The organism is Pseudomonas gorinensis (genome assembly GCF_042015035.1).
GTDB lineage: Bacteria > Pseudomonadota > Gammaproteobacteria > Pseudomonadales > Pseudomonadaceae > Aquipseudomonas > Aquipseudomonas gorinensis.
Genome location: NZ_CP167125.1, coordinates 3,545,947 through 3,661,289 on the forward strand (window position 1 = coordinate 3,545,947; position 115,343 = coordinate 3,661,289).

A 115,343-nucleotide genomic window follows, 5' to 3' on the forward strand; every position below is an offset into this window, starting at 1 on the left:
ATGACCCTGCGGACGGCGAGACCTACATTCGAGCATTCGCGCTACCAGGCGATACCGCCAGTAGTACTCTTGCTGGCGACCATCGGGCGTTCATCGGCGTGTACCAGGTCAGCATTGTGGCCCCGGCCGGCACCGGCAAGGCCAAGACAAACCCACTTGTGGTCGAGTTGACTGGTCTGTTCCGGCTGTATGCCCGAGACATGAAGAGCGGCGTCACAGTGGTCACCATGTCGCCGGTAGAGCAGGGGCCAGGGATCACAGACGCAGCGACATACATGGTTCCGGTCTCTTTCGAGTATCGAGCAGATACCGGATCATAGCTGGTTTGTTAGTACCCACTGAGCCTCAATCCGCGATATTGCCTATGCGGCTATAATCGGTTCCTTTTTCCCAAGGACCGGCAGATGACAAGTTTGGAAGACCTGATAGACAGCCGAGACCCCGCGCTACCCCTCATTGAAAAAATGTTGGGAGAAGCCGCCTTGAGTTATCAGTTGCTCCCTCCGTCCACTGATAGAGCTCGTGTTCTTTCCGGCCTGCAGATTACAACTAGATCTCCGCTGGGGGCGGTAGCCTACGAGACTGGTGGTCTGCTCATTGATCACGGCTGGTTACGCTTGATCGGCTCCGGCCATCCGCAATTGCCCCGAAATCTTGTTGATTGGAACAAGGGCCGTGCCGATGGTTATTTACTGGTCGCCGACGATGCTGCTGGAGGGTTCTTTTCCATCAACGGCGGCGGTCTGGGCGATGATGTAGGAGCGATGTATTACTGGGCACCCGATACATTGCGGTGGGAGCAGTTGGATATTGGTTATACCGACTTTTTGGGTTGGGCCTTAAGTGATCGGCTCGCTACTTTTTATGACGGCCTGCGCTGGGATGGCTGGCGTCATGACCTGCAGGGATTGAAAGCAGATCAGTGCTTTTCATTCTTTCCGTTTCTCTGGACTAAGGAAGGCTCAATCAACGAAAGCAGCCGCACGCTGATCGATGTCGGTGAGCAGTTTGAGATAAACGTCGAGTTAGCTTCCAAACTCGACAAACCAGATTGATGGACAAATTGAGACACCTGCGTCCTTCACTCAATGAGTGCTACTCCAACATAGAACATTCAGCTTCCGGGATGTTGCCTTACGAAGAATAGCTAGTCAGCTGTATCGGCATCCACCGCTCCTACGGTTTACCAATGAACCCGCCTCTGTGCGGGTTTTGTCATTTCTGAAAAGAGGAAACACCCATGCAAATGCCCAACGGCGCCACTCTTGAGATCGCGTCCATCTACGGCACGGCGATCCCATTCACCGCTCTGACCAACGCCAATCCAGCCGTCGCGACTGCTGCGGCGCACGGCCTGGCCGAGGGTGACATTATTGCCGTCAATTCTGGCTGGACGCGCCTCGATGGCCGCGGAGTTCGAGTTGGAGAAATCGCCAGTGGCACGTTTGCCCTGGAGGGCGTGAATACCACCAGCGTTCAGCAATACCCGGCCGGCTCGGGCATCGGCTCTGTCCGCGAGGTAACAGCCTTCACCGAGATCTCTCAGATCACCGATATGAATTCCAGTGGTGGTGATCAGCAGTTCCTGACCTTCGGCTTCCTGGCCGACGATGATGATCGCCAGATGCCGACCACAAAAAACCCGATCACGCTGACCTTCACGGTCGCTGATGATCCGTCCAAGCCTTACGTGGCGGTGTGTGAAGCTGCTGACGACGACAAGCAGGCTCGCTTGCTTCGCCTGAACCTGCCGGGCGGTAGCAGCATTATCTACAACGGCTACGTGTCCATCACATCGACCCCGACCATGTCCCGTAACAACCTGATGACCCGTGTTATCAGCCTGGCGCTGACCGGCCGCCCAACCCGTTACGCGGCTGCGGTGTAACCCATGGCTAAGTTCAAGTTGATTCAGAAACCGACCTTCAAAGCGCCGGTGATGATCCAGCGGGCGGGCTACAGCGCCGAAAAGGTGGAGTTCGAGTTCAAGTATCTGGACCGTACCGCACTGGCAGAGCTTTACACCGCCTGGAACGAGCGGCATGACGAGTTGAGCAAGCAGGTTGGGGACATGGACCTCAACGCTTTCACTGCCGCTCAAATTGACCTGCAGGTTGATCAGCTCCTGGCGGTGGTGGTCGGGTGGGATATTGAAGAGAAATTTACATCCGAAAACGTGCGCATCCTCGTCAACTCGATCAACTCAGCCCCAAAGGCTGTGCTGAATGCCTATGCAGAAGCCTTCAGTGAAGCTCGCCTGGGAAACTCCTAAGCGCCTCGCGCGCGCTGTATGAGCCAGGGCCATCAGATGCAGAACTGATGGCCTTCGGTTTGTCTCGTCAAGACATTCCTGACAAGGAAGTAGGCATCTGGCCCGACAACTGGGACGCCTTCAAAGTCTTCGAGGCCATGAGCACCCAGTGGCGCACAGGCGCGTGCGGCGCAACAGGCATGGACTACAGCGTTCTCTCCGGGGTGATTCGGATGTGTGGCGTACCGATCAGCCAGCGACAAGCCATATTCAGCGACTTCCGCCGTATGGAGGCTGAAGCCCTGCAGGTGATGGCGGAACAGAGAGAAAACAAATGAGCACCAACTTCGCTTCCCTGGGTATTGCGGTCGAGTCGTCGCAGGCCGCAAAGGCTGCTGACGATCTGGATAAGCTGGTCGATTCAGCTGAAGGCGCCCAGAAGGCCATTGATGAGCTGGGCAAAACAGGTGAGGGCCTGGCCAACACCGGCAAAAAGGTTTCCCAGGCAGAAGCGGACGTTGCGCAAAGCATCGATAAATCCACCGTAGCCAGGGATCGGCAAGCTGGAGCAAGTCGCAAGGCAACTGACAGCGCAGTAGCGGAAATCAGTGTCATCAGCCAACTAGACAAGGCGATGACGGGCAACATCTCGAGCATGGAGTCGTTGGTTCAGGCAGAGGGCTTGCTGGAGCGGGCCCGAAAGGGCGGCTTGGTCACCATCGAAGAGCAGGCGAAGTACCAGGACCAACTGGGAAAGGCCTACGACAAGATTGAAAAGGCAGAAGCCAAAGAGCTGGCGCAGAAGCAGAAGCTGATCGAAGCGGAAAATCGTCAGATTGAGGCGATGAAGCGTACCGTCAACGGGATTGACCCGGTGACCGCCAAGTTAGCGAAGCTTGAGGCTCAGGAGAAGGCGCTCAACGACTTGCATAAAGCTGGTCAGATCGACGCTGAGCGCTACAACGAGGTTCTGGCTAAGATCGGGAAGGACCGGGCGGGGCTGACTGAAGCCGCTAGCGCCTTCGACAAGCTGAAGCTCGGCACCCGCCAAGCTCAAGAAAACGTCATGCAGCTGGCTAACGCCATCCAGGCAGGCGATTTGGGCAGTGGGGCACGCGCGATCGTTCAGTTGGGTGCTGGCGCCGGTGAATCGGCGAAAAGCCTCGCAGGGATGCTGATTCCGGCCAGCCTACTGGTCGCTGTAATCGGCTCGCTGGGCTACGCCTACTTCGATGCAATGAAGCAGGCGCGCGAGTTCAATGCCGCTATCAATGGCGGTACGAATGGTGCCGGGCAGACCATCGCCAGCCTGAAGGACATGGCCGACGGCGCTGGGCGTGTCACCGGGAACCTGTCTGGTGCGCGAGAGGCCGTTGTTTCGCTTGCGTCTGGCGCGGCCACCAGCGGTACACAGATGCGCAATCTGGCTGAAGCTGCAGCCGCAGTTAGTGAAGTTACCGGTCAGGGGGCGGGTGAACTCGCCAAATCCTTTGCGAACGCTGGTGATACAGCAACTGAAGCCGCCAGCAAGATCAGCAGTCAGTACGGATTGATCACCCTCGAGCAGTACCAGGTGATCAAGGGACTGGATGACCAGGGCGAGAGCCAGCGTGCCCTGGATACGCTCAGCGAAGATTTGAATCAGGCCGCCTTGACGCGCCTGAAGACCTACCGTGAGTCGTTATCTGATGTAGAGCGCGACTGGGACAAGATCAAGAACGCCATCAAAGGCGCGTACGCAGAAGTCCGGTCGGAGATATTCCCTGACCTGGCCAAGCAGGTCGAGATCACCCAGCGCGTTCTAGATACCCGCAAGGGCGGCGGAGTTGCGGGCGCTATCTCTAACGGGCTGAGTTCTTTGAACTCGGCTCTTGGGCTAGGCACCGGTGAGCATGACGACTCAACTGAGGCGCTTGAGAAGAAACTTGCCGACCTGAAGGCCAGGCAGACTGCCAGCGCTAACCTTGCAATCGTCACCGGTGAAAACGCCGACGCAAACCAGAAGGCAATCGAGGCTCAGAAAGCGCTGGATGCGCAACTCGACAACGTCAACCCTCTGAACAAGCGCAAAGCGGGGCTGGAAAAGCTTAACAACCAGTTCAAAGCGCTTTACGAGAATGCAGAAAAGGCAGGGCAGAAGTCGCCACTGCTTGATGGCGTGAGCTACGACGGCAAAAAGTTTTCCGGTGGCGCGTACGACATTCTGTTGAAAGGCCTTCAGGATAAAAACAAGGACCCGAAAGCGGCCGGGTCCCAGGTCGATTTGACCAGTTTCAACAACGCCAAGAACGACCTGGCGGCGATCACCGACACCTACAAGAACTACCAGAAGGAGCTGGAAGCGGCTCAAAAGGCCGGGCTGCTGTCAGAGGAAGACTATCTGCTGAGGCGCCAGGCGCTGATCGGCAATCAGCTCGACCAGACAACGGCTGCCTACGAGGCCGAGATCGCCGCCCTTGAAGCCGCCAAGGGGAAGAAGAGCACTTCGGCCGCGCAAAGCATCCAGCTGGACCAAAAAGTCGCCGACGCGCGTGCTGGCATGGTCAAGGCGCAGAAGGATGCCGACAGCCAGCTTGAAGTGCTGGCTACGAACGAAACCGGGCGCCTGGCAAAGCAGGAGCGGGCGATCAGCACGTACGTGCAGGCGTTGGGGCAGCAGCAGCGAGCCCTAGAGCTCGCTGGGCAACGTGCCGTACTCGGCGTGGTCCAGGGTGACCGCCAGAACGCGCTCAGCGGTGAACTGAACAGCCAGCAAGACCGGTTTGCTCAGCAGTCCCTGGAGTTGGCCAACCAGAAGTCCGACCCGTCGCGGAATATGTCGGAGGAGGAATTCAAGCGCAAATCCCAGGCGCTCGCAGACGCGAACAAGGCAGCAACGGACCAGATTCGGCAGAACTACGCGGATGTCGAAGCGGCACAGGGCGACTGGACAAATGGTGCTACATCAGCGTGGGCAAACTATCTGGATTCGGCACGTAATATCGCCGGTCAGACCAAAACCCTGTTCGGCAACGCGTTCAGCTCCATGGAAGACGCAGTGGTCAACTTTGCGATGACTGGGAAGCTGTCCTTTGCTGACTTCGCCAAGTCGGTTCTCGCGGACATGGCTCGTATCGCAACCCGTCAGGCTAGTTCGACGCTGTTGAGCAGCTTGTTTGGAGCGGGCCTAAGTTACTTCGGGGGCGGTGGTGGTAACGGGTTGGCGGCAGGGTCTGCCGGGGCCGCATCGTCAAATCTGGGCGCGTCGGCCGGAGGCTACTCGGGCAGCTACTTCCCGCAAGCCAAGGGCGGTGCCTGGTCGGGCGGCGTGCAGATGTTCGCCGACGGCGGCGCGTTCACCAACTCCGTCGTCAGCAAGCCCACGGCTTTCGGGATGGCCAATGGCAAAACCGGCGTCATGGGTGAGGCTGGTGAAGAGGCGATCATGCCATTGACCAGGACATCCAGCGGCAAGCTCGGCGTCATGGCGATGGGCGGCGGCGGGGCTGGCGGAACGCAGATCAATGTCGAGGTACATATCGACGGCGACGGAAACGCATCGTCAACGGCTGATGCGCCAGGCTATGACCTCTTCGGCAAGGAGCTGGCGACGTTCGTAGAGCAGAAGTACCAGGAACTGCGGAGCAGGGACATGCGCCAGGGCGGCGTCATCAACAACGCAATTAAGGGGCGATGATGGCTATCGAACGATTCACCTGGGCGACGGAGAAGGGCGCGGAGGGCGATATTACCCAGCGCGTCCGCTCCAAGCAATTTGGCGATGGCTACGAGCAGTCGGTCGAGGATGGCCTCAACAATCGGTCGCAATCCTGGCCCGTGACCTTCACGGGCTTGAAGGGGCGCATTAAGGACATCATGGCGTTCCTCGACCGGCACAAAGGGGCGAAGGGCTTCCTCTGGGAGCCGCCCCTGGGTGAGCTTGGCCTCTACAAGTGCAACGGCTACAAGCCTGTGCACCGTGGCGGCCAGGTCTACGCCATCACCGCGACATTCCAGCAAACCTTTCATCCCTGAGATAACCGACCATGGCACTGATCACGGACATCCAGAAACTGGAGCCCGGCGGCGAGATTCGCCTGTTCGAAATTGACGGTACCGAATACGGCGCCGATTACCTGCGCTTCCACGGTCATGCCATCCCGCACACTCCAGAGGAATTGCTGGCCTATGAGGGCTCGGAAGAGGATCTGCCCGCCAAGTCGATTATTTGGCAGGGCCAGGAGTACGCGGCCTGGCCGGTACAGATTGAGGGGATTTCCTCGAGTAGCGACGGCACAGCCTCACGGCCAACATTCGCCGCCGGCAACGTCAACGGCCGAGTCACCGCGCTGTGCTTGGCCTTCGAGGACATGCTCAAGTTCAAGCTGACGGTCCGTGAGACGCTGGCCCAGTACCTGGATGTGGCGAATTTTCCGGAGGGCAACCCGACTGCTGACCCGACTCAAGAAGCGCTGGAGATCTGGTACATCGACCAGAAAACCAGCGAAGACGGTGAGGCGGTGGTGTGGGAGCTGTCTTCCCCGGGTGAGATCGATAACCACGGGCTGCCTGGCCGGCAGATGACGACGTTCTGTCACTGGGCCATGACCAACGGCTACCGCGGGCCTGACTGCGGCTACACCGGTGCCGCCATGTTCGACGATGAGGACAACCCCACGGATGACCCGGCCCTGGACCAGTGCAAGGGCTGTCTGTCGTCCTGCAAGCTGCGCTTCGGCGAGAACAACGAACTGTCTTTCGGCGGATTCCCCGCCGTATCCCTGATTGCCCGGAGCTGACCATGCGCAAGCACATCATCGCGGCCATCCAGGCGCACGCGGCGGCCCAGTATCCGAAAGAATGTTGCGGCCTGCTGCTGGCCATCGGTCGAAAGCAGAAGTATTTCCCGTGCCGAAACATCGCCACCGAACCGAACGAAGAGTTCCGGCTGGATCCAGAGGACTACGCCTCGGCGGAAGACGTGGGCGAAGTTATCGGCATCGTTCACTCGCACCCGGACGCCACCAGCAGGCCGTCACCGCATGATCTGGCTATGTGCGAGGCCACTGCCTTGCCCTGGCACATTTTGTCGTGGCCCGAGGGCGACATGCGCACGATCACGCCCACGGGTAGCACGCCGCTGCTCAAGCGCCCGTTCGTGCACGGCGCCTGGGACTGTTGGCAGGTCTGCGCTGACTGGTATCAGCGGGAGTGGGGGCTGGAGTTCGAAGCCTTCCCGCGCACCGATGGCTGGTGGGAAAGCGCGGAGAACGCCAGCCTGTACGAGGAGAACTACGAGGCCGCTGGTTTTGTACGCGTCGACCGACCGCAGCGAGGGGATATGATCGTTATGCAGGTTGGTCGTACTGTTCACCCTAACCACGCTGGAATTTACCTTGGCACAGACCCGTCGCTGCCTGGTGAGGAGTCAGGTGTTTTCGGCCAGGGCCCATTCCTGCTGCACCACCTGTACGGGAGGCCGTCCGAGATCATCGTCTACGGCGGACCATGGCACGACCGGACACGCCTGATCCTCAGGTATAGAGGTCACCTACAGCCAGACCATTACGCCCCCATGACCGCGGTGCGCGCTGGAAAAATAGCAAGCAGTCGCAACGACTGGACGTTGAATCCGGCATTCTGCTGGTAGGTCTCTGTTTGAAACAGCCGCCTATTTTTACACTCATATCAAAGTCATATTTCTTTATGTGTGCGCTATCGAGCCGAATGTATTCATTTGAGGTGTCTTGATTAGCTTGATTTTTGTATAGCGGAGTTATGGTTCAGACTCGCAAGGCAATAATTCATAAGCTCATAAAGAGAGAGAGTTTAATGAAAATTAAAGTAATGAATGTCTCGTCAGATACAGTTACGACCTCAAGCTTTTTTGGGGCGGCCAGTTGAGAGTTCGTCGGAGGACCTATGGACGCATTACGTAGCATCAAGCTTTCCACGCGATTAATTTCTGCATTTGTAGTGTGTGCGATTATCACCTTGGGAGTAGGGGGATTAGGGGCCTCGGGCATAAAATCACTAAAGGCAACAATAAACGAAATCGTTAGCAATAACCTTGTATCTGTTAACAATACGGCTAATGCACGCGCGCTTGCTTTTTCGTATTCCAGGGATCTACATGCTGCCCTGCTGTATAAATACTCTAAAGCAGAGTCGAGCAAATTTGACGCCGCAGTGCAATCCATGTCCGACGGTCAAAAGGAAGTTGATCGGCTTTTCAAGGAATACCGCCAGACACCTCTCGCCGATGACGAGCGTGTGGCAGGTGATCAGTTCGAAAAAGACTGGCCTGCCTATGTGCAGGGGGCGAATAAAGTGATCGCACTGGCGACGGCGGGCGACCTTGATGGCGCTACGCAGCTATTCCAGCAGGAAGTTTCGCCGGCCTTCAAAGCCATTAATGAAGAGCTTAAAGTCATTGTTGCATCCAACTATCGCCAAAGCGGTGAGATCGCAGATACGGCAGAGGCCGTTACTACGAGCGCTTACTGGATATTGGGCATAGGGGTAATGATAGCCTTCCTGGCCGCCATCACTTTGGGGATGATCATCACGCGCTCGATCACGCGGCCGCTTTCCATGGCTCTACGCAGCGCTGAGGAAGTGGCGGAGGGTGACCTTTCTAAACATATTGAAGTTAGTGGGCGAGATGAGGTCAGTGTACTGCTGAGTGCGCTGGACAAAATGCAGCAAAACCTCCGGACCACGGTCAAAGAGATTGGCAGTGCTGCTGACCAACTGGCCTCTGCATCTGAAGAGCTTAACGCCGTCACGGAGGAAAGCTCACGCGGCCTAACGCGACAGAATGATGAGATTCAGCAAGCGGCGACGGCAGTGAACGAAATGACTGCGGCGGTGGAAGAGGTAGCCCGAAATGCGACAGGCGCTTCTGAAGCCTCTGAGCAAACCAGTCATAGTGCTGTGCAAGGGCGTGATCAAGTGCGCAGAGCCGTTAGCTCTGTGGGGGCAATGGCTGATGAGATTTCAAACTCAACCGGCAAGGTTGAAGTGCTTGCAACCCGTGTCAACGAGATCACAAAAGTACTTGAGGTGATCAGGGCCATTGCGGAGCAGACAAATCTACTGGCCCTGAACGCGGCCATCGAAGCAGCAAGGGCGGGTGAGCAAGGTCGCGGGTTCGCGGTTGTAGCCGATGAAGTCCGAGCACTTGCCCATCGGACCCAGGCGTCGACGGCGGACATCGAGTCGATGATGCAACAGGTTCGTTCGGGGGCAGAAGAAGCGGTCCTCGCGATGAATAAAAGTAAAGAGCTGGCAGCCGATACGCGGGCGCAGTCAATTGAGGCTGGCCAGGCCCTTGACCGCATCACTGAGGGTGTTTCAATCATCAATGAAAAGAACCTCGTGATCGCAAGTGCCGCTGAAGAACAGGCTCAGGTTGCACGTGAGGTTGATCGTAATCTGGTCAATATTCAGGATCTCTCCACGCAAACAGCGGCCGGGGCACATCAAACCAATGCTTCGAGCTCCGAACTGTCGCGACTGGCGACGTCGTTTGGCGTGCTGATCAGCCGATTCAAAGTTTAAGCGATGAGGTTGCTGTCCCTCTGTGGTATTCGCTGCGATTGCTATCCGTGCTGGGCTATTTGCATCCGCTCCCTCAGTGCTACAGTCCCGCCAAACCAAAGAGGGAACGACATGCGGATTTTGATAGCGGCGGTAGCGGTGGCGATGCTAGCGGGATGTGTATCGCCAGGGGATCTTGAGTCGAAGGATCCGAGCATTGCCGCCAGTTCTGCCAAAGACCCAAAAAAGTACGCGCTCTGCGTATTTCCCAAATGGCAGGACGCGCGCAGCGACGTGACGATGTCAGAGACTGAGTACGGATACCGCCTTGTTGCTGCAAGCAACAACATGACAGATGAGCTGCTGAGTATCCGCAAGGTTTCAAGCGGCAGCTCGGTGAAGCTGTTTCAACGACTGGCATGGGGTCCTGGATGGGGCAGAAGTGACATGGAGAAGGCAGTCCGGAACTGCCTCTGAGTAAAATTAAAAACAAGCCGCCTCCGGGCGGTTTTTTTACGCCTGGAGTAAATATGGCCGCGCTGAAAATTGAATACCAACCGCTTACCACCGTCGTCCTCTACGGCCAGCTACGGCGGTTTGGAAGGTCATTCCGGCTGTCTGTGCGCTCACCAGCAGAAGCGATTAAGGCTCTCTGTGTACAGATTCCAGGTTTGGAAAGGTTCATCTCAAACGCCAAGTCGCGGGGCATCGAGTTTGCTGTGTTTCGCGGATCGAAGAACCTTGGCGCTAAAGAGCTGGATTACGCAGGGACGGAAACGATTCGCATCGCCCCAATCATTACTGGCAGCAAGAGAGCGGGCCTTCTTCAAACGATCGTCGGCGTGATCTTGATCGCCGTTTCTTTCATCCCAGGTTTTCAAGCTCTTGCTGCTCCGGGCATTGCACTCGCTGCCGGCGGTGTAATCCAAATGCTCAGCCCCCAGGCCGGCGGCCTAAAGACCAGCGCAGCACCAGAGAACACCCCCGGCTACGCCTTCGGTAGCGCCAAGAACACAACGGCCTCCGGCAATCCTGTCTCGCTATGTGCAGGCCGCCGGCGCTGGGGTGGCGCGATCATCAGTGCCGCCATTTACGCCGAAGATCAGATGTAGCCAATACCCGAAAAACTGAAGCCGCCCAAGAGGCGGTTTTTTATGCCTGGAGAAAAGCATGGGCGCAGCACGCAAGATCGATGTTTATGGCGCCAAGGGCGGTTCCGAGAAGCCTAAAACTCCAACCGAGGCACCAGACAGCCTGCGTTCCGTCGCCATTGCGAAAATGCTTATTGCCGTAGGTGAGGGCGAGTTTGATGGTGCACCTACCGCCAAGGACATCTTCCTCGACAATACGCCGCTGCAAGACCCGCAGGGGAACATGAACTTCCCGAACGTGAAATGGGAGTGGCGCAGCGGGGCTGTCGACCAGTCCTATATCCAGGGCATCCCATCGGTTGAGAATGAAACAACCATCAGCACCGAGCTGCGCAGCGGCACGCCCTGGGTTCGAGCGATCACCAATACCCAGCTATCGGCTGTACGTGTGCGCTTTGCCTGGCCTGCGCTCCAATCGGTGGACTCCGGCGGCAACATCAACGGTTACGCGATCGGGTATAAAGTCGAACTAGCGACGGATGGGGGCACGTACCAGGAGGTTTTGAACGAGGCCGTGTCCGGCAAGACCACCAGCCTGTACGAGCGAACCCGACGCATCAATCTGGCGCGCGCGACAACCGGGTGGCTGCTGCGCATCACTCGACTGACGGCCAACCAGAACAACAACAAAATCTCCGACACCATGCAGATTGCCGGCTTCACCGAGGTGATCGACGCGAAGATTCGATACCCGAACACCGCGCTGCTTTACATCGAGTTTTCTGCCGAGCAGTTCCGTAGCATTCCTGCGGTGACGATTGATTGCGATGGCCGCAAGTGGCAGGTGCCGAGCAACTACGACACCAGGTCACGCACTTATGCAGGCGTCTGGGACGGAACATTCAAAGAGGCCTGGACCGACAACCCCGTTTGGCATACTTACGGCATCACCACGAACGACCGTTTCGGCTTGGGCCGCCGCATCAAGCCGTGGATGGTGGACAAGTGGGAGCTCTACCGCATCTCGCAGTATTGCGACCAGCTGGTTCCGGACGGGAAGGGCGGCATTGAACCGCGCTTCCTCTGCAACTTGAACCTGCAGAGCAAGGCTGACGCCTGGTCGCTGCTGCGCGATATCTCGGCGATTTACCGGGGCATGACCTACTGGGCCCAGGGCCAGGTATTCACGCTGGCGGATATGCCGCGGGCTACCGACTTCGACTTCGCCTACACCCGGGCGAACGTGATCGACGGCAAGTTCACCTACTCGAGCGCGTCGGAGCGCACCCGGTACACTCGCGCGTTGATCAGCTACGACAACCCGCTGAACAATTACGACACCGACGTCACTGCCGTTACGGATGCCAAGCTTCAGCGCCGCTACGGCGACAACCCGCTGGAAATCAGCGCCATCGGCTGCACCCGAGAATCCGAGGCCCAGCGCCGAGGCAAGTGGGCGCTGCTCACCAACTCCAAAGACCGTGCCGTCAATTTCAAGGTCGGCCTCGACGGGCGCATCCCGCTGCCTGGCTACGTGATCCCGATCGCCGACGAACTCCTGGCCGGTCGGCCGGTGGGCGGGCGCATTGCTGCGGTGAACGGGAAGGTCATCACCCTGGACCGCGACACCCAAGCCAAGCCCGGCGACCGGCTTATCCTCAACCTGCCCGACGGCAAGTGTGAGGGCCGTACCGTACAGCAGGTCAGTGGCCGGCAAGTCACTGTAACCGTTGAATACTCCGTTGCGCCTGAGCGCGAACTGGTGTGGGCGCTGGATGCTGACGACCTGGCTATCCCGCTTTATCGCGTGGTCAGCGTCGCGCGGCCGGAGCCTGGCGTGTTTGAAATATCGGCCGTGCAGTACGACCCGAGCAAGTTCGATCACATCGACACCGGGGCGCGACTGGAGGCGCGCCCAATCAGCGTTGTGCCGATCACCGTCGTTCCTGCCCCGGCGAGCGTCGATATCACGTCGAACTACTCCGTGGATCAGGGCCTGGCTATCAGCACCATGAACATCTCCTGGCCTGCTGTGGCTGGCGCTGTCGCGTATGACGTGGAATGGCGCAAGGACAGCGGCAACTGGATCAAGCTGCAGCGCACGGGCGCGACAAGCGTTGACGTCACCGGCATTTACTCGGGCGCCTACCTAGCCCGGGTGCGTTCGGTGAGCGCCTTCGAGATCTCTTCGGTCTGGAAAAGCTCCAACCTGACCAACCTGGAAGGAAAGGTCGGATTGCCGCCGGCGGTGGCGTTCCTGACCACTACCAGCGAACTTTTCGGCATCGGCATCAAATGGGGCTTCCCACCAGGGTCGGAGGACACCCAGCGCACTGAGTTGTGGTATGGCCAGGCCAATGACTTGTCGGTGGCAACCAAGTTAGCTGACCTGGCGCACCCCCAGGCGGATTACAGCATGCAGGCGCTTCAGGCTGGCGCGCAGTTCTTCTTCTGGGCGCGTCTGGTGGACCGGACCGGCAACATCGGCCCGTTCTATCCCGTAGACAACGGCGTGATGGGGCAAGCCAGTGCAGACGCTGGCCCGATCCTGGAAATGCTCGCTGGAAAGATCAGCAAGACCGAGTTGGGCCAGGACCTGATCAGCGAACTGGATGGTTTGCAGGATCAGATCGACGGCCTCGATAGTCTTGGGGCGTACGTGCCTACGCAGGTGTACCTGCAAGGTCAGATGGTGGTGGCTGGCGATCGCATCTACCAGGCGAAGCAGGAGGTGCCGGTCAGCAACCCGCCGCCCAACGCCACGTACTGGTTGGATGTAGGGCAATCGGTGGAGACGGCCAATGGCCTGGCGCAGCAGGTCGCAACGAATACCGCAGACATCACTGAACTTGACGGCGTGGTTTCAGCCCAGGCCAGCACCACCAACGCTCTTCGTGCTTCTACGCGCGATGACAGTGGTAGTGGGGCGAAGGCAGACGCATTGAAGGGATGGGCCAACACGGCCGCGATCGTCGAAGAAGCCAAGGTTAGAGCTTCGGATATCGAGGCCGAGGCGACCAAGACTACGCATTTGCAGGCAACGGTGGGCCAGAATACGTCTGCCATTCAGGAAACCTCAAGCGCGCTGGCCAACACCAACGGGCAGTTGCAAACCCTATGGTCGGTGAAGATGGAGACCACCGCCGGGGGCCAGAAGTACGCCGCAGCGTTTGGCCTGGGCCTGCAGGTAGATCCGTCTGGAGTGTCGTCGCAGTTCGTGGTCAGGGCTGACACGTTCATGCTGCTGAACCTGGCGAACGGTGTGCCGGTGTCGCCGTTCTCGGTATCTGGTGGACAGACCTTTATCCGCTCGGCTTTCCTGGAGGACGGGTCAATCACCAACGCCAAGATCGGCAACTACATCCAGTCCAACAACTATGTGGCTGGCGTCAGTGGTTGGAAGCTGTTTTTCAACGGAACGTTCGAGATCAATAGCGCTTTGGGTGCTGGTCAGGCACGCCAGGTTATCAACAATGCAGGCGGCAAAGTTTTCGACGAGAACGGCGTTAAGCGTTATCAGTGGGGAGATTTGTCCGCATGAGCTACGGAGCGAGAGTTTGGGGGCCGACCGGCCTCCTTGAGCTCGATGAAAATTCCTTTACGGTTCGGGTTGTTCATTCCGAGATAGTTCAGGCGGGCGTACCTGCACCAGGTAGAGCTCGATATATATCTATCCCAGGTGTTAACCCCGCAACGCACTCTGCTATTTGCATTCCTATTGCCGCGTATGACACATCCGCCCAAAGCAATTACTCGATTCAGTACACGCCGATTGTATCTGTTGATGGAGTTACGGTGTATTACGGTTATCCTGGTAGGAATACCGGCCCCCTTGGACTAAGTGCTCAGAGGCTTCTTGTTATGAGGATCAGGTAATGTCTTTTGGTATTCAGTTTTCAAATAATAGCGACGTTGTCGTACTTGACTCTGAATTTTCAAGGCTTGTCGTTTTGTACAAAGGCAGTTGGGTTAATGGAGGAAGTGGGGTTAGCGTTTCATTTCCTTCTGTTATAAATTCATCTGAGCCGCCACTAGTATTTGTGCGCCCTTCCCAGTCTTGCACAATGTGCTTTTGTCTTGTTAATGGGTCGGCCGGTGCTTGGACCGGTTTTTCATTTAGAGGTATTGTGGGTGAATCTTCGTCAGGTAAGTGGTTTTGCGCGGCTTTTCAATCTTCTCCAACCGCAACATACGGTTTTAGGGTGTGGGATGGTGCAGCGAAGCTTTTGTTTGATAATGGGACTCCTTGCGCTCAATTTACCAGAACAATTACTGGATGGTCTTATCTTGGGTCGTCCCCTACCGGGCAAGGAACATCTAGGCTAAGTTGGACAGCTTACACCCCGCTTGATACTGGCGACTATATGCTTCTGAATAATGTCGCAATGGATGTGGCGGGAGGGACATCTCGACAAGGAAATATGTATGCTGTGTGGGATTACGCAAATAATAGGTTAGTCATGCAAGTTGTTGGGGTTGATATTCTAACAGCGCTATATACGCCTGTAGCCTTCGCTAAACCTATTTCATAGGATCTAATTGGAGGCTGTTTTCCATAGCCGCATTGTTCTTTTTTTAAAATCTGGAGAAAAATATGGTTTGGCAGAGGGCTGGAACGGTATCAGTTCAAAACGGGAGTAACACCGTTATAGGGGCGAACCTGGATTTTGCAGCGAGTTGCAGAAATGGTGATTCATTCGTCGGGCCTGATGGCGCAACCTATGAGGTTGCCAACGTTGCCAGCACCACGGTGATTTCGATCCTGCCAGCATATAAAGGGCCTACAGTTACCGGCGCCGCTTACTCAATCATGCCGGTGCAGGGCTATGACAAGCTTCTGTCAGATGCCTTCAATAGCTTGGTAAACCAGTTTGGCATCAAGCTCGCTGCACTTGGTACAACAGGCAACTATGAGATCTTACCGATAGAAAAAGGAGGAAATGGCAATGCAACTGGCACTGCGGTCAAGCTGTCCTCCTCCGTAATGGTCGGGACGGTATCACAGTCCGGGGGCGCGCCGACCGGATCGATAATCGAACGTGGCTCGAACTCAAACGGCGAATATACTAAGTTTGCTGATGGAACTATGATCTGTTGGCGGACCGCAATATCCTTAGCTGCAACGGCCAATGTTACTGCCGTTGCTCCTTACAATTTTCCTGCGGTTTTCTCGTCAAAACCGAGCATGACCACAACCATGGAATTCCCTTTAAGCAACGATAACGTGAACATTACAAGGGTAAGCTCAGTGGCAACTTCGGGCAGCGGTGGTTACACGCAGTTAAAGGCTGATGTAACTCAAAGCTACATGCTCTCATATGTATCAATCGGCAGGTGGTTCCAATGATCATAAAGCTATGTCCGCAGCGACGTGATGACGTTCTTGTTTTGAGCAAGCGCAGCGATGTTTTAACAATTAACGGAGAGCGCTTCGACTTTCGTGCACTTCCAGAAGGGGCGGTGCTGCCGGGCTCGGCAGTAGATTGCGACTTCGTTGTAGGTGATGTCACCCGACTCAACGGCGAACTCATCATCACGCTTCTGCTGCCGTGCGGCCCAGAGGCCACTGACTCTGCCAACTTCCCCCTCGACATAGTCAGCCCGCCTGATGGCAACGTGAGTCTGCCCAAATGAATATTGATTTCAGCAAGATGAAGACCGTAGATCAATTGCTGGCCGATAAAGCCCAGATCGATCTTGATGCTGTGCTGAGCAATCGCCGGACAGCCTACCTTTCAGAGTCTGATCCGTTGCGCCTGGAGGCAGACTACGACGCCCTGAGCCAGGGGCTTGAGCCTGACTACAGTGCATGGCTTGCATCGGTTGCGGCGATCAAGGCCCGATTCCCGCTGCCGGTGAGCGCCGAAGCCTTAGATGCCTGAAGCCAAATCAGCACCGAGGCCCGCCATGAGCGGGTATTTTTTTGCCTGGAGAAAAGCATGCCTATCACTGAGCAGCAGTTACTGCAGATCCTCCCGAACGCCGGCCGCCAAGCCGGCATTTTTGTTCCTGCCCTGAACACAGCCATGAACCGTTACGGCATTGTCGGCTCACTCCGGGTTGCCGCTTTCATCGCCCAGATCGGGCACGAGTCCGGCCAGTTGCGCTACGTGCGCGAGATCTGGGGCCCCACTGCGCAGCAGCTTACGTACGAAGGCCGTGCCGATCTGGGCAACACGGTGAAGGGCGACGGCTCCAAGTACCGTGGCCGGGGTCTTATCCAGATCACCGGCCGGGCGAACTACGCGGCGTGCGGCGAGGCCCTGGGCCTTGACCTGATCAATCGGCCCGAGCTGCTCGAGCAGCCGCAGTACGCCGCGATGTCGGCGGCCTGGTTCTGGTCTACCCGTGGGTTGAACACCCTGGCGGATCGGGGCGAGTTCGTGAAGATCACCCGGCGCATCAATGGTGGGCTCACCGGTCAGGATGATCGCCAGGCGCTGTACGACCAGGCGCTGAAGGTGCTGGCATGACGCCGGTGCAGAAGCTGGTCGGTCTGGTGGTGCTGATCCTGGTGCTGATGGCCACCGCCGCCGGCGTCACCTGGCAGGTGCAGGACTGGCGCATGGGCAAGAAGCTCGCGGAGCAGGCCGGCCTGCATAAGGATGACCTGGCCGCCATCAGCAATGCCGCCGCCGCCCAGGTGCGCGCCGAGCAGGGCAAGCGCTTGGCCATGGAGAAAACCGTGGCTGAAGCTGATCAACAACATACTCGAGAACTCTCCGATGCCCAACGTAACCAGGCTGCTCTGCGCGATCGCCTTGCCACTGCTGATGTGCGGCTGTCAGTCCTTCTCGACGCCACGGACTCAGCCAGTGGCTGCAACGTGCCTGCCACCCCCGGCGCCGTCGGCGTGGTTCATGCAGCCCGTCGAGCCCAACTTGACCCAGCGCATGCTCAACGAATTATCGCAATCACCGACGACGGGGATAACGCCGTGATCGCGCTGCGGGCGTGCCAGGCCTATGTGAGGGAAGTGAATTGATAGGGATTTTATTTAGTCGGAAGGATGTCAGAGGAGCATATCGATCGACCTCCAGATGAGGCGCGTCTGCGCTGAGTTCCTATAGGGGATAGTGAAAGAGAATTTCAGTCGGCGGTTATGGTTTGTTGTTAGTTGATATAGCCTGATCTGGAAATGATTAAAAAGCCCTCTCAATTAGTCAGTTTTCGAAAGGGCTTCTTCTACTATTTTTACTTAGGCTAATTATTCCCAGCTACCAGTTCCGCCCCCTGTGCCAGTCGATGTACTAAGGGCGCCGGCTTGGAAGGTTCCGAGGAAATTACTGCTCCCATCAAAGAAATTTACAGTGAAGTAAACTGGAGTGGTTATGAACTGGAAGGAGTGAGTGTTACGGTATAGACGATCTATGTCATTTGTATATACGTCGCCCCACGAGCCGCCCCCTCCTGGAAAAGCTATTCCGCCGGACTTTCCGTTAAATTTTTTTCCGTTTGTAATGTCTACAGTTATCATTTGATAAAAAAGGAAAGAGGCAATTGTTCCTTGGGCTGGGTACTTTGCTGTGGTGGATTTTATTCCCTCTACAGCCTCATCTAAAAGTTTTTTGTCTGTGTAAGCATTTTTCATTGCCTCATGAAAGTCGCTTGCAATCATGTCTCTGTCGAGTTTTGCGATTACGCTCATGATGAATCTCCTTTTTCAAGACTTAAAAATTCCTTTCATCGCCAGAAAGTCTGGTGCCTTTTGATCGTAGATGATTGTTGTACAGATACAAGGCGCCTATAGTACTGAAGGGTTAAAATATTTTGTTATTTGGTCAAAAGCCTTTAATTATAAGCGCTGAATTGAGCCCCGCTCTAATTATTAAGTTATGGTGTCTCTCGCATTACCCGCGGCACAATCAACCTTGAACCACTCGGAGGGGGCGACTTGGTGCAGCACTGTCGGCGGTGATGATCACGAAGCCGTCATGCTCGTCCGAGCCTTCATCGATGGGCATGGTTTGATTTCCGATAACTGCATGTGCATACAGTTATCGAGCTTTTGACGTGACGCGATTTGAAGCGACGAGCTGTAGGATTTACTCCGGCGCCATGAGCACTGCCAGGGTCAGTTTTATAAACTCTTCATTCTCGTCGATGGTGTGCAGAGCGCCCCGGATATTCTCGGCTACATCTGCGGAGCCGCGCTGCTCAACCCAGTTCGATAACTCCATGATGGATGCTTCCAGAGCAAGCTGATTTTCATAGAGCTTGGAGAGTAGGGAAGGGAGTAGGTCTGTATTCGGCATGTCTGTTTCCTCCTTGGAGTGAACAGCTTAGCAGGGGTCGTAATCTTGGATTTGATTTAGGTCGGCAGGACGCCGCGAGAGGGGTTATGCAGTTTCGGCATGAGCTGAAATTTGCCCGTTGGGACCAGTCTTGGGACCAACGGGTGCATTTCGGTGCTTTATTGCTGATTACCTATGACGACTTGGCTCAGTAAACACTGATCAACAGTAATCATCAGAATGCGTTTCATACCGCATGGTGATGTTAGCTGTGGAGATCAATTACTTTACCTATCAATGGGTTGCGAGCGTGGCGGCGTGAGCCTCCAGGCATGCGTCAACAGCGACATCAAGGCGCGAAACCCGGTCGCTGAGCAAAAAATGGGGGATGTGTGTTGGAATTTGGCGCGCATTGTCGCATATGTCAGGCGACAGTTGTATGGCACGCGAAAGATGGTTTTTCCAGCGTCTCCGGCATGGCCAGCCACAACAGCGCCAAGGCCGCGGCGGCAACACCGGCCAGGGTCAGGAACGCGGCGTTATAGCCGGCTTGTTGCACCACGAAACCGGCCAGGCTGTTGCTCAATGCCGCCCCCAGGCCAAACACAGTGGACAGCGCGCCCAGGCTGACGTTGAAACGCCCGGTGCCCTGGGTCAGGTCCTTGACGATGACCGGGAACAGCGCGCCGAAAATGCCCGCGCCGATGCCGTCGAGCATCTGCACCGCGACCAGCCAATAGGGATCGTTGGACAAGGTATACAGCACGCCCCGCAACGGCAGAATCATGAAACCGATCAGCAGCAGCGGTTTGCGCCCCCACAGGTCGGCCTTGGCGCCCACCAGCCAGGCCATCGGCACCATTACCAGTTGTGCGGCGACGATGCAGGCCGAGGTCAGTGGCGTGGCCATGTGCAAGTTGATCTGCGACAGCTTCTGGCTGACCAGTGGCAGCATGGCCGCATTGGCCAAGTGAAACAGCGCGCAGCAGATCGCGAACAGCAGCAACGGCCGGTTGGCCAGCAAAACGGCCACGCCGGAAGGCTGCTCATGCGCGGTGTGATGGGCAGGATCGAAGCCCCGGGCGACCTCATGGTCGATCGTCTTGGCCGACACGCAACTGACCGCGACGATACTGGCGACCGCCATAAACGCCATCAGGTAGAACACCACCACCGGCCCGAACAGATAGGCGAGGCCACCGGCCAGCAGCGCAGCCACGGCATTGCCGGCGTGGTTGAAGGTTTCATTACGTCCGGTGCGGCGGGTAAAGGCCCGTGGCCCGGTGATGCCGAGGGAAATCGCGGAGATCGCCGGGGCAAACACCGAGGCTGCAACGGCGCTGGCGGCCTGGGTCAGCGCCACCAGGCTGAACGAACTGACAAAGGGCAGCATCAGGCAACTGGCGGTGACCAATAGCGCCGCAACCGCGATCACCGCGCGTTTGCTGCGAGTGCGATCGATCAGCGCGCCTGCCGGGCCTTGGGTGATCAAGGCGGCGATCCCGGCCAGGGTCATGACCACGCCAATGCTGGCCGGGTCCCATTGGTGCACGGCCAACAAGTAAATCGCCAGGTACGGTCCCAGGCCGTCACGCACATCGGCCAGGAAGAAATTCAGGCTGTCCAGGGACAAGGTGGTGCGCAGGTCGTTGTGATGGGCCACGGTGCGATCTTCGAGGAGCGGTGTTCAAGGACTGGACACCCGTTGGCTTAATGACCTTCGGGCTTGCCGGGAAGTTTCCCCTGCGCATAGGGTTTTATCTGACAGGCAATTGGCTTATTTTCCCAAGCTTGCCGCACTGATTCTTAGGAGATGCAATGGACATGCCCTCGGCTCAACAAGCAATTGCCAGCAATAAGGACGCCTGGGATGCATCCGCCAGGCTGCACAAAGACACGCCGACTTGGAAAGCGCTGTTGGGCGCAGTGGTCAACCCGAGGTTTTCGTGCCTGGACCCGACCATCACCGCGCTGCTGCAAGCGGTCGGCGTAGAGGGCAAGGATGTGGTGCAGCTGTGTTGTAACAACGGCCGCGAAAGCCTGTCGCTGTTCGGCCTGGGCGCGCGCTCGGTCGTCGGGGTCGATCAATCCCGGGCCTTCCTGCAACAGGCCGAAGAGCTGGCCGCCGTGTCGCCCCATTGCCCCGAATTCATCGAAACCGATATCCATCAACTACCCGAGCGCTTGCACGAACGCTTCGATGTCGCCTTAGTGACGATCGGTGTACTGGGCTGGATGCCCGATGTGGCGTTGTTCATGCGGCACGTTGCCAGTACCTTGAAACCGGGTGGCACCCTGGTGATGTATGAAACCCATCCGTTCCTCGAGGTGTTCGACCCGCGGGCGAGCGACCCGCTGCGGCCCGCCAGCGCCTATTTTCAGCGTGAGCCCTTTGTGCTGCAGGAATCCATCGTGTACGAAGGGCTGGCTGAAACTACCGGTCCAACCTCCTATTGGTTCGTGCATACCCTGGGCAGCCTGGTCAACGGAGCGATTGCGGCGGGTCTGCAGATCGGCCACTTGCAGGAATACCCGCATTGCAATCGCGAGGAACTCTACGATCAGTATGAGGATCAGCCGGCGCAATTGCCCTTGTGCTTTACCCTGACAGCGACCAAGCGCTGCGTATAACGACCTTTTCGGCACGCAAAAAAAGCCCGCACGTAGAGGCGGGCTAAGGGATTCACTGGAGTAGGTAGGTTTCACTCTATAGACCGCGAAGTGAACGCTTCGTGAAAATGCGGTCGCAAGTTTGCACGGTGTATACGCTTACCGCCGGCGTACAAAGGTCCTCATTGTCTGACCTGGGCCAGTACTGAAGACGGTTGGCCTGGGCATGCCTTCATCTGCGGCAATGAACACAAAATCATCCCCTTCGAGGCGGTAGCTCGCAGGCAGTTGCTTACCCGCATCTTCGCCCATGGCGTCCACCCAGGTAATGCGCTTGGGCACTGCGCTGCTGTCCAGGAAGAATCGGCCAGCCAGTAATATTGCTCCAGTGGTGGTAGTCACGGTGAACTGGTCGCCTGTAATGGTGGTCATAGCACCAGGCGCGCTATGGGCATCCACCGGGTTAAGCACGCCACTGTCTTCGAGCGAAGTTTGCTCCCAGGCACCTTGAAGGGCTTGGTAGTCCGGGTCTGAAATGGATGACATACAAATTCCTTTTTGTTGAAGGGCTAATTGCAGGCGGTCTTGGGGACGGCGTTAACTCACCTGAGACGCTATCAGATGTAGGATGGATCTGTTTTTATGCTTTTTTTATGTTTTTCATTATATAGCCAAGCAATTAGCGTTATTTTATCTGGCAGCGGGCAACATCTCGTAAAGGACCGACCGGGCTTTTTAACCTGTCACGGCTTCTACGTAACCGGAATGAAATCTTCTTTGGCTTATGTAGGCTTTTTCAGCCAAGTGGTCCGAATCGCTAGAGAGCTCCTTGAGTGTCCGGGACGTCGCCCCCCTGTTATCCAGCTTTTATTCAGGTCTATGTTGTTGGGCGCTGGATATAACCTCTCCAGGGTGTATGAACTTTGAACAACGCTCCCCAGCCCCACCACCACTTGTCTTCGGATGAAATCGATCTTTTTGAGTTGTTCCACGCCATCTGGAAGCGAAAAAAATGGCTCATTGGTTGCACGCTTTTTGCGGGCCTTCTGGGAGTAGGCTACGCATATCTTGCGCCACAGGTTTACCAGGTCAGTAGTGTCCTCAGGCCCGCGGCGATCAATGAGCTGGATGCACTGAATCGCTCTGAAGTCTACAAATTACCGCCGGTCGATGCGCTGGCCAAAGTGGGCGCACGACTGGAGTCCTACGAGGCCCGTTTGAGCTTTTTCAGAGCCAATCCTGCGCTGTTCGAGGCGTTCCAGCGTCCGGGGCAGAGCCTCGAGCAGAGCTTCGAAGCATTCAATAAGAACGCCATTAACCTTACATTCCCGGATCCGAAGAACGTCGACGCCCTCAACGGTGCAATTCGTCTGGAAATGCAGTACCCCAAGGGTGTCGACGGCGTGGCGATTCTCAACGGCTTCGTCGATTATGCGATCAAACTGGAGCGCGAGCAGGTGAGCGCGGACCTCAAGGTGATCGTCAATAACCGGCTCAATGAAATCAAGGGCAAGATCGACGCTGCGCGGGCCAATTACGAGACTGACAAGCAGTCGAAAATTGCCAGGCTGCTGGAGGCGGATAAACTCAAGCGTGCGCAGTTGGAAGATGAGCTGAGCGCTGTGCGCCTGCAGATGAAGGTTGAGCGGAGCAACCGCCTGGTGGAATTGGCCGAAGCCATCTCCATCGCCAAATCCATTGGAATCAAGAGCCCCACCACACCTTCGGCGTTGGGGGCGGCGGCGTCGCGCGGCTCAAGCCAGGTGATGCGTACGGAAGTCAATAACCAGAAAATCCCTTTGTACTTCATGGGCACCGACGTGCTTGAGGCGGAACGTACAGCCTTGGAGCAACGTACCAACGATGACTTTACCGATGGTCGCGTCGCGGAAATTCGCAAGGAGTTGCGCATGCTCGACGTGAATCGTGAGGTCGAGGTGCTGAAAAGCCGCTCGAAAGAAGATATTTTCCTGCGGGACGTCGAGCCCTTGTGGGCAGAAGAGGCACGGCTGCGGGGGCTCGATATCGATATGAGCGGACTGAAACTGGTGACTATCGACCGTATGGCTCAGACCCCGCTGAGCCCGATCAAACCTTTCAAAGCGATCATCATCGGGCTTAGCCTGGTGGCCGGGCTGATGTTGGGGGCGTTGATTGCACTGATAGGGCATTTTGTCCAGGCTCGTCGGGAGAACGGTCCTTTTCCCATGCCCGACCGTCATCTTCCACACCCTCAAAAGCACACTCACTAGACAGCTTTTCACAAATCTTAGTTAACTTTTGGTTACAAGATGTGGCTAAATAACGGCCAATGCGCATGACCGGTCTGTCACCCGGCCGGTCATGCTGCGTCTATGTGAATTGTGATTTCAGGTGCTGCTATCCAATCCTCGGCCGTCGTGGGCACGCAGGAGCAGCCTGTCTTCTTCTGACTTGTGACGAAATCTCTTGAAACTCATCATTGTTGCTCTCTACGTTGCCTCTATTGCGTATGTCCACCTGCGTGGCCGGGTGCGGCATAAGTTGGGCCGCCAGCTCAGCGATCACTCGACCTTCCTGGCGCCGGTCAACTGCTTTCTCTACCTGTTCTCCAAGCTGCCCAGCCGGCCCTTCCTGTCGCCCAGCGACTTTCCGGACCTGAGCCCGTTACAGGAGCATTGGCAGGAAATCCGCGAGGAAGGCGAGAACCTGATGCGGGAAGGGGCGATCAAGCGCTCGGATCAGTACAACGATGTGGGTTTCAACTCGTTCTTCAAGTCAGGTTGGAAGCGCTTCTATTTGAAATGGTACGGCGACAGTCATCCTTCGGCGATGAAGCTGTGCCCGCGTACCACTGAGCTGGTGCAGAGCATCGGTTCGATCAAGGCGGCCATGTTTGCCGAGCTGCCACCAGGTTCCCGGTTGGTGCGGCACCGCGACCCCTATGCCGGTTCCTACCGCTATCACTTGGGTCTGGACACCCCTAACGATCCGGGCTGCTACATCAATGTGGATGGCGAAAGCTATTCCTGGCGTGATGGCGAGCCGGTGATGTTCGACGAGACCTATATTCACTACGCGGAAAACACCACCGCGCAGAACCGTCTTATCTTGTTCTGTGACATCGAGCGACCGATGAAATACCGCTGGGCGGCGGCGTTCAACCGCTGGTTCAGCCGCACGGTCATGGCGGCAGCCGGCTCGCCCAATGATGACGGCGACAAAACCGGTGGCCTGAACCGTGCCTTTAACCGCCTGTACAAGATTCGCCTGCGTGGCAAAGAGCTGAAAAAGCGCAATCGCACGCGCTACTACCTGGAGAAGTGGGCGATTTTCGCAGTGCTGGCGTTGATCTTCATCCTGATCTGAGCCTGGGCCGGCGCGACTCACTCAGGTGGAGTCGCGCCCAGCTTGTCCCACATCCTCTTGCTGATCTTCTGTCGATTGGCATAACCCGCCCACGGGTTGTCCTTCAAACCCTGCAAGCGTTCGTGCAGGTTGGCCACCGTCCACTGCTGGGCACCGCGCAACCCTTTCAATTCGTCACGGCTGACCGGCACCGATACCGGCAGGCCGGGTCGTGCCCGAACCGAGTAGGCCGCGACCGTGCTGGCGCCACGGGCATTACGCAGGTAATCGATGAAAATCTTGCCGACGCGGTTTTTCGGCCCTGACGTGGCGGTAAAGCGCTCCGGCAGTTGCTGGGTCATGAACTGGGCGATGGCCTTGGCGAAGGCTTTTACGGTGTCCCAATCGTCGCGGCGTGCCAATGGTACAACCAGGTGCAAACCCTTGCCGCCACTGGTCTTGATAAAGGCCTGCAGACCCAATTCATCCAGCACCGATAAGGTCAGTTGCGCCGCTTCCAGCATGGTTTTCCACGGCAGTGCGGGGTCCGGGTCGAGATCGAGCACAAACAGGTCTGGGGTCTCGATCTTGTCCGAGGTGGCGCCCCAGGTGTGCAGCTCCACGGTGCCCATCTGCACCGCGCCCACCAGGGCGGCGGTGCTGTCGATTTCCATCAGGCGGGCATGACCGGGGTCCAACGCCGGGTCCAGTTGCTGGAGATGCGGGATCGCCAGGCGCTCTGTGTGCTTCTGGAAGAACTGCTCGCCCCCCACACCTTCCAGGGCACGGAGCAATGCCACAGGGCGATGGTGCAGGAAGGGCAGGATCCAACGGCTGATGCTGTCGTAGAACTGCGCCAGTTGCAGTTTTTGCGTGCCGCTGTGCTGATCGATGATCCGCTCCGGGTGGGTAATCTTCACCCCGGCGACGGTGCTGGGCGCGCCGGACTTCCGGGCCGTTGGTGCTTGCAGCGATTTGGCCGCGCGTGGCTGCTCATGAATGATCTGTTCCACCGGTTTATCAGAACGCAGCGCGACAAACGCGGCCTGGCGTACCACGCCTTCACGGGTCCACTCGGCAAATCGCACCTCGCCGACCAATTGCGGCTCCACCCAATGCACGCCGCGGGCCTGGGCGCGGGTCAGTGGCTTGTCCAGGGGTGAAGTCTTGCGCTGCAGCGGCGTAAGCCGGGCGTAGATGTCCTGCAGAGCGGCCCGATCAAACCCGGTGCCGACACGCCCGGCATAGACCAGCCCGGCATCGCCGTTGACCGCCAGTAACAGCGCGCCAAACCCGCTGCGCGAACCCTGGGGGCGGGTGTACCCGACAATCACGAACTCCTGGCGCAGACGGCATTTGAGCTTGATCCAGTCGGTGTTGCGACTGGATACATAGGGGCTACCCGCACGCTTGCCGATCACGCCTTCCAATGCCAGGTCGCGGGCGCTTTCGAAGATATCGTGTTGGTTGGCGGCAAACGCCTCGGAGAAACGTAACAGTTTGCTCTTGCTACGGGCCAAGGCCGCCTTGAGCGCAGCGCGGCGTTTTTCCAGCGGGTCTTGCCGTTGATCGCGGCCTTCTAGAAACGGCGCGTCGAACAGGTAATAGACAATGTCCAGGCTGCGTCCGATATCGAAGGCGTTTTGCAGGGCCTGGAAATCCGGCAAGCCATCGCCATTGAGGCTGACCACTTCGCCGTCGAGCCAGCTGTCCTTGAGTTTCAGGGCTTGCAGGGCCTTGGCCTGGCGCGGCAAGCGGTCAGTCCAATCATGGCCGTTGCGCGTGAACAGGCGCACTTCGCCGTCACGAATACGCGCCAACATGCGGTAGCCGTCGAACTTGATTTCGTAGAGCCAGTTACCCTCCGGTGCGCGGTCGACCAAGGTGGCCAGTTGAGGCGCGAATTGATCGGGCAGGGCGAGCGTTTTCTTGCGTGAGGCTTTTTTCGCGGAGGGTTTGGCGGCGGTCGTCGGCGTGCCCACCGATGCCTCACTGAGCACGCTCCGGGGCTGTGCCTGGACGATATCGTAGTCGCTGCTCGGGCGTGCCTGCTGATCCTGTTCCTTGATCAGCAGCCATTGTTGCTTATCGCCGCTGCCTTTGAGGCGGGTACGCACCAGGGTCCAGTCGCCGGCGAGTTTCTCCCCGACCAGGGTGAATTTCAGCTTGCCGGCGGCGTAGGCTTTTTGCGGATCGCCATGGGGTTGCCAGACGCCGCGATCCCATACGATCACATCGCCGGCGCCATATTGGCCCGCCGGGATGCTGCCCTCGAAACTGCCGTAGCTCAAGGGGTGATCCTCGACATGCACGGCCAGGCGTTTCTGGCTGGGGTCCAGGCTGGGGCCCTTGGGTATTGCCCAGCTCTTGAGTACCCCGTCGAGTTCCAGGCGAAAGTCGTAATGCAGGCTGCGCGCATCGTGCTTTTGAATCACGAACGCCAACGCCGATGCCTGGCGCTTGTTGGGTTTCGAGTCACCCGCAGGTTCGCCAGTGATCTCGAAATCGCGCTTTCGGTGGTATTCGCTCAAGGGTTTTGCCATGTCGTTTTCTCCCTTCTATGGCGGACTCAAGAGGCCTTTTTGCTGGTTTTTTTCGCGGCTGGTTTTTTCGCCGGGCGCTTGGCGGCGGATTTGCCGGCCAGACTGCGCTTGAGCAGTTCGGTGAGGTCGATCACGTCAGCCGACTTGCGTTCTTCGCTGCCGGCCTGGCTTTCCACGTCCTCGATCTTGCCGGCCTTGGCCTTCTTCGCCACCAACGCCATGATCTTCTCCTGAAAACTGTCACGGTAGGCATCGGGCTGCCAGTCGGCGCTCATGTCTTCCACCAGGCGCCTGGCCATGTCCAGCTCGCCCTTGGCCAGGCTGGGCCGGGTCACATCGCTGCCCAGTTCCAGTTCATCGAGGCTGCGCACCTCAGCGGGCCAACGCAGCATCACCAGCACCAGGGCCGACTCCAGCGGCATCAGCGCAGCCAGGTGCTGCTTGGTGTGCAACACCACATTGGCCAGGGCGACCTTGTTGGTTTTCTTCAGGGTTTCGCGCAGTAATGCATACACCTTGCCGCCGCGTTTGTCCGGGGCCAGGAAGTAGGGCGTATCGATGTTTTGCAGGGGGATCTGGTCGCTGGCCACGAAGGCGATAATCTCGATGGTCTGGGTCGACTTGGGGTGGGCCGAGCGGATTTCCTCTTCGCTGAGCACCACGTAGCGGCCTTTCTTGAACGCCACGCCCTTGACGATGTTGTCCTTGGTGACTTCCTTGCCGCTGGTCTTGTTGATGCGCTTGTAGCCCACCGGGTCCATGCTGCGTTTATCCAACCAGTCGAAGTCGACCCCCTGGGAAGCCGTGGCCGAAACCAGCGACACCGGGATATGGACCAAGCCAAAACTGATGGCACCTTTCCAGATTGCCCTAGGCATGCGTGCAGTTCCTTGAGAAGAGGCTATGTGCGGCTGACTCGTGGGCGTTGGCAAAAGTTTCGATCAGCGGATGCGCGGACAGATCGTGTTACACCTGATGAGAAACTATTTAGTGTCGAAATTCGAACCCAGCGCGTAGCGTGTTATCGAAAGCACGTACTCCTCGCCTAGAGAGGCTTTGTCATGAACATCTGTGTGCGTCATCTTGCAGCGCTGGCATTGGGCTTGGCGCTGGCCACCGCTGCCCAGGCGCAAAACCTGCCTGGCAGCAACAACTCGGACAATGGCCCGATCCACCGGGCCAACCCCAACAGCATGCAGGGCACCCAGCCCAATCCGTCGCTGATACGCGGCATCCAGACCGCTCCGACCCCGCGTACACCCACCCTGGAAAACGGCGGCATCGGCAATCGTTATCCGCAGCGCGACGCAGCACCCAGCCGCCCCGCGACCGAAACCAAAGCCCCCACTGTTGATGCCAACGGCAATCGCCGGCCTTGAGCGCCGGTAAGGACCCCGCCTTATGTTTCTACGCAAAACGTTTCTTGCCGCCTTTTGTGCCACGACCTTGCTGCCGCTGACGGCGGTTTACGCAGCCGATGTGCAGCAATTCCCAAGTGAGCAGGGCAGCATCACCGTCACCCCGATCGCCAAGGGCCTGGACCACCCATGGGCGCTGGCTTTTTTGCCCGACAGGCAGGGCTTCCTGGTGACCGAGCGGCCTGGGCACCTGCGCTTTGTCAGCCCGGACGGCAAGCTGTCGGCGCCGCTGAGCGGTGTGCCTGAGGTCTGGGCCAAGGGGCAGGGCGGCTTGCTTGACGTGGTGCTCTCACCCGACTTCAAGCAGGACCGCATGGTGTACCTGTCGTACGCTGAGGGCGGTGGCCAGGGCGGTACGGCCGGTACGGTGGTAGGGCGCGGGCGTTTGTCGGACGACTTGAGTGGCTTGAAGGACTTCAAGGTGATCCTGCGCCAGGAACCCAAGCTGTCCACCGGTAATCACTTTGGCTCACGCCTGGCCTTCGACCGTGATGGCTACCTGTTCGTGACGTTGGGCGAAAACAACGACCGGTCCACGGCCCAGGACCTGGACAAGTTGCAAGGCAAGGTGGTGCGGATTTACCCCGATGGCCGCATCCCCGATGACAACCCATTCGTGGGGCAGCCAGGCGTACGTCCGGAAATCTGGTCCTATGGCCAGCGCAACCCCCAGGGCCTGGCACTGAACCCCTGGAGCGGCACGATCTGGGAAAACGAGCATGGGCCGCGTGGCGGCGATGAAGTCAACATCATCGAGCGTGGCAAGAACTATGGCTGGCCGCTGGCGACCCATGGCATCAACTACTCCCTGACGCCGATTCCCGAAGCCCAGGGCAAGACGGTGGAAGGCACAGTCGCGCCGCACCATGTGTGGGAGAAGTCTCCAGCTATCAGCGGCATGGCGTTCTACGACGCCGACCGCTTCAAGGCCTGGCAGCACAACCTGTTCATTGGGGCGCTGTCCAGTCAGGAGTTGATTCGCCTGCAGTTCGATGGCGACAAGGTGATCCATGAGGAACGCTTGCTGGGGGGCTTGAAAGCGCGGATTCGTGACGTGCGCCAGGGGCCGGATGGGTTTCTGTACGTGCTGACGGATGAAGACGATGGGGTGTTGTATCGCGTCGGTCTGAATCAGGACTGACACTTACGGGTTTCCAAACGGTGGGATAGCCCGCTGACTCTGCAACTTAGCGCTGCCGCACAGCAAACTGGAACCCCTGTGGTGAGGGAGCAAGCGCCCTCACCACAAAGTGCAGTCGTTTAAGCCGGCATTTAATCTTGGATAATCAATAAATTATCTTATAGGTGCCGGGGGGCTCCCGCCTTCTGGAAGCGTGCAAGCCCTAAAGGCCGAGTTCGGACAGCCCCGGGTGATCATCCGGGCGCCGGCCCAGGGGCCAGTGGAACTTGCGTTCACTTTCATTGATCGGCAAATCGTTGATGCAGGCAAAGCGGTTGGCCATCAGGCCATTCTCGTCAAACTCCCAGTTCTCGTTGCCGTAGGAACGAAACCAGTTACCGGAGTCGTCGTGCCACTCATAGGCATAGCGCACGGCAATACGGTTATCGGTGAACGCCCACAGCTCCTTGATCAGCCGATAGTCCAGCTCCTTGGCCCATTTACGGGTCAGGAAGCCCTTGGCTTCTTCGCGGTTGTAGGCGAATTCGGCGCGGTTACGCCACTTGGTATCCAAGGTGTAGGCCAGGGACACCCGTTGCGGGTCGCGGGAGTTCCAGCCGTCTTCGGCCAGGCGGACTTTTTCGATCGCCGATTCACGGGTGAAGGGCGGCAGCGGTGGACGGATTTGCGAGGTGGATGACATGTCATGGCTCCTGGGCTAAAGAAAGTTGCGCGGGTGATGCGTTCAAAGCCCCAATAACGTTCGCGCCATGCATTGCGCATTATCAGCAGCGGTTGAATCGCCCATCACCAGGGCAACGGTAATGGCGCCATCGATCAGGATCAGCAGTTGCGCGGCCTGCCGTTCGGGGTCGGGGGTGCCATGTGCTTGACACAGTTGGCGTGTGTATTCGAACAGTTTCTGTTTGTGCGCCTTGGCCAGCAGGCGCACGGGGTCTTGAGGGTTGCCGGTTTCACCGCTGGTGTTGATGAAGGCGCAACCGCGAAAGTCCGCCGAGCCGAACCAGGCCTTGAGTGCGCTGAACAGCGCAAGCAAGCGTTCGCCGCTATCGTCGACGCGCTCCACTTCGTCGCGCAGCCACTGCATCCAACGCTCATCACGGCGTTGCAGGGCGGCGACCACCAACTCGTCCTTGTTGGCGAAGTAACGGTAAATGCTTTTGCGCGAGACCCCGGCGGTTTTCACCAGGAAGTCCATGCCGGTGGCGGCGATGCCATGGCGATAGATCAACTTTTCGGTGACGTCGAGGATGATGTCGCGAGTTTCATTGTGGGTCATGTCGTTCATGCTGCATAAAGTAGAACGATCGTTCTTCTTGGTCAATAGGCTTTTTCCATGCCGGGCAGCGAGACCTGAGCAACCCCATGGTGTAAGCTCGGGGCCTCTTCGGATTCGACCCATTGCGAGCCTTATGCCGTCGTTCTTCAAACGCTCCCTGTTGCCCAAACTGCGCGGTTTTCCTCTGACTACCGATGCCATCGACGTGTTGTCCGGCGCCGATGCGTTTCGTCGCTGCCTGCTGGAACAAATCCACAAGGCCACGCGACGCATCTACATCGTCGCGCTGTACTTGCAGCAGGACGAAGCGGGGCAGGAGATCTACGACGCCTTGCACGCGGCCAAGGCCGCGCGACCGGAATTGGACATCGTCGTGGTGGTCGACTGGCTGCGCGCCCAGCGCGGGTTGATCGGCGCCGGCAAGCAGCCGGGCAACAGCGCCTGGTACCAGGCCATGACCCAGAGCCATTCCAGTGAAGTGCCAGTGTATGGCGTGCCTGTGCAAACCCGCGAACTGTTCGGCGTGTTGCACCTCAAGGGGTTTGTGATCGACGACACTGTGCTCTACAGCGGTGCCAGCCTGAACAACGTGTACCTGCACAAGTTCGACAAATACCGCTTCGACCGTTACCACCTGATCCACAGCCAAGCGCTGGCCGATTCGATGCAGCATCTGGTGGAGCACGGGTTGGTGGCCTCCAAGGCGGTGCATCGACTCGACTTGCCCAACCCGCCGACCACGCGCAGCCTGCGCAATGACATTGGTGACCTGCGCAGCCGCCTCAAGCATGCGGCCTACGACACCACGGCGGGCCAGTTGCCCACTGGCAACCTCTCGGTCAGCCCGTTGCTTGGTGTGGGCAAGAACAACCCACTGAGCCGGGTCATCTTGGAGCTGATCGCCAGCGCCCAGCATCAGTTGACCATCTGCACGCCGTATTTCAACCTGCCGCTGCCGGTGACCCGCGAGATCAACCGCGCCCTGGCGCGCGGGGTGAACATCGACATCATCGTCGGCGACAAGACCGCCAACGATTTCTACATCCCGCCCAGCGAACCGTTCAAGGTCATCGCAGCGCTGCCGTATCTATACGAAATCAGCCTGCGCCGCTTTGCCAAGCGTCATCAGCCGATGATCGACAGCGGCCAACTGAACCTGCACCTGTGGCGCGACGGCGATAACACTTACCACCTCAAGGGCATGTGGATCGACCAGCGCTACACGTTGCTGACCGGTAACAACCTCAACCCGCGGGCATTCCGCCTCGACCTCGAAAACGCCTTGCTGATCGATGATCCCAAGCATGAGTGGCTGGAGCCGAGGGGGGCCGAACTGGCGCAGATCTTCCAGCACACCACACGCATCGAACGCTATCAGGATTTGCAGAGCCTGGTGGACTACCCGCAAGCGGTCGGCAAATTCTTGCGCCGCGTCAGCCGGGTGCGGATCGAGCGGTTGTTGTATCGGATTCTCTGAATGTGGCCTCGCCACGACATTTCTCATGATTAACCGTGAACCGATGACGGGCCTGGGACCACTTCTCTGACGGAATAACCTCAAGAGAACGTGCCCATGTCCATTTCCTTGCAAAACCGCCAGCGATTTATCCCGGATAACCCGATCCCCGTCGGGCTCACTGTGCTTACCCCCGAGCACCCACGCGTGCCGGTTGAGCACTCACGGCCGGCATCGCGGGGGCGCCGCGCCGCAGAGGGGCAGGGTGATCAACGCCCCGCTGCCGATGTGAGGCTGGGGCAACGGTTGGGTGCGGCAATGGAGAGCGGTTACGCCATGGTCGAGGTGCCCGCCAACAGCAGCCTGGCGCCAGCGCTGGCGCTCTACCGCCAGCTTTGGAGCCAGCCGCCCCTGCAGGCCTGGCTGACCAGCAAGGGCCTGGAGACGGGCACCTTGAGACTGCATAAAGATTTCATCCAAGGCTACGTCGTTCGCGATGGCGTGCGCACGCCTGTGAGGTTCTCCACCAGCGATGCGTCGGGATGGTGGCAAGTTTCAGCGCCGTTGCGTGCTCTTCGCGAGGTTCTGGACCCACGGGACCGAGGTCTCACCCACCTGGCAGACGGTGAGCAGTGGGTGCCTCGGCACCTGGTTCTACAGGCGTTTGGCATTGAGCTTCCGATGGGCATCGAGCAGGCCAATCAATTGGAGCGGCAATTGCGCACCCAGGGCCTGTCGATGCCGCCTGCGCGGGCCCGATCAATGGCCGCCGATCTGGCCCAGGTGCAGCTGACCCTTGGCGAACTTGAAGAACGTCCCCGCTTGGCGGACCAGCTTGAGCGACTCATCACGGATTTGCCGGACACCACGCCCTGGGACGGGGTGCAGCCAGCAGACGGTTCCCCTACGCTGCGCCAGATCGTTGAGCAAAAGGGCCTGGGTACCCCACACACCGTGGGAGAAGTGCGTAACGTCATCCAATGGCTGCGCACCACCTTGCCTCCGGCGCCACCCTTGGGCAATTACGCCGGTTTCATGGATTGGACGTGGGCTCCGGGCCAGTTATCGGCGTCAGACAAAGCCACGCTGGCGGCATTGGCCAACGCACAGTTGGGCGGTGCGAGCGCCGAGGGCTTCGACTACCTGAAGGGCCATGGCCTAGAGGCGCTGCAAGCGGATCCGGCCGGGCATCTGCACCGCCTGCTCGACAGTCCCGAGGCATTGGATCTGGGCGAGCGCTGGGCCCGCAGTGTGAATTGGTACGGTACGTTCGATATCGGCACGACAGTGCCAAAGGCGGTATGCCAACAGATGGTCATTGCGGCAATCAAACTGCACGCCGATCCACAGGCACCGGGAAAACCGGGGCAGGTGGCCGGTTATGACCTCTACCAGCCCGCCAACATGGGGCGCACGTTTACCGCCATACGCCGCGACCTGGAAAACCATCTGATCCACCAAAAAGGCCTGGACTCAAAACTGGCGATACTGGCCGCGCATATCGGCCTGGCACAGGCTGCGCCGGAGTTCCTTGTACGCGATGTGCCTGATGCGATCCACATGGGAACCCCGGCATGGATGGAACTGCGCCTGGGATGCGGCATGGTCGACAACTTGGCCCCGGGTACTTCGCGGGCGATGGACGAAGAGCAGATCAGCGCCATCACTGTCCTGGGCCCCACCAGTGAGGCGCAGGCGACCCTGATGCGCTTGCTCGGCCTGCGTATCATCACCGATTGGGCCGTGCTCAACGGGGTGATTCCTCGCGCACCCGACGGCGAGTACTCCGCGCACATGATTCAGGCCGCGTCTGCGGCATTTCAGGGCCAGCGCGAAGATGTCAGCCGCGCATTCACGCAGTGCGCGTCCGGGTTGCCGACGCGCAGGTCGGTCGCCATTGCCGAGTTGCTCAAGGTTTTCCCAGGCGTCGCCGCGAGCCGCCTGGAAGGCATGACGGTACAGCTCGCCGATGCCGGGGCGCGTCGTAACATGCGGGTCTCCGAACCCCGTACGCGTTCGCTGGTGGAGACCTATATGACCGGTGATCTGACCCCCGGCAAGTGGGTGCTCACCAGTGACCTGCCACAAGCACCAGCGCGCGCGGCGAGTTCGCCCTACCAGCCACGCAGTGAGGTGATAGCGCCCGTCGAGAAACGCAACGAACTGGATGCCCGCATTCGCCGTCTACCGGCGTTGGACGGCCTGCTGAAAAAGGCTGTCGATGAGCATCGCAGCGCCCTCAAGAGCGCTTATGCGACCCAGCTCAAACTCAGAATCGCCGAGTTGCCATTGGCGGATCGCAAGCTGCTGGAACTGGGCAATGTCGAGCTCTTTACCCTGCGCGGCGAAACCGGGGAGATTCAGGCCAAGGAGACTGATGCGCATCGTGACGCGGCCAAGTACCGGCAAGGCACCCTGATACGTGCGGAGCACGGCACCACCGTGAGTTATTACGAGGTGTTCGCCAAAGGGCCAATCGTCAAGCGCACAGACCTGCCGTCGCAGTTGGTGTTGGGGGGCGTGGTGGAGAGAAAGCGCGTCCCCGCGCCGTGGGGCGTTACCTCCGTGCCGATTGTCCGCGGCACTGCCCTGGCCATCGACGTCGACGCCTACGCCAAGGGATCGGATCCTCGGTCAACGCGGGAGCCTTCCAAGGTCATTGTTGAAAAGCTTGGCGCAACGCTGCCCGGCGTTCCCCGCCCGGAGGGTTTCGCACCCGATGATTTCGTCCCTGACAGCTACTCATCGTCGAAGACAGCCGACATCGTGACGCGAATCACCCAAGGCAATTTTTATGAATCGCAAGAGACTATGCTCGCCAGGGCGAAGGGGGTGTTGCCCCTTGAACAACACCGCGAGGCCGTTGCGCGCGATCATGGGATCCTGCTCGGGTTGGTGCCTTTCGTGGGGGCTTATCAAGAGTTTGCGGCAGGCAATATTGGCAGCGGCTTGTTCAGCCTGGCATTGGATGTGGGCGGGGTGGCACTGTCGGCCGCTGGCCGGGCACGCTCGTTGATACGTGCGGGAAGGGCACTGGCGCAGGCCCCCGTGGCCGGGGTTATCCGGCGGCTGGCGCCGACGCTCAGTCCCCTTGTACCGAAAACGGCCTGGGTAAAACCGGTAGCGTCCTTCAGCGACAAGGCCTTCGATTTCGTCAGGGAAGGGGTGTTGTTCACCAGCGCCGCACTCAACCCGTTCGATGGCTACCCGCAAATGGTCAGCGCGGCCACGAAGGGGCTGGTCAAGTTACCTGCGTTGGTTGCAGGCGGCGCGACCCGGCTGGGTAAGTCTGTGCCGCATTTGATAACGGCCGAGGAGAAGATGAGGTGCTATCTGATGGCGGCGGCCGGTCAAGCAGCACCCTCGCGGCCTCCAGCGGCGGGCGTTGCGGGAACGAGCCAGGGCATTGACGTGCACGCCACGGGCAACAACGGACGTTGGTATGCGATTGATCCGCGCAGCGGCCGGCCGTTCGGCACGCCATTGAGCGGGTTCCAGCAGGCACGCTGAGCCGACGACCTCCCGCGCCGGGCGCGGGAGGGTGAGCGGCCATTGGCGCGTTGTGTCAGTTCAAACCCAGTTTGCCGCGTAAGGTGGACAGGTCTTCCGCCAGGGTGTTGACCGGACCCACCAGGGCCTTGCGGTCGTTTTCCTTGACCTTGTCATAGGTCTCGAAACCGCCATCCTTGGTTTTGTACTTGGCGAGGATCTTGTCTACGGTGGCGAAGTTTTTGTCGACCTTGGCCAGGAAGGCTTTGTCCTGCTTCTCGATCTGGCCACGGAACAGGTCGACGATTTTCTTCGCGCCGTCGATGTTGCCCTTGAAGTCATACAGGTCGGTGTGGCTGTAGCGGTCTTCTTCACCGGAGATCTTGGTGGCTGCGACTTCTTCGAGCAGCGCCGCGGCACCGCCGACGACTTTCTCAGGCGGGAAGGTCAGGCCGTCGACACGGGTCTTGAGGTCGTTGACATCGGCGTTGAGCTTGGTGGTCAGCGCTTCCAGGCCTTTGGTCGAGTTCTGCGAGAACAGCGCGTATTCGATACGGTGGAAGCCGGTGAAGTCTTCGGCGGTCACGCCTTTTTCATGGTCATCCACGCGCGAATCGATCGACGCATCCAGGTCGCTGAACAGTTCGGCGATCGGCTCGATCGACTCGTAGTGCACGCGGGTTGGTGCGTAGAGCTTCTTGGCCGTGGCCAGGTCGCCTTTGTTGATCGCATCGGTGAACGCCTGGGTCTGGGTCACCAGCTCACCGATTTCCTCAGTGACGTAGATCTTGTAGTCCGACACCGGGCCTACCAGGTCCAGCGGCGCGGTAGCGGCGAACGCTGCCAGCGGCGAAAGGGTGATTAACAACGACAATGCGATAGACGACTTCTTCATGGGACGATTTCCGCTCTGGTGTGTGTTTTAGGTGTTGGCAGGGGTGTGCGGGTGCGTTGCCGCGAGGAGCGTGCGCCCGATGAAATCCTTAGGGCCCGTGACCCCCGGCAAGGTGAAGAAATACCCACCGCCGACCGGCTTGAGGTATTCCTCCAGAGGCTCGCCGTTGAGCCGGGTTTGCACGCTGATGAAGCCTTTCTCCAGGTCAGCCTGGTAGCAGATGAACAACAGCCCCATGTCCAGCTGACCGTTTTTATTGACGCCGTTGGAGTAGTTGAACGGCCGGCGCAGGATCAGGTTGGCCTGGGTCTGCGGGGTGCGCGGGTTGGCCAGGCGGATGTGGGCATCGAGCTTGGTCAACTTGCCTTCCGGGTCCTTGCTGTAGTCGGGAACCTGGGTTTCCTGCTGGCCACCCATGGGCGCGCCCGTGGTCTTGACACGGCCGATGATGCTTTCCTGCTCTTGCAGGGGGGTACGGTCCCAACGTTCAACAAAGTTGCGGATAATCCGCACGGCCTGGTAGCTGCCATGGGCGGCCCAGGCGGGCTCATCGCTGCCGGGCTGGACCCAGACGATCTGGTCCATCGCCTGGTTGTCGTTGGAGTTCGGGTTGGCCGAACCGTCACGAAAACCGAGGAAGTTGCGCGCGCTCTGCGCCGGCTCGCCAGGGCGGGCAGGGGCCTGGGGCGGGACGCTGCCTTCTTGTTTCCAGCGCACCAGCAGCAGGTCGGGCAGGTTTTTCACGATGTCGCGCAGGGCGTGGATATTGGTGTCCGGGGTGTTGGAGCAAAACTGCAGGCTCAGGTCGCCGTGGCACTGCGCCGGCTCCAGGGCATCGTTGGGAAAGCCGACCATGCGGCTCAGGCGCTTAGGCTTGACGCTGCCAAGGCCGAAGCGTTCGTCGAACAGGGATTCACCCACGGACACGGTGATGGTCAGGTTGTCCGGCGTCACCACCGGGCCGAGAATCCCGGAATCGGTGGGCGGCAGCTTCGGGTCGACTTGCGGCACGGTACCGCCGCTCATCAGGAAGCGGATGCGCTCGTTGAGGGTACGGAACAAGCGCTCCAGGTCCTGGCGGTCGTTGGCCAGTACGTCGAACGCCACCAGCATGCCGCAGGCCGGACGCGGCGTGACGATGCCGCTCTGGTGTTGGCCGATAAAGTCGTGGTGGTCCTGGGTCTTGTCACTGCTGGGGGCGGTGGTGACTTGGGCTTGCGCGGCGGCCGCCATGGCCGGGCAGCTCAAGGTGCTGCCGGCAATCGCGGCGCCGGTGGCGGCCATGCCCAGCAGGACACGGCGGCGCTGAAGGTCAAACAATTGTGAGTCACTCATGTGTGCGGTCGTCTTCACTGCAGGCCGGAAAGGCCAAGGGCGGGGTCGATTCCATCGAGTACATTGGCCAGAGCCTTGGCCTTGTCGGCGATCTGCTTGCGCTGATCGGCGGTAACACTGTCATAGCGGCGGTACTGGCCGTCGACCTTCAAGCCACTGAGCTGGGCATCGAACGCATCGAGCGCGCTGTCGATCTTGGGCAGCAAGTCAGCGGCGGATTTGCTCAGCAACGGGCGCATCAGGTCCACCACCTTGTGGGCGGCATCCAGGTTGGCGGCAAAACCGTTGAGGTCGATATGGCTGTAGCGTTCTTCTTCACCGCTGACGGCGCGTACATCGGCCAGGCTGTTGAGGTTGCGCACCACGATGCTCACCAACTGCTCCGGTGGCAGCGACTGCGCCAGCAGTTGTTGCTTGAGGGTGGTCACGTCGGCAACCAGCCGCTGGGCAATCGGCGCCAGGCCATCGAGGCTGCGCTGTTGGAACAGGCTGTATTCGAGGCGGTGGAAGCCGCTGAAGGCCGGGTCTTGTTCGCGTTTTTCAAAGTAATCCGCGCGGGCGTTGATGGCATTGTCCAGCTCCGCCAGGCGTTGCGACGCCGGGGCCAATCGCTGGTAAGCCTCACGGGCCGGCACGTACAACGCCTGGGCCTGGGCCAGGTCACCGGCGTCGATCGCTTGCTGCAAGGCGCTCACGGCCTTGACCAGTGCACTGCCCTGGCTGCTCAGGTACACGCGGAACTCCGACAGCGGGCCGATAAACGCCACCATCGACGGTTTGGCCTTGGCCTGGGCGTCGGACTCCGCCGTCGCGGTCACATGCAGGGTGCCGCGCGGGTTGCTCAGCAGGCCGCAGGTGATCGCATAGTCGCCGGGCAGCAGGTTGGCATTGATCACCTGGCTCAGGCCGGGGGCGATATTTTCACGTTCTTCGACCACCAGCACGCCATCGAGGATTTCCCACTCCACCGCGCGATCCGAGCGGTTGATGATGCGAAAGCTTGCGCGGCCAGCCGGTACGGTCAGCGCGTTCGGCTCGCAGGCGTGGCCATGAATGGTCACGGCAATTTCATTGTGGTTGGTCTGGCGCTTGGCGGCGGCCATTTGCGAGGCGTAATAGAACAGGCCTGCGGCGGCGATCATCACGACCACCGAGCCGGCTACCGCCCAGCGCAAGGCGCGGTGCGGGGAGGCGGGTTGAGGCGTTGGGTTGGACAAGGGACGGTCCTTACTGGCTGGAAACGGAAGAAGAGGTGACGGCCGGCTTGGCCGGTGCTGCGGGCAGGAAGAACATCACCAGGGCCACGACCAGGTAAATCAGGTAGGCGCCCAGGGTGCTGACGGTTGGCGCTTCTTGATACCCGAACATCCCGGCCAGTACCGAGCCCAACGGGCTGTCCATCGGCAGCACGGCGCTGAAATCGAACAGCACGGTTTGCAGGTGGTTCCACAGGCCGGCTTCATGCAAGGCCTGCACTGAGTTGGCGAGAATGCCCGCGGCCACCACCAGGATGAACAGACCGGTCCAGCGGAAGAACGCCCCGAGGTTCAGGCGCATGCTGCCGGTGTAGATCAGGAAACCGACGATGACCGCCAGGACCAGGCCGAGCAGGGCGCCCAACGGTGCACCGGGGCCTTCACTTTGCTGGAACACCGCCAGCAGGAAAAATACGGTTTCCAGGCCTTCGCGCGCCACGGCGAAAAACACCATGAGGATCAACGCGATGACCTGATGTCTGGAGCCGGCCAGTGCATGATCGAGGGAGGCGTGCAGGGAATGCTTGATGGAGCGCGCCACCTTGCGCATCCAGAACACCATGGAACTGAGGATGCCCACAGCCACCAGGCCAACCACGCCTTCAAACAACTCCTGTTGCTTTTGTGGGAACTCGGCGCTGACCAATTCCAGACCGCCGCCCACCAGCAAGGCCAGCGCGGCAGCGAGAAACACACCGATCCATACCGCTGGCATCCACTGGCCGCGGCCGGTCTGCTGCAGGTAACTGGCGATGATACCAACGATCAGGGCTGCTTCAATTCCTTCGCGCAACATGATGAGAAAGGGGACAAGCATTCGGCACCGCAGGGTAACTAGATAGGAAGCTAATTTGTAACATAATGATACTCATTGCTAAACAAGAAATATTGACCTTTACTGAACGCCGGCTGAACGGTGGTGGGGAAGCGCAACCGCCCTTATGATGCACACCACCTTTTGAGCCGTTGGATTGCCCCGCCCCCATGTCGGAAAAAGACACCATTTCCATCCATCTTGTGCGCGAAGCGCTGGCGCAGAGCTGTGCGCCGGGGGCCGCCACCGTTGAAGCGTTGAACAAGGTGGGCATCGACCCCGAGCTGTTGCTGCAGCCCGGCGCACGTGTGTCGGCCACCGCCTACGCGCGGTTGTGGCGCCTGCTGGCGCGGCGCCTGGACGATGAGTTCTTTGGCATGGACCCGCGCAAGCTCAAATCCGGCAGCCTGGCGTTTCTGTGCCGGGCCGCCCTGGCCCAACCCACCGTGGTCGATGGGTTGGAAACCGGGCTGGGGTTCCTGTCATTGATGCTCGACCATCTGCCCGCGCAACTGGTGCGCCAGCAAAGCCTGGCGGAAATCGTGCTGTTGGAAACCGAGGCAGAGCCACGCCGGGCGTTTACCTATTTCACGTACTGGATGATCGTCCACGGTGTTGCCTGCTGGTTGGCGGGGCGGCGTATACCGATCCTCGCCATCGAGCTGCGCTGCCCCCAGCCGGATTTCTGCGATGACTACCAGGTGATGTTCTCTGACAACCTGCGCTTTGATCGACCTCGCACCCGCATGATCTTCTCCGCCGACTGCCTCGACCTGCCCATCAAGCGCAGCCCCGAGGAGCTCAAGCGCTTCCTCGCCCATGCGCCGGCGAACATCCTGGTCAAGTACCGTGACCCCGACAGCCTGGCCACCCGCATCAAGCACGACCTGCGCCAGATGCCACCCGACATCTGGCCGGAAACCGACGGCCTGGCCGCCATCCTGTGCATTTCCGCCTCAACCTTGCGCCGCCGCCTGGCGGAAGAAGGGCAGACCTATCAGGGCCTCAAGGACAGCGTGCGCAAAGAGCTGGCGATCGTCTGGCTGGCGGAACCCCACATCAGCTTTGCCGAGATCGCGGCGCGACTGGGGTTTGCCGACACCAGTTCGTTTTATAAGGCGTTTCGTAAATGGGCGGGGTCGAATCCGGGGCATTATCGGAGTTTGATTTTGAATGAGACAAATAGGCTGTAACCGCAGGGGTGTGCGGGATTAGGAAATAACTGACTTAGTTCTTCTTGCGGACGACAGAAGGGTCTTTCGAGATTTTAGGAAGTGGCCGGCTTACTGCCAGTGCTTAATCATGCATAGTCCTTGGCACGATAGTTATTACTTTTCTTTAATGGTTCGAATCATGTTCGGCGTGCCTTGGCTACAGCGATTGCGCGCCGCTAAGTCGAGGGCCGCCTATGGGGAGTTAAAAGGCATAGCGGGTATCAGTCTTGAGTAGTGGCAATAAATATTATTGGCTTGATACTGAAGGTGAAAATCATGAAAGGTCTTTTTGCATTGCCATGTCTGGCTTTGATGTTGCTGTCGGCCCAAGTGTCTGCTTTGTGCTTGACTATTACTGACAGCTATAGCGGAATAATTCAACCCGAATCAGAGGCTGTCGCGCTTGGTCCATTCACCATTACTGGGGCCAACGGTTGCTCTAACGCAAATATTGACGCAATGGTGTCAGCCGCAGGCGGGGGCAGAGCGCCACAGATTTACATTCAACAACAGGTGGGCGGTTCCTGGAAAACAGTGGCCGGTAACCCCTTGTCAGCCTATGCCTCATGGCTCGGTCCGCTGGGTACTTATCGGGTAATGCTAGAGAACCGCGAAACGGTCTCCAAGTCCTATTGGGGAGCGGTCAGGTTCGGTCGGTAATGTCCTGAAGCAGCAGGGCGCCGAGGATGTCGTTGGCGCCCTGCATGGGGCTCATTTCAAGCATGCTCTTCTATCGAAAGTTCGTTTTTGGATGAATTGACGAAAAATGTCAGTGCATTGATTGCGTGATTGGCAGCGACCATGCCCTGGATATATTCGGGGATACCTTGGGAGCGCTTGACGTTTGGATGACTTTCAACAAACGACAGGTAGTCTTCTAGCTTTTCATTGAATAACGCGATTGCATTGTATTTTACGTCGGTTTCGGCTTGCTGGCCGTTGGCATCAAAAGCACCCAGGCCAGAGATGAACATATGAAAAGCTTCGCCATCAATGACGCCACTGTTATAGAGTCGGCTGCCGACTTTTTTTAGTTCGTTGGTGGTGATCGACGTCATGTCATAGTCTTTCAAGAATACTTTCAACTCATCAATCGATTGCTGCTTGCCAAGTTTCAGCGTTTCCGCGGCTTTTGATTCTTCCGTTATTGTGAATTTGTTCGTCACCTGTTCCGGATGTTGTATTTGAAACGGGTTCGACGCTTTCGTGTGCCTCATTTGTTCCGCAGTCAACAAAACGGCCATCGTGAAATCCTCCATTAGTTGAAAACTACACTTAATTTATCGGCCATCCTAAATGTCACTTTAAAAAAAAGCCCCGCGACCGAATGGACCGCGGGGCAAAAAATTGGCTGGATGCGACCAACCAAAGGAGCTCTTTACGTTACTGGGCAGTCGCCACGACGGTGTCTGGTTTCCAGCCACCCCCTAGCGCCTTGTAGATCGCCACAATCCCGCGATACAGGTCGACTTCGGCCTGGGCCTGGGAGTCTTCGGCGGCCAGGCGTTCGCGTTGGGCGTCGAGCAGGACCAGGAAGTCCACGGTGCCTTCGCGGTAGCGGATCGCGGCGAGGTCGGCGGCGGCGCGGCTGGATTCGCTTTGACGGATCAGCGAGACCAGGCGTTGCTGGCGCTTGCCGTAATCACTGAAAGCATTCTCGGACTCTTCCAAGGCCAGTAACACTTGCTGTTCGTAGGTCGCCAGGGCGCCATCGGCTTCGGCGTCTGCGCCGCGCAGGCGGGCACGCACGCTGCCCAGGTCAAAGGCGGCCCAGGTAATGCTTGGGCCGAGGGCCCAGGCATTCGCGGCCGATGAGCCGATCTGCGAACCCCGCCCGGCGGTAAAGCCGAGGAAGCCGCTGAGGCTGACCCGTGGGAACAGGTCGGCCTTGGCCACGCCGATGCGCGCGGTGGCGGCGGCGAGTTTGCGTTCGGCACTGAGGATGTCCGGGCGTCGTTGCAGCAGTTGCCCTGGATCGCCGATCGGCAGCGCCTTGGCAATCGCCGGCAAGTCTTTCGGGCTCAGGTCCACGGTCAGCTTGTCGGGGCGCTGGCCGAGGAGGGTGGCGATGCGGTTACGCTCGCGCACTTGCTCGGCTTGCAGTTGCGGCACGCTGGCTTCCACCGCCGCCAGGCGTGCGTCGGCACGCTCCACGTCGAGTTGATCGCCCACACCGGCGTCGCGCAGGCTGACGGTGATGGTGCGTGACTCCTGTTGGTTCTTCAGGTTGTCCAAGGCGATGCGTTCACGCAACTGCGCGCCACGCAGTTGACCGTAGGCGTCCACCAGTTCGGCAATCATCGTGACTTGCAGTTGGTAGAGGTCGGCTTCGGCGGCCTGCTGGTCGGCGTCGGTGGCTTCCAGGTTACGCTGGATGCGCCCGAACAGGTCCAGTTCCCAGGCCATGTCCAGGCCCAGGTCATACCGCTCGCTGTTCACCCGCCGGGTGGTCTGGCCAGGGATTTGCCCCTTGGCCAGGTCACTGCTGGCGCGGCTGGTAATCGTCGGCATGGCGTCGTTGCTGGCGTCGTCGCGGATCGCCCGTGCAGCGCGCAGGCGGGCAAAGGCGACGCGCAGGTCACGGTTGCCTTGCAGCGATTGCGTGACCAACTGGTTGAGGGTCGGATCGTCGAACTGCTGCCACCAGATGCCTTCGAACTTGGCGTGGTCATACTGTTTGGCATCCGCGGCGGCGGTGATATTCGCCGCCTCCGGGGTCTGGGTTTTGTAGTCCGGGCCCACGGCACAGGCGCTCAGCGCCAGGACCAGCAAGCTCGGCAGAAAGACTTTCACACTCATTGCTGTGTCTCCAGCTTCAAGGCCTTGGCCGCTTTGCGCGCTTCGCTGCGCTCCACATAGCGACGGATCAGTACGTAGAACACTGGCGTCAGCAACAGACCGAAGAAGGTCACACCGATCATCCCGGAGAACACCGCCACACCCATGGCATGCCGCATCTCGGCACCGGCACCGGTGGACAGCACCAAGGGCACCACGCCCATGATGAAGGCGAACGAGGTCATCAGGATCGGCCGCAGACGCAGACGGCAGGCTTCCAGCACCGCAGCGAGCGGGTCGAGGCCTTCCTGCTGTTTGTCCTTGGCAAACTCGACGATCAGAATCGCGTTCTTACAGGCCAGGCCCACCAGTACAATCAGGCCGATCTGGGTGAAGATGTTGTTGTCGCCGCCCGAGATGATCACCCCGGTGATGGCCGACAGCAGCGTCATCGGTACGATCAGGATCACCGCCAGTGGCAGGCTCCAGCTTTCGTATTGGGCGGCCAGTACCAGGAACGCCAGCAGTACGCAGAGCGGGAATACGAACAGCGCGGTGTTGCCCGAGAGGATCTGCTGATAGGTCAGGTCGGTCCACTCGTACGTCATGCCGTTGGGCAGTTCATCCTTCAACAGTTTTTCAATCGCCGCCTGGGCCTGGCCGGAGCTGTAGCCCGGTGCCGCGTTGCCGTTGATTTCAGCGGTGATAAAGCCGTTGTAGTGCATCACACGGTCTGGCCCTGAGGTGTCGCTGACCTTGATGAAGGTGGCCAGTGGGATCATCTCGCCTTTGTTGTTACGCACTTTCAGCTGGCCGATCTGGTCGGAGTCCTGGCGGAACTGTTGTTCAGCCTGCACGTTGACCTGATAGGTACGCCCGAAGCGGTTGAAGTCGTTGGCATACAACGAACCCAGGTACACCTGCAGGGTGTCGAAGATGTCGCTGATTGCCACGCCGTGGGTCTTGGCCTTTTCACGGTCGATGGCCGCGTCGACCTGTGGCACGTTGACCGTGTAGCTGGTGAACAGGCCGAACAACTCCGGCACGCCACGGCTCTTGGTGATGACGTTCTGCACTTCTTTGTACAGCTCGTCATAGCCGAGGTTGCCACGGTCTTCGATCTGCAGGCGGAACCCGCCGATGGTGCCCAGCCCCTGTACCGGCGGCGGTGGGAAGATCGCCATGTAGGCTTCTTCGATGCCGCTGTACTTGCCGTTCAATGCACCGGCAATTGCCCCGGCGGACATGCTCGGGTCTTTGCGCTCATCGAACGGTTTCAAGGTCACGAACACGATGCCGCTGTTCGGGCTGTTGGTGAATCCGTTGATCGACAGGCCGGGGAAGGCAATCGCGGCTTCCACACCGGGTTGCTTCAACGCGATGTCCGACATGCGCTTCATCACGTTTTCGGTGCGGTCCAGGCTCGCAGCGTCGGGCAGTTGGGCGAAGGCCACCAGGTATTGCTTGTCCTGGGCCGGTACGAAACCGGTCGGGGTGTGGGCAAACCCGAAGAAGGTCAGCACCATCAGGCCGGCGTACACGAACAGGGCAATGCCCGTGCCGCGAATCACCCGGCGTACGGTACCCACGTAGCCATGGCTGGCTTTCTCGAAAAAGCGGTTGAAGGGACGGAACAGCCAGCCGCCAAAGAGCTTGTCGAGGAACTTCGAGAAGCGATCCTTCGGCGCATCGTGACCGCGCAGCAACACGGCGGCCAGGGCAGGGGACAGGGTCAGCGAGTTGAACGCCGAGATCACCGTCGAGATCGCAATGGTCAAGGCGAACTGTTTGTAGAACTGGCCGGTCAAGCCACTGATAAAGGCGGCTGGAATGAACACCGCACACAGCACCAGCGCCGTGGCGATGATCGGGCCGGTCACTTCACTCATGGCTTTTTCAGTCGCCGGGAACGGCGCCAGGCCCAGCTCGATATTACGTTCGACGTTCTCCACCACCACGATGGCGTCGTCCACCACGATGCCGATGGCCAGTACCAGGCCGAACAATGACAGCGCGTTGAGCGAGAACCCGAACAGGTGCATCACCGCAAACGTACCGATCAACGATACCGGTACTGCCACCAACGGAATGATCGAGGCGCGCCAGGTCTGCAGAAACAGGATCACCACCAGCACCACGAGGATCAGTGCTTCGAACAGGGTATGCACGACCGCTTCGATGGAACCGCGCACAAAGATCGTCGGGTCATAGGCGATGCGGTAATCCATGCCCGCCGGAAAGCTCTTTTTCAACTCGGCCATCTTGGCGCGCACATCGTTGGAGATGTCGATGGCGTTCGAGCCGGGGCGCTGGAAAATCGGAATCGCGACGGCTGGCTGGTTATCGATCAGCGAGCGCAGCGCGTATTGGCTGGACCCCAGCTCGACGCGGGCGATGTCCTTGAGGCGCGTGATTTCACCGTTGGCGCCGGCGCGGATCACAATGTTCTCGAACTCTTCCTCGGTGACCAGGCGACCCTGGGTATTCACCGACAACTGGAAGCTGGTATCCGTTGGAGCAGGCTGGGCGCCCAGGGCACCGGCTGCTACCTGGCGGTTCTGCTCGCGGATCGCGGTGACCACATCGGTCGCGGTCAGGTTGCGCGAGGCGGTCTTGTTCGGATCCAGCCACACACGCAGGGAGTAGTCGCCCATGCCGAACAACTGCACGTCGCCCACGCCACCCAAGCGGGCCAACTCATCCTTGATATTGAGGATCGCGTAGTTGGACAGGTACAGCATGTCGTAACGCTGATCTGGCGAGGTCAAGTGCACCACCATGGTCAGGTCGGGGGAGGCCTTGTCCACGGTAATACCGATGCGCGTCACTTCCTCAGGCAATTTTGGCTGAGTCCGCGTCACACGGTTTTGCACCTGCACCTGCGCGTTGTCCAGGTCGGTGCCCAGGGCGAAGGTGATGGTCAGGGTCAGCTTGCCGTCGGCGGTCGACTGCGAGGACATGTACAGCATGTTCTCGACGCCGGTGATGGCTTGCTCCAACGGCGCGGCCACGGTTTCACCGATGACCTTGGGGTTGGCGCCCGGGAAGTTGGCGCGTACCACCACGGTGGGCGGCACCACTTCCGGGTATTCGCTGATCGGCAGTTGGAACAGCGAGATCGCACCGGCGATCAGGATCAGCAGCGACAGCACCGCTGCGAAGATCGGCCGCGAAATGAAGAACTTGGAAAAATTCATCTTGAGTCGTATCCCTTAACCGCGTGGAGTCGCAGCGCTGGCAAGTTTGGGCGCGGTTTTGTCCGGCGCCACTTGTTCCAGGTTGCTGGCTTCAAGCGCTTGTCGTTGTTGGGCCAAGGCGGCGAGGGTTTCCTTGCTGGCCATCGGAATGGTTTCCGGGGCGACCGGCGAGCCGGGGCGCGCGCGTTGCAGGCCCTTGACGATAATGGTGTCGTCCTTGTTCAGGCCGCTGCGCACAATACGCAAGCCTTCGATCTTCGGCCCCAGCTCCACCGCGCGATAAGCCGGCTTGTCGCCTTCCATCACCAGCACGAACTTCTTGCCCAGGTCGGTACCCACGGCCTCGTCGTTGATCAGTACGGCGGAGTAGGTGCCGCTGCCGACCAGTTTCAGGCGTGCGTACAGGCCAGGGGTGTATTCGCCTTTGCTGTTATCGAACACGGCGCGGCCACGGATGGTGCCGGTGGCCGGGTTGACCTGGTTGTCGACAAAGTTCATCTGGCCCAGGTGCGGGTTGCCGGTTTCATTCGACAGGCCCAGGTACACCGGGGTGGTCGCCCCGCGACGGCCCTGGCGAGCCAGCTCGGTGTACTTGAGGTACACGCGCTCATCGGCGTCGAAGTAGGCGTAGACCTTGTCGGTGGAGACCACGCTGGTCAGCGTGGTGACATCGGCGGTCACCAGGTTGCCGGCGGTGATTTCGGCACGGCTGACGCGGCCGCTGATCGGCGAGGTGACGCGGGTAAAGCTCAGGTTCAGCTTGGCCAGGTCCAACTGCGCCTGGATCCCGGCGACAGCCGCGCGGGCTTCCTGGGCGGCGGTGGTGCGCGAGTCGGCCAGTTCGGCGGAGATCGCATTGCTCTGGCGCAGGCGCTCGCCGCGTTGGGCTTCGTTATCGCTGCGGGTGGCAGCGGCTTTGGTTTGCGCCAGTTGGGCTTCGAGGCGGCGCACTTCGGCCTGGAATGGACGCGGGTCGATCTGGAACAGCAGGTCGCCTTTCTTGACCAAAGCGCCTTCGGTGAAAGCGACTTGGTCAATCTGGCCAGAAACCCGTGGACGAATCTGTACGGTCTCAGGCGCTTCCAGGCGACCGGTGAACTCGTCCCACTCGTTGACCGGTTGTTCGAGTACCTTGGCCACGCTGACTTTCGCAGCAGGCATGGCGGCCGCTTGTTCCGGGGCCTTGCCGCACGCGCTCATCACTACCACGGCCAAAATCGCCAAGGGAAAGCGTAAGTGTTTGAGTGACTGTTCCATGAGGTGCATCCGCCAATGTATTTGAGATGGGCGGATCATGCGCGGCGAGGCGGTATGTCACGAATCGAATGAAGCAAAGGTAACTATCATTCGGAATGATATAAGCGCGTTGTCAGCCCTCTAGCATGCAGGTTTCATTAGGCAGCTATCAATGTGATTGATAGCAAAGGTGTGTTGCGCAGGCTGCAAGGAACTTATCCAGGCTTACGGTGTGCCCTCAGCCGTCAACTGCGCGGCGATCCGCTCTATCAGCAGGCGCACGCGCCGGGGCTGGACCCGCGAGGGCGGGTAGACGATGTTCAGTGCGGTGCCACCCAGGTCGTAGTCCTTGAGTACTTCGACCAAGCGCCCGGCATCGAGGTCGGCGCGCACATCCCACACCGATTTCAAGCACAGGCCATGGCCGGCCAGGCACCATTGCCGGACCAGCGCGCCGTCATTCGCCACGCGGCGGCCACTCACCAGGATGCGGTGTGTCTTGCCGTGCAGCTTGAAGGTCCATTCCCGCGCGATATTGATACCGAAGCGCATGACCAGGCATTCATGTCGGGTCAAGTCCTCGGGGTGTCGCGGGGTGCCATGCCGGGCCAGGTACAGCGGTGACGCACACACGACACGTCGGTTTTCACCGATCAGCCGCGCATGCAGCGTGCTGTCGGCCAACGCGCCGAAGCGCACGGCGAAATCGATTCCCTGGCTGACGGGGTCGACGTAGCCGTCGCTGAGGTTCAGGTCGATGCTGACCTGCGGGTACTCCTGCATAAACTGCGCAAGGATCGGCTCAATGTATTGGCGGCCCAGGTCTTCCGGGGCGCTGAGGCGGATCGGCCCGGAAATCCTCTGGGTGCCCAGGCGAATGCTGCTGTGCAACTCATCCGCCTCCGCCAGCAGGCGCCGGGCGCCATCGACCAGCAGGCGGCCTTCATCCGTGAGGTTGATCGCGCGGGTGGTGCGGTTGAGCAGGCTGGCACCGTAGAAACTCTCCAACTGCGCCAGCCGTTCCGACACGGAGGCCGGGGATAAACCCAGTTCCCGGCCGGCCGCGGATAACCCGCCTTTCTCGACAATCAGCAAAAACAGCTCAAGGTTCTTCAGTAGCATTATTCGGTTTTTCCGAAAGTGATTTTTGATTTGCGCTCAATTATCAAAATAAACCTAAAGGCTTAGGGTTGCATCCGTGTTTATCCAACGGAGTGACGCTCATGTCATACGTGAACCTGCAACGGCGTACTTTCCTGGCCCAGGCGGGCGCCGGTGCCGCGGTACTAACCGCCGGATCGTTGCTCGGCACGGCCAACGCGGCCACGGCAACAACGGACGCTGCCCCAGCGGCAAGCGTACGCCAGGCCAAGGGCGGCTTCTGGCCGGGCAATACGCGACTGGTGGTGTCGGTGTCGATGCAATTCGAAGCCGGCGGGCAACCGCTCAAGGGCACCGACAGCCCGTTTCCCCCTGTGGATTTTCCCGACAACGTGCCCGCCGACCCGGCCACCAATACCTGGTTCGCCTACGGCTACCGCGAAGGTATTCCCAGGCTGCTCGACCTCTGGGACCGGCATGGCGTCAAGGTCACCAGCCACATGATCGGGGACGCGGTAAAGCGCCACCCTGAATTGGCCCGCGAGATCGTCGCGCGCGGCCATGAAGCCTCCGGCCATGGCCCGCGCTGGAGTTCGCAATTTGCCATGAGCCGTGATGAAGAACGCACGTTCCTGCGCCAGGCCGCCCGCATGCTGCAAGACGTCACCGGCCAACCGGTCAGCGGCTACAACTGCAATTGGTTGCGCCGCGGCCCCAATACCTTGTCGTTGCTGCAAGAGCTGGGCTACGTCTATCACATCGATGATGTGAGCCGTGACGAGCCGTTTATCGAACAGGTCAACGGCAAGGACTTTGTGGTGGTGCCGTACACCTTGCGCAACAACGACATTGTCCTGATCGAAGGCCGCAACTACTCACCGTCGCAGTTCCTGGAACAGGTGAAGCTGGATTTCGACCAGCTGTACGAAGAGGCCGGCAGCCGGCGCCGCATGATGTCGATCAGTGCCCACGACCGCATCAGCGGTACGCCGCAAATGGTCAGGGTCTGGGATGAGTTCCTGCGCTACGCCAACAGCCACCCCGGCGTCGCCTTCATGCGCAAGGACGCGATCGCGCAATACACCCTCAAGAGTCCCCTCAGCGTCAGGGAAGGCGAGACGATTTGAACCGTCCCCCACACAAGGAAACTGCAGCATGAAACACTCAGCGATATCGCGCTTTGGCATTGTCACTACGCTCCTGGCCTCGTCGTTTTGCAGCGCGGCCATGGCGGCAACCCCCGAGCTGGTGAAGCCGGGCGTGCGGGTGATCGACAACAGCCTGTCGGCCGCACAGCGGGCCAGCATGGAAACCGCCGCCCTGCGCTATGACACCTTCTGGAATACCGGTGACGAACGCCTGGCGCTGCAAGCCCTGGCCGATGATTTCGTCGACAAAACCCCGCCGCCCGGTCGCCAACCCGGCCCGCAGGGCGCGTTGCTGGCGTCGCGGACCTTTCGCGGTGCGGTGCCGGACCTGCGTTGCGAGGTCGAACAGATGATCCTTGCCGGTGACCGGGTGGTGGTGCACCTGCATTTTCGCGGGCATTTCACCGGTACATTCGGCCAGATCAAGGGGGCCGGGCAACCGGTGGATTTTATCGCCACCGATATCTACCAGATCGAAAACGGCAAGATCGCCGCCAACTGGCACATCGAAGACAACCTGAGCGTGATGAAACAGCTGGGCGCGTTCTGACGCCTGAGAGGGGCAGGGCAGACACTTCGGGCCAGGTCGAAGCATCCTGGGGTGGCAATTCCCTATAGTTGGGGCTTCTATTATTGCAGTGTTGCCCCCTGAGGAAACTCCATGACTTCGTCTATCGATCCTGGCCTGTTGGGTATTTATGAAGCTTGGCACACCACCGTCTGTGCGGGCGACCTCGCGGCCACTGCAGCGCTGTACGCAGAACACGCGGTGTTCGAGACACCCCTGGTGCTGGCGATCTACCCCGACCACGGCAGCGGGGTACTGGTGGGGCGCGACGTGATCCAGCGGTTCATGGAAGACAGCAAGCGCAAGTTCCCCAGTGACTTGGCCGAGTGGTATCGCAGCGACAAAGCGTTCATCAATGGTCGCAACCTGACCTGGGAGTACCCGCGCAAGACGCCCAAAGGCGAACAGGTCGACCTGATGGAAATGATGGAGATCGAAAACGGTCTGATCACCTATCACCGCGTGTATTGGGGCTGGTACGGCGTGCGGTTGCTGGCGCCTGTCCTGGCCAAGGCGCATACGTTGTGACGCGGCGGGCGACGGTCGCCATCATTGGTGGCTCAGTCACCGGCGTTGCGGCCTTTATCAAGCTGGTGCGCACGGGCGTGGCGGGTTGCATCGAGATCATCGATCCCGAAGGGCTGGCGGATTCAATCGCCTTCACGGCCTCCCAGGACGCGCTGTTGTGCAATACCTCGGTGCAGACCATGTCGGTGCTGGACGACGACATGCATGACTTCCAGCACTACCTGCGGGCCCAAGGCATCGATGCCGGTGAACAGGCGTTTGTGCCGCGGGCCTGGGTGTCGGGCTACCTCAAACAGCGGTATGCCGAGTATCGCGACCTGGCCGAGGCCCGGGGCATCGAGCACCGGGTGGTGCGTGCGGCGGTGCGCCATATCAAGCCGGTCGCCCACGGTGAATACCGCTTGGAACTGGAGGATGGCAGCCAGCGTTCAGCCTCGGCGGTGCTGGTATGCACCGGCAGCGCGGCGCCGTTTGTGCCGCCGCTGGTGACCCCGCATCTGGGCGCACCGGGGATTTTCGCGACGCCGTACCCGACCCGGTCGTGGTTGGCGAGCCTGACCCGGCCTTCACGGGTATTGGTGCTGGGCAGTCGGTTGTCGGCCATCGATAGCGTGCTGCTGTTGTGCGGCGCGGGGCACCAGGTGCTGATGGCTTCGCCGTCCGGGCGTTTGCCGGGCGTGCGCACGGGCACTCCCCGACGGTGCACGGCGAGCCTGGATGAAGCGCGGTTTGCCCGACTGGACCTGGAAAGCCCCAAGTTGTACTGGCATTTGCTGCGCATCGTCGCGCGTTCGGCCAAGGCCATCAGTGGCCGCTCGTTGCGCGCGCAGATCGATCGCAGTGCCGAGCCTGTCCAGCGCCTGCGCGGTGAAATCGCCCTGGCCGAGGGGGGCGCGACAGACTGGCAAAACCTGCTGGTGCAGTGCATGGACCTGGCCGACATCAAGCTGCGCGCCGCGCCGCCGGCAGTCAGGCTGGCGGCGCTGCAAAACTGCTGGGAAGCGGTTGGGCGCTACCTGTTCGCGGTGCCGTTGCAGACCGCGACCACCCTGTTGCGCCTGATCGACCAAGGGCAGCTGCAATTGGCGCCCCAACTGCCGACGACGCTGGAGCGGCAGGGCAAATGGCAGGCCCGCGACCGCCATGGCCGTGTCGAGGTGGTCGATGCCGTGGTCTGCGCCACCGGGTTCCACAAGCAACCGTTCCATGCCACGCCGGACGGCCTGGCGCTGCACGTGACGCCCGCCACGCCCTGCACGCCCCCCGAGGTGTCAGCGCAATTGCAGGTCAGCTTGCCGGGCGCTGGGGCGCCGGAAAACATCTGGCTGCTGGGCGTGGCCTCCTACCTGGCGGCGCCGATGGTCAATTCGGTGTACCAATCGGTGCGTCAGGCGGGCGAGGTGGTGGTGATGCTCGGCGAGCACTTTTCATTAATGGACGAACAGGCAACCGAGGCAGTGGCATGAAAGTGTATGGCGACAGAGGTTCGAGCAATACCCGGCGTGTGCTGACCACGGCCGCTTACCTGGGGCTGGACGTGGAATTCGTGTTTCTCGACCTGTTCAGCGGTCAGAACCGTACGCCGGAGTACCTGGCGCTCAACCCGAACGGCACGATCCCGACCTTTGTCGACGGCGACGTGGTGCTGTTCGAGGCGTCGGCCATCATGATTTACCTGGCGGAACAGGCCGGTTCGTCATTGTTGCCCTCGGGCAAGGCCAAGTACGAAACCCTCAAGTGGATGTTCTGGGCCGCCGAGCATTTTCGCCGCGGGCCCACGGTGCTGATCGAACAGCGTTTCATGGAGCGCCTGAAAGGGCATGCCGAAAACCCGACCCTGGTTGCGGAAGCCCTGCACGCCATCCACCGCTACACCGCCGTGCTCGAGGGGCACCTGAGTACCCGACGGTTTATGGTTGGCGATGGGCTGACCCTGGCCGACATCGACCTGGCGGCGCCCTTGAGCCATATCCCGCGTACCCAGGCGCCGTTCCTGGAGTACCCCCATGTGGCGGCCTGGTATGAGCGGATCAACGCGATTGCCGCCTGGCAGCAGAGCGGGGTTGCCCAGGAGCGCAGGATCCGCGAAATCGAAGGGCTGTTCAGCCCGCGGCGGGAGCCGGCATAAGCCTTTTGCGGGCCGGCGCCATCGCATGCAAGGGCGCCTCCAGATGCCGCAAGTGTTCAATCCCCAAATGCATTTTGAACGCGCGCCAGCCGGCGCCGGTGACGTGCACCGCGCGCGTGCCGGTGGTTCGCCTTAGCCAGCCCAGCTGGCAAAAGGTCTCCAGCAGATGGGCCCCAAGCGGGCCGGCGATGTGGTGCTCGCGTTCGGTCCAGTCCAGGCAGCGACGGGCCTGGACGTGGTCCTGGAAGCACGGCTCGCCACTGTCCGGGTTAAGCGATTGCAGCCATTCAATGCCGCGCAGCGTCAGCACATATTCGCGTTCGTTGCGATCGAGGATGTAGCCACGGTCGAGCATGCCCTGGGTCACCGCAACGCCGACCTGGCCGGCCAGGTGATCGTAGCAGCAACGGGCAAAGCGCAGCTCATGGGCGGCACGGTTGGGCAGGCTGCGCCAGGTACTGGTCTGCGGCGACACCGCCGCCAGGCTTTCCAATACATGGGATACATCAGGGCCGGCCAACTGATAGAAGCGGTTGCGGCCCTTGGTCTCGACCGTGAGCAAACCGCCATCGAGCAACTTCGCCAGGTGTGAACTGGCTGTCTGCGGTGTCACCCCAGCAGCATCGGCCAGGGCACTGGCGGACATGGAACTGCCATCGGCCAGGGTGATGAGGATCACGGCGCGTACAGGCTCGGCGATCAGGTAGGCGATGGATGAAATTTTGGGCTGGGTCATTCCATTGAACTCCGCGCTTTGCCAGGTGATGTCGGGTTTCAGGATGACATAAACACTAACACTTCGACACAGCCCGAAGCGTTTCAATTGAAAAGCTGCTTATAGTCAAAGCGCCATTATGGATAGGAAAGACGGGGTTATGGAACTCAACACGCGCTACCAACGACAGGTACTGATCGCCACCAGCCTCAGCTATGTGGTCGTCATTCTGGATACCTCCATCGTCAACGTGGCACTGGAGTCCATCTCCCAGACGTTCGGCTCGGATATCACCGGCCTGCAATGGGTGATCAACGCTTACACCCTGACTTTTGCCAGCCTGCTGCTGACGGGCGGCTTGCTCGGCGACCGCTACGGAGCAAAGAAAATCTACGCCGTCGGCCTCGGCCTGTTTGCGCTGGCCTCGGGCTTATGCGGGCTGGCCAACGATCTGCCTGAACTGGTGGGCGCACGCGTCCTGCAAGGGGTAGGGGCCGCGCTGCTGGTGCCATGCTCCTTGATGCTGATCAACAGCGCCTACCCACAGACCCACCAGCGTGCCAGTGCCATCGGCGTGTGGGCAGGCTGCGGTGGTATTGCCATGGCGGCCGGCCCCTTGGTGGGTGGGGTGCTGATCGAACTGTTCGGCTGGCGCAGTATTTTCCTGATCAACGTGCCGATTGCCCTGGTCGGCGTTTGGCTGACGTCGCGCATCCCATCTTCAGCGCCCCTGGCGCCCAACCGCCACTTGGATGTCACGGGGCAAATCACCGCCATTATTGCGCTGGCGACCTCGGTGGCCGTGCTGATCGAAGGGGCCAAACTGGGGTGGAATTCCGAGTGGGTCTACGTCGGGGTGTTTGTCGCGTGTATCGCCTGGTGCGCGTTCCTGGTGACCGAGAGCCGGCACAAGGACCCGATGCTGCCGCTGCATTACTTCCGTAACCCGGTGTTTTCCGGGGCAACGTTCCTGTCGCTGGTCTCGGCCCTGGTGTTCTACGGGTTGTTTTTCCTGCTCAGCCTGTACTTCCAGACCGACCGGGGCTGGTCACCGTTGGAGACGGGCCTGGCGTTCCTGCCATTGACCGCCATGGTCACCCTCGGCAGCTTCACCTGCGGCCGGTTGACCCGGGCCTATGGCGCCCGCGCCGTGCTGTGTGCGGGGTTCGGCCTGTACACCCTGGGGTTTATCGGCCTGTTCGCGTTGGCCGTCGATGCGCCGTACTGGCGCATCGCGCTGTGTTACCCGGCGGTGGGGTTCGGTGCGGGGATCATTACGCCGGCCGCCACCTCCGTGCTCATGAGTGTGGTTGATCGTGCCAAGGCCGGGGTGGCCGCAGGCACGCTCAATGCCAGTCGACAAAGTGGTTCAGCCTTTGGCGTGGCGATCTTCGGGGCCCTGCTGACCTCGATCCAACCGCGTAGCGATGCCATCTACCTCGCTGTCAGCGTTGCGATCGGCTTGTCATTGCTGGCCATGATGCTGTCCGCCCTGGTGCTCAAGGTGCCAGCTGCGCACCCCGTGAAAAACTGATGCGTTTGCATTTGTAAAACCATTGCCCAGCACGCCTTCGTGAATGCCGCGAGGCGCCGCTGCACCTGAAAAACATCATCACTAGGGATAATGATCATGAATGTGCTCTCTGCGGCAGCCGTTGTAGATATAGCGGGAATCGGCATTGGCCCGGCTAATTTGAGCCTGGCGGCGCTGGCCCAGCCCAAACCCGGCCTTACCGCGACGTTTTTCGAGCGCAGCAGCGAATTTCAATGGCATGCGGGGATGATGGTGCCCGACGCCATGTTGCAGGTGCACTACCTCAAGGACCTGGTCAGCCTGGTGGACCCGTCCAATCCACTGTCGTTCCTCGCCTACCTGGCCAAGCAAAAACAGTTGTTGAGCTTTATCAACGCCAATTTCGATCAAGTGCTGCGCCGCGAATTCAACCAGTACTACCGCTGGGCCTGTACCCAACTGCCCAACCTGCATTTCAACAGCGAAGTGCGCTCGGTGGAGTTCGAGAACGGGCTGTTCCTGCTCAAGGGCGATACCTGGGTCCAGCCGGCGCGCAACCTGGTGCTGGGCACCGGGCAACAGCCTTCGATCCCGGCATTCGCGCGCCCACACCTGGGCGACACGCTGTTTCATTCCTCCCAGTACATGACCCGCAAGCGCAGCCTGAAAGACAAGCGTGTGGTGGTGATCGGCGGCGGCCAGACCGGCGCCGAGATCATTCAGCACCTGCTGTCCGACACCAGCGCGCTACCGGCCAGCGTGACCTGGGTGTCGCGGCGCTGGAATTTCTCGCCGCTGGATGAATCGCCCTTTACCAACGAGCTGTATACCCCGCAATACAGCGACCACTTCTTTGCCCAACCCGAGGCCGTGCGCCAGTCGCTGCTGGTCGAACAGAAACTGGCGAGCGACGGCATCTCCCAATCGTTGTTGCAATCGATTTACCGCCGCCTGTACGAGCTCAAGCACGTGCTGCATCACCCTTGCAAAGTCCGCCTGTTGCCGGGCCGCGAGTTGACCGCAGTCCAGCAGCGTCCCCATCACTGGAGCCTGTCGCTGGTGCATGGGCACAGCCATGTGCAGGAAGAGCTGAGTGCCGACATGGCGGTGCTGTGCACCGGGTACGCCTACCAGATGCCGGAATGCCTGGGGGCGATCGAGCCACGCATCACCCGGCGCAACGGCGAATACGTGTTCAACCAGGACTACTCCGTGCAGTGGGACGGCCCGCAGGGGTCGGCCATCTACGTGCAAAACGCCGCGCGCAGCCAGAAAGGCATCGCCGACCCGAACCTGGGCCTGATTCCCTGGCGCTGCGCAAACATCCTCAACAGCGTCAGCGGGCAAGCCCTGTACGACCTGGACGAACCCGACGCGTTCGTCCAATGGGGCCCCAGCGCTGCCTTCGACGAGGTCAGCGACGCGCGTTTCGATCGCCTGACCGCCCTCGCCAACTAGACCCAGGAGCCCGGCCATGGAGCCCATCACACTACCGCCCAACGGCAACGCCCCGGTCATTCGCGAAACCGAGGAACCGGTGGCGCTGCAAGGCGTGCACCTGTACCTGCACCACTTTTCCGGCAAATTGGTCAACGCCCCGATCCAGTCCTCGCGTTTCACCATCGATCCCGACTGCGCAACGGATGAAGACAGGCACGCAGTCAACGAGATCTGGTTTATCAGCGGCGGCGACCTCAACGTGTTCTACGACGGTACCTGGCACGCGGTAAAAAATGGCGACAGTTTGTATTTTGCCCCCTGGCGCCCACATTTAGCGCGCAACGCCGGCACCGCGCAGGTCCAGGTGTTTTCGGTGTGGTGGGCATGAGCATGCAGCAGGATTTCGACCTGGTGATTGTCGGCGGCGGCATTATCGGCGCCTGGGCCTTGCACCACGCGGTACAGCGTTACCCGCACTGGCGGATTCTGTTGATCGACCGCTACCGCATCGGCGATGGGGCGACCTCGCACTCGGCGGGGGTGCTGCTGGCCACCGGGCGCTCGGCACGCGAACGGCGCCTGGCCGGGGAGAGTGCCGGGCTGTACCGCGCGCTGCGTGATCGGCTGGGCATCCGCACCAGCCAGGCGCCGGTGTACTGGCTGGCGGATCGCAGCCTGACGCCCGAGATTCAGCAGGCCGTGGTCGAGGCCACGGTCGAGCCCGCCGACCTGTCGGCCGCCGACCTCGGTGAACGCCTGGGTGCGCCGCTCACGGTGGGCACGGGCGAGTGCCTGTTGCGCGGCGGCACCGCCGAAAGCTACGAGCCGCCTTGGGTGGCGCGGTTGCTGATCAGCCAGAGCCTGGCCAGCGCCCAGGTGCGTTGCATCGAGGGCGTGGGTGTGCAGCGTATCGATGCGCAGGGCAGCGGTTCGCGTATCACCCTGGCCGATGGCGCCAGCGTGCGCGCCCGACGCACCCTGGTTGCCACCGGGCCATGGGTCAGCGAGTCGCCGTTTGGCGCACTCGCTACCGAGCACGGGCTACGGGTCAAGAAGGTGGTGGCCTTGCATATCGATGGCGTACCGCCGGCGAATGCCGCGGCGTTGTTCCTGCCGCAATCCGATGCGTACCTGATGCCACTGGCCGCCCGCAACCAATGGCTGTTCAGCTTTCGTTGTGATGAATGGGATGTGGCGCCGCGCAAGCACGCGCTGGAAATCACTCCCCACGACCGGGACGTCGCCAACCGCACGCTGGCGCACTACCTGCCGGCGTTGGTGGCGCGGTGTCGCGGCGGCCGGGTGTTCTGCGACAGCTACAGCCCCAGCGGCGAATCGCGGGTGAGCTTCGACCCGGTGCACCACCTGGTATTTGCCGGTGCCGGCAGTGGTGCGGGTTTCCGCCTGGCACCCGGCATTGCCCGCGAGGCCCTCGATTTGATCGTGGCTCATCGGCCCGATACGGCGGCCATCGCCGAACCCACACTTTCCGCTGCCTCGATGGATTGAAAAGATGACTGCTATCACCGCGCAAAAATTCTTCCTGATGCCGATTCCTCCCACGCCCAACGGCAGGTTGCACCTGGGCCACATTGCCGGTCCTTACTTGCGCATGGACATGCTCGGGCGCTACCTGCGCACCCAGGGGCACAGTGTCGATGTGGTCTCGGCGGTAGACGGCTTCGACTCCTACGTCCTGTGGAAAGGCGTGCAGGAGCAGCGCGAGCCCGAAGAGGTGGTGCGTGACTACCACGGGCAGATCGCCAACGACCTGCGCGCGCTGGATGTCGAGGTCGATGACTTCCTCGACCTGGTGCAAGGCCCGTACGCCGCGCAGCATGCAGACAATGCCCGGCGCACGGTCGAGCGCCTGGTGGCGTTGGGCGTGACCGAAACCGTGGTCGAACGTGTGCTGTATTGCCCGCATACCCGTCGCTACATGGCCGGCGCGTGGCTGGTGGGGCAGTGCCCGTATTGCCAGGCCGGGGCTGGCGGCTACTTCTGTGAAGCCTGCGGTGCCTTGTTCCGCCCGGAAACCATGCTCAATCCCCAGCCGCGCATGGGCGACAGCCCGTTGCAGTGGGTCGAGGTCGAAAGTTTGTTCCTGAAAGTGGCCCACCCCGACCAGTTGCTGCGGCGCATGGCGGCGTCCGGTGCGCCGGCGTCGATCATCGAGGTGATCGCGCGCTTCTTGGAACGCGAAAATGGCCGCGTGCGGCTGACTGCACCCGGCGACTGGGGCGTGGCCTGGAGCCCGGATCGTTTTGACAACCCACGCGTGTTGTTCGAGTCCGGCTGGGAATACGCACTGACCTGCGCCGACCGTGCCCGCGAGCACTCCCCGGAGCACGGCCACGCCATGCTGCGCAGCAGCGAGGTGACCACGCTGGTCAGCTTTGGTATCGATAACGCGGTGTTGCTGCTGGCGGGCAGCGTGGCGGTGATGGATGCCCTGCAGGATCACCAGTCGTTTGACTACGTGCTGACCAACTACTTCTACAACCTGCAAGGCGCGAAGTTTTCCACCAGCCGCCTGCATGTGGTCTGGGCCGCCGATATCGTCGAAAAAACCCCGGCCACCAGCGATGGCGTGCGTTATTTCCTCTGCCGCGAAAGCCCCGAACTGGGCGAAACCAATTTCGCCGTGGAGGAGTTTGTCGAGGTGGTCAATGTGGACCTGGCCGGTGCCCTCGACCGGCGTGTCGACCTGGCCCTCGGCAGCCTCGATCAGGCCCGGTTGCAGTCCATCGAGCCAGACTTGTTGCCGGGCCTCGAAATGGCCGTTGCGCGCCTGGGCCAGGCGTTCCGGCTCGACGCTGTATCGGTGCGCGACGCCTGGGAGGTGTTGCACCAGTGGATGCAACGGCCGGACCTGGACGTGACACAGCCTGGGCACGCTTACTTGTGGCTCAAGGGCCTGGCGTACCTGGCCGCGCCGATCATGCCGCGCCTGGCCGAGCACCTGTGGCACCGCCTGGGCCATGACGGTTTGCCGGTGGTCCAGGCGCTGTATGCCGCCTCGCTGCCGAGGCCGGAGACCGTGGTGCGCCCGCGCTTTGCGGCCTTGTCCCCGCTGGCGCTGGCGCCATGCTTGCCGGCCAGCGTGGTGCTGGCGGGTGCATCCAGCGATGCATGAATACGCTGACGTCATCGTGATCGGTGCCGGCACCACCGGTACCAGCGCCGCCTGGCACCTGGCGCGCGCCGGCGCGTCGGTACGGCTGCTGGACAAAGGCGCGATTGCCAGTGGCTCGTCGGGCGCGTCGCCGGGGATCGTGCGCGAATATTACGCCGACCCCGCCCTTAGCCAACTGGCGGCACGGGGCGTGCGGGCCTATCGCGATTGGCGGCAGCACTATCCCGGCACTTGCGGCTACCAGCGCACGGGGTTCTTGACCGGTATTCCCGCCCGCGAACAAGCGGCCACCCAGGCCAACGTCGAGCATTTGCGCGCGACGGGCGCGGCGCTTGAGTGGTTGTCTGCCGAGCAAATGCAGGCGCAGGTGCCTGACCTGATTATCGACGGCCTGGCGGGCGCGGTGTTCGAGCCCGACGCGGGCTATTGCGATCCGCGCCTGACCGCGCGCAGTTTTGCAGCCGGTGCACGGGACCTCGGCGCGGTGATCGACGAGGGGCGGGCGGCACGACGGATCGTGCGCCAGGCCGGGCGCGCCATCGGCGTGCAGACCGACACCGGCTTTATCGCCTGCGCCCATGTGGTCAATGCCGCCGGGCCGTGGGCTGCCACCCTGGCTGACGATTGCCAGGCGCCATTGCCGATCCACGCCACCCGGCAAAGCGTCGGCATTGTCCAGGTGGAGGGCGTTGACTCGCCGATGCCAGGCTATTGCGACCGGGAGGCGGGCTTCTACCTGCGCCCGGACCAGCCCGGCGGCTATTTCATCGGCTCGCTGATGGCCGCCGAAGGCGTAGCGATCGACCCGGATAGCTTCGACCGCAGCTTCTGCGACGCCAACGTGCTGGCCTACCGCGACCGCGCCGCCCTGCGCTTGAAGCGCCTGACCGGCGCACGGGCCACCGGCCGCCGCGTGTCGTTCTTCGACAACACACCGGATGGCAACCCGATTGTCGGCCCCGACCCTCGGGTGCCGGGGCTGTTCGTCGCGGCGGGGTTATGTGGGCATGGCTTCAAGTTTGCGCCGTTGTTTGGGCAGGCGATTGCGCAGTGGGTATTGCAGGGCGAGATGCCGGCGCAGATGGGGGTGTTTGCGGTAGAGCGATTTCTCGGGAGCGTTCAGTCAACCTAGTTGATCCTGACGTCCGAGCCGGCGGTCAATCGGTGTCGACGATTCGACAAGGCCGAAGGACTGTAAGGACTGTAAGGAATGTAAGGAATGTAAGGAATGTAAGGAATGTAAGGACTGTAACTGTGGCGAGCGGGCTTGCCCCGCGTTGGGCTGCGCAGTAGCCCCAAAACCAGGCCCCGCGGTGTGTCAGTTAAAAACACATCGCCTGGAATGGGGCCGCTTCGCGCCCCAACGCGGGGCAAGCCCGCTCGCCACAACAAGCCCACTGGCCACAACACGAGCGCTAGCCACAACGGCCCTATCTACCGGGGGGCTCAGCCGCGCGCTTCATTTCGAATGAAGGTGCGAAACACATGATCCCACAGCGGCGAAGAGACCCCGAAGTTCTTCTCGATACCTTTGCGATGGTGCAGATCGTGATTGGCGATCAGCCCTGGAATGAACCGATAAGCCCAATGGTTGGGGCGGTGCATCACGTAGTGCACCGAGATGTAATAGAAATAGCCCACCACCGCACCGACGAATACCGAGGTCAGTTGCCCATACCAGGCCAGCAGTAACAGGACCGCCAGCGCCGAACTGGTTTTCCAGCTGGATACACCGATAAAGGCGAGCACATCGACATGGTGGGTCCAATGTTCGTGGCGATACAGCGAGTGGAACAGAAAACGGTGTACCCCATATTCCACCAACGTCCATCCCAACAATCCGGCAAGCGCCAGGCCGGGATCAAACGGTGCGAGGTAAAGTGCGAGGATCACGAACAGCGGAACGCTAAAGAAGTCGAGGTAGTACGCGACCGATGACATCAGCCATTTGTTTGATGCAGCCATGCGCAGGGTGTCCTTGAATGCCCGATAAGGGGCGGGCGTGCTGTCCGTAGGGGCGCTGAATGTACCCGAAGGTGTGTGCCGTTTGAATGCGCGGCCGCAAATAAATCCTCCCATCCACACCGCGCAAAGCGGCCGAGGCGCTGTTGGTGGCGCAACACCGGTTCAATAAACTGTGCGATTTCACGGGCTCTACGCTTCGCGCGAATGGGGGTAACCCGTTGAATCTACGAGGCTTATGCTTTGGCATGATTTGTGTTGTCAGTGGGTTGGCACTGACCCGACAACGGGAGGGTTAACCCTCACCTTTCATAAGAAACCACACCCATGCACATCCCCTTCAAGCGCACGTTAATCGCCGGCCTGCTGGCCATCGGCACATTTGGCGGGCTGTTGCCTGCCGTGGCCCAGGCGGCCAATGATCAACAGTTCATCCCGTTGGCGACCTATCGGGTCGGCGCCTACGCCTCCAGCGGCATTCCGTGGTGGGCGGGGGAGATTGACTACTTTCGCTACATCAACGAGGTCGAGGGCGGTGTGAACGGCGTCAAGCTGGTCTGGCAGGAGTGCGAGACCGAGTGGAAGACCGATCGCATCATCGAATGCTACGAGCGCTACAAGGCCGGCCTGGACGGCGCGCCCACCGGCTTCTTCTTCACCCATAGCACGCCGGCGTCCTATGCGCTGATGGACCGTGCCGCCGTCGACCATATCCCGTTGATCGATGGCGCCGGCGGGCGTACCGAGTCGACCGATGGCCGCGTGTTCCCCTATGCCTTCCCGTTGCTGCTCAACTACTACGGCCAGGCGTCGGTGGGCATCAACTACATCGCCCAGCGTGAGGGGGGGCTGGACAAGCTCAAGGGCAAGAAGATCGTGACGGTCTACCACGACTCCGCCTATGGCCGTGAAACCCAGGCCGCCATGCAGTTGCTCGCAGAAAAGTACGGCTTCGAGAACATCCAGATCCCCGTGGCCGACCCTGGCAATGAACAGTCCACCCAATGGCGGCAAGTGCGCCAGATCAATCCGGACTGGGTCTTTCTGCGTACCTGGGGCGTATCCACACCGGTCGGTATCAAGACCGCCGTACGTTTCGGCATCCCGGTGGATCGCCTGATCGGGGATGTCTGGGCCGGCTCCGAAGCCGACGTGATTCCCGCGGGCACCGCTGCCAAAGGCTACCAGGCACTGGCGCCGTTCCCGGGTGGCGACACCTTTGAAATTCACCGCAGGCTCAAGCAGTTCATCCTTGATCCGGGCAAAAGCAACCTCAAGGACCCCAGTTACTTCGGCAAGGTCTACTACAACATCGGCCTGATCAACGCGGCCATTGCGGTCGAGGCCCTGCGCACCGGCCAGGCCAAGTTCGGCCACCGTGGGTTGAACGGCGAAGAAACGCGCTGGGCCTTCGAGCACCTGGACATCGACGCAGCGCGCATCAAAGCGTTGGGGCTCGAAGGGTTGCTGGCGCCGTTGAAACTGTCCTGCGCCGACCATGAGGGCGGCGGCGCGGCGCGGGTGCAGCAGTGGGACGGGCAAAAGTGGGTGTTGGTGACCGACTGGGTCCAGGCCGACCGCGCCACCTTGCGTCCGTTGATCGAAGCCAAATCCGCTGCGTATGCCCAGGAAAAGGGCATCGCACCGCGTGACTGCGCGGCCGAGTAGGCCACCGGCTCAGGCGGCGGAGGCCGCCACGCTGCCAGGGATGGCGGCAATCAATTCACGGGTGTAATCGCTGCCCGGCCGGTTGAAAATCTGTTCCACCGTCCCCTGTTCGACCACCTTGCCATTGCGCAGCACCAGTACCTCATGCGCAAAGTTGGCCACCACCGACAAGTCGTGGGACACCAGCACATAGGCAATCCCCATTTCCCGCTGCAGCTCTTCGAGCAGGTCGAGGATGTGCGCCTGCACCGACACATCGAGGGCGCTGACCGGCTCGTCGAGCAGCAACAGGTCCGGCTTCAACGCCAGCGCACGGGCGATCGCGACACGCTGGCACTGGCCACCGGACAGCTCGCGCGGCAGGCGATCGAGGAAGCTGACCGGCAGGTGCACGCGACCGATCAGCTCGCGCGCCGCGTGTTCCAGCGCCGCCCCCTTGAGCCTTCCGAACGACACCAGGGGTTCGACAATACTGTCAAACACCGTGAAGCGTGGGTCGAGCGCGGCGAACGGGTTTTGCTGGACCAGTTGCAGGCGTTGACGCAGCGGGCGGAACTCGCGCCAGCTCAGGGTGGTGACGTCTTGCTGCTCGAACCAGACCTGGCCCTGGGTCGGTTTCTCCAGGCCCAGGGCGATGCGCAACGCGGTGCTCTTGCCTGAGCCGGATTCGCCGACGATAGCCAGGGTCTGGCCGGGGTAGACCTGCAGGCTGAGGTCTTGCAGGGCCACGAAGGTGGGGTCTTCGCCCTTCACCTTGGGCAGGCTGAAGGTCTTGCCGACGTTGTGCAGGCGCAGGATCGGTGCTCGCGTTGCATCGGACCTGGCGTGTGGCTCTCGGCGCCTGGCGAACGCGGGAGCGGCGGCGATCAGCGCGCGGGTGTAGTCGTGGCGCGGGTTCGCCAGTATCTGCCGGGGCGGGCCCTGTTCGACCACTTCGCCTTGCTTCATCACCAGGATGCGGTCGGCGCGGTCGATGGCCACCCCCAGGTCATGGGTGATGATCAGCAGGGAAATGCCCCGTTCACTGACCAGCCGTTGCAGGTGGTCGAGAATCTTGCGTTGTACGGTGACGTCGAGGGCGCTGGTCGGCTCGTCGGCAATGATCAGGCGGGGGGTGCCGGCCAGGGCGATGGCGATCAGCACGCGCTGGCGCATGCCGCCGGAGAGTTCATGGGGGTACTGGCGGGCCCGCAGGACCGGCTTGTCGATACCCACCTGTTGCAGCAGCTCGACAATATCGGCATCGACGCCGGGGTAGCGCTTGCCCTTGGCCAGGATCAGCGCCTCGGCGATTTGCTGGCCGATGCGCAGGGTCGGGTTGAGGCTGACCATCGGGTCCTGGGGCACCAGCCCGACGGTGCGCCCACGCTGCAAGCGTTTCTGGCGTTCGCTGGCATGGGATAGGTCGTTGCCGCCCACCCACAGTTGACCCGCACTGATCTGCGCGTGGTCGGGCAGCAGGCCGAGAATCGCGTTGGCCAGGGTTGATTTGCCCGAGCCCGACTCGCCGACAATCGCGACGGTTTCGCCCTGGGCCATCGACAATGACAGGCGTTGTACCGCCAACAGGGTCTGGCCGCCGGAGCGGTAGCCGACACTGAGTTGGCGTACATCGATCAACAGGTTGTTATCGGTGGTCATCGCTGGATCTCCTCGAAGGTGCGGGCGATATGGTTGAGGCTGAACACCACGGCCACCAGGAACAGGCCTGGCAGCAACGAGACCCACGGAGCGGTGATCAGGAAGTGCCGACCGTTGGCGATCAAGGTGCCCCATTCCGCTGCCGGTGGCGCAGCACCGAAACCGAGAAAGCTCAAGCCCGCTGTCGCCAGGATCGCGGCGCCGAAATCCAGGGTGGCGAGCACCGCCACCGGGCCCCACGCGTTCGGCAGGATGTGCCGCAGCAAGGTGCGCCGCCAGCTGGCGCCGCCCAGGCGCGCGGCTTCGACGTAGGGCAGGGTCTTGACGCGCAGCACTTCGGCGCGGGTGGTGCGGGCGAACCCCGGAATGATGCCGACGCCCACGGCGATGGCCACCGGCACGGTACCGAAGCCGATAGCGGTGACGATCGCCAGGGCCAGCAGCAGGCCGGGCAGGGCCAGCAAGACATCGATAAAACGCATGAGCACCGCATCGATGCGACCGCCGGCAAAGCCGGACAGGATGCCGAGCCCCAGCCCGCCGACCAGGGCGATCCCAACCGCGAGGAACGCCGCCAGCACCGACAGGCTGGCGCCGTAGACCACGCGGGTGTAGAGGTCGCGCCCCAGTTCATCGGTGCCGAACCAGTGGCCCAGGCTGGGCGCGCTGAGTTTGGCGGCTGGCGCGGTGGCGTAGGGATCGAAACTGCTCAGCAATGACGGCGACACCGCCGCGACCAGGGCAAACAGCACCACCAGCAGCGCCAGGCTGAAACCGGCACGGCGCAGCAGGGGCAGCACCGCCGAGGCGGCGCGTTGCAGTCGGCTGCGACGGCGCCAGAGGGGGGGAGCCAGGGTGGTTGGCGCAAGACGCCGGTCAATCGTGGTCATGGTCTAGGACACCTTTGGCGTATGGGAGATGCGCGGGTCGAGCCAGGGATAGAGCAGGTCGACCAGCAGGTTCACCAGCACAAATGCCGCCGCCGAGACGGCAACGATGGCCAGCACCACTGGAATGTCCTGGCGCAGCACCGCTTCCTGCGCCAGGCGGCCGATGCCGGAGCGGGCAAAGATGGTTTCCACCAGCACCGCGCCGGACACCGTATTGCCCACTTGCAGCCCGATCAGGGTGAGAATCGGCAGGGCCGCGTTGCGAAAGCCGTGACGCGCCTGCACCTGGCCACGGCTCAAGCCCTTGGCATAGGCCGTGACGATGTAGGGCTCCTGCCACACCCCTTGGAAACTGCGTTGCAACACCTGGGCGTACACCGCCGCGCTGGGGATCGCCAGGGTGATCGCCGGCAGCACCAGGCTTTCAACCCCACGGCTGCCGGTGGCGGGAAACCAGCCGAGGCCGAACGCGAATACCTGGATCAGCAGCAGGCCCATCCAGAACACCGGCACTGAAAAGCCCAGCGACGGCAACCGGGTCAACGCGATTTTTAACGGCCGCCAGCGCAGGTACGCAGTCAGGTAGGCCAGGCCGACACCGCCGAGCAGCGACAACACAATCGCCAGCCCGGCCAGGGACAAGGTCTGCGGCAATCGCTCGGCGAGCAGCTCGGCCACCGGTCGATTCAGCGACAGCGACTGGCCGAAGTCACCGTGCAGCGCGCCGAGCAGCAGGTTGAAATACTGCTCGAACACGCCCTGGTCGAGGCCGTAATAAGCGCGGGCCTTGGCCAGGTCTTCGACCGACAGCGCGTCGGCCTCCATGCCCGAGGCGCTGAGCATGATGGACAGGGTGTCGCCCGGCAGCAGGTACAAAATGAAATAGGTGATGCTATAGGCGCCCCAGAGCACCAGCAGCGCCTGGCCAATCCGGCCGATCAGGTAACGGCTCATGGCGTACCGACCTCAATATCACCCAGCAATGCGAAGCCCTCGGCGGTCCAGCGAAAGTGTTTCACCCGTGGCGAGGTCGCTGCCTGCCACACGCGTTCATACACCGGGAACGCCGAACCCTCATCGATCAACAGGTCTTGCAAATCGCCATAGGCCGTGGCGCGTTGTGCGCCCTGGGTGGCGGTGATGCCGGCATCGAACAGGCCCTTGGCGGTGTCCAGCACGGCCGGCTCATAGAGGTTGGTGGCCAGGGTCGAGCTGTTGGCGGTGCGCGGATCGAGGATGGTTTGCAGGATGATCGGATCAGCACGGGTCATATAGTTGATGGTCAGGTCATAATTGCCGGCGGTGTTGTTGGCGACCCATTCGGCGCGGGTGACCACGCTGAGTTTGAGCTCGATGCCGACCTTGCGCAGCTGATCCTGGATCAACACATCGCCGGCGGTTTCTGCCGGGCTGATGTTGTAGCTCAGGCTCAGGCGCTTGCCGTTTTTCTGCCGATAACCGTCCGCGCCCTTGGCCCAGCCGGCTTGATCCAGCAGGCGCTCGGCGGCGGCCGGGTCGTAGACCAGTTTGGCGCCCTGGCTCTTGAAGTAGGGCGTGGTCACATCGAAGATGCCGTCCACCACCGGGAACTCGGCGTTGTACACCGTGCTTGCGTAGCTCTTGCGGTCGATGGCTTTCTGTACGGCCAGGCGCACCTGTTTGTCGGCCAAGGCACGCCCGCCACGGGTATTGGGGTACAGGTTCAGCGCCGGGCCCGGCAGCGAGCGGCTTTGAATGGTTGCGCCCCTGGACTGGAACAGTTTCAGGTCCACCTCGGAGAACGGGTTGCGCGGCCACAGGATGTCGGCCTTGCCTTGCAGGAACAGGCCGTTGCGCACGCTTTCCTCGGGGATATAGCTGATGTCCACCGCGTCCAGGTGGGCCTCGCCCTGGTTCTTCATATTGGCCGACGCCCAGGCGTAACCCTTGCGCTTGGTCAGGTGCGCGCCGACTTCCGGGGTATAGCTGGCCAGGATGAACGGGCCGGTGCCGATGATCTTGCCCAACGAGCGTTCCTTGGCGCTGAGCGCATAGGAGGCCGGGGCAAGGATCGACAGGTTGGTGGTGGATGTGGCCTGCAGGAAGCCCGCATTCGGCTTGGCGAGCACCAGCTTGACGGTGAAGTCGTCGACCACTTCGGCGTGATCGAACCCCGCCAGGTACGTGGCGCCGAAGGTGGCCGGCAACTCGGTGGCCAGCGCCTTGTTGCTGTCGAAGGCCGTCTTGACCGCCTGGGCATCGAAGCGCTCGCCGTTGCTGAAGGTGACGTTATCGCGCAGGTGGAAGGTGTAGGTGAGGGCGTCGTCGCTCACTTCCCAGCTTTTGGCCAGCCAGGGAATGATCGTGCCGGTTTCCGGGTCCTGGTCGGTCAGCGACTCGGCGACATTGCGCAGCAACACCCGGTGTTCAAGCCAGTAGACCTGGAACGGATCGACGCTGACCAGGGTGGTGTTGTCGCCGAAAAAGGCGATGTTGAGGGTCTTGCCGGCCTGGGTGTCGTTACCCGACGGTGAGCAAGCGGCAAGGCTTAACGCCAATGCGCAGGGGGCCAGCAGACGGCTCATCAAGTTGGAGGTATTCAATGGAGTGCCCTCAGGTGGCGATTGCGGTGTATGCAAGGGGTGGGTCAGAAGTCGTAGGCCAGCTTGGTGTACCAGTAGCCGCCGCCCGGATAGAACGGCGGGTTGCCATAGGGCGCCAGGCCCAGGTTGCTGTAGACGGCGTGCCGGTCAGGGCGCACGTCGAAGATATTGGTGCAGCCGACGCTGACGGTCAGGTGGTCGACGAAGGTGTAGCTGACGTCCAGGTCGGTGATCCATTTGGCGCCGAAGCTGCGGTCGCCCGTGGGGTTCACCGCCAGGGTCTTGACCGCGCCATAGCGGCTGGTTTGCAGGTTGACCGCCAGGTCCGCGACCTTCCAGTTGGCGCCGAGGATCCATTTGGTCTTGGGCGACGCTTCGGTGAGGTCGCCCTCGCGGTCGCGGCCCACCAGGGTCACGCCGGAATTGGCGAGGGCGGCGGGTGTGCCGCGACTGTCTTCAATGGTGGTCTTGTTCCAGTTGAAGCCCAGGCTCCAGCGCACATCGCCCCAGGCGTCCAGCGGCGTGGTGTGGTCGGCAACGATGTCCAGGCCGCGGGTGCGGGTGTCGAAGGCGTTGGTGTAGTAGTTGACCCAGGTACCGGTGGGCACACCCTGGGCGGCGAGGATGGCATTGATGGCGCCATTGCCCTGGTCGTAGATATTGCTGGTCAGGGCGATGCGGTCATCAATGTCGATCAGGTAGGCATCGGCGGTGATGCTGGTACGTGGCGCTGGCTGCCAGGTCAGGCCCAGCCCCAGGTTTCGCGATTTCTCCGGCTTGAGGTCGTCGCCACCCAACGCCTTGGCCAGGTTGCTGCCGGAAGGGGTCAAGCGGGTCACGGCGGGCACCACGTTACCGTTCACATCGGTGGCCACTCGGTTGTCTGCCACCGTGTAGCCGATCTGCGTCAGGGACGGCGCACGAAAGCCGGTGCCGACCGTACCGCGTACCGCCACTGTGTCGGTCAGCTCGTAGCGTGAGTTCACCTTCAGCCCGAAGGTATTGCCAGAGTCATCGTCGTAATGTTCGACACGGCCGGCCACGTCCAGGAACCAGCGCTCGGTCAGGTCAAAGCCCAGGTCGAGGTAACCGGCGTAGTTATTGCGGATCAGGCTGACTTCATCCTCCGGGCGAATCGTGACGGCCGCCTGCGCCCCCGACGCCGCCGGGTAAGTGCCGGTGATATAGGCCTCGGGATCTCCGGCGAAGGTGCTGAAATGTTCCCAGCGGTGTTCCAGGCCGGCGGACACCTGCACAGGCGAGGTCAGGTTGAACAGGCTGTCGTAGCGGCGAGTGATGTCCAGGTTGTTGACCCACTGCTCAAAGCGAAAGGTCGCCAGGTTGTCGAACCGCGTCGGTGAGGCGGTGCCCAGCGACGGGTTGATATTCAGGTCGCTGGAGTGGTGGACGTTGTTGCGCCCATAAGTGGTGCTCAGGTCCCAGTTCCACTCGGCCACTTGCCCCTTGCCGCCAAACAGCAGTTGGTAGTCGCGGTCCTTGATGTTGTTCAGCGGGTAGTAACCGTCCGGAAATACCTCGGGCACCGCGGCCCTGCCGGTGGGCAGGCGAAAGTAGTTGGCGGCCTCGGCGTCACGCTCGCCATAGGTGGAGAAGGAGTACAGCGTCAGGTCTTCCAGGGGCAATTCGGCGTTGTAGGCCAGGTTGAATGCCTTGAGGTCAGGGTCGCCGTTCTTGATCGCCACCCGGTTCCAGGCGGCTTCCTTGGCGGGGTCGCTGAACGCCCTGACCGTGCTGTCGGCCTTGTCGTTCCAGGCGGCGGTCCCGCGTTTGCGGGCATCGGCGGAGAAGTGGAAAAAGCCGCGTTCGCCGAGCTTGAACCCCTCGTCGCCCGCCACCTTGATGGTTTCGCCCTGGCCGGAAAACAACTGGCCGTAACTGGTCTCCAGGTGGCCGCCGCTGTTGTCTTTCTTGAGGATCACGTTGATCACGCCCGCCACCGCATCCGAGCCGTACTGGGCGGCAGCGCTGTCTTTGAGTACCTCGATATGGTCGACGGCGCTGACCGGGATCAGGTCGATGTCCACCGCGTTCGCGCCGCTGTTATCGATCGAACCGCGCTGGCCGGTCGCGCCGTTGTGCCGGCGCTTGCCGTTGACCAGCACCAGGGTGTAGGCCGGGCCCAGGCTGCGGTTGCTGAGGGGGCGGGTCACTGAGTTGTAGCCGGCAATGTTGGTGCCGAAGTTGAACGAGGGCAGCAGCTTGGCAATGGCCTCGGACAGTTCGGCGCGGCCGGTCTTGAGCAGTTGTTCGCTGTTGATCACGTCAATCGGTGCCGGGCTGTCGGCCACGGTGCGCTGTTGGCCGCGCATGCCGGTGGAAATGACCGTGACCGTGCCCAGTTGGGCGTCATCCCTCGTGGTCTCGGCGAAGGAGGGCGCGCTGGCCAGCAGCAAGGAGCTGGTCAAGAGTGACAGGTGGAACTTGTTGAGGGGGAGCGGGGCGGTGATGTCTGGCATGTTGGAAAGGTCCATGTAAGCCTGCTGAAGGCTCCTGGTGGTCGTGGGGGTACGTCCTCCGCCAGGCATGGGGTCGGTCTGTGATGTGAAGGTATTACTATAAGAAACGGGAGTGAAAGTCTTTTTTGGAATAAGCTAATTATTAGATATTGTTATCTTAATAATTTATAAGATCATCTATTTTTATTATGTTGCCCGTGAGCGGCTCAACGCTGCGCAAAGTCCTCGGTGCACGCTCCATAGGCCCCAGCATCGCGGGCCCCCTCGGCTTGCATATGCCGCAGATAGATAATATGTTAACGGAATAACTAAAAAGAATCAGTGGGAGGGGGGTATGCCTGCCTTGCTTCACGCTTGCGATGCATTCGCCAACTGGAACCGCGACTTGCGTGCAGTCTGCGGTAACTTCAACACGACGCTGTCAAACCAGCACAGCCTGTTTATCGGCAGTGTCCATGGCCAGGATGTCTGCGGCCTGGGGGTGGCGCATATCCGTACCAACGCAGGGTTGATCAGCCGCCAGCGCACCTCGGGGGACGGGGACGATGATCGCTACTGCTTTCTGATTCTCCAGGGTGCGGGCCATCAGCGCATTCGCCAGCAAAACCGGGTGATCGAGTTGGGGCCAGACGACATTGCCCTGGTCGACTCGGCGCAGGCATTTGAGATCGAACCCCAGGGCCTGGTGCACAACATCTCGATCCATCTGTCACGTGACGAAGTCAGCCACCAGCTTCGCCCCGAACAGTTGTTCGGCAAGCTTGCGCGCAATAGCGTCGCCACTCACATGATTCGCACGTTGGCGCGCTCGCTGGGGGATGTGGAGTTGCGCAAGGACGAGGGTGGCCGCAGCGATGGCCCGGCACTGGCGCAAGCATTGATCGGCTTGGCCGCCGCCGGCCTGCGCGAGCGTGACGAACGCCAGCCCGGTTTTGCCTGCGTGGGCCAGGATGATATTTACGGACTGGCCACGCGACTGGTGGAAACCTCACTGCAAGAGACGGAACTGGGCCCTGAATACCTGGCCCGACACTTGAACGTCTCGGTGCGCCAGCTTTACCGGCTGTTTGAGCAACGCCACGAGAGTATCTCCCGCTACATCCAGCAACGCCGCTTGGAACGGGTGGCGCAAGACCTGTGCGCGCAAGACCTGCGCCATGAATCAATCACCCAGATCGCGTTTAAATGGGGGTTTGTCGACGCGGCGCATTTCAGTCGCGTCTTCAAGCGCCATTTCCAGCATGCCCCTCGGGACTATCGCCAACACGCCCTATAAATGCCGGCCTGGCAGGGAATGCCAAGCGGTTTGGCAGACTCAGTCAAGTCCTCGGGCGTGGCAGGCACTCTAATAAGATTGCCTGGGCTGGGGTTGATACCGAGCCGATTATTGCTGGAGAAAAATAAAAATGAGAACACGGAGCTTGCTGATCGGCAGCCCTTTACTGATGGCTGCGTTGTGCCCGGGTGTGTGGGCGGGTCCGGCGCAGGTCGACGGTCGGCGCATCATCGCCGCCGACCAGGAGCCAGGCAACTGGATGAGCCACGGCCGCACCTACGACGAGCAACGCTACAGCCCGCTCGATAGCGTCAATGCCGACAACGTCGGGCAGTTGGGCATGGCCTGGACGACGAAACTGGATATCGACAGCGGCACCGAAGCCACGCCGCTGGTGGTCGATGGGGTGATGTACACCACCGGGGCTTTCAGCATTGTCTATGCGATCAATGCCGCCACCGGCGAATTGCTCTGGAAATATGACCCTAAAGTCCCGCCCGAAAATCTTAGCCAGGGCTGCTGCGGCCCGGTCAATCGGGGCGTGGCGGTGTGGCAGGGCAAGGTCTATGTGGGCAGTTTTGATGGACGCTTGATTGCCCTGGATGCGGCGAATGGTCAGCCGGTGTGGAGCGTCGACACCATCATCGATCGTACCAAGAGCTACTCGATCACAGGCGCGCCGCGCATCGTCAAGGGCAAGGTGCTGATCGGCAATGGCGGCGCCGAGTTTGGCGTACGTGGCTACGTCACGGCTTACGACGCCGAGACCGGGCAACAGGTATGGCGTTTCTACACGGTGCCGGGTGATCCGAAACTGCCGCCGGAAAACCCGGCCATGGCCAAGGCGATGAAGACCTGGGACGGCGATGGCTGGGTCAAATGGGGCGGCGGCGGTACCGTCTGGGACTCCATGGCCTACGACCCCGAGCTTGATCTTCTTTATGTGGGCACGGGCAACGGTTCACCCTGGAACTACCAGTTCCGTACCAATGGCAAGGGCGACAACCTCTACGTCTCGTCGATCCTGGCGCTGCGGCCAGACACCGGCGAATACGTGTGGCACTACCAGATCACCCCGCAAGACCAGTGGGATTTTACCGCGACCCAGCACATGATCCTCGCCGACATCAAGATCGACGGCACCCTGCGCAAGGTGATCATGCAGGCGCCGAAAAACGGCTTTTTCTACGTTCTGGATCGCACTAACGGCCAACTGCTGTCGGCGAAGAATTTCGTCCCGGTCAACTGGGCCAGCGGTATCGACATGAAAACCGGACGTCCGATCCTGACCGGTGCGGCCGACTATTCCAAAGCGCCGAAAGTGGTGCAGCCCAGCTTTCTCGGTGGGCACAACTGGCACCCCATGTCGTTCAGCCCTAAGACCGGCTACGTCTACATCCCGGCCCAGTACACCTTGGCCGAACTCAAGGCCGCGAAGGCACCGATGTTCTTGTCGAACAAGTCAGTGGTGAACTTCGGGCTGGATGTGCCGGACCTGCCTGAAGACCCGAAAGCCTTGAATAAAATCCGTGACGCCTGGAGCGGTGAGCTGATCGCCTGGGACCCGGTCAAGCAGCAGGCCGCCTGGAAGCAGCCTTATATCAGCGCCGGCAACGGCGGCACACTGGCCACGGCGGGCAACCTGGTGTTCCAGGGCACGGCCGATGGCCGCGTGGTCGCCTACCGCGCCGACACCGGCAAGCCATTGTGGGAGCATCGCGCCAACTCCGGGGTGATGGCCGGGCCTGTCACCTATACCGTCAAGGGGGAGCAATACGTGGCGTTCTCGGTGGGATGGGGCGGGATCATCCCCTTGCTCACCGGGCCGTTGACCAATAAGGGCAAGGTGCGCGCCGAATCACGGGTGATAGCCTTCAAGCTGGGCGCCCACGGCGAACTGCCGCCCCCCAAGGTTGCCCCGGTATTGCCGACCACCCACCAGGCCCTCACGGCAACCCCTGAGCAACTGGCGCAGGCGCGCGGCCTGTTCAACGGGTTGTGTGCAGGTTGCCATGGCCTCAACGCGATCAGTGGCGGTGTGGTGCCGGACCTGCGCTACCTGGACGACAACAAGCATGCGGCGTTCCCGGCGTTTGTCAGCGGCGCGCTGATCACCCGCGGGATGCCGAACTTCTCCGACATTCTCCAGCGCGAAGACATGGAGTTGATCCGTCAATACCTGGTCAAGCGCACCCAGGATCTGCAAGCCGACCTCAAGGCTGCCGGGCACGTCGACGCCCACTGATTCCCCGTTGTTTCACCTGTGCCTGGCGACTCCCCACGGAGTCGTCATGGCGAAGCCATGCCCCCAATAACAATAAAGAGACCCGCCATGAAAGCACTCAATACCCTGACACTGAGCACACTTCTCGCCAGCCTGGCCCCTTTGGCCCAGGCCGATGTCAAACCCGATCCGGGCGACTACACGGCGCTGCCCCAAGGCACGGACGTGGTGGTGTTGTACCAGCAGAATCCGCGCGGGGATAAGGTGTACTCCGGCGGCAGGAAAGTCGCCGACAACCTCGACCTTGACCTCACCGTCGGGGTGCTGCGGCTGATTCACTTCACCGAGTTCTTCAATACCGGGCTGACCTGGGACCCGCAGATCGTCATCCCCTTCGGCTACCAGAAGACCGGCGCCACCGACAGCAAGCATTCGGGGCTGGGGGATATCACTTTCGGTGGCACGGTGTGGACCATCGCCGACCTGGCCAAGAACGAACACCTGGGCTGGTCGGTATTCGTCACCGCGCCGACCGGCAGCGAGAAGAACCAGGGCTTTGCCTTGAGCAGCAACCGCTGGGCCCTGGACTTCCAGGTCGGTTACATCAAGGGGCTTACCGATAAAATCACCTGGGATGTGATCGCCGAAACCGAGTTCTACGACGAGCAGCGTTCCACCGATGCGAAAAAGGATCCCTTGCTGCAATTGCACAACCACCTGCGCTACAACTTCACCCCGGACACCTACGCTGCGGTCTCCTACCGGCATAACTGGGGCGCGCGCGAAACCCTTGACCATGAAACCCTGGCCACCAGCCGCAGCAACGGCACGCTGGGCTTCACCGTGGCGACCATGCTGGGCAAGCAGGTGCAAGTGATGGGGCAGTTGATGCATGACACGTCGGTGCGCGAGGGCGTGAAGATTGATAATTCGCTGCAATTTCGCCTGGCGTACTTCTACTGAGCCAAGGGTTGCCCGGCATGGACACGGTCCATGCCGGTGCCGGATCAATAGCGAATCATCACCGATTTGAGTTCGGTGTAATCGTCGATAAATGCTGAGCCGAATTCGCGCCCGATCCCCGATGACTTGACGCCGCCAAAGGGTACGGCCGGGTCCAGCAGGGTGTGCATGTTCACCCACACCGTCCCGGCATGGATGGCCGGTACCATGCGCAGCGCCTTGCTCAGGTCATTGGTCCAGAGGCTGGCACTCAAGCCATAGGGCGTGTGGTTCATCAGCGCCAGCAACTCTTCTTCGGTGTCGTAGGGCAAGAACGTGGCAATCGGGCCGAAGGTTTCCTCGTTGAGCAAGCTGTCGTTGAGGCTGTTGGCGAGGATCACGGTCGGCTCGACATAGCAGCCGGGACGATCCATGGGCTTGCCGCCGTGAATGATCGTATTGTTTTCGGCACGGGCCTTGGCAAAAAAACCTTCGAGCTTGCGTTGGTGCTGGCGGTTGGTGACCGGGCCGAATTCAGTGCGTTCATCCAGCGGCGAACCGATGTGCAGTTTGCCCAGACGCTCGGACAGCCGAGCCATGAGCGGCTCGATCTGCGAGCGATGGGCGAAAAAGCGTTCAGCCGCGGCGCAGATCTGCCCGGAGTGCAGGAAACCCGCCTCGATGATGCCGTTGACTGCCGTGTCGAGGTCCACATCGCGCAGGAACCCCGCCGAGTTTTTCCCGCCCAGTTCCAGGGTCGCGCGGGTCAATCCTGCGCTGGCCGCACTGCGGCCTACGGCGATGCCGGTCGGCACCGAGCCGGTGAATGACACCTTATCGGTCCCTGGGTGTTCAACCAGTGCCTGGCCGACCCGACCGCTTCCGGTCAACACGTTCAGGGCCCCGGCAGGCAAGCCCGCGTCGACTGCCAGTTCGGCGATGCGCAGGATGGTCAGCGGGGTGAATTCACTGGGCTTGATGATAATGCTGCAGCCGGTGACCAACGCCGAGGCGAGTTTCCAGATGGCGATCATGGTCGAAAAATTCCACGGCACGATGCCCACCACCACGCCAACCGGTTCGCGCAGAGTGAACGCGGTATAGCGTTCGCCGGCAAAGGAGGGCAGGGACGGGGTGAGGGTCTGGCCGCTGATTTTGGTGGCCCAGCCGGCGTAGTAACGCAGGAAGTGCGCGGCCTGGTCCACTTCGAAGGCGCGGGAGACCTGGATGATCTTGCCGGACTGGCACGTCTCGATCTGGGCCAGTTCCTCGCGGTTGCGTTCCAGCAGGTCGGCAAGCTTGAGCAGCACGTTGCCGCGCACGGCCGGGGCCACTTGGGACCATTGCTGGAAGCCACGACGAGCGGACTCCACCGCCGCGTCGACGTCGGCAGCGTCCGCATCGGCGACGTGGGCGATCACCTGGTCGGTGGCGGGGTTGATGACTTCCAGGGTCTGGCTGGAATGGCTCTGCACGTAGCCGCCATCGATAAACAGCGTATGGCGACGACGCAGGAAGGCTTCGACTTGGGGCAGGAGGGTGATGTCGGTCATGGGGTTTTCCTGGTGGCGAACAAGGGCAAACGGGGAGGTTAATCAACCGCTGCCACGTCGGCTTGACTGTGGCTGCCTGGCGCCATGCCTGTGCCTGCCATCGGCGCGCCAGTCGCGTTGGCGGGGCGCGGCCAGCGCCCATGAAAAGTACAATTTTGCATCTGGAAGGTGCATTTTCCGGACATGCCGCTCACCGCATACTGAGCCTGCAGCCGGCGCCGCCCCTCGATAATGGAAGGCCGCCGGACATCCAATAATAAGCAGGGCCCTCCATGAAAAAGCCAAACCCGCTCCTCGAAGACCTCAAGTCCATTCTGCCGACCATTGCCGCCAATGCGTTCAAGGCGGAGCAAGACCGCAGGGTCCCCGACGAAAACATCGCGCTGCTCAAAGGGATCGGCCTGCACCGTGCTTTTCAGCCCCGTGCCTTCGGTGGCATGGAGATCTCCCTGCCGCAATTTGCCGATTGCATCGCCTTGCTCGCCGGAGCCTGCGCCAGCACGGCCTGGGCGATGAGCCTGCTGTGCACCCACAGTCATCAACTGGCAATGTTTTCCGCGCAGTTGCAGCAGGAAGTCTGGGGCGAGGACCCCAATGCAACCGCGAGCAGCAGCATCGCGCCGTTCGGGCGCACCGAAGAGGTCGACGGGGGCGTGTTGTTCAGCGGCGAGATGGGCTGGAGCAGTGGCTGTGACCATGCCGAGTGGGCGATTGTCGGTTTCCGGCGCAAGAATGCCGAAGGCACCCAGGACTATTGCTTTGCCGTGCTGCCGCGCAGCGACTATCAGATTCGCGATGACTGGTTTGCCGCCGGCATGAAAGGCAGTGGCACCAAGACCCTGATCATCGACAACGCCTGGGTGCCGGAGCACCGCATCCAGAAAGCCAAGGACATGATGGAAGGCAAGTCGGCAGGCTTCGGCTTGTACCCGGACAGCAAGATTTTCTACTCGCCGTACCGTCCTTACTTTGCCAGCGGTTTCTCCACCGTCAGCCTGGGGGTTGCCGAGCGCATGCTGGAGGTCTTCCGCGAAAAAACCAAAACGCGCGTGCGTGCCTACACCGGGGCCGCGGTGGGTGCGGCTACACCCGCACTGATGCGCCTGGCCGAGTCGACGCACCAAGTCGCCGCGGCCCGGGCCTTTCTCGAAAAGACCTGGCAGGAACACGCCGAACACAGTGAGCAGCAGCGCTATCCGAGCCGTGAAACCCTGGCGTTCTGGCGCACCAACCAGGCCTATGCGACCAAAATGTGCATCCGGGCCGTGGACCGTCTGTTCGAGGCCGCTGGCGGCAATGCCTGGTTCGAGCACAACGAGATGCAGCGCCTGTTCCGTGACTCGCACATGACCGGTGCCCATGCCTACACCGACTACGACGTCTGCGCGCAGATCCTGGGTCGTGAGTTGATGGGCCTCGAGCCCGATCCCAGCATGATCTGAGTCATTCGCCCTACGCGCCATAACAATAATCAGGGCTGCTTGTGCAAGCAGTCCGGGAGTCTTGCATGTCTGATAAATGTTCTGCGTCTTTCGACCCTCGCGCCTTTCGCCGCGCCCTGGGCAACTTTGCCACTGGCGTCACCGTGGTGACGGCGGCCGACGCCAGCGGGCGCAAGGTCGGTGTGACGGCCAACAGTTTCAACTCGGTGTCCCTTGACCCTCCGTTGGTGCTGTGGAGTATCGACAAACGTTCCAACAGCCATGAGGTGTTCGAGGAGGCCAGTCATTTTGCCGTCAACGTGCTGGCGGCGGACCAGATCGACCTCTCCAATAACTTCGCCCGACCCAAGGAGAATCGCTTCGCCGAGATCGAGTACGAATCGGGGGAGGGCGGCTCGCCAGTGTTTGCCGACTGCGCGGCTCGTTTTCATTGTGAGAAGTACCAGCAGGTCGACGGTGGTGACCATTGGATCATGATTGGCAAGGTGGTGGCTTTCGACGATTTCGGTCGCTCGCCGTTGCTGTATCACCAGGGGGCTTACTCCATGGTCTTGCCCCATACCCGAATGACTCAGCGCGATGAAAACCAGGCGCCGAGCAGCCATTTCCAGGGGCGTCTCAGCCATAACCTGTATTACTTGATGACCCAGGCGGTGCGCGCCTACCAGTCCAGCTACCAGCCTCGGCAACTGTCCACCGGCCTGCGTACCAGCGAGGCGCGCATGCTGATGGTGCTGGAAAACGACGCCAGGCTGAGCCCCAATGATCTGTTGCGTGAGGTGGCGATGCCTGTTCGGGAAATCGATGAGGCCGTCGCCAATCTCAAGCGCAAGGGGCTGGTAAACGACGATGACAACGGCGTACGTCTGACGGCGGCCGGTATCGAGCAGACCGAAGACCTTTGGGCGATCGCGCAGGCGCAACAAGAGAAAGTCTTTGCCGAATTCAGCGAAGCGCAGATCGAAACGTTCAAGACCGTGTTGAAGCGACTGATCAGCCACTGCTGACTGCCAGCCCAAGCGCGTTTGATCTTTAGCGGCAACCAATAAAAATCCGATGCCTGTGATGGCATCGGATTTTTTTGCGTCAGGTTCGGCCCCGCGAACTGACCCGCAACGTTGTCAGCATCCAGGCTCAGCGTGCTTCGGCCAGCGCATCGATCCAGTGCCGCTGAAACGCCGCAAGCGCTTCCTTCGGTTGCTGCAACTGCACAAATTCCAGCATGGGATCGGCCACTTCAGTCCGGACGCCCGCCAGTTCCTCAATGGCGGCTAATCCGCAAAACGGCACATACGCTTCGGAATACCCGCCTTCATGCACCAGCACGAGACGGCCTTGACACAGGCGTTCGGCGGCTTTGCGCACGCAGCGGGTCATTTGCCGGAACGAGTCGCTGTGCAACAGCATCCGGGCCAGCGGGTCGACGGCGTTGGCGTCGTAACCGCAGGCGACGATGATCAACTCTGGCTCAAAACGCTCCAGCGCCGGCATCACGATGCGCTGCATCGCGTAGAGGTAAGCCTCATGACCGCTGCCGGGGGGCAACGGAATATTGATATTCGCTCCCAATCCCGCGCCACGGCCGCGATCCGCTTCACCGCTGTAACCCGCAGGAAAGCAGCCGTCTTGATGCAGCGAAATGGTCAGCACGTCGGCACGCTCTTCGAAGATGGATTGCGTACCGTTGCCGTGGTGCACGTCCCAGTCGATCACCGCGACTTTGCCCAATCCACGCTGCGCTTTGGCGGCCTCGATGGCGATGGCGATATTGGCCAGGAAGCAGAAGCCCATGGCGCTGTCGGCGAGGCAGTGGTGGCCCGGTGGGCGTGACAGGGAATAGGCATTGTCGACCTCGCCGGACAGCACCGCGTCCACCGCGGCCATGGCCAGGCCGGCGGAGAGTCTGGCTATTTCATAACTGCCGGGCCCGATGGGCGCGTTCGGCCCCAATTCGCCGCCCCCGGCATCGCTCATGGCCTTGAAACGTTGCAGGTAGCCAGGCGTATGCACCCGCAGCAGGTCCTCATGCGTTGCCGGATTGGCGCTTTGTACCTGCAGGTGTCGGGTCAGGCCGGAAACGTCCAACAGGCTCTTCAACCGGCGTTTGGTTTCCGGCGATTCGGCGTGGCCGGCAGCGGCAGGCGGTTGCACCCAACCTCCTACGGGCAAGGTCAAGGCGTGCAGTCCAGCGCTGTGCCAAAGGCTGAGTTCGTCGAAGAAAAATGCACTTTTTCGGCTCATCGTCGTTTCCATTTTTTTAGGGTAAAAGGGCTGCTCATGCGCTAGGGCGGCAGCTCAGAATCAACACCAGGGACAGCAAGGTGATGCAGGCCCCGCCGATCAGCAGCGATTGAAAGTCGCCACTGGCTTCGATCAGCCGCCCAGCCACACTCGGGCCGATGGCCAGGCCGCCACCGATCACCAGGTTGGAGGCGTTCATCAGTTTTCCGGAGCGTTCGAGGTCGGCCAGGCAGGCCAGAATCAACGGCAGGATGAAGGTCCAGGTGAACTTGAACAGCAGCGCGGCCAATGCAAAACGCAGCATGTCGGGTTGGCCCAGCAACAACAGCACCGAGCCTGCCATCACCGCATAACCGAGCAGCAGCAACAGCAGGCGTGGCAGACGATTGCCGATCAGCGAGGCACAACCGGCGCCGACAATGCCTGTCATCGTGGCGATGGCAAGGATCTCGCCGCTGGACTCGGCAGAGAGGCCGGCGCGTGTGCTGATGGAACCGATAAAGGTCCAGACGCCGCTCAGGCTGATGTAAAAACTCAGGATGCCAAGAATGCCCAGTGCGGCCTTCCACTTCGAGGCGAGGGCTACTCGCTCGGCGACTTTTGCAGGCGGCGGGCTGCCCTGGGGGAAATAACGAGCCAGTGGCAGAAAAACGGTCATCAGTCCGGCGAGGATCAAGTAACAGGCCGACAGCCCGTAGTGTTCGAACAGGCGTGGCAGGATGCTCAAACCCAGCGCCCCGACCACCAGTTGCCCCATCACCCATAAGCCATAGACGCGTCCGGGGTTGGACGTCGAGGCCGCGCTGGACAGGCAGATAATCATCAATGAACCGCCGGCCAGGGCGCTGCAGAAGCGCAATGCCAGAAGCATCGGGTAATCGTGGGCCAGTATCGACAACAGGTTGGCTGCAATAAACACAACCCCGGCCGCCAATGCGGCGCGGCGCCAGTCGACACGTTTGAGCCACCAGAGAGCGGGCAGGGTGGCCAGGCTCATGGCACCCAGTTCAGTGGAGAACAGATCGCCGATCTGTGAGGCGCTCAACTGCCATTGAGTCGCCAGTTGCGCCGCCACTGCCGGTGCGGTCATGAGGATGGTCGGGGTGATGGCGGCAAACAGCACAATGGCGGCCAGCAATGCCAGTTGCGATGAAGCGAGGGAACGCTGATGGGGCAGCGGTTTGGTCTGGGTGTTCATGGTCAAGCTCCGATGAATGAATTCAGAACACATGGACCAGGCGCAGCAGCGCGTCGGTGCCGTGATAGCCGTTGTCGGTGGCGACGTTCTGCGAGAGGCTGAACATCAATTGATTCTGTTGATCGAGCCAATGACCGACTTCGAAACCCACCTGGGTGTAGCGCTTGTGGGTGTCGTCGATGCGCTGGTCATTGATGCGCAGCTCGCCGCCGTCGGCGTGGATCAGTCGCAACGCGCCATAGGTGCTTGGGGTGAAGTCGTAGGAGGCAAAGGCTTGCAGTCGATACAGCGGGTCCTGTTTCAGGTCGCTGCCGAAGTAGTCGTCGTTCTTGCCATAAAGCTGGGCTTCGAGGTTGGCTTCCAGCACCCATTTTTCACCGATGCCCTGGGTGTAGTTGTAAACGAAGGTGGCGCCCCAGCGATTGGCGCCGGGCGACACATCTGGATGGTTGCTGTGGTACTCACCCACCGGCAGGGTAATCAGGCTCAGCAGTCCGCTGTAGGTGCGCGAGGCGGGGTCGTTGATGAAGAACACTGTGCCGCCGACCTGAGGATCACCGAATCCGCTTTCTCCAGTGTGCTGGCTGGCACCCGGCAGGCGGGCGTTGATGTCGGCGAAGGGCACGATGAACTGTGGCGTGCAGAGCGTGCCGCAGATGTCGGTGAAAAAGACCTGGCGAAAAGCCACAGCGTTGACCTTCAGGTCGGCCTTGCCGGTGCTGTCGGCCGGGCCGTGGAAATCGCCGGCGCGGCTTGCCGGCAAATACAGTACGCCCAGGGTGGTGCCTGAGGGCGCGCCAAAAAAATCCCGGGCGTTGAGGTCGGCAGCGCCAGCGTGCAGGCTCGACAGACCACTGATGAGGGCCAGTGCGGTGTTGCGGGTGAAGGTCCTGGTCATGGGCATTGCATCTCTTCTTTGAGTTGTTGTGCGGCGAACGGATCGCCCGTCATTGGCAGAGGGGCAAAAAAAAGCGCAAAAGCGCCCCGTGGCGGTCAAAAGGACCGCGAAAAAGTCAGCGCGAGTCAGCGGTGCAGATCAGTCAGGCGGGGCGTGCAGCAGATGAGCTATTCGGGCTTTGTCCTTGACCCCGAGTTTGCTGTAGATGGCGCGGATGTGGTGGCGCACGGTATTGGGTGACATGCCCAGATCGCGGGCGACTTCCTTGTAGGTCTTGCCTTCGCCGAAGCCCTGGGCCACATCGTTTTCCCGTGGGCTCAGTTGCACCAGCACCGTGCGGCTGCGGGCTGCCAGCAGGAACAGGTCACCGACCGTCGAAGCCTCGACCTGCAAGTGCTTGCCTTCATACCCCTGGGCGTCCATCGCCACCGGCAGGCAAGGGCCGGTCCAGTCCGGCCATTCGCTCAGCAGCAAGTCGACGAAGCCACGTTCCGCGCAGTGCAGTGTGCCGCGCTGGTCGCATACGGCGAGCGCCAGATTGCGCGGGCTGGTGAGGGTTTCGCGCATGGCCACCAGGGTGCGGATCTGATTGGCCGATACCGCCGCTACCAGATGCAGCATGAGGTTGTTCAGCAACAGGCAATCCTGACCGGTAAAGCACGGTGCGTCGGGAGCGCGATACACCGTGAGGTGATCACTGAGGTGGGTCTGCGGGTCGACGTACGCAACGCACAGCAATTGGCCAATGCCATACAGCTCGCCGAGCCAGTTGAGCCCAGGACCGCTGGCGGGGTTGCGCATGTCGACGATGACCGCTTGTCCCAGGTTGTCGTGGACCTTGCCGACGGTCACGTCGATATGACGAATCGATTGCCAGTCCGGCAGGTAGCTGCGGGGCAATTTGTAGAGGTAGGAGTGGTGTTCTTCAGGCAACCCGTCAATCAGTGCCGCACGGCCCCACCAGGCACTGTCGAAGGGCAACAGTTGGCTGATGCAGCTCAGCGCGGCGTGATGGAAATGCTCGATATCTTTGTTCTGCGCCAGGCGCTGAAGCTCCAGTGTTATCGCGCTGAACGCTTCCAGGAGGCTGGCATGTCCATGATCATGACGGCTCATTCGTAGGTACCTCTGTGCGACATTCTTATTGTTTTCGTCACGAAGTCATTAAGGACCGGAACGTCGTCTGGACGTGGGCAGGGCCTGGGGATGAGTATCAGCGGTTTGAAAGAGGATCGCTATCCTACAGATGCACGATGGATCGTATGACTGACGGCTGCGGGCATCGGCTGTCGCGCAAACGCAACCGGGCTAATGAGATGGTCACCCCCACACCCTGCGAGGGCTACGCTTTCGCAGGGTGTTTTGTTTTTGGAGGCCATCATCATGAGCGAGTCAGCACTGATCGGGATCGATCTCGGCAAACATAATTTCCACCTTCTGGGCCAAGACAAATCGGGCCGCGAGGTGTTTCGCAAAAAGCTCTCGCGAGCGCAGATGATGCGGTTCTTCGGCAACTTGCCGAGCTGCGTCGTGGTAACGGAAGCCTGTGCCGGCTCTCACTTCATCGCCCGTCAGCTTGCGGCGATGGGGCATACGACCAAGTTGATTTCACCGCAGTTTGTCCGCCCTTTCGTCAAGGGCAACAAAAATGACTTTATCGACGCAGAGGCCATTTGCGAGGCGGCTTCCCGTCCGTCCATGCGCTTCGTTACGCCTAAAACCGAGTCTCAGCAAACCCTGTCTGTCCTGCATCGCATGCGCGAGTCGTTGGTGCATGACCGCACCAAGACAGCCAATCAGATGCACGGTTTCCTGCTGGAATTTGGCATCAGCCTGCCCAAAGGCTCAGCCATCATGAAGCGTTTGGCAGCTGTTTTGGCCGAGCATGAGCTGCCTGTGCGGCTGACAGTGCTGTTGCAACGCCTGCACGATCACTTCGTTTACCTGGATGAACAGATCAAGGAACTGGACAAACAACTGGCTTGCCAGCTGGCCGACGATGATCTGGGGAGCCGTTTGCTTAGCATGCCGTGTGTCGGTCCGATCACCGCCAGCCTTCTGGCTGTAGAAATGGGCGATGGCAAGCAATACCGATGCAGTCGCGATTTTGCGGCTTCAGTGGGCTTGGTGCCGCGACAGTACAGCACGGGCGGCAAAGCCAATTTGTTGGGGATCAGCAAGCGGGGTGACAAGCACCTGCGGCAACTGCTGGTGCAATGCTCCAGGGTTTACATGCAGAGGCTGGATCATCAGAAGGGGGCTTTGGCCGACTGGGTGCGAGCGCTGCTGCGCCGACGACACTCGAATGTGGTGGCCTGTGCCCTGGCCAACAAACTGGCGCGTATCGCTTGGGCGATAGCGGCTCACCATGCGCAATATGAAGCAGGGCCAGACGCCTTGAACGCCTGACCCTGCGGTTGTTGCAGTACCACAATTCACCCTTCAGGTTTTGCGATAGCTGAACAACGGATGACGTGAACGGCCTACCGGCCTGGCGAAGATCCTGACATAAAAATCGGCTTCAGAAGCCGACGGGCTTTTAAGGATCGTCAGGCGCGACTCTCATCGTGGCGCTGGGGCAAGCCCCAAACAGACGCCGGATAGATTTAAGCAAGCCAACCACATCGCCCGTTAATCAGTATTGCAAAAATGGGGGGACCATAGATTTTTTATGAGTTGTCGCCACCCGCCAAGCGTTACAACCGGAGCCAGGGTGCCTGCCGGGGCGTAGCAGCCTACGTCAACAGCCACGAGCGGCCACGCGGGGGTCAATCTTTACGCTCAAACCGCAGAGGGCGTGCTGATCGGGCAGGGCATCCGTTAAACTGTCGGTCATTCAATGCAAAAATGCCGCTCAAGCCTTGGGTTTGCGCGGCATTTGTCTTTATGTGGAAACCTGTCATGAAACGCGAGCACGTCAGAGCCCAACATGCCGATGGTCAGATTTCGGCCACCCATGTCATCCAGAACCCCGCCGATCCGGGCGAGTGGATCGTATTCTTCAAGAAAAGCGGTGGGCGCAGTTTTTTCCTGGTGGATGATCAGGATGAGGTGGAGTCGTTCCAGCGCCTGGACGACCTGATCGAGACCATTCGCGGCCTCGGCATCAAGTTTGCGGAAATTCACATGTAGGGCACTTGCGCCTACTTGCAGACCACTACCACGCTGCGGCTTTTGAAGTTGCCGACATCCTTGCCCAGGGTCTTGTCATCTTCACTCAACGCCGGCGTACCCTCGGTACCGACGATGCGATAACCGGTGCCCGCGCAGGAGGCGTCAGCCTTTTCGTAGCAACTGGCCCAGGAGTTGGCTTCGCCCGAGCAATCGATGGTCAGCCCCTGTTCGCCGTTTTTCAGATAGACGTCAGAGGTGGTGGTGCAACCGGTAAGCGCCAGTACCGCAGTCAGGGCCAGAATCTTGTTCATGTGTGTTCGTCGTCAAAGGTGTTGGAAGGAGCGCGGACACTGTCGTGGGGCGTTTGCGGAAGATTATAGCGAACTGCCATGTAGGTACAGACAAACACAAAAAAGCCCCGTTGAACGGGGCTTTATGCGCTGGGCGGCGAGGTTTACTTGCCCTTCGGGCGCTTGCTCGACGCGTGGCCTGCTTCATCCACGAACACTTCGGCAACCGCAATCGCTTCACGTTCGGTCGCGAATGTGCCGGCGACGCTGTCTCCGTGGAAGTTGATCAGGTGCCAGCCGTCCGCACGCTGGGTGATCAGGTAGCCATTTACGCCTTTGGGTTCTGACATCTATTAACAATCTCGTGGTCGGATTCAAAGGCGTAATGATAGCGCCAAATGTCGCAGGCTCGCCGAAGTTATTCCATGTCAATGTCTGGCGCCGAAAAGCGTGCTAAAAAGGTTGGGTCCCTTTTAAATCGGAGGAAAAATCTGATTTGGAGGTGTCGTTAGTGAAGCGCTTCGTAGGATTAGCGGAACTTACGACGACATTTTTTCTCTATGTTGACATCGCAACGCCAGCAGGACCCATTGTAAGGTGACTGCGGCCTGATTAGACTGCGCCGAATTCCGTACGCACAGCCCTTTGTAAGGACTCATATGATCAAGAAATGCTTGTTCCCAGCAGCCGGTTACGGCACTCGCTTCTTGCCAGCGACCAAGGCCATGCCCAAAGAGATGCTGCCGGTGGTGAACAAGCCACTGATTCAGTACGGCGTCGAAGAGGCACTGGATGCCGGCTTGAACGAAATCTCTATCGTTACTGGCCGCGGTAAGCGCGCGCTGGAAGACCACTTCGACATCAGCTACGAGCTGGAAAACCAGATCAAGGGCACCGACAAGGAAAAATACCTGGTCGGCATCCGTAAACTGCTCGACGAGTGCTCGTTCTCCTACACCCGCCAGACCCAGATGAAAGGCCTCGGCCACGCCATCCTCACCGGCCGCCCACTGATCGGTGACGAACCGTTCGCCGTGGTCCTGGCGGATGACCTGTGTGTAAACCTGGAAGGCGACGGCGTCCTGACCCAAATGGTCAAGCTGTACCAGAAATACCGTTGCACCATCGTCGCGGTTCAAGAGGTTGACCCTCAGGAAACCAACAAGTACGGCGTGATCGCTGGCGACGACATTGGCGACGGCCTGATCCGCGTACGCGACATGGTCGAGAAGCCAGCACCGGAAGATGCACCGTCGAACCTGGCGATCATCGGTCGTTACATCCTGACCCCGGACATCTTCAAGCTGATCGAAGAAACCGAGCCAGGCAAGGGTGGCGAGATCCAGATCACCGACGCCCTGTTGAAGCAGGCCAAAGACGGTTGCGTGATTGCCTACAAGTTCAAAGGTCGCCGCTTTGACTGCGGTGGTGCCGAAGGCTACATCGAAGCGACCAACTTCTGCTACGAGCACTTCTACAAGACTGGCAAGGCTTACTGATTCACGGTTGCCCGCCTGATTTAAAGTACGAACGCTAGAGAAAGCCACCTTCGGGTGGCTTTTTCGTTTTTCAGCCCCATGTAAGTCGGTATGCTGATGGCCTGCCGAGGAGAGTGAAATGGCCTACGATTTTGACCTGTATGTAATTGGCGCCGGTTCCGGTGGCGTTCGTGCGGCGCGCTTTGCCGCCGGTTTTGGTGCCAAGGTGGCTGTCGCAGAAAGCCGCTACCTGGGAGGTACCTGCGTGAACGTCGGCTGCGTGCCGAAGAAGCTGTTGGTGTACGGCGCGCATTTTGCCGAAGATTTCCAGCAATCCAGTGGCTTTGGCTGGTCCCTGGGGGAGGCGAACTTTGATTGGGCGACCCTGATCGCCAACAAGGATCGCGAGATCAACCGTCTCAATGGCATCTATCGCAACCTGCTGGTCAATAGCGGCGTCACCCTGCATGAGGGGCACGCACGGCTGGTCGACCCGCATCAGGTGGAGATCAATGGTGAGCGCTTCACCGCCAAGCATATCCTGATCGCCACGGGCGGCTGGCCGCAGATCCCTGAGATTCCGGGGCGCGAGCATGCGATCGGTTCGAATGAGGCGTTTTTCCTGAAAGAGCTGCCCAAGCGTGTGCTGGTGGTGGGGGGCGGTTATATCGCCGTCGAGTTCGCCGGGATATTCCATGGCTTGGGGGCCCACACTTCCTTGTTGTATCGCGGCGACCTGTTCCTGCGTGGTTTCGACGGTTCGGTGCGTACGCATTTGAAGGAAGAGCTGACCAAGCGCGGCCTCGACCTGCAGTTCAACGCCGATATCGAGCGCATCGACAAGCAGGCCGATGGCAGCCTCAAGGCAACGCTGAAAGATGGTCGAGTGCTGGAAGCCGATTGTGTGTTCTACGCCACTGGCCGTCGTCCGATGCTGGATAACCTGGGGTTGGAAAACACTGGCGTCAAACTCGACAAGCGCGGCTTTGTCGAAGTGGATGACCTGTACCAGACCACCGAATCGTCGATCCTGGCCATTGGCGATGTGATAGGGCGCGTGCAATTGACCCCGGTCGCGCTGGCCGAGGGCATGGCTGTGGCGCGTCGCTTGTTCAAACCTGAGCAATATCGCCCGGTGGACTACGCGATGATCCCGACGGCGGTGTTCAGCTTGCCGAACATCGGCACCGTTGGCCTGACGGAAGAAGAAGCGAACGAAAAGGGCCATGCGGTGCAGGTCTTTGAAAGCCGGTTCCGGCCAATGAAGCTGACGCTGACAGACTGTCAGGAGAAAACCTTGATGAAGCTGGTGGTCGATGCCGACACCGACAAAGTGCTGGGTTGCCATATGGTTGGCCCGGACGCCGGCGAAATCGTGCAGGGCCTGGCGATCGCGCTCAAGGCGGGCGCGACCAAGCAGCATTTCGATGAAACCATCGGCGTGCACCCCACGGCGGCGGAAGAGTTCGTCACCATGCGCACGCCTGTGGCTGGCTGATCAGGCTTTAGGCGTGGCCTCTGGCGCCGTTGCAATGACGGCCGCCAGGCGCAACGCGTCGATGGTGGCCTGGGCCTTGATCAGGTCCAGTTCCAGTGCCTTGTTCGTCTGCTGGTGGGCGATCAGCGCTTCCTGGCGTGATTGACTGTCCAGTACTGCGACGCGCAGGCGCTCCTGAAGCACGGTGCGTTCGTTGTCGATCTGATTGACCTGTTCGCTCAGCTTGAGCTGGTGAGCCTGATCCTTGCGGATTTGCTCCTGCAATGCACTGAGTTCCTTCGTTGTTACCCGTTGCTCGATCAGCAACCGCTCGTTGTCGCGGTGCAGTTGAGTGATCTCGTCCTGGCGCACCATGGCGCTTTGCTGGGCCTGGCGCAGTTCCGCCTGGACCTGCTGCAGCTGGCCTTCATGGCGACGCTGTTCCTGCTCGCGTTGCTCCTTGATTGCAGTGCGGTAATGCTCCAGCGCATCCCTGGCATGCAGGTGCTTTTCTTCCAGGGAGCGAATCTGTTCGTCCTTGTCACTGATCCGCAGCTCGTAGTCACTGCACGCCTGGCTGAGGCCGGCGTTGCGGGTTTGCTCGGTCTGCAGGCTGGTGCTGGCGGTTTGCAGGGCGGCACTTTCTTCGGCGAGGGCCGCGGCCTGGATATCGAATTGCTGCTGCAGCTGGCTGTGGGCCTCTTCCAGCGCATTGATCTGGGCGAGCAGGGCGGTCTTCTGCTGTTCAAACTGCGCCAAGGCCAGGTCAATCGGCTCCTGGGCTTTCTCTTTCAGGCGCTGGGCCAAGCGCGCCACCAGTTCGCCAAGCTCCTCGTCGATGGGGGCTTCGGTAATGGTCAGGCGGGTTTCACTCTCATCCAATTCTTTCAAATAACGATGAATCGTGGTTTTCGAGCCGGTATTGCCCATTTCGATGCGCACGGCATCGATGCTGGGGTTCTCGCCGCGGGCAAGGATCGCCAGGCGTGCCGTTTGAACTACTGCTTTGTTTATGCCGCCGCGAGCCATGGGGTCTCCGTCGATTTAGTACTGTGGTACGTATTATGTAGATACATACTATATCACGAATAAAATAGGGTTCAAATTCATGATTTAACAGATGGGATATTGGCGTATTATCCCGTGTCAAACAGGTTTCAGTCGCCGATACCCCCGATAGCAGTACGAATAGGCCTTTCATGAGCGATCTGGATCGTTACCTCAACGCAGCCACCCGCGATAACACGCGCCGCAGCTATCGCGCGGCCATCGAGCACTTCGAAGTGAGCTGGGGCGGATTCCTGCCGGCGACGAGCGACAGCGTGGCGCGTTATCTGGTGGCGCACGCCGGGGTGTTGGCGGTCAACACCTTGAAACTGCGGCTCTCGGCGCTGGCGCAATGGCACACCAGCCAGGGGTTCCCCGACCCGACCAAGGCGCCGGTCGTGCGCAAGGTGCTCAAGGGCATTCGCGCCGTGCACCCTGCGCAGGAAAAACAGGCCGAGCCGTTGCAGCTCAAGCATCTGGAGCAAGTGGTGGCGTCCCTTGAGGTTGAGGCGATCGAGGCGGGCAAGGCTCAGGATCAAGCTCGATGGTTGCGCGCCAAGCGCGACACTGCACTGATCCTGCTGGGCTTCTGGCGGGGGTTTCGCAGCGATGAGTTATGTCGGCTGAGCATCGAGCATGTCCAGGCCGTGCCCGGAGCCGGCATCAGCCTGTATCTGCCACGCAGCAAAAGCGATCGCGACAACCTCGGCAAGACCTACCAAACCCCCGCTTTACTAAGGTTGTGCCCGGTGCAGGCCTACAGCGAGTGGCTCAGCGCGTCGGCCCTGGTGCGCGGTCCGGTATTTCGCGGTATCGACCGCTGGGGCAACGTGGGTGAGCAGGGGTTGCACCCCAACAGTGTGATTCCGCTGCTGCGCCAGGCCCTTGAGCGTGCGGGCATTGCTGCCGAGCACTACACCAGTCACTCCCTGCGCCGTGGCTTTGCGACCTGGGCCCATCGCAGCGGCTGGGATTTGAAGTCGCTGATGAGTTACGTCGGCTGGAGCGACATGAAATCGGCCATGCGCTATGTTGAAGCAACACCCTTTCTCGGCATGACCTTGGCCACTCCCGCGCTGATTTGATGTTTCTTCTATTAATACGGTTTCCTGATAGAGAAAGCCAATCGTCAGCATCAGGTTTGCCAATGAGCCATCGTCCAGAAGAGTGGGTAGGATTCACTTCATCAACTTCTTAACCCCTGACGGAGAGTCAACGATGCCTATCATCAACAGCCAAGTAAAACCGTTCAAAGCTACCGCATACAAAAACGGCAACTTCGTAGACGTGACCGACGCTGACCTGAAAGGCAAATGGTCTGTAGTGTTCTTCTACCCAGCCGACTTCACCTTCGTTTGCCCTACCGAGCTGGAAGACCTGGCTGACAACTACGCCGAGTTCCAGAAACTGGGCGTGGAAATCTACAGTGTTTCCACCGACACCCACTTTGCTCACGCTGCCTGGCACAACACTTCGCCAGCCATCGGCAAGATCCAGTACACCATGATCGGCGACCCGACCCTGACCATCTCCCGCAACTTCGACGTACTGATCGAAGAAGCTGGCCTGGCAGACCGCGGCACCTTCGTCATCAACCCTGAAGGTCAGATCAAGATCGTTGAGCTGAACGACGGTGGTGTTGGCCGTGACGCTTCCGAGCTGCTGCGCAAAATCAAGGCAGCCCAGTACGTCGCTGCGCACCCAGGTGAAGTGTGCCCAGCCAAGTGGAAAGAAGGCGAGGCCACCCTGGCGCCGTCCCTGGACCTGGTCGGCAAGATCTAAGTCTGTGAAGTATCAAGGGCGGATTACCGCACCTAAGTAAGCAACACCGCCCTCGAAACGCCCGGGCGAGATTCGCTCGGGCGTTTTTTTGTCTGCAATAAACCGAATGAACAGGAAATCGCCCGTATGTTGGACGCCAATCTTAAAGCTCAGTTGAAGTCATACCTGGAACGGGTCACCCAGCCGATCGAGATCGTCGCCTCCCTCGACGACGGCGCGAAATCCCAGGAAATGCTTGCCCTTTTGCAGGACGTAACCAGCCTCACCACGCTGATTACCCTGAAAACCGATGGCGATGATGCGCGCAAGCCGTCGTTCTCCATCAACCGCCCGGGTGCCGATATCAGACTGCGTTTCGCCGGTATCCCCATGGGTCATGAATTCACTTCGTTGGTGTTGGCCCTGCTGCAAGTCGGTGGCCACCCGTCGAAGGCCAGTGTCGAAGTGATTGAACAGATTCGCGCCCTTAAAGGCGAGTTCAGCTTCGAGACGTACTTCTCGCTGTCCTGCCAGAACTGCCCGGACGTGGTCCAGGCGCTGAACCTGATGGCTGTGCTGAACCCGAACATACGCCACGTCGCCATCGACGGCGCGCTGTTCCAGGCGGAAGTCGATGAGCGCCAGATCATGGCGGTGCCCAGTGTCTACCTCAACGGGGTGAACTTCGGTCAAGGCCGCATGGGCCTGGAAGAAATCCTCGCCAAGCTCGACACCAGCGGCATCGAAAAAGCCGCTGAGAAAATCAGCGCCAAGGACGCCTTTGATGTACTCGTCGTCGGTGGTGGCCCGGCCGGTTCGGCAGCCGCCATCTACGCAGCGCGCAAAGGCATCCGTACTGGCGTGGCAGCCGAACGTTTCGGCGGTCAGGTGCTGGACACCATGTCCATCGAGAACTTTATTTCGGTACAGGAAACCGAAGGGCCGAAACTGGCCAGCGCGCTCGAAGCCCATGTGCGCCAGTACGACGTCGACATCATGAACCTGCAGCGCGCCAGCAGCCTGATCCCGGCGAAAAATGCCGGTGAGCTGCACGAAATTCGCTTTGAAAGCGGTGCGACGCTCAAGTCCAAGACAGTGATCCTGGCCACTGGCGCCCGCTGGCGCGAAATGGGTGTGCCGGGGGAGCAGGAATACAAGGCCAAGGGCGTGTGTTTTTGCCCGCACTGCGATGGCCCGCTGTTCAAAGGCAAGCGCGTGGCCGTGATTGGCGGCGGTAACTCCGGCGTCGAAGCCGCCATTGACCTGGCAGGTATCGTCAGCCACGTCACGCTGCTCGAGTTTGACAGCAAGCTGCGCGCCGATGCGGTGCTGCAACGCAAGTTGTACAGCCTGCCCAACGTTGACGTGATCACCAGCGCGTTGACCAGTGAAGTCAAGGGGGATGGCCAGAAAGTCACCGGCCTGGCATACAAGGATCGCGACAGCGGCGAGTTCAAGACCCTCGAGTTGGAAGGCATCTTTGTGCAGATCGGCTTGCTGCCCAACACCGACTGGCTCAAAGGCACCGTGGAGCTGACGCCCCGTGGCGAGATCATTGTCGACGCCCGTGGCGAAACCTCATTGCCCGGTGTATTCGCTGCCGGTGACGTGACCACGGTGCCGTACAAGCAGATTGTGATCGCGGTTGGAGAGGGCGCCAAGGCTTCCCTGAGTGCGTTCGATCACCTGATTCGGACGTCCGCTCCGGCGTAAATCCGGGCCCGGAAATGAAAAACCCCATGAGCGATCATGGGGTTTTTTCGTTTACAGCGGCGCTGGCTGAATGATCTCAACCCAGTACGCATCCGGGTCCTTGATGAACGCCAGGCTTTTCATGCGACCATCGGTCAGGCGCTTCTGGAAATCGCAACCCAAGGCTTCGAAACGTTCGCATGCCGCCACGATATCCGGCACCGAAATGCAGATATGGCCAAAGCCGCGCGGATCGGTGTTGCCGTTGTGGTAGGCAAAGTCGGCATCGTTTTCGGTGCCATGGTTGTGGGTCAGTTCCAGGATGCCTGGGATCGACTTCATCCACTGGGTGCGCTCGGCAGCGTCGGCCGGGATCTGGGCCTTATCCACCAACGCCAGGAAGTACAGGCTGAATTCGGCTTCCGGGAAGTCGCGTTTTTCAACCAGGGAGAAACCCAGTACGCGGGTGTAGAAATCCAGCGATTTGGTGATGTCCTTGACCCGCAGCATGGTGTGGTTGAACACGAAGTTCGCGGTGGCGGTGTCAGGTTGGGCGGTGACGCCCGGGAAAGTGTTCAGATCGTGCAGGCTCATGGGCCCTCCAGGAAAAAATCGGGCAAATGCGGCTCGATGTGAGATGAGCGGTCCCTTGGCTTGCGGCTGGCATCCGTGCAGCCGAACCATGATACGCAAGGCCTGCGCGCAGCGCCAAATGAAAAAGCCCACACGGACCTTGCGGCCCGTGGGTGCCGAGGCTCAAACTTTGTCGCTTGAACCTTGGGCGTTTTTTGCAATGATCGAATTTCGTAGACCGCTGTTGAGTTCCTTGTGTTTGCTGATGGGCAGCCCCTTTGTGCTGGCGGCCGACCCGGAAATTCATTGGCCCAGTGGCTGGCAGGTGGAGGAGGTGGTGCCCGACGACCAGGCACCCGCCAACCCTGCCACCGTGTCGCGCCAACGGGCCATCAAGAACGATGAAAACGGCAGCACCCTGATGGTCATGGAGTTGACTGGCACGCCGATCGAGGCCGGGCATAAAGTTAATCTTCAGGGGGTATTGCTGGAAATGCGTAAATCCATCCAGAAGGATTTTGCCCAAGGCGGTTATCAAAGCGTTTGCACCAAGATGCACCCCACGACGTTGAGTCGCCTCGATGCGCTCGAAACTACTTGCGTGATTACCGAAAACGGGCGGCATGTGCTGTCGCAAACATTGGTGGGCGCTGTTGATGTCGATAAAGCCTATGTATTTTCATACGCGGGCCAAGCGCAAGCTTACGAAGCGAGCAAGGATGAAGTCAGTTCGGTGCGTGACAGCTTGAAACTTTGATGGCGTTACATCAATCGTTTTTGAACCGAATGAAATGTTATTTAAGTTCGTTTTCGAACTCGAAAATAAAAAGCCTCGCTTATGCGAGGCTTTTTGTTAGTGCGGTGGATCAGCCGCGAAGCCAGGAGTCTACAGTGGCGGCGCCATACTGTTCTTTCCAGGCTTTCAGGCCGCGGTGATTGCCGCCCTTGGTTTCGATCAGTTCGCCGGTGTGCGGGTTTTGGTAAACCTTGACCACGCGTGCGCGGCGCTGTTTTGGTGCGGCGACAACCGACGCACCGGCCTTGCCCAGGTTGGGATCGAGGATCGAGATGATATCGCGCAGCCCTTTGCCATAGCTCTTCATGAGCGCTTGAAGCTTTTCTTCGAATTCGATTTCTTTCTTCAGGCCGGCATCGTTCTTCAAGGACTCCAGCTGGGCAAGCTGTTCTTGAAGGGCTTTTTCTGCTGCGCGAAATTCGGCGAGTCTGGACAAAATCTGTACTCCAATAGTGTATTTGACTGATATCAACTGCAGACAAAGCTACAAGCCAAGCGCGTTAAGGCGACTCGAGGAAAAAGCCGTCCTGCGGACTTCTGCACAGGCAAGAAAAATTGTAGTAGTTAATCCGTCATGAGTAAATCATGTCTTTTGTCTGAACAACATTATTTCATCGTATTAGTCGCTGGCTATTCAATGGCGGGCCAGGGATTTAATGAATTCATCACAAGGTAAAGGACGACCAAACAGATAACCCTGTAGGAAGTGCACACCGTGTGCGGCAAGGTATTCACATTGCTCTGCTGTTTCCACGCCTTCGGCAACGATGCCCAGGTCGAGCTTGACGGACAGTTCTATGATGCTGTCCAGGATGTGCCGCGAGAGCGCGTCCACACCGATCATGGCGACAAAACTTTGATCGATCTTCAAGTAGTCCACATTGAAGTTACGCAAGTAACCCAGGCTGGAATGACCCGTGCCGAAGTCGTCGATGGCGATCATGACGCCCAGCGCATGCAAGGCGTCGAACAGGCGGCGGGTGATGTCCGTGGGCTCGATCAACTCACGTTCGGTCAGCTCCAGTACCAGTGTGACCTGGCCAGGCGTGAAGGCCGCCAGAAACTCCCGGCAGTCTTCCACGAGCGCCAGGTCCTCGCAGTGGCGGGCGGTAATATTCACGCCGATATGAAAGCCTGGGCTGAAGCGCGCGGCATGGGGCGCCAGTTGCGCGGCTGTTTGGCGTAGCAGCGCGCGGGTCATCGGTACGATCAGGCCGCAATCCTCGGCCAGCGGAATGAACAGGTCGGGGCGCACCAGGCCTTCCTTGGGGTGTTTCCAGCGCATCAGCACTTCACAGCCCGCCCACTGGCGGGTATCGCCGCGGACCACGGGTTGAAAATAAGGCATGAACTCGTTGGCCCCCAACGCGCGCTGTAACTCATGGGAGGGGGCCGACACGCGTTTTTGCAGCCAGTGCGCAAGCAGGCCCGCCAGGATGCCGAAGAACACGACCAGGCTGAACATCGCCGGGTAGCGCGCTTGCATATAACGCCAGGTTTCACCCGCCGGCATACCGGCTTCGACGCTGTAGTGATAGCGCGGCGAGACCAGGTGGTGGTGGGCCACCGCGAACTGCGGCACGGCCGTGTCATGCACGTTGCCCTCAGCGTCCAGCCAATGGGGGCCCACTTGCAGGACCAATTGCGCATAGCGGCTGATCAGGCGCAGGGCGTTGGTCAGGTGGTAGCCATCGATCGAGGCAAAGGCACCTTGGTCGCCTTCGACCAGGCGATAGACCAGCAGCGCGGTATCCGGTGTGACCGGGTTGCCATTCATCAACCACAGGCGACCGTCCACATAATCATCCGGATTGACCTGCGATGCGTAGTGGCTGCCGAACAATGAGCTGCAATAGATGTTTTCCTGCCAGGACAAGGTGGTGGCGCGTACGAACGGTCGGCGCGTGACCTGTTCGCGCAAGGCCAATTGCGTAGCGGCGTCGCAGGGTTGGCCGGCCAGCGGGAGCAAGGCTTGGGCCGCCAGTGCGGTGTTGTCGAGCATCAGGTCGAACTGGCGCACGGCCTCCTGGGCCGTCTGGGCCGTGCTCTGTTCAAGCGTGCCTTCGGCTTGCCAGTACAGGATGACGACACCCAGCAGGATCGGCAGCAGCCCGGACAATGCACTGATCGAGTAGCGTGTGAAGGGCTTTCGAGGACCTTGGACGGTGAGCGGCATGAGTTCTACGGCCTGTTACACAGTGGGGGAATGTACCGGTAGGCCGGTCAGGGATGCGTCGATGATAGATGGCCGGCTGGAAATATGCTCGCCATTCCCGGGGCCTGTGCCATCGCGATAAAGGCCAGCGTGGCAGGAGACGACTGGCGCCGGTCCAGCACGGCCAGGCCGATCTGGCGCGGCACGCGGGGTGACAACGCGCGTTTGACATAACGCGGGTCGCTTGCCTGCGGTAACGAGGCTTCTGCCACGATGCTCAGGCCATCGCCACGACTGACCGCTTCCAGGGTGCTGAGCAGTTGGGCGCAGCGATAGCGTACCTTCGGCTGCAACCGGGCCGCGCTGAACAGGCGAGTGACCAACTCCGAGGAGCCGGCCTCGGTGAGAATGAACGGATCGTCACACAGGTCTCGCAGGGTCAGGGCCTCTCGTGCGGCCAGGGGATGATCGGCGGGCAACAGCGCCACCAACTGGTCTTCGAACACCGCAAAGGTGTCGAGGCGCTCTTGTTCCAGTACCACGAAACCGACGTCGATACGCCGCTCATCCAGCCACTGGAGTACTTGCCGATCAGGCCCCTCGTCCACGTGCACTTCGATGCCGGGATGCGCTGCGCGAAACCGCCTGAGAATGCTCGGCAGCAAGCGATTTGACGCGGTGGGCCCAAACGAACCGATGCGCAAGGTGCCGCGCTTCATGCCTCGAGCATCGGCGGCCTCCTGTTGCAGGGTGTTGGCCAGGCCCAGCATGGCACGGGCGCGCCCGAGTAATTGCTGGCCAATATCGCTCGGCTCCACCAGGGTTTGGTGACGTCGAAACAGTTCCACGCCCAACTCCTGCTCCAGCGCCTTGATGGCGTGGGATACCGCGGATTGGCTGATGCCCAGCCGGTGGGCCGCACTGGTAAAGCCTTGCAGCTCGGCAACCAGGGCAAAGATTTCCAATTGAGTCAGGGTCATGAGCAAACACTCATTTTACGATGAGGAAGTATTAGCAAAAGAATAACTGCATTCTTTCGCCCCTCGAGCAACTTTCTATGAGCCCCAGCCCGGATCGCCTGACTTACTGCAAACTCGCCGCCGTTACCATGGTCTGGGGCGGCACCTTCGTCGCCGGGCGTTACCTGGCCGATCAGATCAATCCATTGCTGGCCGCCAGCCTGCGTTTTCTCCTGGCGAGCCTGGCGCTGCTGCTGTACCTGGCTTGCGCGCGCATTGCGCTGGTACGCCCAAGCCCCCGCCAACTGGCACGGTTGGCGGTATTGGGGTTTTTTGGGATCTTTTTCTACAACCTGTGCTTCTTCTATGGGCTGCAGTACATCAATGCTTCGCGGGCATCACTGATCGTCGCGCTGAACCCGGCGGTGATCGGCCTGGCGTCCTGGCTGTGGTTCAAGGAGCGCCTGGGTCGCGCCCAGTGGCTGGGCATCGTGTTGTGCCTGGTTGGCGCGGCGGCGGTGATCGTCAGCCGCAACCCGCACGTGTTGCAGGGGGCCAGCCACGCCTGGATCGGCGACCTGCTCATTCTCGGCTGCGTGGCGGGGTGGGGCGTCTACTCGCTGCTGTCTCGTGGACTCAACCAAAGCCTGGGCCCCTTGCAGACGGTGACCTGGTCGATATTGCTGGGGACGTCGATGCTGGGCACTGCCACGTTGGCCACGGGAAGCTTCACCACCGCAGCACTCGGCAACGTTCATCTGCCACAACTCTTGAGCTTGCTGTACCTGGGTGTGCTGGGCTCGGCCCTGGCGTATATCGGCTACTACGAGGGTATCCGGCGCATTGGTGCGACACGTTCCGGGGTATTTATCGCGCTCAATCCGCTGACGGCCGTGATCTGTGGCGCATTGCTGCTGGGAGAGCCTCTGACTGCGCCGATGCTGATGGGGGGCGCGGTCATCCTGCTGGGGATCTACCTGTGCAACAAACCCCTTGCGCGGGTCAGGGCAATGGGGATTTGATAAGAGTACGGACAAACTCGGTTACGCTGTGTAGAATCGATTTACGCATACAAGAATATGGACTTGCGCTCACGCAAGCCTCGGCCGTCAGAGACTGATGTAACCATGAAGCTACTCGGCTCCCCCCTCATCTTTGGTGATTTCCTCGCCCGCAGCGTGCGGGGCCTCTCGTGTGCACCGCCCTCGCGCTTCATCCTTGCTGGCAATTGATATCCGTTAATCATAAGCATGATGAGGCGCCGAACATGGCAGACCAATACGAAAACCCGATGGGCCTGATGGGCTTTGAATTTATTGAATTCGCATCGCCCACCCCCGGCACCCTGGAACCGATCTTCGAGATCATGGGCTTCACCAAGGTCGCGACCCACCGTTCCAAGAACGTGGAGCTGTATCGCCAGGGCGAGATCAACCTGATCCTCAACAACGAGCCCCACAGCATCGCCTCGTATTTCGCCGCCGAACACGGCCCGTCGGTGTGTGGCATGGCGTTTCGCGTCAAGGATTCACAAAAAGCCTACAACCGTGCCCTGGAGTTGGGCGCGCAACCGATCCATATCGAAACCGGGCCGATGGAACTGAACCTGCCGGCCATCAAGGGGATTGGCGGAGCACCGCTGTACCTGATCGACCGGTTCGGTGAGGGCAGCTCGATCTATGACATCGATTTCGTGTACCTCGAAGGCGTGGAGCGCAACCCGGTAGGCGCCGGCCTCAAGGTCATCGATCACTTGACCCACAACGTGTACCGCGGGCGCATGGCTTACTGGGCCAACTTCTACGAGAAGCTGTTCAATTTCCGTGAAGCCCGCTACTTCGACATCAAGGGTGAATACACCGGCCTGACTTCCAAGGCCATGAGCGCCCCGGATGGCATGATCCGCATCCCGTTGAACGAAGAGTCGTCCAAGGGCGCAGGGCAGATCGAAGAGTTCCTGATGCAGTTCAACGGCGAGGGCATCCAGCACGTGGCGTTCCTCACCGACGACCTGGTCAAGACCTGGGACGCGTTGAAGCGCATGGGCATGCGTTTCATGACGGCACCGCCGGACACCTACTACGAAATGCTCGAAGGCCGCCTGCCGAACCACGGCGAACCCGTGGACCAACTGCAAGCGCGTGGCATTCTGTTGGACGGCTCGTCCATTGAAGGCGACAAGCGCCTGTTGCTGCAGATTTTCTCGGAAACCCTGATGGGCCCGGTGTTCTTCGAATTCATCCAGCGTAAGGGCGACGATGGGTTCGGGGAGGGCAACTTCAAGGCGTTGTTCGAGTCGATCGAGCGTGACCAGGTACGTCGCGGTGTATTGACCGCCGACTGAACAAAAAACCGCCCGGTCGAGGTCTGCCTCGGCCGGGCGATTTTTTTTGCCTGGCGTCAGGCTTTTCGCTGGCGCACCAGGTGCTTGAAGCCTTCATATACCAGCACCATCACCGCCAGCCAGATCGGAATGTACGTCAGCCATTGCCCGGCCTTGATCCCTTCACCCAGCAGCAACGCCACGCCGAGCAGCAACACCGGCTCCACATAGCTGAGCAGGCCGAACAGGCTGAACGCCAGCAAGCGGCTGGCAATGATATAGCTCACCAGCGCCGAAGCGCTGATCAAGCCCAGCATCGGGATCAGTGCGTACAGCTTCGGATAGGCATCCAGCACCGCGAAGCCTTGTTCGCCGCTTTGCACGAACCACCAGGCCACCGGCAGCATCAACGCCATGTCCAGCCACAACCCGCCCAAGTGGTCGGTTGCCAGGTATTTGCGCACAACGAAATACACCGGGTAGCCGATGATCACCACCAACGTGGCCCAGGAAAAACCGCCCGCCTGATACAACTCGTTCAGCACCCCCAGGGCGGCGAAGACCACGGCAATCTGTTGCAGGCGCGAAAGGCGTTCGCCATACACCAGGCGCCCGATCAGCACCATGGTCAGCGGCAGCAGGAAGTACCCCACCGACACGTCCAGGCTGCGCCCGTTGAGCGGCGCCCACATAAACAGCCACAGTTGCACCCCGAGCAAAGCCGAGGACACCACCACCCCGGCAATCAGCCGTGGCTGGGCCGCCAACCTGCGCAACAGTTCCCACACCCGTCGCCATTCGCCAGTAACGAGCATGAACACCGTCATGCACGGCACGGTCAGCAACATGCGCCAGCCAAAAATCTCCAGGCCGCTCAATGGCGTGAGCAATGACGTGAAGTAATACATCACGGCAAATAACACCGAGGCCGATACCGATAACACAACACCTTTAGACACGCTGTCCTCGCGAAAACCGATAGCTAAAAAAGAGGGGGGATTTCAGGCTGGGAATATATTGCTTTTGAGCTGAGACGTTTGCTCTGTTTTGGGGCATCTTATGGGAAATTTTCTCACACCCAGGGTTCGTACGGATGTCCATCCCCCCGCAGCCACCCCTCGACGCATTCGATGTGGCGATTCTCAAGCACCTGCAACATGACAACACCACCGCCCTGCGGGTGATTGGCGAGCAGGTCAACTTGTCGACGGCTGCCGTGCAGCGGCGAATCAAACGCATGCAGCAGAGCGGGGTGATCACGGCTAATACGGCGGTGGTCAACCAGGAGGCGCTGGGCAAGCCGATCACGATCCTGGTGGAGGTGCACGCCGAACGCACGCACATCGAAGACCTTGATGTACTCAAGGCGCAGATGTCGATTCCCCAGGTGCAGCAGTGCTATTACGTCACTGGCGATGCGGATTTCATGTTGGTGATCGTGGTGGAGACCATGAAGGCATACGAGACCCTGGCCCGGCAGTTGTTCTACGAGAACCGCAATATCAAGTGGTTCCGCAGCATCGTGGTGATGGACCGGGTCAAGGTCAGCCTGGATGTGCCGCTGGACTGAGCCAGCGGCGCACATCCAAGCGATGGGCGTCGGCTCAAGGTCGCGCGATTCGCCCGGAGACGAAGTGGCCCACGTCATTGAACCCCGGCGTCGACGAATGCCCCGGTGTCACCAGTGAGTCAATGAACGCTTCATCCTCAGCGCTGATGTGCACATCCAGCGCTCCGGTGTAGGCGTCCCACTGGGCTTCGGTACGAGGCCCGACGATCGCCGAACTCACTGCCGAGTTGTTCAGCACCCAGGCAATCGCAAACTCGACCATCCCCACACCGCGCCCTTGGGTGTAGTGCTGGATCTGCTGGGCAATTCGCAGTGACTCTACGCGCCATTCGGTTTCCAGGATGCGTTTGTCCTGGCGCGCGGCGCGGCTGCCCGGTTCAGGGGTGACGTCGGGCGCATACTTGCCGCTGAGCACGCCCCGGGCCAATGGGCTGTAAGGCACCACGCCCAGGCCGTACGCGGCGGCGGCGGTGAGCTGTTCGACCTCGGCCTGGCGATTGACGATGTTGTACAGCGGTTGGCTGATGATCGGCTTGTCGACACCCAGGCGCTCGGCCACGCGGATCACCTCGGCAATGCGCCAGCCCCGGTAGTTGGACAGGCCCCAATAGCGGATCTTGCCTTGGCGAATCAGGTCGCCGATCGCCGACACGGTCACCTCCAGCGGCGTGCCGTGGTCTTCGCGGTGCAGGTAGTAGATGTCCAGGTAATCCGTGTCCAGGCGCCTCAGGCTGGCTTCCAGCGCGTTGAAAATCCGCTTGCGGTTCAAACCGCTGCGATTGGGCACGCCGTCGACGGGGCCGATGCCGACTTTCGAGGCCACCACCCAGTCCTCGCGATGACGCACGATGGCCTCACCGACGATTTCTTCGGAGCGCCCGCCGGTGTAGACGTCGGCCGTGTCGATAAAGTTGATGCCCTGGTCCCAGGCCTTGTCGATGATGCGCAGCGAGTCCTCGGTGCTGGTCTGTTCGCCAAACATCATAGTGCCCAGGGTCAGCGCGCTGACCTTCAAGCCGGACTGGCCCAGTGTGCGGTAAATCATGGAAAGCTCCTCGAAACGCGCAAATGTACGTTATGCAATACCAGACTCGCAGGCTCTGGAACAAGCCCTGCGCGCGTTTCTTCATTCGTTCAGCAAGGCCTGGCAGCGCACCTGTAAAAAACGGTGCAACACCTTCACCCGCTCCGACACTTGCAGGCGGTGGGGGCACATCAGGTTGAACGGCGTCGGTTCGCCCTGCCAGTCCGGCAGCAGTTGCACCAGGCGTCCGGCCTTGAGGTCGCGGGCGATATCCAGGTTGGCCTTATAGGCGATGCCATGGCCGGCCAATGCCCAGCGCCGCACGATTTCACCGTCATCGCTCAGGTAATCGCCCGTCACCTCGACTTCCTGGAGCACGGCGCCTTGGCGAAAGTACCAGGTGTTGTTGGCGCGCCCCTGGCGCATGTAGCGCAGCGTGTTGTGTTGCGCCAGCTCCGTCGGGGTGCGCGGCGTACCATGGCGCGCCAGGTAGTCGGGGCTGGCGCAGGGGATGCGTCGATGATCGGGCACCACCGGCAGCGCCACCAGGCTGGAGTCCCGGGGGACACCGAAACGCAGGGCGATGTCGACGGTTTCGCGGAACAGGTCGGCATTGCTGTCGTTGAGCATCAATTGCAAACGGATGTTGGGGTGCTCGAGCTTGAACGCATCCAGCCAGCCCAGTACCACGTTGCGCCCGAAATCCGACGGCGCCGCCAACTGCAACAACCCGGTCAGGCCGTGGCTTTGCTGCCTGAGCGCTTGCTCACCCTCGGCCAGCGTCGCCAGCGCCTCGCGCACGCTGTCGAGGTAACGCCGACCCTCTTCGGTCAGGCGCATGCTGCGTGTGGAGCGCGCCAGCAGGCGACTGCCCAGGCGGGTTTCCAGGCGCTTGAGGGCGATGCTGGCGGCGGCCGGGCTCAGCCCCAGGCTGCGCGCGGCGGCAGACAGGCTGCCGGTGTCGGCGGTGCGAACAAAGACTTCCAGGTCGAGAATCGAGCTCATTTATAAAAATCCTTTAAAGATCCTGTCGTTTTACCGGGATTTTTCGTCGATTGCCAAGCTGGGAAGATGAACGCTCACTTTCTAACCCAGGACATTTCCCCATGACATCCTCCCTCAGCGGTCAAACCGTGATCGTAATCGGCGGCAGCAGCGGTATCGGTGCCGCCGTGGCCAAGGCGGCGACCGCACGTGGTGCGCAGGTGGTGTTGGCCGGCCGACGCCTGTCCTCCGGCGTCGATAACGGCGTGCGCAGCGAACCGGTGGACGTGACCGACGCCAACTCCCTCCAGCAACTGTTCGAACGCGTGGGGCGCTTTGACCACCTGGTCTATACCTCGGGCCCTTCGGTACGGGCCAAACCCCTGGTCGAAACGGACCTGGACGAAGCCCAGGACAATTTCAACGTGAAGCTCTGGGGTTCACTGCGCGCCATCCAGTTGGCCCTGCCTTTTATGCATGAGCGCGGCAGCATCAGCCTGACCTCTGGCCAGTTGGGGAGAAAATTGGCACCGGGGCAGTTCATCAAGACCGGTATCAACGCCGCCACTGAAGCATTGGGCAAGCAACTGGCCAAGGAGCTGGCACCGCGTCGGGTCAATGTGATCAGCCCAGGCGTGATCGACACACCGGCGTATGCCGGGCTGGCTGAAGAACAACGGCTGGCGATGTTTGCCAAGGCGGGCGGCGCGTTGCCGGTAGGGCGCGTGGGGCAAGCGGAGGAGGTGGCGGCCGGGTATGTGCTGGCCATGGAGAATAGCTTTATGACCGGTGCCGTGATCGATATCGACGGCGGCGGTCTGCTGTAGCGCTGTCGCCCGGCAAACGGGTCTCCCAGTTAAGCGTACCTCGCCTTCTGTAGGAGCGAGCTTGCTCGCGAAAAACTCACAGGCGCCGCGTTGATTCAGGAAACACGCGTTATCGTTGAGGTTTTTCGCGAGCAAGCTCGCTCCTACATAAGCGGCGTCAGGCCTTCAAGGTCCGCGTCATGCGTAACGCCAGCACACTGCCCGCGACAATCACCGCAGCCAGCAAGTACAGCGCCATATCCGTCGACCCGGTGGCATCCTTCACAAAGCCGACGATATACGGGCTGAGGAAGCCGGCCATCTGGCCCATGGAGTTGATCAGCGCCAAGCCACCGGCTGCTGCGCCTGCGCTGAGCATGGCGGTCGGCACCGGCCAGAACATCGGCAGGCCGGTGAGGGCGCCCATGGTCGCGATGGTCAGGCCAAGAATCGCAATGGCCGGCGTGGTGGCGAAATTCACCGCGATGACCAAGCCGATTGCGCCCATCAGCATCGGCACCACCAAGTGCCAGCGCCGCTCCTTGCGCAGGTCGGCGGAGCGGCCCACCAGCAACATGAACACCGCGGCCAGCAGATAGGGAATCGCGCTGAGCCAGCCAATCACCAGGTTATCGCTGAACCCCAGGTTCTTGATGATCGACGGCAGCCAGAAGTTGATCGCGTACACGCCGCTCTGGATGCAGAAGTAGATCAGGCCGAAAGCCCAGATCGCCGGATTCTTGAACACTTCTCCCAGGGAGTCCGTGGTGGTTTTCGGCTTGTTCGCCAAATCCGTCGCTTGGTCGGCCTCCAGCACCGCGCGCTCGTGGGGCTTGAGCCACTTGGCGTTGGCGAAGCTGTCACTGAGCAGGAAGTAGGCGAGGGCGCCGAGGATCACGGTCGGGATGCCTTGCAGCAGGAACATCCACTGCCAGCCCGCGAGGCCGCCTTGGCCGGCAGCGAAGTGGTTGAGAATCCAGCCGGAGAACGGGCTGCCGAGCAAGCCGGAGACCGGGATCGCCGACATGAACAAGGCCATGATGCGACCACGGCGGAACGTCGGGAACCACTGCGAGAGGTACAACACCACGCCGGGAAAGAAGCCCGCTTCTGCGGCACCGGTAAACAGGCGCAAGGTATAGAAGTGCGTCGGCGTGGTGACAAACAACAGGCAGGTCGACAGCGTGCCCCAGACGATCATCATCAATGCAATCCAGCGTCGTGGGCCGAACCTGGTCAACGCCAGGTTGCTCGGCACGCCGCACAGCACGTAGCCGATAAAGAAAATCCCGGCGCCAAGGCCGTAGACGGTTTCGCTGAACTTCAAGGCATCGAGCATCTGCAACTTGGCAAAGCCAACGTTTACCCGGTCGAGGTAGTTGAACAGATAGCAGATGAAGATGAAGGGAATCAGGCGCAGGGTGATGCGCTTGTAGATGGCGTTTTTATCGTCATCGGTGGCCAGTGTGGCAGCGGCGCTCTGTGACATGGGGATCTCTCTTTATTATGATTTTTCGCGATGCGCAGGTAACGTTGATCGCCCAACGAGTCTCGGCCACCTGGCGGGGTGCTGTCTTTGTGCTCGCGCACAGTGAAGCATCGTTTGCGCTGTGCCGATGAACAACCCTCCCTTTCAACGACTTCTTTCCAGGAGATGGCCCCATGTTCGAGCTGGATCATGACTTGGCGCAGGATATCGTCGACCGCACCATGGCGATCCTGCCCCACAACGTCAACGTCATGGACAGCCAGGGCCTGATCCTCGGCAGTGGTGAGCCCGAACGCATCAACACCCGCCACGAAGGGGCGCAACTGGTATTGGCCAATGGCCGCGTGGTCGAGATCGATGGGCAGACTGCCAAGCACCTCAAAGGCGTACAGCCCGGTATCAACCTGCCGCTGATGCATGACCAGCGCCTGATCGGCGTGCTGGGCATCACCGGCGAACCGGAAGGGCTGCGCACCTATGCCGAGCTGGTGCGCATGACCGCCGAAATGTTGGTCAGCCAGCGTCACCAGCAGGTTGAACAACAATGGCGGCGCCAGCGCTGCGACGATCTGCTCGCCTTGTTGCTGGCTGACAGCGGCGACTCTCCCCGCCTGGTGGACGAAGCCCAACAACTGGGGCTCAAACCGCAGATGGCACGCACGCCTTACCTGTTCGAATTGGGGGTGGGGCAATCGGCGGAGGCCTTGAGTGCCTGGCTGACATCGCGCTACCCGGACAGCTGGTGTGTGAGCTCGGCGCAGTTTTCCCTGCTGTGGTGCCGACCGGCAGCCGTGCCGGTGGACAACCTGCGCCTGCTGGAGAAGCTTCAGGGCCTGGGCTGGAACATCCTGCGCGTCGCCGTTGGCGGGCAGGCCGATGGGCTGGCGGGATTGCGTCGATGCTACCGCAGGGTCGGCGATTTGTTGGCCTATGGGCGAGATATCTTGCCCCAGTCGCGCCTGTTGACCCTCAACCGTTACCGTCTGCCGGTGATGCTGTGGCGCCATCGCAACGACGATGCGCTGGACGAGCTGCTCAACCCCTTGCGCAAAGTGCTGGCCAAAGACAGTAACGGCCAACTCCTGGCCACGTTGCGCAGCTGGTGCGATCACGATGGGCAAAGCCAGGCTTGCGCCGATGCCTTGGGTATCCACCGTAACAGCCTGCGCTACCGCATGGAACGCATCGCCGAGCTGAGCGGCGTCGACCCGCTGACCCTCGATGGCATGCTCGCGCTGTACCTTGGCGTGCAGCTATTGCCCCAGCCTTTGTCCGAATGAACAACAAACCCCACCCGCACTTGTGCATCGGACCGGCGTTATTCCCGGAGCCAACTGGCAGCATGGGCGTCATAAAAACCGGAGAAAGCCCATGAAAATCATCATCGCCCCCGACTCGTTCAAGGACAGCCTGAGTGCCGACGGCGTCGCCCAGGCCATTGCCGAAGGCTTGGCCCAGGTCTGGCCGGATGCACAGTTGATCCAGTGCCCGATGGCGGATGGCGGTGAAGGTACGGTGGATTCGGTGCTTGCGGCGTGCAATGGCGAGCTGCGTCACCAGCGCGTACGCGGCCCGCTCGGCGCGACGGTTGACGCGCGTTGGGGCTGGTTGGCCGACAGCCACACCGCCATCATCGAAATGGCCGAGGCCAGTGGCCTGCAACGGGTGCCGCCAGGCCAGCGCGATGCATGCCGGACCACCACCTATGGCACCGGCGAACTGATCCGCGCGGCCCTGGATGCTGGCGCCCAACGCATCATCCTGGCGATTGGTGGCAGCGCGACCAACGACGGCGGCGCGGGGGCCATGCAGGCCCTTGGTGTGCAACTGTTCGACGCCGAAGATCAGGCCCTGGCACCGGGTGGCCTGGCGTTGGGCCAACTGGCACGTATCAGCCTCGAGCAACTGGACCCGCGCCTGGCCCAAGTGCGTTTCGACATCGCCGCCGACGTGAACAATCCGTTATGCGGTCCCCACGGCGCCTCGGCGATTTTCGGCCCGCAGAAAGGCGCCAACCCCGAGCAAGTCCAACAGCTGGACGCCGCCCTTGGCCACTTTGCCGACCATTGCGCCCAGGTCCTGCCCAGGGACGTGCGCGACGAGCCCGGCAGCGGTGCCGCCGGTGGCCTGGGCTTCGCCGCCAAGGCCTTTCTGGGCGCACAGTTCCGCGCCGGTGTGGAGGTGGTGGCCGAACTGGTGGGCCTCGACGAAGCCGTACGCGGCGCCGACCTGGTGATCACCGGCGAAGGCCGCTTCGACGCCCAGACCCTGCGGGGCAAAACCCCGTTTGGTGTGGCGCGTATCGCTCACCGGCACAACGTCCCTGTCATCGTGATCGCCGGCACCCTGGGCGAGGGCTACGAGCAGATGTACGCCCATGGGGTGGCGGCGGCTTTTGCTTTGCCCTCCGGGCCGATGAGCCTGGAGCAGGCGTGCAGTGAGGCACCGCGCTTGTTGCGGGAGCGGTCGGCGGATATTGCGCGGGTGTGGCGGTTGGCGGCGTTGCACCGCCGATAGAGCCACCCCTACACTGGGCGGCCACTTGTTTTTCAAAGGATGAAACACAATGCACCCGCCTGAACCCCATATCGTGATCCAGCGCTTTACCGAAGCCCACCTTGAAGGCGTCGCGACGCTCTACAACGAGCCGGCCGTGTGCCGTCAGGTGCTGCAGATGCCTTTCCAGTCCGCTGAAACCTGGCGCAAACGCCTGGTGATGGACAACGAGCGGCGGCTCCAACTGGTGGCGCTGCATGGGGGGGAAGTGATTGGCCAGCTTGGCCTGGAACAGTACCTGCGCGTACGCCAGGCCCATGTGGGATCGTTCGGCATGGGCGTGGCCACGGCTTGGCAAGGCAAAGGTGTGGGCTCGCGGTTGTTGGCCGCTGCGCTGGATGTAGCCGACAACTGGATGAACCTGCACCGTGTCGAACTCACGGTGTATGCCGACAACGAAGCCGCGCATAACCTGTATCGCAAGTTCGGCTTCGAAGTCGAAGGGCGGCTGCGCGATTACGCCCTGCGTGATGGCGTCTTCGTCGACACCCTGAGCATGGCGCGCCTGCGTCGGTCGGCTTAATCCTGCAAGGCAAACGCCACCGCAGCCTGCGCATGCAGCTCGGTGGTGTCCAGCAGCGGCAGGTCGCTGTGTTCCGGCTTGATCAGCAGGCTGATTTCCGTACACCCGAGGATGATGGCCTGGGCGCCGCGCGCGCCCAGGGACTCGATCACCCGCTGGTATACCTGGCGTGACGCCTCGCTGATCACCCCCACACACAACTCCTCATAGATGATCCGGTGTACCGCCTGGCGTTCATGCGCCTCGGGCACCAGCACGGTCAAGCCCTGGGCGGCCAGGCGTGATTTGAGAAAGTCCTGCTCCATGGTGAACGCCGTGCCGAGCAAGCCGACCGTCAAGGTGCCCGCTTCGACGGCCGCCGCACTGGCGGCATCGGCGATATGCAGGAATGGGATCGACACCGCCGCCTCAATACGCGGCGCCACCAGGTGCATGGTATTGGTACACAGCACTACGCACTCGGCTCCCCCGGCCTGCAAGCGGCGCGCGGCAGCTTCCAGGATCAGCGCGGCGTCGTCCCAACGCCCGGCATGCTGGGCCTGTTCCACCGGGCCGAAGTCCACGCTGTACATCAACAATTGCGCCGAGCGCAGCGGGCCGAGCTGGTCGCGCACGTGCTGGTTGATGATGCGGTAGTACTCGGCGCTGGACTCCCAGCTCATGCCGCCGATAAGGCCGATGGTGCGCATGCGATGCTCCTGACAAGGAATGTCGCCCCACCTTACTCATCGGTCGCCGAATAGTCATACGCAGTTGCCGAGCAAATGACCGGAGCAGTTTCACATGTCCAGGTTGATCCAGCCCGGCCGGGCGGTTTCCGGTGCCACCGCGTGGACCGGTTTTCCCGTGGCCAGCTCCACCCGCCGTGCCACTTCCGGGTCGTCGGCAAAGGGAATCAGACTGGCCTCATCCAGGCTCTCGTTGGTCTGCCCGCGCAGGCAGTACTCCACCGCGCCATACAGGCATATCAGTATGAGGAAACTCCACATATCAAGCGATCCGCGCATCGAGCTGGGCCACATGCAAGTCGGCGACCCGCACCGTGCGCCAGGTGTTGTAGGCCATCAGCAGCATGCCGCTGAGAAAGAACAAGCCGCCGGCAAAACGCACCACAAAGCCGGGGTGGCTGGCCTGCAAGGCTTCGACAAACGAGTAGGTGAGCGTGCCGTCATCGTTCACCGCCCGCCACATCAAGCCCTGGGTGATACCGTTGACCCACATCGAGGCGATGTACAACACCGTGCCGATGGTCGCCAACCAGAAGTGCAGGTTGATCAGGGGCACGCTGTGCATTTGTTCACGCCCGAATACCTTGGGGATCATGTGGTAGAGCGCGCCAAAGGTAATCATCGCCACCCAGCCCAAGGCTCCGGCGTGGACGTGGCCGATGGTCCAGTCGGTGTAGTGGGAGAGCGCGTTGACCGTCTTGATCGCCATCATCGGGCCCTCGAAGGTCGACATGCCGTAGAACGCAAGCGACAACACCAAAAAGCGCAGGATCGGGTCGGTGCGTAACTTATGCCAGGCGCCGGACAAGGTCATCATGCCGTTGATCATGCCGCCCCAGCTTGGCGCCAGCAGGATCAATGACATCGCCATGCCCAGCGACTGTGCCCAGTCCGGCAGCGCGGTGTAGTGCAGGTGGTGCGGGCCGGCCCAGATATACAGGGTGATCAACGCCCAGAAGTGCACGATGGACAGGCGATAGGAATACACCGGACGCCCGACTTGTTTGGGCACGAAGTAGTACATCATCCCGAGAAAACCGGTAGTCAGGAAAAAGCCTACGGCGTTATGTCCGTACCACCATTGCACCATCGCGTCGGTGGCCCCGGCGTAGACCGGATAGGACTTGAACCAGTCCACCGGGATCGCCAGGTGATTGACCACGTGCAGCATCGCGATCACCAGGATAAACGCGCCGAAGAACCAGTTGCCCACGTAGATATGCGCGGTCTTGCGCCGCACCACGGTGGTGAAAAACACAATGGCATAGGCCACCCACACCACGGTCATCCACACCGCGCCGGAGAACTCGATCTCGGCGTATTCCTTGGTGGTGGTGTAACCCAGTGGCAGGCTGACCAGCATGATCACGATCACTGACTGCCAGCCCCAGAAGGTGAATGCGGCCAGCGTGTCGGAAAACAGCCGAACCTGGCAGGTGCGTTGTACCGCGTAGTAACTGGCGGCAAATTGCGCACTGCCGGCAAAACCGAAGATCACCAGGCTGGTGTGCAGCGGTCGCAGGCGACCAAAGGTGGTCCAGGGCAGGTCAAGGTTCATCTCGGGCCAGACCAGTTGCGAGGCGATCCAGACGCCCATGGCCATGCCCACCACGCCCCACACGAGGGTGGCGATCACGAATTGGCGGACGACTTTATAGTTATAGGCCTGTCCGGTTGTTGCTGTAGTCATGCTCAGTCCTCCCACGGTTCCAAGTGGCGGCACTGTAGGAAGCGTGGGCAAAACAAAACAGACTCAGAAAAACCTCATTACTGCGGATCAGTTCATCCAGCCTGAAAACGCTGCTCTAAGGCCATCTGATCCGCTTTTTATCGCTGGATGTGAATCTATAACGCGCTGCGCCGCAGGTGCATAGTCGTGCCATAGAAGCCGCACCGTGGATGCGGCCCACCCTGATGAGGCAGTGATATGTACCAATACGACGCATACGACCGGGCGTTGGTGTTCGAGCGCGTGGCGCAATTTCGTGATCAGGTGGAACGCTTTATCGCCGGCGACCTGAGCGAGGAGGAGTTCCTGCCCCTGCGCCTGCAAAACGGCCTGTACCTGCAAAAGCATGCCTACATGCTGCGTGTGGCAATCCCCTACGGCACCTTGAGTGCCGGGCAATTGCGCACGCTGGCTGGCATTGCACGGGATTACGACCGTGGCTACGGCCATTTCACTACGCGGCAGAACCTGCAATTCAACTGGATCGAACTGCACCAGGTGCCCGACATCCTCGAACGCCTGGCCCAGGTCGACATGCATGCGATCCAGACCTCCGGTAACTGCGTGCGCAATATCACCACGGAAGCCTTTGCCGGGGTCGCCGCCGATGAGATTCTGGACCCGCGCCCGCTGGCGGAGATCCTGCGGCAGTGGTCGACCATCAACCCGGAGTTCCTGTTCCTGCCCCGCAAGTTCAAGATCGCCATCTGCTCGGCCGACGAAGACCGCGCCGCGATCATGATGCATGACATCGGCCTGTACCTTTACCGTGACCGCCAGGGCGACATGCTGCTGCGCGTGATGGTGGGCGGTGGGCTGGGGCGCACGCCAATCCTGGGGCTGATGATTCGCGAAGGGTTGCCGTGGCAGCACCTGTTGTCCTATGTCGAGGCGATATTGCGCGTGTACAACCGCCACGGTCGGCGGGATAACAAATACAAGGCGCGCATCAAGATCCTGGTCAAGGCCCTGGGGATCGAAGCGTTTTCCCGCGAGGTGGAAGAAGAGTGGCAGTACCTGCGCGATGGCCCGGCGCAGTTGACCGACGCCGAATATACCCGTGTGGCGTCGGCCTTCGTCCCACCGGCCTATGCGCACCTGGCCGACACCAGCCTGGCTTATGGCACCGCCCTGGCGGACAACCCGCACTTTGCACGCTGGGTCAGCCGTAATGTGATGCCACATAAAGTACCGGGCTACACCAGCGTGGTGCTTTCCACCAAGCCGGGAATCAGCGCGCCGCCGGGCGATGTGACCGCCCGGCAAATGGATGCCGTGGCGCAGTGGTCAGAGCGTTTCGGCTTTGGGGAAATACGCATCGCCCATGAGCAGAACATCGTGCTGCCGGACGTGCCCAAGGAACAGCTGCATGCCCTGTGGACACTGGCCTGCGAACACGACCTGGGTGCGGCCAATATCGGCTTGTTGACCGATATCATTGCCTGCCCGGGCGGCGATTTCTGCGCCTTGGCCAACGCCAAGTCGATCCCCATCACCCAGGCGATCCAGCAGCGTTTCGATAACCTGGACTACCTGCATGACCTGGGTGATATCAGCTTGAATATTTCCGGCTGCATCAATGCCTGCGGCCATCACCACATCGGCAATATCGGCATTCTTGGCGTCGACAAGAATGGCAGCGAGTGGTACCAGATCACCCTCGGTGGCGCCCAGGGCAAGCACAGCGCCTTGGGCAAAGTGATCGGGCCATCGTTCAGCGCCGCGGAAATTCCCGATGTGATCGAGCGAGTCATCAGCACCTTCGTGCGCTACCGCGAAAGCGAGGAGCGTTTTGTCGACACGCTGCAGCGCATTGGCCTGGAGCCGTTCAAGGAGCGGGTCTACGTGGGGCAGCCGGCATGATCAACCTATTGAGGCTGGAACAGGGTGTGGCGCGGATCGTCGAGGATGAC

104 protein-coding genes (2 of these 104 only partly in view) are annotated in these 115,343 nt (G+C 60.6%); 61 read left to right on the top strand and 43 right to left on the bottom strand.

The annotated features are described in order from the left end of the window. The 19 genes from AB7933_RS16200 to AB7933_RS16295 all read left to right on the top strand — a co-directional run. Positions 1–320 carry the 3' portion of a phage tail terminator-like protein gene (locus tag AB7933_RS16200; RefSeq protein WP_024075276.1) on the top strand. The gene continues 100 nt to the left of window position 1, outside the view, so only the last 320 of its 420 coding nucleotides appear in the window; the start codon falls outside the window, past its left edge; its stop codon occupies positions 318–320. A gap of 84 nt (positions 321–404) precedes the next feature. Then, positions 405–1,055 (top strand): DUF2625 domain-containing protein, encoded by a 651-nt coding sequence (locus AB7933_RS16205; protein WP_024075277.1) that lies wholly within the window; start codon positions 405–407, stop codon positions 1,053–1,055. A 185-nt stretch (positions 1,056–1,240) separates the two neighbouring features. Next, positions 1,241–1,888 carry a phage tail protein gene (locus tag AB7933_RS16210; protein ID WP_024075278.1) on the top strand — a complete coding sequence of 216 codons (648 nt, stop codon included), beginning with the start codon at positions 1,241–1,243 and terminating at the stop codon, positions 1,886–1,888. 3 nt (positions 1,889–1,891) lie between these two features. Next, a complete protein-coding gene (locus tag AB7933_RS16215; protein WP_024075279.1) occupies positions 1,892–2,272 on the top strand; it encodes a phage tail assembly chaperone in 381 nt (126 codons plus the stop codon). A gap of 47 nt (positions 2,273–2,319) precedes the next feature. Then, the gene (locus tag AB7933_RS16220) at positions 2,320–2,589 is read left to right on the top strand and encodes a DUF1799 domain-containing protein (RefSeq protein WP_024075280.1); all 270 of its coding nucleotides are present in this window, start codon (positions 2,320–2,322) and stop codon (positions 2,587–2,589) included. Next, a complete protein-coding gene (locus AB7933_RS16225; RefSeq protein WP_024075281.1) occupies positions 2,586–5,927 on the top strand; it encodes a phage tail tape measure protein in 3,342 nt (1,113 codons plus the stop codon). The genes AB7933_RS16220 and AB7933_RS16225 overlap by 4 nt, the downstream gene beginning before the upstream one ends. Continuing rightward, complete coding sequence (locus AB7933_RS16230; RefSeq protein ID WP_024075282.1) at positions 5,927–6,265, top strand: phage tail protein; 339 nt, start codon at positions 5,927–5,929, stop codon at positions 6,263–6,265. Before AB7933_RS16225 ends, AB7933_RS16230 begins: the two co-directional genes overlap by 1 nt. Positions 6,266–6,276: 11 nt before the next feature. Then, positions 6,277–7,029 (top strand): phage minor tail protein L, encoded by a 753-nt coding sequence (locus AB7933_RS16235; RefSeq protein ID WP_024075283.1) that lies wholly within the window; start codon positions 6,277–6,279, stop codon positions 7,027–7,029. A gap of 2 nt (positions 7,030–7,031) precedes the next feature. Next, positions 7,032–7,880 carry a C40 family peptidase gene (locus AB7933_RS16240; protein WP_024075284.1) on the top strand — a complete coding sequence of 283 codons (849 nt, stop codon included), beginning with the start codon at positions 7,032–7,034 and terminating at the stop codon, positions 7,878–7,880. A 272-nt stretch (positions 7,881–8,152) separates the two neighbouring features. Next, a complete protein-coding gene (locus tag AB7933_RS32500; protein ID WP_024075285.1) occupies positions 8,153–9,793 on the top strand; it encodes a methyl-accepting chemotaxis protein in 1,641 nt (546 codons plus the stop codon). 111 nt (positions 9,794–9,904) lie between these two features. Then, the gene (locus AB7933_RS16255; RefSeq protein ID WP_024075286.1) at positions 9,905–10,249 is read left to right on the top strand and encodes a hypothetical protein; all 345 of its coding nucleotides are present in this window, start codon (positions 9,905–9,907) and stop codon (positions 10,247–10,249) included. A gap of 53 nt (positions 10,250–10,302) precedes the next feature. Beyond that, positions 10,303–10,884 carry a tail assembly protein gene (locus tag AB7933_RS16260; RefSeq protein WP_024075287.1) on the top strand — a complete coding sequence of 194 codons (582 nt, stop codon included), beginning with the start codon at positions 10,303–10,305 and terminating at the stop codon, positions 10,882–10,884. Positions 10,885–10,942: 58 nt separating this feature from the next. Further along, positions 10,943–14,404 (top strand): host specificity protein J, encoded by a 3,462-nt coding sequence (locus tag AB7933_RS16265; protein WP_024075288.1) that lies wholly within the window; start codon positions 10,943–10,945, stop codon positions 14,402–14,404. A 334-nt stretch (positions 14,405–14,738) separates the two neighbouring features. Continuing rightward, complete coding sequence (locus AB7933_RS16270; protein ID WP_024075289.1) at positions 14,739–15,395, top strand: hypothetical protein; 657 nt, start codon at positions 14,739–14,741, stop codon at positions 15,393–15,395. 62 nt (positions 15,396–15,457) lie between these two features. Next, the gene (locus tag AB7933_RS16275; protein ID WP_024075290.1) at positions 15,458–16,210 is read left to right on the top strand and encodes a hypothetical protein; all 753 of its coding nucleotides are present in this window, start codon (positions 15,458–15,460) and stop codon (positions 16,208–16,210) included. Next, a complete protein-coding gene (locus AB7933_RS16280; RefSeq protein ID WP_102643054.1) occupies positions 16,207–16,497 on the top strand; it encodes a hypothetical protein in 291 nt (96 codons plus the stop codon). The genes AB7933_RS16275 and AB7933_RS16280 overlap by 4 nt, the downstream gene beginning before the upstream one ends. Beyond that, positions 16,494–16,745 (top strand): hypothetical protein, encoded by a 252-nt coding sequence (locus AB7933_RS16285; protein ID WP_024075292.1) that lies wholly within the window; start codon positions 16,494–16,496, stop codon positions 16,743–16,745. The genes AB7933_RS16280 and AB7933_RS16285 overlap by 4 nt, the downstream gene beginning before the upstream one ends. A 57-nt stretch (positions 16,746–16,802) precedes the next feature. Further along, positions 16,803–17,336, top strand: coding sequence for a glycoside hydrolase family 19 protein (locus AB7933_RS16290; protein WP_024075293.1), 534 nt, complete (start codon positions 16,803–16,805; stop codon positions 17,334–17,336). Next, on the top strand, positions 17,333–17,848 hold the full coding sequence (locus AB7933_RS16295) for a lysis system i-spanin subunit Rz (protein WP_024075294.1): 516 nt from the start codon (positions 17,333–17,335) through the stop codon (positions 17,846–17,848). The genes AB7933_RS16290 and AB7933_RS16295 overlap by 4 nt, the downstream gene beginning before the upstream one ends. 222 nt (positions 17,849–18,070) lie before the next feature. Here the strand turns inward: AB7933_RS16295 and AB7933_RS16300 are convergent, their stop codons facing one another. From AB7933_RS16300 to AB7933_RS16310, 3 genes are all read right to left on the bottom strand, one after another. After that, the gene (locus AB7933_RS16300; RefSeq protein WP_024075295.1) at positions 18,071–18,511 is read right to left on the bottom strand and encodes a VapA/VapB family virulence-associated protein; all 441 of its coding nucleotides are present in this window, start codon (positions 18,509–18,511) and stop codon (positions 18,071–18,073) included. Positions 18,512–18,908: 397 nt separating this feature from the next. After that, positions 18,909–19,118: a hypothetical protein gene (locus tag AB7933_RS16305; RefSeq protein ID WP_017528106.1), complete on the bottom strand. Its 210-nt coding sequence runs from the start codon at positions 19,116–19,118 to the stop codon at positions 18,909–18,911. A gap of 403 nt (positions 19,119–19,521) precedes the next feature. Then, entirely contained in the window at positions 19,522–20,760 is a 1,239-nt protein-coding gene (locus tag AB7933_RS16310; RefSeq protein ID WP_024075297.1) for an MFS transporter, read from the bottom strand. A 155-nt stretch (positions 20,761–20,915) separates the two neighbouring features. Between AB7933_RS16310 and AB7933_RS16315 the strand changes: the two genes are divergently transcribed. Then, complete coding sequence (locus AB7933_RS16315) at positions 20,916–21,728, top strand: class I SAM-dependent methyltransferase (protein ID WP_024075298.1); 813 nt, start codon at positions 20,916–20,918, stop codon at positions 21,726–21,728. A gap of 138 nt (positions 21,729–21,866) precedes the next feature. On the opposite strand, the gene AB7933_RS16320 is transcribed toward AB7933_RS16315, so the two are convergent. Continuing rightward, complete coding sequence (locus tag AB7933_RS16320) at positions 21,867–22,253, bottom strand: TIGR03067 domain-containing protein (protein ID WP_024075299.1); 387 nt, start codon at positions 22,251–22,253, stop codon at positions 21,867–21,869. A 377-nt stretch (positions 22,254–22,630) separates the two neighbouring features. Here AB7933_RS16320 and AB7933_RS16325 point away from each other — a divergent pair, with 377 nt between their 5' ends. Both AB7933_RS16325 and lpxO read left to right on the top strand, forming a co-directional pair. Further along, complete coding sequence (locus tag AB7933_RS16325; protein WP_024075300.1) at positions 22,631–23,959, top strand: Wzz/FepE/Etk N-terminal domain-containing protein; 1,329 nt, start codon at positions 22,631–22,633, stop codon at positions 23,957–23,959. Positions 23,960–24,155: 196 nt separating this feature from the next. Continuing rightward, positions 24,156–25,055, top strand: coding sequence for a lipid A hydroxylase LpxO (gene lpxO / locus AB7933_RS16330; protein ID WP_024075301.1), 900 nt, complete (start codon positions 24,156–24,158; stop codon positions 25,053–25,055). Positions 25,056–25,072: 17 nt separating this feature from the next. Here lpxO and ligD read toward each other — a convergent pair whose 3' ends face one another. Both ligD and AB7933_RS16340 read right to left on the bottom strand, forming a co-directional pair. Beyond that, complete coding sequence (ligD, locus tag AB7933_RS16335) at positions 25,073–27,577, bottom strand: DNA ligase D (protein ID WP_024075302.1); 2,505 nt, start codon at positions 27,575–27,577, stop codon at positions 25,073–25,075. A gap of 26 nt (positions 27,578–27,603) precedes the next feature. Then, a complete protein-coding gene (locus AB7933_RS16340) occupies positions 27,604–28,455 on the bottom strand; it encodes a Ku protein (protein ID WP_024075303.1) in 852 nt (283 codons plus the stop codon). 183 nt (positions 28,456–28,638) lie between these two features. Between AB7933_RS16340 and AB7933_RS16345 the strand changes: the two genes are divergently transcribed. Further along, complete coding sequence (locus AB7933_RS16345) at positions 28,639–28,956, top strand: hypothetical protein (protein ID WP_024075304.1); 318 nt, start codon at positions 28,639–28,641, stop codon at positions 28,954–28,956. Positions 28,957–28,978: 22 nt separating this feature from the next. Next, entirely contained in the window at positions 28,979–30,136 is a 1,158-nt protein-coding gene (locus AB7933_RS16350; protein WP_024075305.1) for a PQQ-dependent sugar dehydrogenase, read from the top strand. A 202-nt stretch (positions 30,137–30,338) separates the two neighbouring features. Here the strand turns inward: AB7933_RS16350 and AB7933_RS16355 are convergent, their stop codons facing one another. Beyond that, entirely contained in the window at positions 30,339–30,818 is a 480-nt protein-coding gene (locus tag AB7933_RS16355; protein WP_024075306.1) for a DUF1348 family protein, read from the bottom strand. 42 nt (positions 30,819–30,860) lie between these two features. Then, entirely contained in the window at positions 30,861–31,424 is a 564-nt protein-coding gene (locus AB7933_RS16360; protein WP_024075307.1) for a TetR/AcrR family transcriptional regulator, read from the bottom strand. Between the two features lie 124 nt (positions 31,425–31,548). Here AB7933_RS16360 and pssA point away from each other — a divergent pair, with 124 nt between their 5' ends. After that, positions 31,549–32,892, top strand: coding sequence for a CDP-diacylglycerol--serine O-phosphatidyltransferase (gene pssA / locus AB7933_RS16365; RefSeq protein ID WP_024075308.1), 1,344 nt, complete (start codon positions 31,549–31,551; stop codon positions 32,890–32,892). 96 nt (positions 32,893–32,988) lie between these two features. Then, positions 32,989–36,381: a hypothetical protein gene (locus AB7933_RS16370; RefSeq protein WP_024075309.1), complete on the top strand. Its 3,393-nt coding sequence runs from the start codon at positions 32,989–32,991 to the stop codon at positions 36,379–36,381. Between the two features lie 55 nt (positions 36,382–36,436). Here AB7933_RS16370 and efeO (AB7933_RS16375) read toward each other — a convergent pair whose 3' ends face one another. The 4 genes from efeO (AB7933_RS16375) to efeU are packed head-to-tail and all read right to left on the bottom strand — an operon-like array spanning position 36,437 to position 40,663. Continuing rightward, positions 36,437–37,255, bottom strand: coding sequence for an iron uptake system protein EfeO (efeO, locus tag AB7933_RS16375; RefSeq protein ID WP_024075310.1), 819 nt, complete (start codon positions 37,253–37,255; stop codon positions 36,437–36,439). 27 nt (positions 37,256–37,282) lie between these two features. Beyond that, positions 37,283–38,590 (bottom strand): iron uptake transporter deferrochelatase/peroxidase subunit, encoded by a 1,308-nt coding sequence (efeB, locus tag AB7933_RS16380; RefSeq protein ID WP_041161199.1) that lies wholly within the window; start codon positions 38,588–38,590, stop codon positions 37,283–37,285. A gap of 14 nt (positions 38,591–38,604) precedes the next feature. Continuing rightward, the gene (gene efeO, locus AB7933_RS16385; protein WP_024075312.1) at positions 38,605–39,807 is read right to left on the bottom strand and encodes an iron uptake system protein EfeO; all 1,203 of its coding nucleotides are present in this window, start codon (positions 39,805–39,807) and stop codon (positions 38,605–38,607) included. A gap of 10 nt (positions 39,808–39,817) precedes the next feature. Then, positions 39,818–40,663 (bottom strand): iron uptake transporter permease EfeU, encoded by an 846-nt coding sequence (gene efeU / locus AB7933_RS16390; protein WP_024075313.1) that lies wholly within the window; start codon positions 40,661–40,663, stop codon positions 39,818–39,820. 167 nt (positions 40,664–40,830) lie between these two features. Between efeU and AB7933_RS16395 the strand changes: the two genes are divergently transcribed. Next, positions 40,831–41,853, top strand: coding sequence for an AraC family transcriptional regulator (locus AB7933_RS16395; RefSeq protein WP_024075314.1), 1,023 nt, complete (start codon positions 40,831–40,833; stop codon positions 41,851–41,853). 737 nt (positions 41,854–42,590) lie between these two features. Here AB7933_RS16395 and AB7933_RS16400 read toward each other — a convergent pair. The 5 genes from AB7933_RS16400 to AB7933_RS16420 form a co-directional block, all read right to left on the bottom strand. Continuing rightward, positions 42,591–43,118 (bottom strand): hypothetical protein, encoded by a 528-nt coding sequence (locus AB7933_RS16400; RefSeq protein ID WP_041160930.1) that lies wholly within the window; start codon positions 43,116–43,118, stop codon positions 42,591–42,593. A 139-nt stretch (positions 43,119–43,257) separates the two neighbouring features. Next, positions 43,258–44,673 carry an efflux transporter outer membrane subunit gene (locus AB7933_RS16405; protein WP_024075316.1) on the bottom strand — a complete coding sequence of 472 codons (1,416 nt, stop codon included), beginning with the start codon at positions 44,671–44,673 and terminating at the stop codon, positions 43,258–43,260. After that, positions 44,670–47,849: an efflux RND transporter permease subunit gene (locus AB7933_RS16410; protein WP_024075317.1), complete on the bottom strand. Its 3,180-nt coding sequence runs from the start codon at positions 47,847–47,849 to the stop codon at positions 44,670–44,672. The genes AB7933_RS16405 and AB7933_RS16410 overlap by 4 nt, the downstream gene beginning before the upstream one ends. Positions 47,850–47,864: 15 nt before the next feature. Then, positions 47,865–49,106, bottom strand: a complete 1,242-nt coding sequence (mexE, locus tag AB7933_RS16415; RefSeq protein WP_024075318.1) for a multidrug efflux RND transporter periplasmic adaptor subunit MexE — start codon at positions 49,104–49,106, stop codon at positions 47,865–47,867. A gap of 204 nt (positions 49,107–49,310) precedes the next feature. Then, positions 49,311–50,207 carry a LysR family transcriptional regulator gene (locus tag AB7933_RS16420; RefSeq protein ID WP_024075319.1) on the bottom strand — a complete coding sequence of 299 codons (897 nt, stop codon included), beginning with the start codon at positions 50,205–50,207 and terminating at the stop codon, positions 49,311–49,313. Positions 50,208–50,308: 101 nt separating this feature from the next. On the opposite strand from AB7933_RS16420, the gene AB7933_RS16425 reads away from it, so the two are divergent. The 5 genes from AB7933_RS16425 (at position 50,309) to AB7933_RS16445 (ending at position 54,558) form a co-directional block, all read left to right on the top strand. Beyond that, positions 50,309–51,313, top strand: coding sequence for a polysaccharide deacetylase family protein (locus AB7933_RS16425; RefSeq protein ID WP_024075320.1), 1,005 nt, complete (start codon positions 50,309–50,311; stop codon positions 51,311–51,313). 28 nt (positions 51,314–51,341) lie between these two features. Then, a complete protein-coding gene (locus AB7933_RS16430; protein ID WP_024075321.1) occupies positions 51,342–51,884 on the top strand; it encodes an ester cyclase in 543 nt (180 codons plus the stop codon). Positions 51,885–51,995: 111 nt separating this feature from the next. Next, a complete protein-coding gene (locus AB7933_RS16435) occupies positions 51,996–52,430 on the top strand; it encodes a nuclear transport factor 2 family protein (RefSeq protein WP_024075322.1) in 435 nt (144 codons plus the stop codon). Then, the gene (locus AB7933_RS16440) at positions 52,427–53,896 is read left to right on the top strand and encodes an FAD/NAD(P)-binding protein (RefSeq protein WP_024075323.1); all 1,470 of its coding nucleotides are present in this window, start codon (positions 52,427–52,429) and stop codon (positions 53,894–53,896) included. The genes AB7933_RS16435 and AB7933_RS16440 overlap by 4 nt, the downstream gene beginning before the upstream one ends. After that, a complete protein-coding gene (locus AB7933_RS16445; protein WP_024075324.1) occupies positions 53,893–54,558 on the top strand; it encodes a glutathione S-transferase family protein in 666 nt (221 codons plus the stop codon). The genes AB7933_RS16440 and AB7933_RS16445 overlap by 4 nt, the downstream gene beginning before the upstream one ends. On the opposite strand, the gene AB7933_RS16450 is transcribed toward AB7933_RS16445, so the two are convergent. After that, entirely contained in the window at positions 54,533–55,294 is a 762-nt protein-coding gene (locus AB7933_RS16450; protein WP_024075325.1) for an ArsR/SmtB family transcription factor, read from the bottom strand. The two genes, AB7933_RS16445 and AB7933_RS16450, sit on opposite strands and share 26 nt — an antisense overlap. A 139-nt stretch (positions 55,295–55,433) precedes the next feature. Between AB7933_RS16450 and AB7933_RS16455 the strand changes: the two genes are divergently transcribed. The 6 genes from AB7933_RS16455 (at position 55,434) to AB7933_RS16480 (ending at position 62,494) form a co-directional block, all read left to right on the top strand. Continuing rightward, positions 55,434–56,807, top strand: a complete 1,374-nt coding sequence (locus AB7933_RS16455; protein ID WP_024075326.1) for an MFS transporter — start codon at positions 55,434–55,436, stop codon at positions 56,805–56,807. Positions 56,808–56,903: 96 nt separating this feature from the next. Further along, on the top strand, positions 56,904–58,244 hold the full coding sequence (locus tag AB7933_RS16460) for a lysine N(6)-hydroxylase/L-ornithine N(5)-oxygenase family protein (RefSeq protein ID WP_206379763.1): 1,341 nt from the start codon (positions 56,904–56,906) through the stop codon (positions 58,242–58,244). A 16-nt stretch (positions 58,245–58,260) separates the two neighbouring features. Further along, entirely contained in the window at positions 58,261–58,614 is a 354-nt protein-coding gene (locus AB7933_RS16465) for a cupin domain-containing protein (RefSeq protein WP_041160931.1), read from the top strand. After that, positions 58,611–59,735, top strand: coding sequence for an NAD(P)/FAD-dependent oxidoreductase (locus AB7933_RS16470; RefSeq protein ID WP_227496877.1), 1,125 nt, complete (start codon positions 58,611–58,613; stop codon positions 59,733–59,735). The genes AB7933_RS16465 and AB7933_RS16470 overlap by 4 nt, the downstream gene beginning before the upstream one ends. A 4-nt stretch (positions 59,736–59,739) precedes the next feature. Then, complete coding sequence (locus tag AB7933_RS16475; protein ID WP_024075329.1) at positions 59,740–61,362, top strand: methionine--tRNA ligase; 1,623 nt, start codon at positions 59,740–59,742, stop codon at positions 61,360–61,362. Beyond that, a complete protein-coding gene (locus tag AB7933_RS16480; protein ID WP_024075330.1) occupies positions 61,355–62,494 on the top strand; it encodes an NAD(P)/FAD-dependent oxidoreductase in 1,140 nt (379 codons plus the stop codon). The genes AB7933_RS16475 and AB7933_RS16480 overlap by 8 nt, the downstream gene beginning before the upstream one ends. 314 nt (positions 62,495–62,808) lie before the next feature. Here the strand turns inward: AB7933_RS16480 and AB7933_RS16485 are convergent, their stop codons facing one another. After that, a complete protein-coding gene (locus tag AB7933_RS16485) occupies positions 62,809–63,327 on the bottom strand; it encodes a sterol desaturase family protein (RefSeq protein ID WP_024075331.1) in 519 nt (172 codons plus the stop codon). 324 nt (positions 63,328–63,651) lie between these two features. On the opposite strand from AB7933_RS16485, the gene AB7933_RS16490 reads away from it, so the two are divergent. Next, the gene (locus tag AB7933_RS16490) at positions 63,652–64,992 is read left to right on the top strand and encodes an ABC transporter substrate-binding protein (protein ID WP_024075332.1); all 1,341 of its coding nucleotides are present in this window, start codon (positions 63,652–63,654) and stop codon (positions 64,990–64,992) included. 9 nt (positions 64,993–65,001) lie between these two features. On the opposite strand, the gene AB7933_RS16495 is transcribed toward AB7933_RS16490, so the two are convergent. The 5 genes from AB7933_RS16495 to AB7933_RS16515 form a co-directional block, all read right to left on the bottom strand. Further along, a complete protein-coding gene (locus AB7933_RS16495; RefSeq protein ID WP_024075333.1) occupies positions 65,002–66,633 on the bottom strand; it encodes a dipeptide ABC transporter ATP-binding protein in 1,632 nt (543 codons plus the stop codon). Then, positions 66,630–67,523, bottom strand: a complete 894-nt coding sequence (locus AB7933_RS16500; RefSeq protein ID WP_024075334.1) for an ABC transporter permease — start codon at positions 67,521–67,523, stop codon at positions 66,630–66,632. The genes AB7933_RS16495 and AB7933_RS16500 overlap by 4 nt, the downstream gene beginning before the upstream one ends. 3 nt (positions 67,524–67,526) lie before the next feature. After that, entirely contained in the window at positions 67,527–68,477 is a 951-nt protein-coding gene (locus tag AB7933_RS16505; protein ID WP_024075335.1) for an ABC transporter permease, read from the bottom strand. Beyond that, complete coding sequence (locus AB7933_RS16510) at positions 68,474–70,087, bottom strand: ABC transporter substrate-binding protein (RefSeq protein WP_041160933.1); 1,614 nt, start codon at positions 70,085–70,087, stop codon at positions 68,474–68,476. The genes AB7933_RS16505 and AB7933_RS16510 overlap by 4 nt, the downstream gene beginning before the upstream one ends. Positions 70,088–70,149: 62 nt before the next feature. Further along, entirely contained in the window at positions 70,150–72,582 is a 2,433-nt protein-coding gene (locus tag AB7933_RS16515) for a TonB-dependent receptor plug domain-containing protein (RefSeq protein ID WP_041161201.1), read from the bottom strand. Between the two features lie 334 nt (positions 72,583–72,916). On the opposite strand from AB7933_RS16515, the gene feaR reads away from it, so the two are divergent. From feaR to AB7933_RS16530, 3 genes are all read left to right on the top strand, one after another. Next, the gene (feaR, locus tag AB7933_RS16520; RefSeq protein WP_024075338.1) at positions 72,917–73,858 is read left to right on the top strand and encodes a transcriptional regulator FeaR; all 942 of its coding nucleotides are present in this window, start codon (positions 72,917–72,919) and stop codon (positions 73,856–73,858) included. A 130-nt stretch (positions 73,859–73,988) separates the two neighbouring features. Beyond that, complete coding sequence (locus AB7933_RS16525; RefSeq protein ID WP_041160934.1) at positions 73,989–76,103, top strand: PQQ-dependent dehydrogenase, methanol/ethanol family; 2,115 nt, start codon at positions 73,989–73,991, stop codon at positions 76,101–76,103. A gap of 87 nt (positions 76,104–76,190) precedes the next feature. Continuing rightward, complete coding sequence (locus AB7933_RS16530) at positions 76,191–77,045, top strand: transporter (protein ID WP_024075340.1); 855 nt, start codon at positions 76,191–76,193, stop codon at positions 77,043–77,045. A gap of 44 nt (positions 77,046–77,089) precedes the next feature. On the opposite strand, the gene AB7933_RS16535 is transcribed toward AB7933_RS16530, so the two are convergent. Then, positions 77,090–78,577, bottom strand: a complete 1,488-nt coding sequence (locus AB7933_RS16535) for an aldehyde dehydrogenase family protein (protein WP_024075341.1) — start codon at positions 78,575–78,577, stop codon at positions 77,090–77,092. A gap of 272 nt (positions 78,578–78,849) precedes the next feature. On the opposite strand from AB7933_RS16535, the gene AB7933_RS16540 reads away from it, so the two are divergent. Further along, positions 78,850–80,019 (top strand): p-hydroxyphenylacetate 3-hydroxylase oxygenase component, encoded by a 1,170-nt coding sequence (locus tag AB7933_RS16540; protein WP_024075342.1) that lies wholly within the window; start codon positions 78,850–78,852, stop codon positions 80,017–80,019. 65 nt (positions 80,020–80,084) lie between these two features. Continuing rightward, the gene (locus tag AB7933_RS16545) at positions 80,085–81,026 is read left to right on the top strand and encodes a p-hydroxyphenylacetate 3-hydroxylase reductase component (RefSeq protein WP_024075343.1); all 942 of its coding nucleotides are present in this window, start codon (positions 80,085–80,087) and stop codon (positions 81,024–81,026) included. Positions 81,027–81,153: 127 nt separating this feature from the next. Here the strand turns inward: AB7933_RS16545 and AB7933_RS16550 are convergent, their stop codons facing one another. The 4 genes from AB7933_RS16550 to AB7933_RS16565 all read right to left on the bottom strand — a co-directional run bounded on the left by AB7933_RS16550 (position 81,154) and on the right by AB7933_RS16565 (position 85,472). Then, a complete protein-coding gene (locus tag AB7933_RS16550) occupies positions 81,154–82,260 on the bottom strand; it encodes a class II histone deacetylase (RefSeq protein WP_024075344.1) in 1,107 nt (368 codons plus the stop codon). Between the two features lie 34 nt (positions 82,261–82,294). Continuing rightward, on the bottom strand, positions 82,295–83,458 hold the full coding sequence (locus AB7933_RS16555; protein ID WP_093235796.1) for an MFS transporter: 1,164 nt from the start codon (positions 83,456–83,458) through the stop codon (positions 82,295–82,297). A gap of 22 nt (positions 83,459–83,480) precedes the next feature. After that, on the bottom strand, positions 83,481–84,362 hold the full coding sequence (locus AB7933_RS16560; protein ID WP_024075346.1) for a transporter: 882 nt from the start codon (positions 84,360–84,362) through the stop codon (positions 83,481–83,483). A gap of 132 nt (positions 84,363–84,494) precedes the next feature. Continuing rightward, on the bottom strand, positions 84,495–85,472 hold the full coding sequence (locus AB7933_RS16565; RefSeq protein ID WP_024075347.1) for a helix-turn-helix transcriptional regulator: 978 nt from the start codon (positions 85,470–85,472) through the stop codon (positions 84,495–84,497). A gap of 267 nt (positions 85,473–85,739) precedes the next feature. Here AB7933_RS16565 and AB7933_RS16570 point away from each other — a divergent pair, with 267 nt between their 5' ends. Then, complete coding sequence (locus AB7933_RS16570) at positions 85,740–86,765, top strand: IS110 family transposase (protein ID WP_024074122.1); 1,026 nt, start codon at positions 85,740–85,742, stop codon at positions 86,763–86,765. 492 nt (positions 86,766–87,257) lie between these two features. Further along, positions 87,258–87,488: a hypothetical protein gene (locus tag AB7933_RS16575; protein WP_024075348.1), complete on the top strand. Its 231-nt coding sequence runs from the start codon at positions 87,258–87,260 to the stop codon at positions 87,486–87,488. 11 nt (positions 87,489–87,499) lie between these two features. Here the strand turns inward: AB7933_RS16575 and AB7933_RS16580 are convergent, their stop codons facing one another. Together AB7933_RS16580 and AB7933_RS16585 are read right to left on the bottom strand one after the other, a co-directional pair. Further along, entirely contained in the window at positions 87,500–87,781 is a 282-nt protein-coding gene (locus AB7933_RS16580; RefSeq protein WP_024075349.1) for a hypothetical protein, read from the bottom strand. A 143-nt stretch (positions 87,782–87,924) separates the two neighbouring features. Next, on the bottom strand, positions 87,925–88,110 hold the full coding sequence (locus tag AB7933_RS16585; protein WP_016969599.1) for a hypothetical protein: 186 nt from the start codon (positions 88,108–88,110) through the stop codon (positions 87,925–87,927). A gap of 309 nt (positions 88,111–88,419) precedes the next feature. Between AB7933_RS16585 and galU the strand changes: the two genes are divergently transcribed. Both galU and gorA read left to right on the top strand, forming a co-directional pair. After that, a complete protein-coding gene (gene galU, locus AB7933_RS16590; RefSeq protein WP_003212579.1) occupies positions 88,420–89,259 on the top strand; it encodes a UTP--glucose-1-phosphate uridylyltransferase GalU in 840 nt (279 codons plus the stop codon). A gap of 118 nt (positions 89,260–89,377) precedes the next feature. Next, positions 89,378–90,736, top strand: a complete 1,359-nt coding sequence (gene gorA / locus AB7933_RS16595) for a glutathione-disulfide reductase (RefSeq protein ID WP_024075350.1) — start codon at positions 89,378–89,380, stop codon at positions 90,734–90,736. Here gorA and AB7933_RS16600 read toward each other — a convergent pair whose 3' ends face one another. Continuing rightward, complete coding sequence (locus tag AB7933_RS16600) at positions 90,737–91,744, bottom strand: DNA-binding protein (RefSeq protein WP_024075351.1); 1,008 nt, start codon at positions 91,742–91,744, stop codon at positions 90,737–90,739. Between the two features lie 170 nt (positions 91,745–91,914). Between AB7933_RS16600 and AB7933_RS16605 the strand changes: the two genes are divergently transcribed. The 3 genes from AB7933_RS16605 to ahpF all read left to right on the top strand — a co-directional run bounded on the left by AB7933_RS16605 (position 91,915) and on the right by ahpF (position 95,236). Further along, complete coding sequence (locus AB7933_RS16605; RefSeq protein ID WP_024075352.1) at positions 91,915–92,847, top strand: site-specific integrase; 933 nt, start codon at positions 91,915–91,917, stop codon at positions 92,845–92,847. Positions 92,848–92,980: 133 nt separating this feature from the next. Continuing rightward, positions 92,981–93,544 (top strand): alkyl hydroperoxide reductase subunit C, encoded by a 564-nt coding sequence (ahpC, locus tag AB7933_RS16610; protein ID WP_003173835.1) that lies wholly within the window; start codon positions 92,981–92,983, stop codon positions 93,542–93,544. A gap of 126 nt (positions 93,545–93,670) precedes the next feature. Then, positions 93,671–95,236, top strand: a complete 1,566-nt coding sequence (gene ahpF, locus AB7933_RS16615; protein ID WP_024075353.1) for an alkyl hydroperoxide reductase subunit F — start codon at positions 93,671–93,673, stop codon at positions 95,234–95,236. Positions 95,237–95,287: 51 nt separating this feature from the next. Here ahpF and gloA read toward each other — a convergent pair whose 3' ends face one another. Beyond that, complete coding sequence (gene gloA, locus AB7933_RS16620) at positions 95,288–95,809, bottom strand: lactoylglutathione lyase (protein ID WP_024075354.1); 522 nt, start codon at positions 95,807–95,809, stop codon at positions 95,288–95,290. A 199-nt stretch (positions 95,810–96,008) separates the two neighbouring features. On the opposite strand from gloA, the gene AB7933_RS16625 reads away from it, so the two are divergent. Further along, the gene (locus AB7933_RS16625) at positions 96,009–96,545 is read left to right on the top strand and encodes a DUF4946 domain-containing protein (RefSeq protein WP_024075355.1); all 537 of its coding nucleotides are present in this window, start codon (positions 96,009–96,011) and stop codon (positions 96,543–96,545) included. A 109-nt stretch (positions 96,546–96,654) separates the two neighbouring features. On the opposite strand, the gene AB7933_RS16630 is transcribed toward AB7933_RS16625, so the two are convergent. The 3 genes from AB7933_RS16630 to AB7933_RS16640 all read right to left on the bottom strand — a co-directional run bounded on the left by AB7933_RS16630 (position 96,655) and on the right by AB7933_RS16640 (position 99,719). Beyond that, the gene (locus tag AB7933_RS16630; protein ID WP_024075356.1) at positions 96,655–97,020 is read right to left on the bottom strand and encodes a histone-like nucleoid-structuring protein, MvaT/MvaU family; all 366 of its coding nucleotides are present in this window, start codon (positions 97,018–97,020) and stop codon (positions 96,655–96,657) included. Positions 97,021–97,218: 198 nt separating this feature from the next. Beyond that, entirely contained in the window at positions 97,219–98,760 is a 1,542-nt protein-coding gene (locus AB7933_RS16635; RefSeq protein ID WP_024075357.1) for an EAL domain-containing protein, read from the bottom strand. A 47-nt stretch (positions 98,761–98,807) separates the two neighbouring features. Then, positions 98,808–99,719, bottom strand: a complete 912-nt coding sequence (locus AB7933_RS16640) for a LysR family transcriptional regulator (protein ID WP_024075358.1) — start codon at positions 99,717–99,719, stop codon at positions 98,808–98,810. 77 nt (positions 99,720–99,796) lie between these two features. Between AB7933_RS16640 and AB7933_RS16645 the strand changes: the two genes are divergently transcribed. Further along, positions 99,797–100,720: a DMT family transporter gene (locus tag AB7933_RS16645; RefSeq protein WP_024075359.1), complete on the top strand. Its 924-nt coding sequence runs from the start codon at positions 99,797–99,799 to the stop codon at positions 100,718–100,720. A gap of 245 nt (positions 100,721–100,965) precedes the next feature. Continuing rightward, positions 100,966–102,042 carry a 4-hydroxyphenylpyruvate dioxygenase gene (hppD, locus tag AB7933_RS16650; protein ID WP_024075360.1) on the top strand — a complete coding sequence of 359 codons (1,077 nt, stop codon included), beginning with the start codon at positions 100,966–100,968 and terminating at the stop codon, positions 102,040–102,042. A 56-nt stretch (positions 102,043–102,098) separates the two neighbouring features. Here hppD and rarD read toward each other — a convergent pair whose 3' ends face one another. Further along, positions 102,099–102,980, bottom strand: coding sequence for an EamA family transporter RarD (rarD, locus tag AB7933_RS16655; protein ID WP_024075361.1), 882 nt, complete (start codon positions 102,978–102,980; stop codon positions 102,099–102,101). Between the two features lie 134 nt (positions 102,981–103,114). Here rarD and AB7933_RS16660 point away from each other — a divergent pair, with 134 nt between their 5' ends. Continuing rightward, on the top strand, positions 103,115–103,591 hold the full coding sequence (locus AB7933_RS16660; RefSeq protein ID WP_024075362.1) for an Lrp/AsnC family transcriptional regulator: 477 nt from the start codon (positions 103,115–103,117) through the stop codon (positions 103,589–103,591). A gap of 34 nt (positions 103,592–103,625) precedes the next feature. Here AB7933_RS16660 and AB7933_RS16665 read toward each other — a convergent pair whose 3' ends face one another. Together AB7933_RS16665 and AB7933_RS16670 are read right to left on the bottom strand one after the other, a co-directional pair. Next, positions 103,626–104,636, bottom strand: a complete 1,011-nt coding sequence (locus AB7933_RS16665; protein WP_024075363.1) for an aldo/keto reductase — start codon at positions 104,634–104,636, stop codon at positions 103,626–103,628. A gap of 81 nt (positions 104,637–104,717) precedes the next feature. Continuing rightward, the gene (locus AB7933_RS16670) at positions 104,718–105,620 is read right to left on the bottom strand and encodes a LysR family transcriptional regulator (RefSeq protein ID WP_024075364.1); all 903 of its coding nucleotides are present in this window, start codon (positions 105,618–105,620) and stop codon (positions 104,718–104,720) included. Positions 105,621–105,721: 101 nt separating this feature from the next. Here AB7933_RS16670 and AB7933_RS16675 point away from each other — a divergent pair, with 101 nt between their 5' ends. Then, positions 105,722–106,426: an SDR family oxidoreductase gene (locus AB7933_RS16675; RefSeq protein ID WP_024075365.1), complete on the top strand. Its 705-nt coding sequence runs from the start codon at positions 105,722–105,724 to the stop codon at positions 106,424–106,426. 157 nt (positions 106,427–106,583) lie between these two features. Here the strand turns inward: AB7933_RS16675 and AB7933_RS16680 are convergent, their stop codons facing one another. Beyond that, positions 106,584–107,894: an MFS transporter gene (locus AB7933_RS16680; protein WP_024075366.1), complete on the bottom strand. Its 1,311-nt coding sequence runs from the start codon at positions 107,892–107,894 to the stop codon at positions 106,584–106,586. A 173-nt stretch (positions 107,895–108,067) separates the two neighbouring features. Between AB7933_RS16680 and AB7933_RS16685 the strand changes: the two genes are divergently transcribed. From AB7933_RS16685 to AB7933_RS16695, 3 genes are all read left to right on the top strand, one after another. Further along, positions 108,068–109,174 carry a sugar diacid recognition domain-containing protein gene (locus tag AB7933_RS16685; protein ID WP_024075367.1) on the top strand — a complete coding sequence of 369 codons (1,107 nt, stop codon included), beginning with the start codon at positions 108,068–108,070 and terminating at the stop codon, positions 109,172–109,174. A 91-nt stretch (positions 109,175–109,265) separates the two neighbouring features. After that, positions 109,266–110,411 (top strand): glycerate kinase, encoded by a 1,146-nt coding sequence (locus AB7933_RS16690; protein WP_024075368.1) that lies wholly within the window; start codon positions 109,266–109,268, stop codon positions 110,409–110,411. Between the two features lie 49 nt (positions 110,412–110,460). Beyond that, positions 110,461–110,973, top strand: coding sequence for a GNAT family N-acetyltransferase (locus AB7933_RS16695; protein ID WP_024075369.1), 513 nt, complete (start codon positions 110,461–110,463; stop codon positions 110,971–110,973). Here AB7933_RS16695 and AB7933_RS16700 read toward each other — a convergent pair. From AB7933_RS16700 to ccoN, 3 genes are all read right to left on the bottom strand, one after another. Beyond that, positions 110,970–111,662 carry an aspartate/glutamate racemase family protein gene (locus AB7933_RS16700; RefSeq protein ID WP_024075370.1) on the bottom strand — a complete coding sequence of 231 codons (693 nt, stop codon included), beginning with the start codon at positions 111,660–111,662 and terminating at the stop codon, positions 110,970–110,972. The two genes, AB7933_RS16695 and AB7933_RS16700, sit on opposite strands and share 4 nt — an antisense overlap. Positions 111,663–111,752: 90 nt before the next feature. Beyond that, a complete protein-coding gene (locus AB7933_RS16705) occupies positions 111,753–111,962 on the bottom strand; it encodes a hypothetical protein (RefSeq protein WP_024075371.1) in 210 nt (69 codons plus the stop codon). Position 111,963: 1 nt separating this feature from the next. Continuing rightward, the gene (gene ccoN / locus AB7933_RS16710; RefSeq protein ID WP_024075372.1) at positions 111,964–113,391 is read right to left on the bottom strand and encodes a cytochrome-c oxidase, cbb3-type subunit I; all 1,428 of its coding nucleotides are present in this window, start codon (positions 113,389–113,391) and stop codon (positions 111,964–111,966) included. A 237-nt stretch (positions 113,392–113,628) separates the two neighbouring features. Here ccoN and AB7933_RS16715 point away from each other — a divergent pair, with 237 nt between their 5' ends. After that, entirely contained in the window at positions 113,629–115,293 is a 1,665-nt protein-coding gene (locus AB7933_RS16715) for a nitrite/sulfite reductase (protein ID WP_024075373.1), read from the top strand. Further along, a protein-coding gene (locus AB7933_RS16720) for a DUF934 domain-containing protein (protein ID WP_024075374.1) crosses the window boundary here: on the top strand, positions 115,290–115,343 show its 5' portion. It continues 411 nt past the right edge of the window; 54 of the gene's 465 nt are visible here — the first part of the coding sequence; the start codon lies at positions 115,290–115,292; its stop codon lies off the right edge, out of view. Before AB7933_RS16715 ends, AB7933_RS16720 begins: the two co-directional genes overlap by 4 nt.

Coding starts and splice junctions, on each gene's coding strand:
- AB7933_RS16205 (WP_024075277.1), top strand. CDS start 405: ATGACAAGTTTGGAAGACCTGATAGACAGCCGAGACCCCGCGCTACCC.
- AB7933_RS16210 (WP_024075278.1), top strand. CDS start 1,241: ATGCAAATGCCCAACGGCGCCACTCTTGAGATCGCGTCCATCTACGGC.
- AB7933_RS16215 (WP_024075279.1), top strand. CDS start 1,892: ATGGCTAAGTTCAAGTTGATTCAGAAACCGACCTTCAAAGCGCCGGTG.
- AB7933_RS16220 (WP_024075280.1), top strand. CDS start 2,320: ATGGCCTTCGGTTTGTCTCGTCAAGACATTCCTGACAAGGAAGTAGGC.
- AB7933_RS16225 (WP_024075281.1), top strand. CDS start 2,586: ATGAGCACCAACTTCGCTTCCCTGGGTATTGCGGTCGAGTCGTCGCAG.
- AB7933_RS16230 (WP_024075282.1), top strand. CDS start 5,927: ATGGCTATCGAACGATTCACCTGGGCGACGGAGAAGGGCGCGGAGGGC.
- AB7933_RS16235 (WP_024075283.1), top strand. CDS start 6,277: ATGGCACTGATCACGGACATCCAGAAACTGGAGCCCGGCGGCGAGATT.
- AB7933_RS16240 (WP_024075284.1), top strand. CDS start 7,032: ATGCGCAAGCACATCATCGCGGCCATCCAGGCGCACGCGGCGGCCCAG.
- AB7933_RS32500 (WP_024075285.1), top strand. CDS start 8,153: ATGGACGCATTACGTAGCATCAAGCTTTCCACGCGATTAATTTCTGCA.
- AB7933_RS16255 (WP_024075286.1), top strand. CDS start 9,905: ATGCGGATTTTGATAGCGGCGGTAGCGGTGGCGATGCTAGCGGGATGT.
- AB7933_RS16260 (WP_024075287.1), top strand. CDS start 10,303: ATGGCCGCGCTGAAAATTGAATACCAACCGCTTACCACCGTCGTCCTC.
- AB7933_RS16265 (WP_024075288.1), top strand. CDS start 10,943: ATGGGCGCAGCACGCAAGATCGATGTTTATGGCGCCAAGGGCGGTTCC.
- AB7933_RS16270 (WP_024075289.1), top strand. CDS start 14,739: ATGTCTTTTGGTATTCAGTTTTCAAATAATAGCGACGTTGTCGTACTT.
- AB7933_RS16275 (WP_024075290.1), top strand. CDS start 15,458: ATGGTTTGGCAGAGGGCTGGAACGGTATCAGTTCAAAACGGGAGTAAC.
- AB7933_RS16280 (WP_102643054.1), top strand. CDS start 16,207: ATGATCATAAAGCTATGTCCGCAGCGACGTGATGACGTTCTTGTTTTG.
- AB7933_RS16285 (WP_024075292.1), top strand. CDS start 16,494: ATGAATATTGATTTCAGCAAGATGAAGACCGTAGATCAATTGCTGGCC.
- AB7933_RS16290 (WP_024075293.1), top strand. CDS start 16,803: ATGCCTATCACTGAGCAGCAGTTACTGCAGATCCTCCCGAACGCCGGC.
- AB7933_RS16295 (WP_024075294.1), top strand. CDS start 17,333: ATGACGCCGGTGCAGAAGCTGGTCGGTCTGGTGGTGCTGATCCTGGTG.
- AB7933_RS16300 (WP_024075295.1), bottom strand. CDS start 18,511: ATGAGCGTAATCGCAAAACTCGACAGAGACATGATTGCAAGCGACTTT.
- AB7933_RS16305 (WP_017528106.1), bottom strand. CDS start 19,118: ATGCCGAATACAGACCTACTCCCTTCCCTACTCTCCAAGCTCTATGAA.
- AB7933_RS16315 (WP_024075298.1), top strand. CDS start 20,916: ATGGACATGCCCTCGGCTCAACAAGCAATTGCCAGCAATAAGGACGCC.
- AB7933_RS16320 (WP_024075299.1), bottom strand. CDS start 22,253: ATGTCATCCATTTCAGACCCGGACTACCAAGCCCTTCAAGGTGCCTGG.
- ligD (WP_024075302.1), bottom strand. CDS start 27,577: ATGGCAAAACCCTTGAGCGAATACCACCGAAAGCGCGATTTCGAGATC.
- AB7933_RS16340 (WP_024075303.1), bottom strand. CDS start 28,455: ATGCCTAGGGCAATCTGGAAAGGTGCCATCAGTTTTGGCTTGGTCCAT.
- AB7933_RS16345 (WP_024075304.1), top strand. CDS start 28,639: ATGAACATCTGTGTGCGTCATCTTGCAGCGCTGGCATTGGGCTTGGCG.
- AB7933_RS16350 (WP_024075305.1), top strand. CDS start 28,979: ATGTTTCTACGCAAAACGTTTCTTGCCGCCTTTTGTGCCACGACCTTG.
- AB7933_RS16355 (WP_024075306.1), bottom strand. CDS start 30,818: ATGTCATCCACCTCGCAAATCCGTCCACCGCTGCCGCCCTTCACCCGT.
- AB7933_RS16360 (WP_024075307.1), bottom strand. CDS start 31,424: ATGAACGACATGACCCACAATGAAACTCGCGACATCATCCTCGACGTC.
- pssA (WP_024075308.1), top strand. CDS start 31,549: ATGCCGTCGTTCTTCAAACGCTCCCTGTTGCCCAAACTGCGCGGTTTT.
- AB7933_RS16370 (WP_024075309.1), top strand. CDS start 32,989: ATGTCCATTTCCTTGCAAAACCGCCAGCGATTTATCCCGGATAACCCG.
- efeO (WP_024075310.1), bottom strand. CDS start 37,255: ATGAAGAAGTCGTCTATCGCATTGTCGTTGTTAATCACCCTTTCGCCG.
- efeB (WP_041161199.1), bottom strand. CDS start 38,590: ATGAGTGACTCACAATTGTTTGACCTTCAGCGCCGCCGTGTCCTGCTG.
- efeU (WP_024075313.1), bottom strand. CDS start 40,663: ATGCTTGTCCCCTTTCTCATCATGTTGCGCGAAGGAATTGAAGCAGCC.
- AB7933_RS16395 (WP_024075314.1), top strand. CDS start 40,831: ATGTCGGAAAAAGACACCATTTCCATCCATCTTGTGCGCGAAGCGCTG.
- AB7933_RS16400 (WP_041160930.1), bottom strand. CDS start 43,118: ATGGCCGTTTTGTTGACTGCGGAACAAATGAGGCACACGAAAGCGTCG.
- AB7933_RS16405 (WP_024075316.1), bottom strand. CDS start 44,673: ATGAGTGTGAAAGTCTTTCTGCCGAGCTTGCTGGTCCTGGCGCTGAGC.
- AB7933_RS16410 (WP_024075317.1), bottom strand. CDS start 47,849: ATGAATTTTTCCAAGTTCTTCATTTCGCGGCCGATCTTCGCAGCGGTG.
- mexE (WP_024075318.1), bottom strand. CDS start 49,106: ATGGAACAGTCACTCAAACACTTACGCTTTCCCTTGGCGATTTTGGCC.
- AB7933_RS16420 (WP_024075319.1), bottom strand. CDS start 50,207: ATGCTACTGAAGAACCTTGAGCTGTTTTTGCTGATTGTCGAGAAAGGC.
- AB7933_RS16425 (WP_024075320.1), top strand. CDS start 50,309: ATGTCATACGTGAACCTGCAACGGCGTACTTTCCTGGCCCAGGCGGGC.
- AB7933_RS16430 (WP_024075321.1), top strand. CDS start 51,342: ATGAAACACTCAGCGATATCGCGCTTTGGCATTGTCACTACGCTCCTG.
- AB7933_RS16435 (WP_024075322.1), top strand. CDS start 51,996: ATGACTTCGTCTATCGATCCTGGCCTGTTGGGTATTTATGAAGCTTGG.
- AB7933_RS16445 (WP_024075324.1), top strand. CDS start 53,893: ATGAAAGTGTATGGCGACAGAGGTTCGAGCAATACCCGGCGTGTGCTG.
- AB7933_RS16450 (WP_024075325.1), bottom strand. CDS start 55,294: ATGACCCAGCCCAAAATTTCATCCATCGCCTACCTGATCGCCGAGCCT.
- AB7933_RS16455 (WP_024075326.1), top strand. CDS start 55,434: ATGGAACTCAACACGCGCTACCAACGACAGGTACTGATCGCCACCAGC.
- AB7933_RS16460 (WP_206379763.1), top strand. CDS start 56,904: ATGAATGTGCTCTCTGCGGCAGCCGTTGTAGATATAGCGGGAATCGGC.
- AB7933_RS16465 (WP_041160931.1), top strand. CDS start 58,261: ATGGAGCCCATCACACTACCGCCCAACGGCAACGCCCCGGTCATTCGC.
- AB7933_RS16470 (WP_227496877.1), top strand. CDS start 58,611: ATGAGCATGCAGCAGGATTTCGACCTGGTGATTGTCGGCGGCGGCATT.
- AB7933_RS16475 (WP_024075329.1), top strand. CDS start 59,740: ATGACTGCTATCACCGCGCAAAAATTCTTCCTGATGCCGATTCCTCCC.
- AB7933_RS16480 (WP_024075330.1), top strand. CDS start 61,355: ATGCATGAATACGCTGACGTCATCGTGATCGGTGCCGGCACCACCGGT.
- AB7933_RS16485 (WP_024075331.1), bottom strand. CDS start 63,327: ATGGCTGCATCAAACAAATGGCTGATGTCATCGGTCGCGTACTACCTC.
- AB7933_RS16490 (WP_024075332.1), top strand. CDS start 63,652: ATGCACATCCCCTTCAAGCGCACGTTAATCGCCGGCCTGCTGGCCATC.
- AB7933_RS16495 (WP_024075333.1), bottom strand. CDS start 66,633: ATGACCACCGATAACAACCTGTTGATCGATGTACGCCAACTCAGTGTC.
- AB7933_RS16500 (WP_024075334.1), bottom strand. CDS start 67,523: ATGACCACGATTGACCGGCGTCTTGCGCCAACCACCCTGGCTCCCCCC.
- AB7933_RS16505 (WP_024075335.1), bottom strand. CDS start 68,477: ATGAGCCGTTACCTGATCGGCCGGATTGGCCAGGCGCTGCTGGTGCTC.
- AB7933_RS16510 (WP_041160933.1), bottom strand. CDS start 70,087: ATGAGCCGTCTGCTGGCCCCCTGCGCATTGGCGTTAAGCCTTGCCGCT.
- AB7933_RS16515 (WP_041161201.1), bottom strand. CDS start 72,582: ATGCCAGACATCACCGCCCCGCTCCCCCTCAACAAGTTCCACCTGTCA.
- feaR (WP_024075338.1), top strand. CDS start 72,917: ATGCCTGCCTTGCTTCACGCTTGCGATGCATTCGCCAACTGGAACCGC.
- AB7933_RS16525 (WP_041160934.1), top strand. CDS start 73,989: ATGAGAACACGGAGCTTGCTGATCGGCAGCCCTTTACTGATGGCTGCG.
- AB7933_RS16530 (WP_024075340.1), top strand. CDS start 76,191: ATGAAAGCACTCAATACCCTGACACTGAGCACACTTCTCGCCAGCCTG.
- AB7933_RS16535 (WP_024075341.1), bottom strand. CDS start 78,577: ATGACCGACATCACCCTCCTGCCCCAAGTCGAAGCCTTCCTGCGTCGT.
- AB7933_RS16540 (WP_024075342.1), top strand. CDS start 78,850: ATGAAAAAGCCAAACCCGCTCCTCGAAGACCTCAAGTCCATTCTGCCG.
- AB7933_RS16545 (WP_024075343.1), top strand. CDS start 80,085: ATGTCTGATAAATGTTCTGCGTCTTTCGACCCTCGCGCCTTTCGCCGC.
- AB7933_RS16550 (WP_024075344.1), bottom strand. CDS start 82,260: ATGAGCCGAAAAAGTGCATTTTTCTTCGACGAACTCAGCCTTTGGCAC.
- AB7933_RS16555 (WP_093235796.1), bottom strand. CDS start 83,458: ATGAACACCCAGACCAAACCGCTGCCCCATCAGCGTTCCCTCGCTTCA.
- AB7933_RS16560 (WP_024075346.1), bottom strand. CDS start 84,362: ATGCCCATGACCAGGACCTTCACCCGCAACACCGCACTGGCCCTCATC.
- AB7933_RS16565 (WP_024075347.1), bottom strand. CDS start 85,472: ATGAGCCGTCATGATCATGGACATGCCAGCCTCCTGGAAGCGTTCAGC.
- AB7933_RS16570 (WP_024074122.1), top strand. CDS start 85,740: ATGAGCGAGTCAGCACTGATCGGGATCGATCTCGGCAAACATAATTTC.
- AB7933_RS16575 (WP_024075348.1), top strand. CDS start 87,258: ATGAAACGCGAGCACGTCAGAGCCCAACATGCCGATGGTCAGATTTCG.
- AB7933_RS16580 (WP_024075349.1), bottom strand. CDS start 87,781: ATGAACAAGATTCTGGCCCTGACTGCGGTACTGGCGCTTACCGGTTGC.
- AB7933_RS16585 (WP_016969599.1), bottom strand. CDS start 88,110: ATGTCAGAACCCAAAGGCGTAAATGGCTACCTGATCACCCAGCGTGCG.
- galU (WP_003212579.1), top strand. CDS start 88,420: ATGATCAAGAAATGCTTGTTCCCAGCAGCCGGTTACGGCACTCGCTTC.
- gorA (WP_024075350.1), top strand. CDS start 89,378: ATGGCCTACGATTTTGACCTGTATGTAATTGGCGCCGGTTCCGGTGGC.
- AB7933_RS16600 (WP_024075351.1), bottom strand. CDS start 91,744: ATGGCTCGCGGCGGCATAAACAAAGCAGTAGTTCAAACGGCACGCCTG.
- AB7933_RS16605 (WP_024075352.1), top strand. CDS start 91,915: ATGAGCGATCTGGATCGTTACCTCAACGCAGCCACCCGCGATAACACG.
- ahpC (WP_003173835.1), top strand. CDS start 92,981: ATGCCTATCATCAACAGCCAAGTAAAACCGTTCAAAGCTACCGCATAC.
- ahpF (WP_024075353.1), top strand. CDS start 93,671: ATGTTGGACGCCAATCTTAAAGCTCAGTTGAAGTCATACCTGGAACGG.
- gloA (WP_024075354.1), bottom strand. CDS start 95,809: ATGAGCCTGCACGATCTGAACACTTTCCCGGGCGTCACCGCCCAACCT.
- AB7933_RS16625 (WP_024075355.1), top strand. CDS start 96,009: ATGATCGAATTTCGTAGACCGCTGTTGAGTTCCTTGTGTTTGCTGATG.
- AB7933_RS16635 (WP_024075357.1), bottom strand. CDS start 98,760: ATGCCGCTCACCGTCCAAGGTCCTCGAAAGCCCTTCACACGCTACTCG.
- AB7933_RS16640 (WP_024075358.1), bottom strand. CDS start 99,719: ATGACCCTGACTCAATTGGAAATCTTTGCCCTGGTTGCCGAGCTGCAA.
- AB7933_RS16645 (WP_024075359.1), top strand. CDS start 99,797: ATGAGCCCCAGCCCGGATCGCCTGACTTACTGCAAACTCGCCGCCGTT.
- hppD (WP_024075360.1), top strand. CDS start 100,966: ATGGCAGACCAATACGAAAACCCGATGGGCCTGATGGGCTTTGAATTT.
- AB7933_RS16660 (WP_024075362.1), top strand. CDS start 103,115: ATGTCCATCCCCCCGCAGCCACCCCTCGACGCATTCGATGTGGCGATT.
- AB7933_RS16665 (WP_024075363.1), bottom strand. CDS start 104,636: ATGATTTACCGCACACTGGGCCAGTCCGGCTTGAAGGTCAGCGCGCTG.
- AB7933_RS16670 (WP_024075364.1), bottom strand. CDS start 105,620: ATGAGCTCGATTCTCGACCTGGAAGTCTTTGTTCGCACCGCCGACACC.
- AB7933_RS16675 (WP_024075365.1), top strand. CDS start 105,722: ATGACATCCTCCCTCAGCGGTCAAACCGTGATCGTAATCGGCGGCAGC.
- AB7933_RS16680 (WP_024075366.1), bottom strand. CDS start 107,894: ATGTCACAGAGCGCCGCTGCCACACTGGCCACCGATGACGATAAAAAC.
- AB7933_RS16685 (WP_024075367.1), top strand. CDS start 108,068: ATGTTCGAGCTGGATCATGACTTGGCGCAGGATATCGTCGACCGCACC.
- AB7933_RS16690 (WP_024075368.1), top strand. CDS start 109,266: ATGAAAATCATCATCGCCCCCGACTCGTTCAAGGACAGCCTGAGTGCC.
- AB7933_RS16695 (WP_024075369.1), top strand. CDS start 110,461: ATGCACCCGCCTGAACCCCATATCGTGATCCAGCGCTTTACCGAAGCC.
- AB7933_RS16700 (WP_024075370.1), bottom strand. CDS start 111,662: ATGCGCACCATCGGCCTTATCGGCGGCATGAGCTGGGAGTCCAGCGCC.
- AB7933_RS16705 (WP_024075371.1), bottom strand. CDS start 111,962: ATGTGGAGTTTCCTCATACTGATATGCCTGTATGGCGCGGTGGAGTAC.
- ccoN (WP_024075372.1), bottom strand. CDS start 113,391: ATGACTACAGCAACAACCGGACAGGCCTATAACTATAAAGTCGTCCGC.
- AB7933_RS16715 (WP_024075373.1), top strand. CDS start 113,629: ATGTACCAATACGACGCATACGACCGGGCGTTGGTGTTCGAGCGCGTG.